The organism is Microbacterium sp. NPDC056234 (assembly GCF_042267585.1).
In the GTDB taxonomy this organism is placed as follows: domain Bacteria; phylum Actinomycetota; class Actinomycetes; order Actinomycetales; family Microbacteriaceae; genus Microbacterium.
In genome coordinates, this window is the sequence record NZ_JBHJTE010000004.1 from 250,013 (window position 1) to 360,564 (window position 110,552).

At 68.2% G+C, this 110,552-nt stretch carries 112 protein-coding genes and 1 tRNA gene (1 of these 113 cut by a window edge); 66 read left to right on the forward strand and 47 right to left on the reverse strand.

Translation table 11 applies throughout. The features are described from left to right. Window positions 1–145 precede the first annotated feature (145 nt). The 6 genes from ACFCYE_RS13105 (at window position 146) to ACFCYE_RS13130 (ending at window position 5,957) form a co-directional block, all read left to right on the forward strand. The gene (locus ACFCYE_RS13105) at window positions 146–1,069 is read left to right on the forward strand and encodes a carbohydrate ABC transporter permease (RefSeq protein ID WP_376179342.1); all 924 of its coding nucleotides are present in this window, start codon (window positions 146–148) and stop codon (window positions 1,067–1,069) included. Beyond that, window positions 1,066–1,950 carry a carbohydrate ABC transporter permease gene (locus ACFCYE_RS13110; RefSeq protein ID WP_376179344.1) on the forward strand — a complete coding sequence of 295 codons (885 nt, stop codon included), beginning with the start codon at window positions 1,066–1,068 and terminating at the stop codon, window positions 1,948–1,950. The genes ACFCYE_RS13105 and ACFCYE_RS13110 overlap by 4 nt, the downstream gene beginning before the upstream one ends. A gap of 2 nt (window positions 1,951–1,952) precedes the next feature. Continuing rightward, window positions 1,953–2,477 (forward strand): gluconokinase, encoded by a 525-nt coding sequence (locus tag ACFCYE_RS13115; protein WP_376179346.1) that lies wholly within the window; start codon window positions 1,953–1,955, stop codon window positions 2,475–2,477. Next, window positions 2,474–3,625, forward strand: coding sequence for a galactonate dehydratase (gene dgoD, locus ACFCYE_RS13120; protein ID WP_376179348.1), 1,152 nt, complete (start codon window positions 2,474–2,476; stop codon window positions 3,623–3,625). The genes ACFCYE_RS13115 and dgoD overlap by 4 nt, the downstream gene beginning before the upstream one ends. Continuing rightward, window positions 3,622–4,659, forward strand: coding sequence for a zinc-binding dehydrogenase (locus tag ACFCYE_RS13125; RefSeq protein ID WP_376179350.1), 1,038 nt, complete (start codon window positions 3,622–3,624; stop codon window positions 4,657–4,659). Before dgoD ends, ACFCYE_RS13125 begins: the two co-directional genes overlap by 4 nt. Before the next feature lie 65 nt (window positions 4,660–4,724). Beyond that, window positions 4,725–5,957 (forward strand): FAD-binding oxidoreductase, encoded by a 1,233-nt coding sequence (locus ACFCYE_RS13130; protein WP_376179352.1) that lies wholly within the window; start codon window positions 4,725–4,727, stop codon window positions 5,955–5,957. A 57-nt stretch (window positions 5,958–6,014) separates the two neighbouring features. Here the strand turns inward: ACFCYE_RS13130 and gndA are convergent, their stop codons facing one another. Then, window positions 6,015–7,466, reverse strand: a complete 1,452-nt coding sequence (gene gndA, locus ACFCYE_RS13135; protein WP_376179354.1) for an NADP-dependent phosphogluconate dehydrogenase — start codon at window positions 7,464–7,466, stop codon at window positions 6,015–6,017. A gap of 110 nt (window positions 7,467–7,576) precedes the next feature. Beyond that, window positions 7,577–7,702: a hypothetical protein gene (locus tag ACFCYE_RS13140; RefSeq protein ID WP_264155316.1), complete on the reverse strand. Its 126-nt coding sequence runs from the start codon at window positions 7,700–7,702 to the stop codon at window positions 7,577–7,579. Between the two features lie 228 nt (window positions 7,703–7,930). On the opposite strand from ACFCYE_RS13140, the gene ACFCYE_RS13145 reads away from it, so the two are divergent. Together ACFCYE_RS13145 and pth are read left to right on the forward strand one after the other, a co-directional pair. Then, window positions 7,931–8,545 (forward strand): 50S ribosomal protein L25/general stress protein Ctc, encoded by a 615-nt coding sequence (locus ACFCYE_RS13145; RefSeq protein ID WP_376179356.1) that lies wholly within the window; start codon window positions 7,931–7,933, stop codon window positions 8,543–8,545. Window positions 8,546–8,633: 88 nt separating this feature from the next. Next, window positions 8,634–9,215, forward strand: a complete 582-nt coding sequence (pth, locus tag ACFCYE_RS13150) for an aminoacyl-tRNA hydrolase (protein WP_376179358.1) — start codon at window positions 8,634–8,636, stop codon at window positions 9,213–9,215. Window positions 9,216–9,232: 17 nt separating this feature from the next. Here the strand turns inward: pth and ACFCYE_RS13155 are convergent, their stop codons facing one another. From ACFCYE_RS13155 to sdhC, 9 genes are all read right to left on the reverse strand, one after another. Further along, window positions 9,233–9,919 (reverse strand): hypothetical protein, encoded by a 687-nt coding sequence (locus tag ACFCYE_RS13155; protein WP_376179360.1) that lies wholly within the window; start codon window positions 9,917–9,919, stop codon window positions 9,233–9,235. Window positions 9,920–9,978: 59 nt separating this feature from the next. Continuing rightward, on the reverse strand, window positions 9,979–10,983 hold the full coding sequence (gene trpS, locus ACFCYE_RS13160; RefSeq protein WP_376179362.1) for a tryptophan--tRNA ligase: 1,005 nt from the start codon (window positions 10,981–10,983) through the stop codon (window positions 9,979–9,981). 42 nt (window positions 10,984–11,025) lie between these two features. Beyond that, a complete protein-coding gene (locus ACFCYE_RS13165; RefSeq protein ID WP_376179364.1) occupies window positions 11,026–11,553 on the reverse strand; it encodes a hypothetical protein in 528 nt (175 codons plus the stop codon). An 81-nt stretch (window positions 11,554–11,634) separates the two neighbouring features. Continuing rightward, window positions 11,635–12,474 carry an exodeoxyribonuclease III gene (locus ACFCYE_RS13170; protein ID WP_376179366.1) on the reverse strand — a complete coding sequence of 280 codons (840 nt, stop codon included), beginning with the start codon at window positions 12,472–12,474 and terminating at the stop codon, window positions 11,635–11,637. Between the two features lie 9 nt (window positions 12,475–12,483). Beyond that, on the reverse strand, window positions 12,484–13,830 hold the full coding sequence (locus tag ACFCYE_RS13175; protein WP_376179368.1) for a YhjD/YihY/BrkB family envelope integrity protein: 1,347 nt from the start codon (window positions 13,828–13,830) through the stop codon (window positions 12,484–12,486). A gap of 20 nt (window positions 13,831–13,850) precedes the next feature. Beyond that, window positions 13,851–14,618, reverse strand: a complete 768-nt coding sequence (locus tag ACFCYE_RS13180) for a succinate dehydrogenase iron-sulfur subunit (protein WP_376179370.1) — start codon at window positions 14,616–14,618, stop codon at window positions 13,851–13,853. Between the two features lies 1 nt (window position 14,619). Then, window positions 14,620–16,425, reverse strand: coding sequence for a succinate dehydrogenase flavoprotein subunit (gene sdhA, locus ACFCYE_RS13185; RefSeq protein ID WP_376179372.1), 1,806 nt, complete (start codon window positions 16,423–16,425; stop codon window positions 14,620–14,622). Between the two features lie 14 nt (window positions 16,426–16,439). Beyond that, window positions 16,440–16,895: a succinate dehydrogenase hydrophobic membrane anchor subunit gene (locus tag ACFCYE_RS13190; protein ID WP_376179374.1), complete on the reverse strand. Its 456-nt coding sequence runs from the start codon at window positions 16,893–16,895 to the stop codon at window positions 16,440–16,442. After that, window positions 16,895–17,329 carry a succinate dehydrogenase, cytochrome b556 subunit gene (gene sdhC, locus ACFCYE_RS13195; protein ID WP_376179376.1) on the reverse strand — a complete coding sequence of 145 codons (435 nt, stop codon included), beginning with the start codon at window positions 17,327–17,329 and terminating at the stop codon, window positions 16,895–16,897. Before sdhC ends, ACFCYE_RS13190 begins: the two co-directional genes overlap by 1 nt. Before the next feature lie 146 nt (window positions 17,330–17,475). Here sdhC and ACFCYE_RS13200 point away from each other — a divergent pair, with 146 nt between their 5' ends. The 10 genes from ACFCYE_RS13200 (at window position 17,476) to ACFCYE_RS13245 (ending at window position 28,921) form a co-directional block, all read left to right on the forward strand. Further along, window positions 17,476–18,591, forward strand: coding sequence for a mannose-1-phosphate guanylyltransferase (locus tag ACFCYE_RS13200; protein ID WP_376179378.1), 1,116 nt, complete (start codon window positions 17,476–17,478; stop codon window positions 18,589–18,591). Between the two features lie 130 nt (window positions 18,592–18,721). Continuing rightward, window positions 18,722–19,840, forward strand: coding sequence for a BMP family protein (locus ACFCYE_RS13205; RefSeq protein WP_376179380.1), 1,119 nt, complete (start codon window positions 18,722–18,724; stop codon window positions 19,838–19,840). A gap of 96 nt (window positions 19,841–19,936) precedes the next feature. Continuing rightward, a complete protein-coding gene (locus ACFCYE_RS13210) occupies window positions 19,937–21,451 on the forward strand; it encodes an ABC transporter ATP-binding protein (protein ID WP_376179382.1) in 1,515 nt (504 codons plus the stop codon). Further along, window positions 21,448–22,764 carry an ABC transporter permease gene (locus tag ACFCYE_RS13215; protein ID WP_376179384.1) on the forward strand — a complete coding sequence of 439 codons (1,317 nt, stop codon included), beginning with the start codon at window positions 21,448–21,450 and terminating at the stop codon, window positions 22,762–22,764. Before ACFCYE_RS13210 ends, ACFCYE_RS13215 begins: the two co-directional genes overlap by 4 nt. Next, complete coding sequence (locus ACFCYE_RS13220; protein WP_376179386.1) at window positions 22,761–24,047, forward strand: ABC transporter permease; 1,287 nt, start codon at window positions 22,761–22,763, stop codon at window positions 24,045–24,047. Before ACFCYE_RS13215 ends, ACFCYE_RS13220 begins: the two co-directional genes overlap by 4 nt. Before the next feature lie 8 nt (window positions 24,048–24,055). After that, entirely contained in the window at window positions 24,056–24,454 is a 399-nt protein-coding gene (locus tag ACFCYE_RS13225) for a cytidine deaminase (RefSeq protein WP_376179388.1), read from the forward strand. Further along, window positions 24,454–25,752: a thymidine phosphorylase gene (locus ACFCYE_RS13230; protein ID WP_376179390.1), complete on the forward strand. Its 1,299-nt coding sequence runs from the start codon at window positions 24,454–24,456 to the stop codon at window positions 25,750–25,752. Before ACFCYE_RS13225 ends, ACFCYE_RS13230 begins: the two co-directional genes overlap by 1 nt. A 42-nt stretch (window positions 25,753–25,794) precedes the next feature. Continuing rightward, on the forward strand, window positions 25,795–26,910 hold the full coding sequence (locus ACFCYE_RS13235) for an adenosine deaminase (protein WP_376179392.1): 1,116 nt from the start codon (window positions 25,795–25,797) through the stop codon (window positions 26,908–26,910). Between the two features lie 11 nt (window positions 26,911–26,921). Beyond that, window positions 26,922–28,058 (forward strand): polysaccharide deacetylase family protein, encoded by a 1,137-nt coding sequence (locus ACFCYE_RS13240; RefSeq protein ID WP_376179394.1) that lies wholly within the window; start codon window positions 26,922–26,924, stop codon window positions 28,056–28,058. A 2-nt stretch (window positions 28,059–28,060) separates the two neighbouring features. Continuing rightward, window positions 28,061–28,921, forward strand: coding sequence for a carbohydrate kinase family protein (locus tag ACFCYE_RS13245; protein WP_376179396.1), 861 nt, complete (start codon window positions 28,061–28,063; stop codon window positions 28,919–28,921). Between the two features lie 4 nt (window positions 28,922–28,925). Here ACFCYE_RS13245 and ACFCYE_RS13250 read toward each other — a convergent pair whose 3' ends face one another. Genes ACFCYE_RS13250 through ACFCYE_RS13280 form a run of 7 tightly spaced genes read right to left on the reverse strand, consistent with a single transcriptional unit; the run spans window position 28,926 to window position 35,219 of the window. Next, window positions 28,926–29,672: an alpha/beta hydrolase gene (locus ACFCYE_RS13250; protein ID WP_376179398.1), complete on the reverse strand. Its 747-nt coding sequence runs from the start codon at window positions 29,670–29,672 to the stop codon at window positions 28,926–28,928. A 9-nt stretch (window positions 29,673–29,681) separates the two neighbouring features. Further along, window positions 29,682–30,827, reverse strand: coding sequence for a mannitol-1-phosphate 5-dehydrogenase (locus ACFCYE_RS13255; RefSeq protein ID WP_376179400.1), 1,146 nt, complete (start codon window positions 30,825–30,827; stop codon window positions 29,682–29,684). Further along, a complete protein-coding gene (locus ACFCYE_RS13260) occupies window positions 30,824–31,258 on the reverse strand; it encodes a PTS sugar transporter subunit IIA (RefSeq protein WP_376179402.1) in 435 nt (144 codons plus the stop codon). The genes ACFCYE_RS13255 and ACFCYE_RS13260 overlap by 4 nt, the downstream gene beginning before the upstream one ends. Next, complete coding sequence (locus ACFCYE_RS13265; protein WP_376179404.1) at window positions 31,258–32,931, reverse strand: PTS mannitol transporter subunit IICB; 1,674 nt, start codon at window positions 32,929–32,931, stop codon at window positions 31,258–31,260. The genes ACFCYE_RS13260 and ACFCYE_RS13265 overlap by 1 nt, the downstream gene beginning before the upstream one ends. 43 nt (window positions 32,932–32,974) lie before the next feature. Beyond that, entirely contained in the window at window positions 32,975–34,627 is a 1,653-nt protein-coding gene (ptsP, locus tag ACFCYE_RS13270) for a phosphoenolpyruvate--protein phosphotransferase (protein ID WP_376179406.1), read from the reverse strand. Continuing rightward, complete coding sequence (locus tag ACFCYE_RS13275; RefSeq protein ID WP_376179408.1) at window positions 34,627–34,908, reverse strand: HPr family phosphocarrier protein; 282 nt, start codon at window positions 34,906–34,908, stop codon at window positions 34,627–34,629. Before ACFCYE_RS13275 ends, ptsP begins: the two co-directional genes overlap by 1 nt. Beyond that, entirely contained in the window at window positions 34,905–35,219 is a 315-nt protein-coding gene (locus tag ACFCYE_RS13280; protein WP_376179410.1) for a PTS sugar transporter subunit IIB, read from the reverse strand. The genes ACFCYE_RS13275 and ACFCYE_RS13280 overlap by 4 nt, the downstream gene beginning before the upstream one ends. Window positions 35,220–35,360: 141 nt before the next feature. Between ACFCYE_RS13280 and ACFCYE_RS13285 the strand changes: the two genes are divergently transcribed. Continuing rightward, window positions 35,361–37,295, forward strand: a complete 1,935-nt coding sequence (locus ACFCYE_RS13285) for a BglG family transcription antiterminator (protein ID WP_376179412.1) — start codon at window positions 35,361–35,363, stop codon at window positions 37,293–37,295. A gap of 12 nt (window positions 37,296–37,307) precedes the next feature. Here ACFCYE_RS13285 and ACFCYE_RS13290 read toward each other — a convergent pair whose 3' ends face one another. Genes ACFCYE_RS13290 through ACFCYE_RS13305 form a run of 4 tightly spaced genes read right to left on the reverse strand, consistent with a single transcriptional unit; the run spans window position 37,308 to window position 40,830 of the window. Continuing rightward, complete coding sequence (locus ACFCYE_RS13290; protein WP_376179414.1) at window positions 37,308–37,568, reverse strand: HPr family phosphocarrier protein; 261 nt, start codon at window positions 37,566–37,568, stop codon at window positions 37,308–37,310. A gap of 19 nt (window positions 37,569–37,587) precedes the next feature. Beyond that, the gene (locus ACFCYE_RS13295; RefSeq protein WP_376179416.1) at window positions 37,588–38,313 is read right to left on the reverse strand and encodes a TSUP family transporter; all 726 of its coding nucleotides are present in this window, start codon (window positions 38,311–38,313) and stop codon (window positions 37,588–37,590) included. Between the two features lie 13 nt (window positions 38,314–38,326). Continuing rightward, on the reverse strand, window positions 38,327–40,000 hold the full coding sequence (locus ACFCYE_RS13300; protein WP_376179419.1) for a phospho-sugar mutase: 1,674 nt from the start codon (window positions 39,998–40,000) through the stop codon (window positions 38,327–38,329). Next, window positions 39,997–40,830: a purine-nucleoside phosphorylase gene (locus tag ACFCYE_RS13305; protein WP_376179421.1), complete on the reverse strand. Its 834-nt coding sequence runs from the start codon at window positions 40,828–40,830 to the stop codon at window positions 39,997–39,999. The genes ACFCYE_RS13300 and ACFCYE_RS13305 overlap by 4 nt, the downstream gene beginning before the upstream one ends. A gap of 48 nt (window positions 40,831–40,878) precedes the next feature. Here ACFCYE_RS13305 and ACFCYE_RS13310 point away from each other — a divergent pair, with 48 nt between their 5' ends. Further along, window positions 40,879–42,327, forward strand: coding sequence for an NAD(P)H-quinone dehydrogenase (locus tag ACFCYE_RS13310; RefSeq protein ID WP_376179423.1), 1,449 nt, complete (start codon window positions 40,879–40,881; stop codon window positions 42,325–42,327). Between the two features lie 53 nt (window positions 42,328–42,380). Here the strand turns inward: ACFCYE_RS13310 and ACFCYE_RS13315 are convergent, their stop codons facing one another. Then, entirely contained in the window at window positions 42,381–44,144 is a 1,764-nt protein-coding gene (locus ACFCYE_RS13315) for an acetyl/propionyl/methylcrotonyl-CoA carboxylase subunit alpha (RefSeq protein ID WP_376179425.1), read from the reverse strand. A gap of 92 nt (window positions 44,145–44,236) precedes the next feature. Further along, window positions 44,237–44,893, reverse strand: coding sequence for a Maf family protein (locus ACFCYE_RS13320; RefSeq protein WP_376179427.1), 657 nt, complete (start codon window positions 44,891–44,893; stop codon window positions 44,237–44,239). Window positions 44,894–44,930: 37 nt separating this feature from the next. On the opposite strand from ACFCYE_RS13320, the gene ACFCYE_RS13325 reads away from it, so the two are divergent. The 6 genes from ACFCYE_RS13325 (at window position 44,931) to ACFCYE_RS13350 (ending at window position 53,810) form a co-directional block, all read left to right on the forward strand. Then, window positions 44,931–46,211, forward strand: coding sequence for a class I SAM-dependent RNA methyltransferase (locus tag ACFCYE_RS13325; protein WP_376179429.1), 1,281 nt, complete (start codon window positions 44,931–44,933; stop codon window positions 46,209–46,211). 43 nt (window positions 46,212–46,254) lie between these two features. After that, a complete protein-coding gene (locus ACFCYE_RS13330; protein ID WP_376179431.1) occupies window positions 46,255–46,917 on the forward strand; it encodes a response regulator in 663 nt (220 codons plus the stop codon). Beyond that, the gene (locus ACFCYE_RS13335) at window positions 46,907–48,142 is read left to right on the forward strand and encodes an ATP-binding protein (protein WP_376179433.1); all 1,236 of its coding nucleotides are present in this window, start codon (window positions 46,907–46,909) and stop codon (window positions 48,140–48,142) included. Before ACFCYE_RS13330 ends, ACFCYE_RS13335 begins: the two co-directional genes overlap by 11 nt. Continuing rightward, on the forward strand, window positions 48,139–49,158 hold the full coding sequence (locus tag ACFCYE_RS13340; RefSeq protein ID WP_376179435.1) for a hypothetical protein: 1,020 nt from the start codon (window positions 48,139–48,141) through the stop codon (window positions 49,156–49,158). Before ACFCYE_RS13335 ends, ACFCYE_RS13340 begins: the two co-directional genes overlap by 4 nt. Before the next feature lie 289 nt (window positions 49,159–49,447). Next, entirely contained in the window at window positions 49,448–50,692 is a 1,245-nt protein-coding gene (locus ACFCYE_RS13345; RefSeq protein WP_376179437.1) for an ROK family protein, read from the forward strand. Window positions 50,693–50,783: 91 nt separating this feature from the next. Next, the gene (locus ACFCYE_RS13350) at window positions 50,784–53,810 is read left to right on the forward strand and encodes an alpha-mannosidase (RefSeq protein WP_376179439.1); all 3,027 of its coding nucleotides are present in this window, start codon (window positions 50,784–50,786) and stop codon (window positions 53,808–53,810) included. 64 nt (window positions 53,811–53,874) lie between these two features. Here ACFCYE_RS13350 and ACFCYE_RS13355 read toward each other — a convergent pair whose 3' ends face one another. Both ACFCYE_RS13355 and ACFCYE_RS13360 read right to left on the reverse strand, forming a co-directional pair. Continuing rightward, the gene (locus ACFCYE_RS13355) at window positions 53,875–54,093 is read right to left on the reverse strand and encodes an acyl-CoA carboxylase subunit epsilon (protein ID WP_376179441.1); all 219 of its coding nucleotides are present in this window, start codon (window positions 54,091–54,093) and stop codon (window positions 53,875–53,877) included. Then, a complete protein-coding gene (locus tag ACFCYE_RS13360) occupies window positions 54,090–55,688 on the reverse strand; it encodes an acyl-CoA carboxylase subunit beta (protein ID WP_376179582.1) in 1,599 nt (532 codons plus the stop codon). Before ACFCYE_RS13360 ends, ACFCYE_RS13355 begins: the two co-directional genes overlap by 4 nt. Before the next feature lie 206 nt (window positions 55,689–55,894). On the opposite strand from ACFCYE_RS13360, the gene ACFCYE_RS13365 reads away from it, so the two are divergent. Continuing rightward, window positions 55,895–56,128, forward strand: coding sequence for a helix-turn-helix domain-containing protein (locus ACFCYE_RS13365; protein WP_376179584.1), 234 nt, complete (start codon window positions 55,895–55,897; stop codon window positions 56,126–56,128). Window positions 56,129–56,132: 4 nt separating this feature from the next. Here the strand turns inward: ACFCYE_RS13365 and ACFCYE_RS13370 are convergent, their stop codons facing one another. The 3 genes from ACFCYE_RS13370 to ACFCYE_RS13380 form a co-directional block, all read right to left on the reverse strand. Then, window positions 56,133–56,438, reverse strand: coding sequence for a hypothetical protein (locus ACFCYE_RS13370; RefSeq protein WP_376179443.1), 306 nt, complete (start codon window positions 56,436–56,438; stop codon window positions 56,133–56,135). 106 nt (window positions 56,439–56,544) lie between these two features. Beyond that, window positions 56,545–57,492, reverse strand: coding sequence for a hypothetical protein (locus tag ACFCYE_RS13375; protein WP_376179445.1), 948 nt, complete (start codon window positions 57,490–57,492; stop codon window positions 56,545–56,547). Window positions 57,493–57,577: 85 nt separating this feature from the next. Continuing rightward, on the reverse strand, window positions 57,578–58,270 hold the full coding sequence (locus ACFCYE_RS13380; protein ID WP_376179447.1) for an NTP transferase domain-containing protein: 693 nt from the start codon (window positions 58,268–58,270) through the stop codon (window positions 57,578–57,580). 231 nt (window positions 58,271–58,501) lie between these two features. On the opposite strand from ACFCYE_RS13380, the gene ACFCYE_RS13385 reads away from it, so the two are divergent. Genes ACFCYE_RS13385 through ACFCYE_RS13395 form a run of 3 tightly spaced genes read left to right on the forward strand, consistent with a single transcriptional unit; the run spans window position 58,502 to window position 61,999 of the window. Further along, window positions 58,502–60,151 (forward strand): ATP-binding cassette domain-containing protein, encoded by a 1,650-nt coding sequence (locus tag ACFCYE_RS13385; protein WP_376179449.1) that lies wholly within the window; start codon window positions 58,502–58,504, stop codon window positions 60,149–60,151. Continuing rightward, a complete protein-coding gene (locus tag ACFCYE_RS13390) occupies window positions 60,127–61,692 on the forward strand; it encodes a hypothetical protein (protein ID WP_376179451.1) in 1,566 nt (521 codons plus the stop codon). The genes ACFCYE_RS13385 and ACFCYE_RS13390 overlap by 25 nt, the downstream gene beginning before the upstream one ends. Window positions 61,693–61,732: 40 nt before the next feature. After that, window positions 61,733–61,999 carry a DUF3039 domain-containing protein gene (locus ACFCYE_RS13395; protein ID WP_376179453.1) on the forward strand — a complete coding sequence of 89 codons (267 nt, stop codon included), beginning with the start codon at window positions 61,733–61,735 and terminating at the stop codon, window positions 61,997–61,999. On the opposite strand, the gene ACFCYE_RS13400 is transcribed toward ACFCYE_RS13395, so the two are convergent. Further along, window positions 61,996–63,321: a nicotinate phosphoribosyltransferase gene (locus ACFCYE_RS13400; RefSeq protein ID WP_376179455.1), complete on the reverse strand. Its 1,326-nt coding sequence runs from the start codon at window positions 63,319–63,321 to the stop codon at window positions 61,996–61,998. The two genes, ACFCYE_RS13395 and ACFCYE_RS13400, sit on opposite strands and share 4 nt — an antisense overlap. Window positions 63,322–63,380: 59 nt before the next feature. Between ACFCYE_RS13400 and murI the strand changes: the two genes are divergently transcribed. The 4 genes from murI (at window position 63,381) to ACFCYE_RS13420 (ending at window position 66,555) form a co-directional block, all read left to right on the forward strand. Then, on the forward strand, window positions 63,381–64,232 hold the full coding sequence (murI, locus tag ACFCYE_RS13405; RefSeq protein ID WP_376179457.1) for a glutamate racemase: 852 nt from the start codon (window positions 63,381–63,383) through the stop codon (window positions 64,230–64,232). After that, window positions 64,225–64,959 (forward strand): ribonuclease PH, encoded by a 735-nt coding sequence (gene rph / locus ACFCYE_RS13410; RefSeq protein WP_376179458.1) that lies wholly within the window; start codon window positions 64,225–64,227, stop codon window positions 64,957–64,959. Before murI ends, rph begins: the two co-directional genes overlap by 8 nt. After that, a complete protein-coding gene (gene rdgB / locus ACFCYE_RS13415) occupies window positions 64,959–65,549 on the forward strand; it encodes an RdgB/HAM1 family non-canonical purine NTP pyrophosphatase (RefSeq protein ID WP_376179460.1) in 591 nt (196 codons plus the stop codon). The genes rph and rdgB overlap by 1 nt, the downstream gene beginning before the upstream one ends. An 88-nt stretch (window positions 65,550–65,637) precedes the next feature. Next, window positions 65,638–66,555, forward strand: coding sequence for a cation diffusion facilitator family transporter (locus tag ACFCYE_RS13420; protein ID WP_376179462.1), 918 nt, complete (start codon window positions 65,638–65,640; stop codon window positions 66,553–66,555). 1 nt (window position 66,556) lies between these two features. On the opposite strand, the gene ACFCYE_RS13425 is transcribed toward ACFCYE_RS13420, so the two are convergent. Continuing rightward, a complete protein-coding gene (locus tag ACFCYE_RS13425) occupies window positions 66,557–68,974 on the reverse strand; it encodes an ATP-dependent DNA ligase (protein WP_376179464.1) in 2,418 nt (805 codons plus the stop codon). A gap of 60 nt (window positions 68,975–69,034) precedes the next feature. Between ACFCYE_RS13425 and ACFCYE_RS13430 the strand changes: the two genes are divergently transcribed. After that, window positions 69,035–69,850, forward strand: a complete 816-nt coding sequence (locus ACFCYE_RS13430) for a Ku protein (RefSeq protein WP_376179466.1) — start codon at window positions 69,035–69,037, stop codon at window positions 69,848–69,850. A gap of 27 nt (window positions 69,851–69,877) precedes the next feature. Here ACFCYE_RS13430 and ACFCYE_RS13435 read toward each other — a convergent pair whose 3' ends face one another. Continuing rightward, a complete protein-coding gene (locus ACFCYE_RS13435) occupies window positions 69,878–70,651 on the reverse strand; it encodes a DedA family protein (protein WP_376179467.1) in 774 nt (257 codons plus the stop codon). Between the two features lie 48 nt (window positions 70,652–70,699). Beyond that, window positions 70,700–70,781, reverse strand: a tRNA-Leu gene (locus ACFCYE_RS13440). A 627-nt stretch (window positions 70,782–71,408) separates the two neighbouring features. Here ACFCYE_RS13440 and ACFCYE_RS13445 point away from each other — a divergent pair. Beyond that, window positions 71,409–71,693, forward strand: a complete 285-nt coding sequence (locus tag ACFCYE_RS13445) for a hypothetical protein (RefSeq protein ID WP_376179469.1) — start codon at window positions 71,409–71,411, stop codon at window positions 71,691–71,693. A 104-nt stretch (window positions 71,694–71,797) separates the two neighbouring features. Further along, the gene (locus tag ACFCYE_RS13450; RefSeq protein WP_376179471.1) at window positions 71,798–72,418 is read left to right on the forward strand and encodes a hypothetical protein; all 621 of its coding nucleotides are present in this window, start codon (window positions 71,798–71,800) and stop codon (window positions 72,416–72,418) included. 483 nt (window positions 72,419–72,901) lie between these two features. Here ACFCYE_RS13450 and ACFCYE_RS13455 read toward each other — a convergent pair whose 3' ends face one another. The 3 genes from ACFCYE_RS13455 to ACFCYE_RS13465 all read right to left on the reverse strand — a co-directional run bounded on the left by ACFCYE_RS13455 (window position 72,902) and on the right by ACFCYE_RS13465 (window position 77,144). Beyond that, on the reverse strand, window positions 72,902–73,654 hold the full coding sequence (locus ACFCYE_RS13455; RefSeq protein WP_376179472.1) for a hypothetical protein: 753 nt from the start codon (window positions 73,652–73,654) through the stop codon (window positions 72,902–72,904). Between the two features lie 406 nt (window positions 73,655–74,060). Beyond that, window positions 74,061–76,019: a hypothetical protein gene (locus tag ACFCYE_RS13460; RefSeq protein ID WP_376179473.1), complete on the reverse strand. Its 1,959-nt coding sequence runs from the start codon at window positions 76,017–76,019 to the stop codon at window positions 74,061–74,063. 852 nt (window positions 76,020–76,871) lie between these two features. Further along, window positions 76,872–77,144: a hypothetical protein gene (locus ACFCYE_RS13465; protein ID WP_376179474.1), complete on the reverse strand. Its 273-nt coding sequence runs from the start codon at window positions 77,142–77,144 to the stop codon at window positions 76,872–76,874. Window positions 77,145–77,179: 35 nt separating this feature from the next. Here ACFCYE_RS13465 and ACFCYE_RS13470 point away from each other — a divergent pair, with 35 nt between their 5' ends. The 3 genes from ACFCYE_RS13470 (at window position 77,180) to ACFCYE_RS13480 (ending at window position 79,305) form a co-directional block, all read left to right on the forward strand. After that, window positions 77,180–77,422, forward strand: a complete 243-nt coding sequence (locus ACFCYE_RS13470) for a hypothetical protein (RefSeq protein ID WP_376179476.1) — start codon at window positions 77,180–77,182, stop codon at window positions 77,420–77,422. A 280-nt stretch (window positions 77,423–77,702) separates the two neighbouring features. Further along, window positions 77,703–78,305, forward strand: coding sequence for a hypothetical protein (locus tag ACFCYE_RS13475; RefSeq protein ID WP_376179478.1), 603 nt, complete (start codon window positions 77,703–77,705; stop codon window positions 78,303–78,305). 82 nt (window positions 78,306–78,387) lie between these two features. Then, window positions 78,388–79,305, forward strand: a complete 918-nt coding sequence (locus ACFCYE_RS13480) for a DUF4393 domain-containing protein (protein ID WP_376179479.1) — start codon at window positions 78,388–78,390, stop codon at window positions 79,303–79,305. A gap of 37 nt (window positions 79,306–79,342) precedes the next feature. On the opposite strand, the gene ACFCYE_RS13485 is transcribed toward ACFCYE_RS13480, so the two are convergent. The 4 genes from ACFCYE_RS13485 to ACFCYE_RS13500 all read right to left on the reverse strand — a co-directional run bounded on the left by ACFCYE_RS13485 (window position 79,343) and on the right by ACFCYE_RS13500 (window position 82,957). Next, window positions 79,343–79,564 carry a hypothetical protein gene (locus ACFCYE_RS13485; protein ID WP_376179480.1) on the reverse strand — a complete coding sequence of 74 codons (222 nt, stop codon included), beginning with the start codon at window positions 79,562–79,564 and terminating at the stop codon, window positions 79,343–79,345. 192 nt (window positions 79,565–79,756) lie between these two features. Beyond that, window positions 79,757–80,101, reverse strand: coding sequence for a hypothetical protein (locus ACFCYE_RS13490; RefSeq protein ID WP_376179482.1), 345 nt, complete (start codon window positions 80,099–80,101; stop codon window positions 79,757–79,759). After that, window positions 80,098–80,694, reverse strand: coding sequence for a hypothetical protein (locus tag ACFCYE_RS13495; protein ID WP_376179484.1), 597 nt, complete (start codon window positions 80,692–80,694; stop codon window positions 80,098–80,100). Before ACFCYE_RS13495 ends, ACFCYE_RS13490 begins: the two co-directional genes overlap by 4 nt. A gap of 727 nt (window positions 80,695–81,421) precedes the next feature. After that, the gene (locus tag ACFCYE_RS13500) at window positions 81,422–82,957 is read right to left on the reverse strand and encodes a recombinase family protein (RefSeq protein ID WP_376179486.1); all 1,536 of its coding nucleotides are present in this window, start codon (window positions 82,955–82,957) and stop codon (window positions 81,422–81,424) included. A gap of 67 nt (window positions 82,958–83,024) precedes the next feature. Between ACFCYE_RS13500 and ACFCYE_RS13505 the strand changes: the two genes are divergently transcribed. The 7 genes from ACFCYE_RS13505 to ACFCYE_RS13535 are packed head-to-tail and all read left to right on the forward strand — an operon-like array spanning window position 83,025 to window position 87,209. Next, window positions 83,025–83,936 (forward strand): CpaF family protein, encoded by a 912-nt coding sequence (locus tag ACFCYE_RS13505; protein WP_376179488.1) that lies wholly within the window; start codon window positions 83,025–83,027, stop codon window positions 83,934–83,936. Beyond that, window positions 83,933–84,793, forward strand: a complete 861-nt coding sequence (locus ACFCYE_RS13510) for a type II secretion system F family protein (protein ID WP_376179490.1) — start codon at window positions 83,933–83,935, stop codon at window positions 84,791–84,793. Before ACFCYE_RS13505 ends, ACFCYE_RS13510 begins: the two co-directional genes overlap by 4 nt. Continuing rightward, window positions 84,790–85,728 (forward strand): type II secretion system F family protein, encoded by a 939-nt coding sequence (locus ACFCYE_RS13515; protein ID WP_376179492.1) that lies wholly within the window; start codon window positions 84,790–84,792, stop codon window positions 85,726–85,728. Before ACFCYE_RS13510 ends, ACFCYE_RS13515 begins: the two co-directional genes overlap by 4 nt. A gap of 34 nt (window positions 85,729–85,762) precedes the next feature. Further along, complete coding sequence (locus ACFCYE_RS13520) at window positions 85,763–85,960, forward strand: hypothetical protein (protein ID WP_376179493.1); 198 nt, start codon at window positions 85,763–85,765, stop codon at window positions 85,958–85,960. 4 nt (window positions 85,961–85,964) lie between these two features. Continuing rightward, entirely contained in the window at window positions 85,965–86,363 is a 399-nt protein-coding gene (locus ACFCYE_RS13525; protein ID WP_376179494.1) for a TadE/TadG family type IV pilus assembly protein, read from the forward strand. Then, window positions 86,353–86,787 (forward strand): TadE family protein, encoded by a 435-nt coding sequence (locus ACFCYE_RS13530; protein WP_376179496.1) that lies wholly within the window; start codon window positions 86,353–86,355, stop codon window positions 86,785–86,787. Before ACFCYE_RS13525 ends, ACFCYE_RS13530 begins: the two co-directional genes overlap by 11 nt. Further along, window positions 86,784–87,209, forward strand: a complete 426-nt coding sequence (locus ACFCYE_RS13535; RefSeq protein WP_376179497.1) for a hypothetical protein — start codon at window positions 86,784–86,786, stop codon at window positions 87,207–87,209. The genes ACFCYE_RS13530 and ACFCYE_RS13535 overlap by 4 nt, the downstream gene beginning before the upstream one ends. Window positions 87,210–87,258: 49 nt before the next feature. On the opposite strand, the gene ACFCYE_RS13540 is transcribed toward ACFCYE_RS13535, so the two are convergent. Beyond that, window positions 87,259–88,512, reverse strand: coding sequence for an MFS transporter (locus ACFCYE_RS13540; protein WP_376179499.1), 1,254 nt, complete (start codon window positions 88,510–88,512; stop codon window positions 87,259–87,261). Between the two features lie 70 nt (window positions 88,513–88,582). On the opposite strand from ACFCYE_RS13540, the gene prfB reads away from it, so the two are divergent. Then, window positions 88,583–89,692 carry a peptide chain release factor 2 gene (gene prfB / locus ACFCYE_RS13545; protein WP_376179501.1) on the forward strand — a complete coding sequence of 370 codons (1,110 nt, stop codon included), beginning with the start codon at window positions 88,583–88,585 and terminating at the stop codon, window positions 89,690–89,692. Between the two features lie 62 nt (window positions 89,693–89,754). Here prfB and ACFCYE_RS13550 read toward each other — a convergent pair whose 3' ends face one another. Beyond that, entirely contained in the window at window positions 89,755–90,561 is an 807-nt protein-coding gene (locus ACFCYE_RS13550) for a DUF2510 domain-containing protein (RefSeq protein WP_376179502.1), read from the reverse strand. A 175-nt stretch (window positions 90,562–90,736) separates the two neighbouring features. Between ACFCYE_RS13550 and ftsE the strand changes: the two genes are divergently transcribed. The 3 genes from ftsE to smpB are packed head-to-tail and all read left to right on the forward strand — an operon-like array spanning window position 90,737 to window position 93,204. Beyond that, window positions 90,737–91,765, forward strand: coding sequence for a cell division ATP-binding protein FtsE (ftsE, locus tag ACFCYE_RS13555; RefSeq protein WP_376179504.1), 1,029 nt, complete (start codon window positions 90,737–90,739; stop codon window positions 91,763–91,765). Next, on the forward strand, window positions 91,762–92,676 hold the full coding sequence (gene ftsX, locus ACFCYE_RS13560; RefSeq protein ID WP_376179505.1) for a permease-like cell division protein FtsX: 915 nt from the start codon (window positions 91,762–91,764) through the stop codon (window positions 92,674–92,676). The genes ftsE and ftsX overlap by 4 nt, the downstream gene beginning before the upstream one ends. Window positions 92,677–92,727: 51 nt before the next feature. Next, window positions 92,728–93,204 (forward strand): SsrA-binding protein SmpB, encoded by a 477-nt coding sequence (gene smpB, locus ACFCYE_RS13565; protein ID WP_376179506.1) that lies wholly within the window; start codon window positions 92,728–92,730, stop codon window positions 93,202–93,204. Between the two features lie 35 nt (window positions 93,205–93,239). Here smpB and ACFCYE_RS13570 read toward each other — a convergent pair whose 3' ends face one another. Then, entirely contained in the window at window positions 93,240–95,105 is a 1,866-nt protein-coding gene (locus ACFCYE_RS13570) for a prolyl oligopeptidase family serine peptidase (protein ID WP_376179508.1), read from the reverse strand. A 189-nt stretch (window positions 95,106–95,294) separates the two neighbouring features. Here ACFCYE_RS13570 and ACFCYE_RS13575 point away from each other — a divergent pair, with 189 nt between their 5' ends. Both ACFCYE_RS13575 and metE read left to right on the forward strand, forming a co-directional pair. Next, a complete protein-coding gene (locus ACFCYE_RS13575) occupies window positions 95,295–96,245 on the forward strand; it encodes a methylenetetrahydrofolate reductase (RefSeq protein WP_376179509.1) in 951 nt (316 codons plus the stop codon). Window positions 96,246–96,267: 22 nt separating this feature from the next. Further along, on the forward strand, window positions 96,268–98,583 hold the full coding sequence (gene metE / locus ACFCYE_RS13580) for a 5-methyltetrahydropteroyltriglutamate--homocysteine S-methyltransferase (protein ID WP_376179510.1): 2,316 nt from the start codon (window positions 96,268–96,270) through the stop codon (window positions 98,581–98,583). A gap of 60 nt (window positions 98,584–98,643) precedes the next feature. On the opposite strand, the gene lexA is transcribed toward metE, so the two are convergent. Then, window positions 98,644–99,330 (reverse strand): transcriptional repressor LexA, encoded by a 687-nt coding sequence (lexA, locus tag ACFCYE_RS13585; RefSeq protein ID WP_376179512.1) that lies wholly within the window; start codon window positions 99,328–99,330, stop codon window positions 98,644–98,646. A 282-nt stretch (window positions 99,331–99,612) separates the two neighbouring features. On the opposite strand from lexA, the gene ACFCYE_RS13590 reads away from it, so the two are divergent. The 4 genes from ACFCYE_RS13590 to hisH are packed head-to-tail and all read left to right on the forward strand — an operon-like array spanning window position 99,613 to window position 102,334. Continuing rightward, window positions 99,613–99,972 carry a LysM peptidoglycan-binding domain-containing protein gene (locus tag ACFCYE_RS13590; protein WP_376179514.1) on the forward strand — a complete coding sequence of 120 codons (360 nt, stop codon included), beginning with the start codon at window positions 99,613–99,615 and terminating at the stop codon, window positions 99,970–99,972. A gap of 45 nt (window positions 99,973–100,017) precedes the next feature. Beyond that, window positions 100,018–101,109 carry a histidinol-phosphate transaminase gene (locus ACFCYE_RS13595; protein ID WP_376179516.1) on the forward strand — a complete coding sequence of 364 codons (1,092 nt, stop codon included), beginning with the start codon at window positions 100,018–100,020 and terminating at the stop codon, window positions 101,107–101,109. Beyond that, complete coding sequence (gene hisB, locus ACFCYE_RS13600; protein WP_376179517.1) at window positions 101,106–101,705, forward strand: imidazoleglycerol-phosphate dehydratase HisB; 600 nt, start codon at window positions 101,106–101,108, stop codon at window positions 101,703–101,705. Before ACFCYE_RS13595 ends, hisB begins: the two co-directional genes overlap by 4 nt. Beyond that, window positions 101,702–102,334 (forward strand): imidazole glycerol phosphate synthase subunit HisH, encoded by a 633-nt coding sequence (gene hisH / locus ACFCYE_RS13605; protein ID WP_376179519.1) that lies wholly within the window; start codon window positions 101,702–101,704, stop codon window positions 102,332–102,334. The genes hisB and hisH overlap by 4 nt, the downstream gene beginning before the upstream one ends. A gap of 29 nt (window positions 102,335–102,363) precedes the next feature. Here hisH and ACFCYE_RS13610 read toward each other — a convergent pair whose 3' ends face one another. Beyond that, the gene (locus tag ACFCYE_RS13610; RefSeq protein ID WP_376179521.1) at window positions 102,364–103,500 is read right to left on the reverse strand and encodes an AAA family ATPase; all 1,137 of its coding nucleotides are present in this window, start codon (window positions 103,498–103,500) and stop codon (window positions 102,364–102,366) included. A gap of 98 nt (window positions 103,501–103,598) precedes the next feature. Between ACFCYE_RS13610 and priA the strand changes: the two genes are divergently transcribed. After that, window positions 103,599–104,345: a bifunctional 1-(5-phosphoribosyl)-5-((5-phosphoribosylamino)methylideneamino)imidazole-4-carboxamide isomerase/phosphoribosylanthranilate isomerase PriA gene (gene priA, locus ACFCYE_RS13615; RefSeq protein ID WP_376179522.1), complete on the forward strand. Its 747-nt coding sequence runs from the start codon at window positions 103,599–103,601 to the stop codon at window positions 104,343–104,345. Next, entirely contained in the window at window positions 104,329–105,141 is an 813-nt protein-coding gene (locus ACFCYE_RS13620; RefSeq protein ID WP_376179524.1) for an SseB family protein, read from the forward strand. Before priA ends, ACFCYE_RS13620 begins: the two co-directional genes overlap by 17 nt. A gap of 51 nt (window positions 105,142–105,192) precedes the next feature. On the opposite strand, the gene ACFCYE_RS13625 is transcribed toward ACFCYE_RS13620, so the two are convergent. Continuing rightward, window positions 105,193–105,579, reverse strand: coding sequence for a DUF1844 domain-containing protein (locus ACFCYE_RS13625; protein WP_376179525.1), 387 nt, complete (start codon window positions 105,577–105,579; stop codon window positions 105,193–105,195). A 205-nt stretch (window positions 105,580–105,784) separates the two neighbouring features. Between ACFCYE_RS13625 and infC the strand changes: the two genes are divergently transcribed. The 3 genes from infC to rplT all read left to right on the forward strand — a co-directional run bounded on the left by infC (window position 105,785) and on the right by rplT (window position 107,146). Then, window positions 105,785–106,456 carry a translation initiation factor IF-3 gene (gene infC, locus ACFCYE_RS13630; RefSeq protein ID WP_376179526.1) on the forward strand — a complete coding sequence of 224 codons (672 nt, stop codon included), beginning with the start codon at window positions 105,785–105,787 and terminating at the stop codon, window positions 106,454–106,456. Between the two features lie 75 nt (window positions 106,457–106,531). Beyond that, on the forward strand, window positions 106,532–106,726 hold the full coding sequence (gene rpmI, locus ACFCYE_RS13635; RefSeq protein ID WP_017828564.1) for a 50S ribosomal protein L35: 195 nt from the start codon (window positions 106,532–106,534) through the stop codon (window positions 106,724–106,726). A gap of 33 nt (window positions 106,727–106,759) precedes the next feature. Further along, window positions 106,760–107,146, forward strand: coding sequence for a 50S ribosomal protein L20 (gene rplT / locus ACFCYE_RS13640; protein ID WP_376179528.1), 387 nt, complete (start codon window positions 106,760–106,762; stop codon window positions 107,144–107,146). A gap of 53 nt (window positions 107,147–107,199) precedes the next feature. Here rplT and ACFCYE_RS13645 read toward each other — a convergent pair whose 3' ends face one another. Continuing rightward, a complete protein-coding gene (locus tag ACFCYE_RS13645; protein WP_376179529.1) occupies window positions 107,200–107,622 on the reverse strand; it encodes a DUF2809 domain-containing protein in 423 nt (140 codons plus the stop codon). Between the two features lie 94 nt (window positions 107,623–107,716). Here ACFCYE_RS13645 and ACFCYE_RS13650 point away from each other — a divergent pair, with 94 nt between their 5' ends. The 4 genes from ACFCYE_RS13650 to ACFCYE_RS13665 form a co-directional block, all read left to right on the forward strand. Further along, window positions 107,717–108,529: a TrmH family RNA methyltransferase gene (locus ACFCYE_RS13650; protein WP_376179530.1), complete on the forward strand. Its 813-nt coding sequence runs from the start codon at window positions 107,717–107,719 to the stop codon at window positions 108,527–108,529. Window positions 108,530–108,611: 82 nt separating this feature from the next. Next, window positions 108,612–109,361, forward strand: coding sequence for an amino acid ABC transporter ATP-binding protein (locus tag ACFCYE_RS13655; protein WP_376179532.1), 750 nt, complete (start codon window positions 108,612–108,614; stop codon window positions 109,359–109,361). A gap of 44 nt (window positions 109,362–109,405) precedes the next feature. Further along, on the forward strand, window positions 109,406–110,317 hold the full coding sequence (locus tag ACFCYE_RS13660; RefSeq protein WP_376179533.1) for a glutamate ABC transporter substrate-binding protein: 912 nt from the start codon (window positions 109,406–109,408) through the stop codon (window positions 110,315–110,317). 67 nt (window positions 110,318–110,384) lie between these two features. Next, a protein-coding gene (locus ACFCYE_RS13665) for an amino acid ABC transporter permease (RefSeq protein WP_376179534.1) crosses the window boundary here: on the forward strand, window positions 110,385–110,552 show its beginning. Its footprint extends 489 nt past the window's final position; only the first 168 of its 657 coding nucleotides appear in the window; the start codon lies at window positions 110,385–110,387; its stop codon lies off the right edge, out of view.

Sequence of the window (110,552 nt, forward strand, 5' to 3'; positions counted from 1 at the left end):
TCCTGCGGCGGCGCCTTGGTTGACGCGGCCGCCGGCCCCCCCACCTATTTCGACGTTTTCCTCGTGGTGGTTCCATAAAACCCCGCCGGGCCGGGGGGCCCCCCGGGGCGCGGGGCCCCCCACGGCCATATCCACGGAATCAGCCATGACCGCACATCAGACTCGCGGACTCGGGGCAGGGGAGCGCTTCAGCCGTTGGGCGGACCGACACCGCAAGTGGCTGTTCGCCGGCCCGGCCATCGTCTTCACGACGCTCCTGCTCATCATCCCCCTCGCCTGGACGCTGTTTCTCAGCTTCACCGATGCCAAGCGATCGGTACGACGCGACTTCGACTTCATCGGCGCCGGGAACTACGTCGAGGCACTCACGGACACCGAGCGTTTCTGGCCCGCAGTGTGGCGGACCTTCGCCTTCACCGCTGGGGCTCTCACATTCGAACTCATCCTCGGCATGATCATCGCGCTGCTGCTGTGGAAGCCCTTCCGCGGTCAAGGCGTGGTGCGAACGGTCGTCCTGCTGCCGTTGGTGGCCACGCCGGTGGCCGTCGGCATGATGTGGCGTCTACTGTTCGAACCGAACATCGGCTTCGTCAACGAGATGCTCTCGTGGGTCGGCATCCCGCCGCAGCCGTGGCTCGCCGACCCGGCGACGTCGCTGGCGACGCTGACCTTCGTCGACATCTGGCAATGGACTCCGATGGTCGCCCTGATCCTGCTCGCGGGCCTCACCAGCCTGTCCGATGAGCCGCAGGAAGCCGCGCGCGTCGACGGAGCGAACGGCTGGCAGCGCTTCTGGTACGTCACCGCGCCCCTGATGCGGCCCGTGATCATCGCCGCCGTCCTGCTGCGCGGTATCGACGCGCTCAAGACCTTCGACATCCTGTACGCCACGAAGGGCAAGGGCGGAGGCGCCTTCCACGACGTCGAGACTCTGAACGTGTACGCCTACGGGCTCAGCTTCGACTACAACGAGTACGGCCTCGCCTCAGCGGTGCTCATCATCTTCTTCCTGATCATCCTCGCGGTGATCTGGGTGCTGCAGATGCAGAGAAAGGCGAAGGAGTCATGACCGGCATCGCTGACACCCGCACGACCGTGACGGGATCCTCTGCTCCTCGCATCGCGAGACGCCGTCGGTTCCGGTGGTCCTCCGTCGGTCGATTCGCGGGGCTGGCGCTGATCGTGCTGGCGTTCCTCGGGCCGATCGTGTGGATGGTGATGGCGAGCTTCAAGCTCAACGTCCAGATCTACGACAACAGTCAGGCGTTCATCTTCGAACCGACGCTGGAGAACTACGGAACCGTCTTCGATCCGCGCCGTGGCAACTACCTGGTGTACATCTGGAACTCGTTCTTCGTCGCCTTCATGGCCACGGGGCTCTCGTTGATCCTGGCGGTCCCCGCCGCATACGCCATGAGTCGTTTCGTGATGAACAAGTCGTCTCTGGTGGTGCTGCTCGCGCGCATCATCCCGGGTGTGAGCCTGCTCGTGCCCTGGTACTTCATCTTCGCCCAGATGAAGCTGACCGGCGGGTACCTCCCGCTGATCCTGTCGCACATGTTCGTGTCGCTTCCGCTGATCCTGTACATCATGATGTCGTTCTTCGATCAGATGCCGGAGGAGCTGGAGGAATCCGCGCAGGTGGATGGGCTCACGGCGATCGGGGCGTTCTTCCGGATCGCCCTTCCGCTCTCGGTGCCGGGGATCGCGACGGCGACGATCCTGTCGTTCATCTTCTCGTGGAACAACTTCATGTTCGCGCTGGTGCTCTCCGGCAACGCGACCAAGACGCTTCCCGTGGCGATCTTCGACTTCATCGGGTACGCCTCGATCGATTGGGGCGCTCTGATGGCGGCATCCGTCGTCGTGACGACGCCGATCATGCTCATCGCGCTGTTCACGCAGCGCTACATCGTCTCCGGACTCACCGCAGGCGCGACGAAAGGGTGAAGATGACGCAGGACGCGACCACGGTCGTCGTGATGGGAGTGCAGGGAATCGGCAAGTCGACGATCGGCCGCCTGCTGGCGCAGCGGCTGGGGGTGCCGTTCGTCGACGGCGACGGGCTGCACCCCGAACGCAATGTCGAGTCGATGGCGGCGGGGATCCCCCTGACCGATGCCGATCGCGAGCCGTGGCTGCACATCGTCGGGGAGACGCTGGTCGCGCACAAGCCGGATGGCGGCGTCGTCGTCGCGTGCTCGGCGCTGCGCCGCGCCTATCGCGACCTGATCAGGTCGCACGACCCCGACGTGTATTTCGTCGAGCCGTGGGGACCGATCGAACTGGTCGCCGAGCGCGTCGGCGCGCGCACGCACGAGTACATGCCCGCCGCGCTTCTGCAATCGCAGTACGACACGCTCGAGCCCCTCGGCGAGGATGAGCACGGTGTGAGGATGAGCGTGATCGAGAGCCCGGAGGCCATCGTCGACGGGGTTGCCGCCGATCTCGCGGGCGTCGGAAGGAGCCGGGCGTGACCGCCACGATCTCGCGGGTCGAGTCCTTCCCCGTCGCTCCGCGGTGGCTCTTCGTGCGCATCGAGACCGGCGATGGCGCGGTGGGGTGGGGTGAAGCATCGCTGGAGGGGTACGGCGACGTCGTTCGTGCTGCGGTCGACCAGTTCGCCGAGTATCTGGTCGGCAGGGACCCCGGTCTCATCGAGGACCACTGGCAGGTGCTGACCAAGGGGCAGTTCTATCGCGGCGGGGCCGTGCTCGCGAGTGCGGTGTCGGGAGTCGATCAGGCGCTGTGGGACCTGAAGGGGAAACGGCTCGGCGTCCCCGTGCACGACCTTCTCGGCGGGGCGGTGCGCGAACGCATCCGTGCCTACGGCTGGGTCGGCGGCGACGATCCCTCCGAGGTGGCCGATCAGATTTCGGCGCAGATCGAGGTCGGGCTGACCGCCGTCAAGATGAACGCCTCAGGACGTATGGGGCGCAACGGATCGGTGTCCGAGCTCGACGGCGTGCTCGCGCGCGTCGCGAGTGCGCGCGCGGTGCTCGGTCCCGACCGCGACGTGGCGGTCGATCTGCACGGCCGCTTCTCGCTGGCGACCGCCCGGCGGCTCGCGCCGATGCTGGAGCCGTTGCATCCGTTCTTCATCGAGGAGCCGGTGGTCCCGGAGAACTCGCACGTGATCGGGCGGATGGTCGACGCGACGACGATACCGATCGCGACGGGGGAGCGACTCTACAACCGTCAGGAGTTCCTCCCGGTGCTCCAGGCCGGGATCGCGATCGCGCAGCCGGATCTGTCCCACGCGGGCGGCATCACCGAGGTGCGACGCATCGCGGCGCTCGCCGAGACCTTCGACGTGACGCTGGCGCCCCACTGCCCGCTGGGGCCGCTGGCGCTGGCGGCGTGCCTGCAGGTCGGCTTCGCGACCCCGAACTATCTCATCCAGGAGCAGTCGATCGGCATCCACTACAACAAGGGCGCCGAGGTGCTGGACTACGTCGCGGATACGAGGCCGCTGCGATTCGTCGACGGATCATTCGAGCGCCTCACCGGGCCGGGGCTCGGGATCGAGATCGACGAGCGAGCGGTGCGGGACGCCGCGTCACGGTGGACGACGTGGCAGAACCCCATCTGGCGCCATGCCGACGGATCCGTGGCGGAGTGGTGAGCGGAGCAGACGCCCGACTGCGCGATCGGCGCCGACACGACACGATGGCTGCGGTCATCAAGCACGGTGACGGCGTCGAGGGGATCGAGGTCGGGGAGATCGAAGTGCCTGTCGCCGTGCCCGGCCACGCCGTGGTCGCGACGATCGCAACCGGCATCTGCGGCACAGACGTGCACATCGCGCACGACGAGTACGCGCACGAGCGCCCTGTGGTCATGGGGCACGAGGTGCTCGGGCGGGTCGCCCGCGTGGGATCCGTCGACGACGACCACTGGATCGGCGCCCTGGTCGCCCTCGAGACGTACTTCTCCGCGTGCGAGCGCTGCGAGATGTGCCGTGCCGGACGTCGGAACCTCTGCGCGGATCGTCGCTCGATCGGTTCGTTCCGCAACGGCGGCTTCGCCTCCGAAGTGCTGGTGCCCGTGATCAACCTGCACCGGGTGCCGGACGCAGCCGGTGACATCGACGGCGTGCTGAGCGAACCGCTCGCGTGCGTGGCGCACTGTCTTCTGGATCCACCGGTCGTGCAGCCCGGCGACCGCGTGCTGGTCACGGGACCTGGCGCGATGGGGCAGCTCTCGGCTCAGGTCGCCCAGGCGTCCGGTGCGACCGTGACCCTCGCGGGATTGCCTGCGGACGCGGGGCGACTGTCCGTGGCGAGCGAGCTGGGCATCCGGACCACCATGGCGCCGGTGCCGGACGAAAGCTTCGACGTCGTCATCGAATGCTCCGGCGCTGAGCCGGCAGCTGCGGCAGCGCTGCGTGCAGTACGGCGCGGCGGCCGCTACGTCCAGGTGGGGATCTTCGGCCGGGACGTCACCGTGCCGCTCGATGCGGTGCTGTACAAGGAACTGACGGTCACGAGTGGTTTCGCATCCACCCCGGCGTCGTGGCGGGCGGCCATGCGGCTGGTCGAATCCGGCGCCGTCACGCTCGGTCCGCTCATCACCAGGCGGGTGGCGCTGACGGAATTCCACGACGCTCTGGATGCCGCAGCACGAGGCGAGGGCATCAAGACCGTGGTCTTGTCCTGAGAGCGCCGTTTCGCCGTGAGCGCACAGCGCAGTGCGATGTCCGCGGTGGGGGCTACGTTTGCGGCATGACCGAATCCGTCGTCATCCGTCCCGCAGCCATCGAAGAAGTCGCCGCAGCCGTGCGGCGCGCGAACAACGAGTCCCTCCCCGTCACCGTCGTCGCCGGCGGCCACGGGCCGTGGTCCCACGGCACAGCCCCCGGGCTGCGCATCGAACTCGCCGAGATCGCCGACATCACCGTCGAAGGAACGACCGTCCACGTCGGCGGGGGAGCCGTATGGGGCGACGTCGCCGCAGCCCTGGCCCCGCTCGGACTCACCATCAGCTCCGGCGACACCGCCACTGTCGGGGTCGGTGGGTTGTCGCTCGGCGGCGGCATCGGCTGGATGGTCCGGGCCTGGGGGCTCGCGATCGATCAGCTCATCGGCGCCCAGGTCGTCACGGCGACCGGCGACGTCGTCGAGGTCTCCGCGACCGAGAACGCCGATCTGTTCTGGGCGCTGCGCGGCGGCGGGGGCAACTTCGGCATCGTGACCCGGTTCGATTTCGCCGCGCACGCGCTCGACGGCATCGTGTTCGCGGAGAACGCTCTGGCTGCAGATCCGGTCGTGGTGCTGCGCACCGCGCGCGATGTCATGCGCGACGCGCCGCGCGAGCTCACCGTCACCTACATGGACGTCCCGGCGATGGACCCCAGCGCGCCGGCCGGAGCGAGTCTCAGCGCCGTCTGGGCGGGCACGGACGCCGATCGTCTGCGCGAGGCACTGGCACCGATCAGCGAGATCGACGGCGTCTCCACCGCGATCACGACCCCGGCCTATCGCGACATCCTGATGGTGCCGCCGACGCCGCCCGAGGGCGAGGAGCAGCTGCCCCCGGGATTCATCGGCGGCAACGGACTGTTCGCCCGGCTCGACGACGATCTCATCGATCGCCTCGTGGCGTTCCGCACCTCCTACCCGGCCTCGGTGGTGTTCCTGCGGTCGCTGGGCGGCGCATTCGGTGAGATCGAGCAGGAATCCACGGCATTCCCGGCTCGCGAGGCGACCTGGTTCGTGATGGCCGGTGCGTTCGACATCCCCGGGCTCGTCGATGACGATGCGCGGGCGAGGATCCTCGCGGACTGGAAGCAGATCGAGCAGGGGCGCATCGCGGAATACGGAAACTTCGCCCCCACCGAGCGGCCGGAGGCCGTACCCGGCATGTTCACGAGCGAGGCGCACGCACGCCTCACCGAGATCAAGCGGGCTTGGGATCCGGAGAACCTGTTCCGGCGCAATCACAACATCGCGCCGTGAACGCAGAAGGGCCGGGAGCATGCGCTCCCGGCCCTTCTCGCCTCGTGCGGCGACGTATCAGTGCGTGTCTTCCGCTTCGATCTCGGTGCGGTCTCCCGACCACAGCGTGTGGAAGGTACCGTCCTTGTCGATGCGCTTGTAGGTGTGCGCGCCGAAGAAGTCGCGCTGCCCCTGGACGAGCGCGGCCGGCAGGCGGTCGGCGCGGATGCCGTCGTAGTACGACAGCGACGACGAGAACGCCGGTGCCGGGATGCCGGCCTGCGCGGCCGCGACGACGACGCGGCGCCACGCGGCCTGGGCGCGGGTGATCGCTTCGGCGAAGTACGGCGCGGTCATCAGGACTGTCAGGTCCGGGGTCTCGGCGTAGGCGTCGGCGATGCGGTTGAGGAACTGGGCGCGGATGATGCAGCCGGCGCGCCAGATCTTCGACACGGCTCCGAGGTCGATGGTCCAGTCGTACTCGGCGGCACCGGCGCGGATCTCGTCGAAGCCCTGCGAGTACGCGACGATCTTCGAGGCGTACAGCGCGAGGCGGACGTCTTCGATGAAGGCGGCTTCGTCGGCGACGCTGAACGCCTCGTCGGGTCCGGGCAGTCCGCCGGCGACGGCGCGCTGCTCGGGGTGGCTGGACAGCGACCGGGCGAAGGTCGCTTCGGCGATGCCGGAGACCGGAACGCCGAGCGAGAGCGCGGTCTGCACGGTCCACGCTCCGGTTCCCTTGGCGCCGGCCTGGTCGAGGATGACGTCGACGAGGGGCTTGCCGGTCTCGGCATCCACCTGGCGCAGCACCTCGGCGGTGATCTCGATGAGGTAGGACTCCAGCTCGCCCGTGTTCCACTCGGCGAAGATGTCGGCGATCTCGGCCGGGGACTTGCCGGTGCCGCGGCGGATCAGGTCGTACGCCTCGGCGATGAGCTGCATGTCGGCGTACTCGATGCCGTTGTGCACCATCTTCACGAAGTGGCCCGCGCCGTCGTGGCCGATGTGCGTGACGCACGGCTCGCCCTCGGCGACCGCGGCGATGGACTTCAGAATCGGGCCGAGAGTGACCCAGGACTCGTCAGAGCCGCCGGGCATGATCGACGGGCCCAGCAGGGCACCCTCTTCGCCGCCGGAGATGCCGGCGCCGACGAAGTTGATGCCGGTCTCGCGGACGGCCTTCTCGCGGCGGATGGTGTCGGGGAAGTATGCGTTACCGCCGTCGACGATGATGTCGCCCGGCTCGAACACCTCCACCAGTGCGTTGATCACGGCATCCGTGGGGCCGCCGGCCTTGACCATGATGATCGCGGTGCGGGGCTTCTGCAGCGAGTCCGCGAACTCCTGGTAGGTCTTCGCGGGGACGAAGCCCGCCTCGGGGTGGGCATCGAGGACGGACTGCGTCTTCTCGTAGCTGCGGTTGAAGATCGCCACCGTGTTGCCCTCGCGGCTGGCGAGGTTGCGGGCGAGGTTCGAACCCATGACGGCGAGTCCGACGACTCCGATGTTTGCCTGACCGGCAGAGGACATTGATGCACCTTCCGTGAGGGGGATCGCCCGGGCGCTTCACAGCGCAGATCCGGACGCTTTCAGATTACTCGGATGCGGTCGCGCACAACGCCCGCGTTACCTTGTGAGGCTCAGTCCTTGCGGTAGCCGGAGCGCCCCATCGCGAACAGGGCCCCGAAGGTGAACACACCGGCGCAGACGGCCATGGCGCCGATGAGCCAGGCGATCGCGTGAGAGAGGAAGGCGCCATCGAGCATTGCAGGACTCCAGGTTCGTGGGATCGGGACGGAAAAGTCGAGTGTCTTCAGCCTACCGGTGCATCGGGTACGATTGAGTGGTTCCTCGGCGAGGGATGCTTCGCGTGCGCGGCATCCGTAATCGACGCGGCGAAGCTGTCCTCGTGGCTGATTTCCTCGCGTCTGTACTCGAGAAGCCGAACTCAAGACCACCACGCGGCCTTCGCCGTGTGCCCCGAAGGAGAACCAATGTCTGACGACACCAAGGTCACCGCCGAGCTGCGCGACAGCTTCGGCAAGGGCTTCGCCCGCCGCCTGCGCGCTGCAGGAAAGATCCCCGCCGTCCTGTACGGCCACGGCACGGACCCGGTGCATGTCGCACTGCCCGGGCACCAGGTCGCGCTGATCATCCGTCGCGCCAACGCGCTGCTCGAGCTCGAGATCGACGGCAAGCAGCACCTCGCACTGGTCAAGGATGTCCAGAAGGACCCCGTGCACCAGATCATCGAGCACATCGACCTCCTGGTCGTGAAGAAGGGCGAGAAGATCCAGGTCGACGTCCCGATCGTCGTCACGGGCGAGTCGTTCGCCGGCACGATCGTCAACCTCGAGAACACGACGCTCGCCGTCGAAGCCGAGGCGACTCACATCCCGGTGAACTTCGAAGTCTCGGTCGAGGGACTCGAAGAGGGTGCGCACATCACGGCCGCCGACGTCACCCTGCCGAAGGGCTCGACGCTTCTCGCGGACCCCGAGCTGCTCATCGTCGCGATCTCGGTCCCGGCTGCCACTGAGGCCGCCGAGGAGACCGAGGGCGAGGCTGAGGCCGCAGGCGAGGCTTCCGAAGAGGCCGCAGCGGAGTAATTCCCTGACGGGACCGCTTCCGACAGAGGGGACACGAGCGATCGTGTCCCCTCTGTCATATTCTGACGACGTTCGAGAGGAGGCCGGCGTGGCGCACACGTGGCTGATCGTGGGATTGGGCAATCCAGGACCCCGTTACGAGACCACACGGCACAACATCGGACAGATGGTCGTCGACGAGCTCGCCCAGCGTCGCAGCGAGAGCTTCCGTGTGCACAAGGCCGGTGCCCGCGTCGTGGAGACCTGGCTCCGCCCCGGGGGAGACAAACTGGTGCTGGCGAAGCCGAACACCTTCATGAACGTGTCGGGGACGCCAGTGGCCGCGCTAACCCGGTTCTATTCGGTGCCGGCGGAGCGCGTCGTCGTCGTGCATGACGAGTTGGACATCCCGTTCGACTCGATCAAGCTCAAGATCGGCGGCGGACACGGTGGGCACAACGGCGTTCGCGACATCGCGAGCGCGCTGACGACGGCGGACTTCCCGCGCGTCCGCGTCGGGATCGGGCGCCCGTCGGGGCGCCAGGACCCCGCCGACTGGGTGCTCTCGCCGTTCGGTGGTGACGAACGCAAGAATCTGCCGATCCTGATCGCGGATGCCGCAGATGCCGTCGAGACCCTGCTTGCCGACGGGCTGCTCGCGGCACAGCAGAAGCATCACGCGCCCCGCTGAGGGCGTGCCGACCGCGGTCAGCCGCCGTAGAGCTCGGCCGAGCCGATGGCCGCGCCGATGCTGAGCGCGATGAAGACGGCGGTGAAGAAGATCACCGGTCCGATCACCGCGACGACGATCCCGGCGATGCCGACACCGCCCCCGCGTCGCTTGACGATCGCGATGATGCCGAGGACGATCGCGGCGATGCCCAGCACAGTCCCGGTCCAGAACGAGATCTCGGCCCACAGGACCTGATCGCGTGCCGGCGCCAGGAAGTCGAGCGAGTCCAGATCAGCGGAGGAGACGGGACCGAGAGCGCTCGGGATGCGCCGACCGACTTCCCAGGCGGCGACCGCACCGAGGATCGGGGTGACGACGGCTGCCGCGAGAGCCAGGATCAGAGCCAGGACTCCGGTGGTGCGCGCCTGGGGGGCCGGCGCCGTCGGTGCCTCGTACAGCCCCGCAGCGCTCTGGTACCCACCCGTCGGAGCCTGGTACGCGCCGACCGGAGCCTGGTACGCGCCGACCGGAGCCTGGTAGGCGGGAGCTGCGTCACCCCACGTGCGGTTCGGAACAGCGAAAGCGTCGGGTGCAGGGCGTCCACCGGGCGCCGGGTATGCGCCGGGGGCCCGGGTCCCGTCTGAACCATCCGCGCGTGGTGCCGGAGGCACGGGCGGGGGTGCGGGTGGGCGGAAGCCGTCGGACTGCTGCGGGTCTGTCACGCCCCCATCCTACGGTCTCGCCTCGCCGATCACCCGCGACCAGCACGCTCGGAAACGGGTCAGATCCGGCGCAGCAGCCCGACCTTGTCGTACACGTCCGCGAGGGTCGCATCCGCGACGGCGTCCGCCTTGGCGGCGTTCACGGCCAGGATGCGGTCCAGCTCGGCCGGGTCGTCGAGCAGTTCGAGAACGCGGGTGCGCACGGGTTCGAACTCGCTGACGACGACCTCCGCGAGTCCCTTCTTGAAGTCTCCGTAGCCACGACCGGCGTACTCGTCCTCGATGGCGGCGACCTGCCGCCCCGTCAGCGCTGCGTAGATCGTGAGCAGGTTGGAGACACCGGGTTTGCTCTCGCGGTCGAAGCGCACGCTGCCGTCGGCATCCGTGACGGCGCGCATGATCTTCTTGGCTGTCTTCGCCGGGTCATCCAGCAGCCACAGCACGCCGGCGTCGCTCTCCGCGGATTTCGACATCTTCGACGTCGGGTTCTGCAGGTCGTAGATGCGCGCGGTCTCCTTCTGGATCACCGGTACCGGCACGACGAAGGCCTCGCCGAACCGCGAGTTGAAACGCTCTGCGAGGTCGCGCGTGAGCTCGACATGCTGCTTCTGGTCGTCGCCGACCGGGACCACATCGGTCTGGTACAACAGGATGTCGGCCGCCATCAGCACCGGATACGTGAACAGCCCGACCGATGTCGCATCCGCTCCGTACCGCGCTGACTTGTCCTTGAACTGCGTCATCCGACCGGCCTCGCCGAAGCCGGTGATCGTGGAGAGGATCCACGCCAGTTCGGCGTGCGCCCGCACGTGCGACTGCACGTACAGTGTCGACAGCGACGGCTCGATACCGGCGGCGATGTACTGCGCGGCCGTGCGGCGCGTCTTCTCGCGAAGTTCCTTCGGATCCTGAGCGACGGTCAGCGCATGCAGGTCGACGACGGAGAAGTACGCGTCGTAGGAGTTCTGCAGGTCTCGCCACTGCAGCAGCGCCCCGATGTAGTTGCCGATCTGGAGGGAGTCGGCTGAGGGCTGCATTCCGGAGTACAGGCGAGGTTTCGTCACAGTGTCAATCCTAGGGCGGCGGTGGAGGTGTCTCGACGGCGTTCACGCACTCGGGCCCGAGACACGCGTGTTCAGGGCACGCATCTGCCAGGCGTACACGGCGACGGCCAGCGTCGTCATCGCGTAGATGACCACAGCCTGCAGCGCGAAAGCCGGGTAGTCGATGAGCCACGGCGACTGGCTCGGATCGGTCGCGAAGGCCGGATTGTCGTGGACATGCGGCACCGCCTGTGCGAGCGCGTAGCCGATGATCTGCCCGATCGCGTAGACGCCGATCCCTGCCGAGAGCGCGAGAACCGATCGGCCCGTGCGACGCCGCCACAGCGCTCCGGTGGCCCTGAGGGCGCTGCGCGGTCTCCATCCGGGTGCGGGCGCCAGCCAAGCGGACATCAGGGGAGCGCACACGAATGCCGCAACGATCAGGATGAGCAGAACCCCGACACCGATCATCAGCGAAGAGGAGCTCCCTGCGCGGCTGCGCATGAGCTGCGGCACGAGCAGCAGAACAAGGATCGGCAGACAGGCGATGAGACAGGCGAGCCATGTGCGCCAGAGGTTTCCGATGTTCACTCGAGCAAGACTGGCGGACGCCGCGCCCGTTGCACACAGGGAGAACCCGCGCGCTGTTTCGGGAAAACCCGAGAGCGGACGTCAGTAGCGGTAGTCCACCACGACGGGAGCGTGGTCGCTCCAGCGCTGGTCGTAGGACGCCGCGCGCGCCACATGATACGAATCCACGCGCTCCGCGAGGGCGGGGGTGGCGAGGTGATAGTCGATCCGCCACCCGGAGTCGTTGTCGAAGGCCTTGCCTCGCATCGACCACCACGTGTACGGACCGTCGACCTCCCCGTGGAAGCGGCGACCGACGTCGATCCAGCCCATGCCGGTGACCGTCGTGCCGTCGGCGGCCTCGAGTCGGGCGCCGACGTCGCCGAGGAAGCGATCGAAGTACGCCCGTTCGCGAGGAAGGAACCCGGCTTTCTTGCGATTGCCGCGCCAGTTCTTGATGTCGAGCTCGCGGTGCCCGACATTGAGGTCGCCGGTGACGAGCGCGAGAGAGCCGTCGGCGCCCAGTTCGCCGAGACGCGTGCCGAACGAATCCAGGAAGCGCCACTTCTCGTCCTGCTTGGGGGTGTCGGCCTCGCCGGAGTGCACGTAGGCGCTCACGACGGTCAGAGGCTGGTCGCCGAGCAGGAAATCGCCCTCGATCCACCGTCCTCGCGAATCGAAGTCGTCGGGGCCGAGGGTGGTGCGAACCGCGATGGCGGGGGTGCGGCTCGCGATCGCGACGCCTGCGCGACCCTTGGCCGTCGCTTCATCATGGATGATCGACCAGCCGGGCAATGCTGCTTCGAGATGTTCGTCCTGCCCGCGCACCTCTTGAAGCGTCAGGATGTCGATGTCCGCGGCATCCAGCCAGGTGTTCATGCCGTTGCGGGCGGCTGCCCTGATCCCGTTGACATTGACCGAGGCGATACGCAGATGAGGCATGTCCTCAGCCTATCTGCGGCGTCGGACATCCTTCTCGGCACCGTTGGCGCCGTCGCCGCTGGAAGTGCTCACGGCGGTCGTGCGGTGATCCTCGACCGGGGCCGCCGCCGATGCTCGTACGCGCCGCTGCGGCGGCGGAGGCGTTGCGGCTTCGACCTGCTCGAGCTCGTCCTGCGCCTCGCGAACGGCGCGGTCCGCCGCCCAGATCCTGTACCACGGCGCGGTTGCGCGCGCCTCCTGCGCAGTGCGCAACCGGACCTGGGCCGCGATCAGCAGCGCCCTGTGCTCGGCGGCCAGTCGCTCGGCCTCCGACTGGGGCAACAGGGCGACGTGGTTGTCCTGCGCTGCGACGGCGATCCAGGAGGCCGCGACGAGCAGCACGATTCCGATCAGACGGAACCACAACAGCATCACGATGAACACCGCGAACGTCGCCAGCAGCGGGTTCGAGGGCGTGTAGCCGAGGAAGAGACCGAAGCCGAGCTGCAGCACGGAGGTGGCGGCGGCACCGAGCAGCGCGCCAGGCATGATGCGACGCCAGGTGAGCTGCGTGCCGGTGAGGAAGCGGAACAGACCTGCCAGCAACAGGGTGTTCACGACGTAGAGGATCCCGATCGTGACCAATCGGACGGTGAGTGACGAGATCGTGGTCGCATCGCCGAGCCCGATCAGCGTGAAGGCGAGCTCCAGTGCCCACGTGCCGATCGTGCCGAGCGCGGTGCCCAGTACGAGGCCGGCGCCGAAGACGACCGCGGCGAGGAAGTCCAGGCTCTTCAGGAGGAAGTAATTGCGTCGATCCGGTGGGATCCCGAAGACCCCGCGGACGGCGCGGCGGGCGAACGAGATCGCCCCGACCGCCGTCCAGATCAGCGTGCCGAGCGCGATCGCACCCGTGATGCTGAGGGTGGTGCCTGTGCTGTCGGCCACGATCTCGTGCACCTGATCCGGGGTGGCCAGGCCGTTCTCGCCGATGAGCCCTGGGACGTAGTTGTTGATGACGTTGATGAGTCCGTCGATGGCTTCTTCGCTGCCGCCGAGCCAGAGCCCGGCGATCGCGAACACCACGTAGACGGCGGCGAAAGCCGCGAAGAGCGCCTGATAGCTCACTCCGGCGGCGAGGAGGAACCCCTCATGCTGGAGGAAGTGACGCCACACCCGTACGGGGAACCATTCGAGGGTGCGCTGCGTGAGCGCGGTCGCGCGCGAGAGGGGCTCCTCGAAACGCTCTCGCAGGTTGTCCTGCGTCTGCTCCCAACGCGCCCGGAGATGCTCTTCCTCGCGGGCCGCGATGTCAGCCGCGCCGCGCTGTGCGCGCGCGTCGCCCTGGGACGTCGGCGTGCTCTCTGGGCGGCTCACCCTGTCAGGTTAGCGAAGCGTCACGGGCGGCCGCGCAGGACCGCCTGCTTGACCTCGGCGATCGCCTTGGTCACCTCGATGCCGCGGGGGCATGCCTCGGAGCAGTTGAAGGTCGTGCGGCAGCGCCACACGCCCTCCTTGTCGTTGAGGATGTCGAGGCGGACGCCGGCGTTGTCGTCGCGCGAATCGAAGATGAAACGGTGCGCGTTCACGATCGCCGCCGGGCCGAAGTACTGTCCGTCGGTCCAGAACACGGGGCAGGACGACGTGCACGCGGCGCACAGGATGCACTTGGTGGTGTCGTCGAAGATCGCACGATCCGCGATGGACTGCGTGCGCTCCTTGCCCTTCTCGGGCGACGAGCTGGCGACGAGGAACGGCTGCACCTCTCGGTACGACGCGAAGAACGGCTCCATGTCGACGATGAGGTCCTTCTCCAGCGGCAGACCCTTGATGGCCTCGACATAGATCGGCTTGGAGATGTCCAGGTCCTTGATCAGCGTCTTGCAGGCCAGTCGGTTGCGGCCGTTGATGCGCATGGCGTCAGAGCCGCAGATGCCGTGCGCGCAGGAACGGCGGAAGCTCAGCGAGCCGTCGACCTCCCACTTGATCTTGTGCAGTGCGTCGAGGACGCGGTCGGTGGAGTACAGCTCCACGTCGTAGTCGACCCAGTGCGGCTCGGCGTCGTTCTCAGGGTCGAACCGACGGATGATGAAGGTCACCAGGAAGGACTGGACTTCCGAGTCAGCGGAATCGGCGGCAGGCGCCTCTGCGACAGCGGTGGACATCTCAGTACTTCCTCTCCATCGGCTGGTAGCGGGTCTGGACGACCGGCTTCGAGTCGAGTCTGATGTGATCGGCGGGCGTCGACGAGTGCGGATCACCCGTGAGGTACGCCATGGTGTGCTTCATCCAGTTCTCGTCGTCGCGCTGGGGGAAGTCGTCGCGCATGTGTCCGCCGCGGCTCTCCTCGCGGTGCTGCGCGGCGTAGACGACGACTTCGGCGAGGTCGAGCAGGAAGCCGAGTTCGACGGCCTCGAGGAGGTCGGTGTTGAACCGGCGGCCCTTGTCATCGACGTGCACGTTGCGGTACCGCTCGCGCAGTTCGGCGATCACGCCGAGGACGTGCTCGAGCGACTCGTGGGTGCGGAAGACCTGCGCGCCCTTGTCCATCTCGTCCTGCAGCGTCTTTCGCAGCACGGCGATGCGCTCGGTGCCCTGGTTGTTGCGCAGGTCCTCGATCATGCCGGACACGAAGGCTGCCGGGTTCTCGGGCAGCGGGACGAAGTCGGCCGTCTTGGCGTACTCGACGGCGTTGCGGCCGGCGCGCTTGCCGAACACGTTGATGTCGAGCAGCGAGTTCGTGCCGAGTCGGTTCGAGCCGTGCACCGATACGCAGGCGCATTCACCGGCGGCGTAGAGGCCCGGCACGACGGTCGTGTTGTCGCTGAGCACCTCGGCGTCGGTGTTCGTCGGGATGCCGCCCATCGCGTAGTGCGCCGTGGGCATCACCGGAACCGGCTCGACCACGGGGTCGATGCCGAGGTAGGTGCGGGCGAACTCGGTGATGTCGGGGAGCTTGGTCTCGAGGATCTCGGCGCCCAGGTGCGTGCAGTCCAGCAGCACGTAGTCCTTGTTGGGTCCGGCGCCTCGTCCGTCGAGCACCTCTTGGACCATCGAACGGGCCACGATGTCGCGGGGAGCGAGGTCCTTGATGGTCGGTGCGTAGCGCTCCATGAAGCGCTCACCGGAGGCGTTGCGCAGGATCGCCCCCTCACCGCGCGCCCCCTCGGTGAGCAGGATGCCGAGGCCGGCGAGGCCGGTCGGGTGGAACTGGAAGAACTCCATGTCCTCGAGCGGCAGGTTCTTGCGCCAGATGATGCCCACGCCGTCACCGGTCAGGGTGTGGGCGTTGGATGTGGTCTTGAAGATCTTGCCGAAGCCGCCGGTCGCGAAGACCACGGCCTTCGACTGGAACACGTGCAGCTCGCCCGTCGCCAGGTCGTATGCCACGACGCCGGCGACCTGAGTGCCGCCCGCTTCATCCTTCACGGTGATGAGGTCGAGGACGTAGAACTCGTTGAAGAAGTTGATTCCGAGCTTCACGCAGTTCTGGAACAGCGTCTGCAGGATCATGTGTCCGGTGCGGTCCGCTGCGTAGCACGCGCGGCGGACCGGGGTCTTGCCGTGCTCGGCAGTGTGGCCGCCGAAACGTCGCTGGTCGATCTTGCCCTCGGGGGTGCGGTTGAACGGCAGGCCCATGTTCTCGAGGTCGATGACCGCGTCGATGGCTTCTTTGGCGAGGATCTCCGCGGCATCCTGGTCGACCAGGTAGTCACCGCCCTTGACGGTGTCGAAGGTGTGCCACTCCCAGTTGTCCTCCTCGACGTTGGCCAGTGCCGCAGCCATGCCGCCCTGGGCGGCACCGGTGTGCGAACGCGTCGGGTACAGCTTCGAGATGACGGCGGTCTTCGCGCCGGGGCCGGCCTCGATGGCGGCTCGCATTCCGGCGCCTCCGGCGCCGACGATGACGACGTCGAACTGGTGGTAATGCACTCCGTCGCGGACGACGGAATCGTGAGTCTGGGTGGTCACTCTCTAGCTCTCTCTCAGTTCCCGACCGAACCGTTGGCCACGCACATGTCCCAAAGGCTGCTGGACTCGGTCACGCCGAGGCACGGGTCGAACGTGAAGACGACCAGCGTGCCGAGCACGATGAGCAGGCCGGCGGCGAGACCGAGTGCCCAGGTCAGAGCCTTGCGGGCCGTCGGGTGCGTGACGTAGTCGTTGACGATGGTTCGCATGCCGTTCGCGCCGTGGATGAGCGCGAGCCACAGCATCAGCACGTCCCACCACTGCCACCACGGGTCGGCGAACTTGCCGGCGATGAAGGCGAAGTCCAGCGCGTGGATGCCTTCGCCGAGCATGAGGTTCACGAACAGGTGACCGAAGATGAGGATCACCAGGAGCACCCCGGAGACCCTCATGAACATCCAGCCCCACTTCTCGAGGTTGAAGCGTCGGGTGCGGCGGCCGGATGCCTGGTACGCGGTCTGAGCGGTCATCAGTGTCCCCCTCCGAACCCGGCGAACGCGAGTGCGAGGTGACGCGGGACGAACCCCGCCATCAGCACGGCCCACAGCCCCAGGACGATCCAGAACATCTGGCGCTGATACCGAGCGCCGTTGGACCAGAGGTCGACGAGGATGATGCGCAGGCCGTTGAGCGCGTGGAACGCGATGCCGGCGACGAGGACGACCTCGCCGAGGGCCATGATCGGGTTCTTGTACGTGCCGATCACGGCGTTGTAGGCCTCCGGCGACACCCGGATGAGCGCTGTGTCGAGCACATGCACCAGGAGGAAGAAGAAGATGGCGACGCCGGTGATGCGGTGAAGCACCCATGACCACATTCCTTCGCGGCCTCGATAGAGCGTGCCGCGCGGGGTCTTGGATGTCGTCTCCGAAATCGACGGTGTCAAGCGAGTGCTTGCGGACACGGTCGTCCTCCCTGATCGATCTGTATCGGCAGCGCGCACAGGCGCGCCCGAACGCTCCCCATCCTATTCCTGTCCTTCGCCGCGAGCGAGGAAGGCGAGCCTAAGTATCTCGATGTCGAGATTTCTCGCCGCGGTAGGGTAGGGCCATGACGGAGCCGATCGACGACTTCTACGCGGTGATTCCGGCCGGTGGCATCGGGAGCCGTCTGTGGCCCCTTTCCCGGGCGGACGCGCCGAAGTTCCTGCACGACCTGACCGGATCGGGCAATTCGCTGCTGCGGGACACCTGGGACAGGCTCGAGCCGCTCGCCGGCCCCGATCGCATCGCGGTCGTGACAGGGCGAGCCCACCGGGCGGCCGTGGAAGGGGAGTTGCCGGGCATCCCGGACATCAACGTGTTCCTCGAGTCCGAGCCGCGCGAGTCGGCCGCGGCGATCGGACTGGCCGCCGCGATCCTGCACCGGCGCGATCCCGACGTGATCATCGGCTCGTTCGCGGCCGACCACGTCATCCGCGGAACGCGCACCTTCGAGTTCGCCGTGCTGCAGGCCGTGCAGGTCGCCCGTGCGGGGTACATCTGCACCATCGGCATCCAGCCGTCTGAGCCCTCTGTCGGCTTCGGGTACATCCGCAAGGGCGACGAGCTCATCGTCGACGGCGCGCCGGAGGCGGCGACCGTCGAGCGGTTCGTCGAGAAGCCCGATCTGGAGACGGCGAGGGAGTACTACGCCGATCGATCGTTCCTGTGGAACGCGGGCATGTTCATCGCGAAGGCGAGCGTGCTGCTGGACGAACTGGCCGCGAACGAGCCCGAACTGCACGCCGGACTTCTCGAGCTCGCGGAGGCCTGGGACGACCGCGAGCTGCGCGGGCCGGCGGTGGATCGCATCTGGCCGGGCCTGAAGAAGATCGCCATCGACTACGCCGTCGCCGAACCGGCGGCGGAGAAAGGGCGCCTCGCCGTCATCCCCGGGCACTTCGACTGGGATGACGTGGGCGATTTCGCGTCGCTCACCAAGCTCATCTCCAACGGGCGCAAGAACGATCTCGCCGTGCTGGGGCCGAAGGCGCGAGTCCTGTCGGATGCCGCGACAGGCATCCTGGTCAGTCAGACCTCCCGCGTGATCAGTCTCGTCGGCGTGCAGGACATCGTCGTGGTGGATACCCCGGACGCTCTGCTGGTCACGACCATCGAGCACGCGCAGCGCGTGAAGGGCGTCGTCGAGTCGCTCAAGCTGACCGGCCGCGGTGACGTGCTCTGATTCCGCGGGCATCGGCTCTGTTTCGAGTTTGTAACCATTAACCGCGCCGGTGCTCCGGTGCGACGTAACACTGGGTAATTTAGCCTCGGGGCCTTGCGATCGGCGCGGGCCAGTAGTCGTGGAGGCTTACGTGACCATTTCCACTCGAAAGCGCGCACTCGCCGCGCTCGTGGCGACCGGCGTCGCCCTGTCGCTTGCAGGCTGTGGAGCGGCGCCGGAGGAGACCGAGGGCGAAGGCGCGGGTGCCGGGCCTGTCGACTCCGACTTCCTGCCCTGCCTGATCTCCGACGCCGGCGGCTGGAACGACAAGTCGTTCAACCAGTCCGCCAAGGAGGGTATGGATGCCGCGGCGGAAGAGCTCGGCATCGAGCCGCTCGAGTTCGAGTCGGCCAACGACAACGACTACAAGCCGAACCTCGACACCGCCGTCTCCGAGGGCTGCACGTTCATCGTGTCCGTCGGCTTCAAGCTGTCGGCGGCGACCGTCGAGTCCGCGCTCGCGAACCCCGAGGTCAGCTACGCGATCATCGACGATTGGGCCGACAACGACTTCGACGGCGAGACGGACGCTCCGAACATCAAGCCGCTCGTCTTCGACACGGCGCAGGCCGCCTACCTCGGCGGGTACGCATCGGCCGCGTGGTCGGCGCAGAGCGGCGTGAACAAGGTCGGCACCTTCGGCGGCATGCAGATCCCGTCGGTCGCCGTGTTCATGGACGGCTTCCAGTTCGGCGTCGAGAAGTACAACGAGGACAAGTCCGGTGCTGTCGAGGTCGTCGGCTGGGACGCGGCCACTCAGAAGGGCTCCTTCACGGGAGGCTTCGACGCGAACGACACGGCCAAGGTGACCGCGCAGGGCGTTCTCGACCAGGGTGTCGACGTGATCCTCCCGGTCGGTGGTCCGGTCTACCAGAGCGCGGCAGCGGCGATCCGTGACAGCGGCAAGGACACGCTGCTGATCGGTGTCGACAGCGACCTCGCCGTTGCGGACTCGAGCGTGGCGGACCTCACTCTCGTCTCGATCATGAAGGCGATCGACGTCGCCGTCCAGGACGCGACGATCGCGGCCGCGGAAGGCGAGTTCGACGCAGCGCCGTACGTCGGAACGCTCGAGAACGAGGGCGTGAAGCTCTCCGGCTTCGGCGCGTTCGAGGCCGAGCTGCCCGAGGGGCTGGCGGACGAACTGGCGGCGCTGCAGGAGCAGATCATCGCCGGCGACATCACGGTGGAGTCCGAGAACTCTCCGTGAGCTGAATGAGCACGGGCGGGGCGAGTGGTCGCAGATGACCGCTCGCCCCGCGCCGTGAACGGACACTTCGGGAAGTCTTCTGGATAAGGTGCAGATATGAAGCTCGAACTTCGCGGCATCACCAAGCGATTCGGCAGTCTCGTGGCGAACGATCACATCGATCTGGTGGTCGAGCCGGGGCAGATCCACGCGCTGCTCGGCGAGAACGGCGCTGGCAAGTCCACGCTGATGAACGTGCTGTACGGCCTGTATCAGGCCGATGAGGGCGACATCCTTCTGGATGACGTCGTGCAGCACTTCCGCGGCCCCGGCGACGCGATGGCGGCGGGTATCGGCATGGTGCATCAGCACTTCATGCTCGTGCCGGTGTTCACCGTCGCCGAGAACGTCATGCTCGGGCACGAGCAGACCAAGGGCGTCGGAGTGCTCGACATCGCGGCAGCGCGCGCGCACGTGCGTGCGGTCGCCGATCGATTCGGTTTCGACATCGACCCTGACGCGGTCGTGGGGGATCTCCCCGTCGGCGTGCAGCAGCGCGTCGAGATCATCAAGGCCCTCTCCCGGGACGCGCAGGTGCTCGTGTTCGACGAGCCGACCGCCGTGCTGACCCCGCAGGAGACCGACGAGCTGATGGGCATCATGCGCCAGCTGCGCGATGAGGGCACCGCGATCGTCTTCATCACGCACAAGCTGCGAGAGGTCCGCGAAGTGGCGGACACCATCACCATCGTGCGCCTGGGCCGGATCGTCGGCGAGGCATCCCCGACGGCGTCGAACGCCGAACTCGCCTCGCTCATGGTCGGCCGAGCCGTCGAACTCACGGTCCAGAAGGAGGCGCCGCGACTCGGCGACGGCGGGCTGGAGGTCCGCGGTCTGCGCGTGCTGACACCGACCGGCGCGATCGTGGTCGACGACGTCGAATTCACGGTCCGCCCCGGCGAGGTCCTGGCGATCGCGGGTGTGCAGGGCAACGGACAGACGGAACTCGTCGAGGCACTGGTCGGGCTGGCCGCGCGCGTCGAGGGGTCCATCTCCTTGGACGGTGCGGAACTCACCGGAAAGAGCGTGCGTGCGATTCTCGATGCCGGCGTCGGATTCGTTCCCGAGGACCGCACCGAGGACGGACTCGTCGCGAACTTCACGGTCGCGGAGAACCTCATCCTCGATCGCTCGGACGATCCGGCGTTCAGCAGCGCCGGCACGCTGAAGCGCTCGCAGATGGATGAGTTCGCGCGCGCACGCATCAGCGAGTACGACATCCGCGCCCAGGGGCCGCAGACGCTCGCGGGCACCCTGTCCGGTGGCAACCAGCAGAAGGTGGTCATCGCGCGGGAGATGAGCCGTGAACTGCGACTGCTCGTGGCGGCGCAGCCGACACGCGGCGTGGACGTCGGGTCGATCGAATTCATCCACAGACGGATCATCGAGACGCGCGACTCCGGTGTTCCGGTTCTCGTCGTCTCCACGGAGCTCGACGAGGTCGCCGCGCTCGCGGATCGGATCGCCGTGATGTACCGAGGCGCGATCATCGGAATCGTGCCCGGTGACACGCCTCGCGAGAAGTTGGGACTCATGATGGCCGGTGTGGCCGATGCGGAGGTGACCGCGTGAGCGGATCGACACCGGGTGCCGGTGATGTGACCAAGGGGCTTCCGCCCGAGCAGCTGCCGCCCAGCTCCGGGATCCCCGGCAGCGACCGCGAAGAGCTCCCCGCTCCCCGCGGCAACGTCGTCATCAAGGAGATGCTGCGCAGCAGCGCGGTGACCACGATCCTCGCGATCGTGCTCGCACTGATCGTCGGTGGCATCCTGATCGCCGCGACGAACGAGGACGTCCAGGAGACGTCCGTGTACTTCTTCGCCCGCCCAGGCGACATGCTGGCGGCAGTCTGGGCGTCGGTCTACGACGGCTACGAGGCACTGGTGCGGGGCGCGATCTTCAATGCGCGGGGCAACGACTTCGCCACCCAGATCAGGCCGCTGACGAATACGCTCGGCTTCGCCGCTCCGCTGATCGCGGCTGGTCTCGGCGTCGCCCTCGCGTTCCGCGTCGGACTGTTCAACATCGGTGCACGCGGCCAGATGCTCTTCGGCGTCGCGCTCGCCGGCCTCCTGACGTTCAACCTCGATCTGCCGTTCTGGCTGCACATCCCGGCGACGCTGATCGTCGGCATCGCCGGCGGAGCGCTGTGGGGAGGCATCGCCGGTCTCATCAAGGCGCGCACGGGAGCGCACGAGGTGATCCTGACGATCATGCTCAACTACATCGCGTACTACCTGCTGCTGTGGATGATCCGCACCCCTGGGCTGCTCCAGAAGCCGGGCACGAACCAGGCGCTCGGGTCAGCGACGCCGCAGAATGCGCAGTTCCCCGAACTGCTGGGGCGTCAGTTCCCCCTCCTCGACATCGGATTCGTGATCGTCATCGTCGCGACCCTGTTCGTCTGGTGGCTCATCGAGCGATCGGCGCTGGGCATGCGCATGCGCGCGGTGGGCGAGAACCCGCACGCGGCACGCGCCGCGGGCATCAACGTGCAGCGGATCTACATCTACGCGATGCTGCTCGCGGGCGGTCTCGCCGGCCTGGCCGGCATGAACCAGTTGCAGGGGTCCGTGACCACCGGCATCACCGAGACGATCGACGCCGGCATCGGCTTCGACGCGATCACGGTGGCGCTGCTGGGCCGCAGTCGGGCGTGGGGGACGTTCGCCGCCGGCATCCTGTTCGGCGCGCTCAAGGCCGGCTCGTTCTCGATGCAGGCTCAGGACATCCCCGTCGACATCGTGCTGGTCGTGCAGTCGCTCGTCGTGCTGTTCATCGCGGCGCCTCCGCTGCTGCGCACGGTGTTCTTCCTGCCCAAGACGGATGCCGAGAAGGCCGCCAAGGCGAGAGCCAAGGCTGCGAAGAAGGCGGTGGCGGCATGACCGCGTTCACGCAGACTCAGGCCGCCGACGGCACCGTGCAGCTCGCGACCGTGCGCGAACGGCGCTGGAAGGCGCCGATCGTGCTCGCGACGGTGACCGCGCTGCTCGCGCTGCTGTTCCTGCTGGTCCCTCGTACCGGGACGAGCACCTTCCGGCTCGGCGACCGGTCATCGGCCATCGCCATGCCGGACGTCCCGCTGCCCACGACCATCACGTGCTGGGTGCTGATCGCGTTGCTGGTGCTCCTGGTGGCGCTCTCGTTCTACCAGGCGTGGAACTACCGGTCCGCACCGCTCTGGCTCATCTCGATCTTCGGCGTGGTCGCCGTGTTCGCGTTCCTGGTGTGGGCCGCCGCCGGCGGACTCGTGCCGGTTTCGAGCCTGCTGGTCGGCGCCGTCTCCCTGTCGGTGCCGCTCGTGTTCGGTGCACTCGGCGGTGTCATCGGCGAACGCGCCGGCGTCGTCAACGTCGCGATCGAGGGTCAGCTGCTGCTCGGTGCGTTCTCCGCCGCGCTGCTGTCCAGCATCACCGGCAGCCCGTTCGTCGGACTGATCGGCGCGATGATCGGCGGCGCGCTCGTGGCCAGTGTGCTCGCCGTCTTCGCGATCAAGTACCTCGTCGAGCAGGTCATCGTCGGTGTGGTGCTGAACGTGCTCGTCACCGGCCTCACCGGATTCCTGTACGGTGCGCTGCTGGCGCCGAACGAGGCCGAGCTCAACTCGGCGGCGCGCTTCACCAGGATCAAGATCCCGGTGCTGGGCGACATCCCCATCATCGGTCCTGTGCTGTTCAACCAGACCGTGATCGTGTACCTCATGTTCGTCACCGTCGCCATCGTCGCCTGGGGCCTGTACCGCACCCGGTGGGGCCTGCGTCTGCGGGCGGTCGGCGAGCACCCGAAGGCGGCGGACACCGTCGGAATCCGGGTGAACCCGACCCGGTTCTGGAACGTGCTGCTCGCAGGAGCGATCGCTGGCATCGGCGGGGCGTACTTCACGCTGGTCTCGGTTCCCCAGTTCGGCAAGGAGATGACGGCCGGCCTCGGCTTCATCGCCCTCGCAGCCGTGATCTTCGGCCGTTGGGATCCGATCAGGGCGACCCTGGCCGCGCTGCTGTTCGGCTTCGTCACGAACCTGCAGAACCTTTTGACCATCCTGAAGACGCCGATCCCCGGCGAATTCATGCTGATGCTGCCGTACCTGGTCACGCTGCTCGCCGTGGCCGGATTCGCCGGACAGATCCGCGCACCCGCCGCCAGCGGCAAGCCGTACATCAAGAACTGAGGGACGAGATGACCGATATCGACTGGGACGAGCTGCGCTCGGTCGCCACAGAGGCGATGACCAAGGCGTACGCGCCCTACTCGAGGTACAAGGTGGGCGCCGCGGCTCTCGCGGACGACGGGCGGATCGTCGCCGGCTGCAACGTCGAGAACGCCTCGTACGGCGTCGGGCTGTGTGCGGAGTGCGCCCTGGTCGGCGACCTGCACATGTCCGGCGGTGGTCGGCTGGTCGCCTTCGTGTGCGTGAACGGCGAAGGGCAGACGATCATGCCGTGCGGCCGGTGCCGCCAGTTGCTCTTCGAGCACGCCACGACGGGGATGCTGCTGGAGACCGTCTCGGGCATCCGCACGATCGACGAGGTGCTGCCGGATGCGTTCGGCCCGCGCGATCTGGAAGAGGTGCGCTGATGGTTCAGGCAGTGGAGCCGTTCGACGCGATCGATGTCATCCGTGCGAAGCGCGACGGGGGCGTCGTCCCCGAGCCGGCGCTGCGCTGGATGGTCGATGCGTACACTCGCGGCTACGTCTCCGACGCGCAGATGGCATCGTTCGCGATGGCCGTCTTCCAGCGCGGTATGGAGCGCGACGAGATCCGCATCCTCACCGACGCCATGATCGCGTCGGGGGAGCGTATGAGCTTCGCGGCCCTGGGCAAGCGCACCGTCGACAAGCACTCCACCGGCGGTGTGGGTGACAAGATCACCCTGCCGCTGGCGCCGCTGGTCGCCGCGTTCGGCGTTGCGGTGCCGCAGCTGTCAGGTCGAGGACTCGGGCACACCGGCGGCACGCTCGACAAGCTCGAGGCGATCCCGGGCTGGCGTGCGGCGCTGAGCAACGACGAGATGTTCGCGCAGATGCAGTCGGACGTCGGTGCCGTGATCTGTGCCGCCGGTTCCGGCCTCGCGCCCGCGGACAAGAAGCTGTACGCGCTGCGGGATGTCACCGGCACGGTGGAGGCGATCCCGCTGATCGCGTCCAGCATCATGTCGAAGAAGATCGCGGAGGGCACCGACGCGCTCGTGCTGGACGTGAAGTTCGGTTCAGGAGCGTTCATGCAGGACATCGATCGCGCCAGGGAGCTGGCGGAGACGATGGTCGCCCTCGGCACCGATTCGGGTGTTGCGACGACCGCACTGCTGACCGACATGAACGTGCCTCTCGGGCGCGCGATCGGCAACGCCAATGAGGTCCGCGAATCCGTCGAGGTGCTGGCGGGCGGTGGCCCTGCCGACGTCCGCGAGCTCACCATCGCGCTGGCGAGAGAGATGCTCGCTCTCGCCGGCGTCCCGGATGCCGATGTCGAATCGGCACTCGACGACGGCCGAGCCATGGACAGCTGGAAGGCGATGATCCGCGCGCAGGACGGCGATCCGGACGCTTCTCTTCCGACTGCACGCGAGACGCACGTCGTCACGGCGCCGTCCGATGGCGTCGTGACCCGCATGGATGCTCTGCCGTTCGGAATCGCAGCGTGGCGCCTCGGCGCCGGCCGAGCGCGCGCCGAAGACCCTGTGATCCACGCCGCCGGCATCGATCTGCACGCCAAACCGGGCGATCGCGTCGCGGCCGGTCAGCCGCTGTTCACGCTGTCCGCCGACGACGGAGCCCGCTTCGCCCGTGCGATCGAAGCAGTCGACGGCGCATGGGAGATCGGCACCGACGCCCCCGAGATCGGACCGCTCGTACGCGAGCGCATCACCGCGTAGGCTGTGAGCCGCACCCCCACCCGCACCGCTGAGAGGTCAACCATGTCGATCGAGCCGACCGGCGACGCCACGCTTCAGGGCGTCTCACTGCGCAGCCTGCCCAAGGTCTCGCTGCACGACCACCTCGACGGCGCTGTGCGTCCGGAGACCATCCTCGAGTTGGCGGACGAGGCCGGCATCGATCTGCCGGAGCAGGATCCGGAGGGTCTCAGCGACTGGATCGCGAAGAAGGCCGACTCCGGCTCCCTCGCGGAGTACCTCAAGGCCTTCGAGATCACCACGGCGGTCATGCAGTCCGCGGACGGCCTGACGCGCATCGCCCGGGAGTTCGTCGAAGATCTCGCCGATGACGGTGTGATCTACGGCGAGGTTCGCTGGGCCCCGGAGCAGCACCAGGTCGGCGGGCTTTCGCTCGAGCAGGCCGTCGAAGCGGTGCAGCGGGGCATCGAGGAGGGGGAGGAGGCCGTGGATCGCGCCGGCCGCAGCATCCGGGTCGGACAGCTCCTCAGCGCGATGAGCCACACCGGCCGTGCTCGCGACATCGCCGAGCTCGCCGTCGGGTTCCGTGGGCGCGGCGTCGTCGGCTTCGACGTCGCCGGTCCGGAAGACGGTTACCCGGCCTCCCTGCATCGCGACGCGTTCGACTACCTCGCCGAGCAGTTCTTCCCCGTGACCGTGCACGCCGGAGAGGCCGCCGGTATCGCGTCGATCCGCTCGGCGTTGCTGGACGGGCGCGCGCTGCGGCTCGGCCACGGTGTGCGGATCGTCTCCGATCTGCAGGTCATCAACAGAGAGGACGACGAGGTGCAGGTGCAGTTCGGCGACCTCGCTCGCTGGGTGCGCGATCGCGAGATCCCGCTCGAGCTCTCGCCGTCGTCGAATCTTCAGACCGGCGCGATCGCCGCGTGGGGCACCGAGATCGCGGATCACCCGTTCGATCTGCTGTACCAGCTCGGCTTCGCCGTGACCGTGAACGTCGACAACCGCACGATGAGCCGGACCTCGCTCACGCGGGAGCTGTCACTGCTCGTCGATGCGTTCGGCTACGACCTCGACGACCTCGAGACGTTCCAGTTCAACGCCGCAGCCGCCGCCTTCCTCCCCGTCGAGGAGCGCGAAGAGCTCGTGGAGATGATCGCCGAAGGCTTCGAGGACTGACGCGCCGCGCGATGGATGCCGCACGATCACGCGCGTCGGCGCGCGCCCGACGTCGAAGCCGCCGACGCCTCGCCTTCGGAGTGACGATCGGCGCGGTCGCGCTCGTCGCACTCGGCGCTGTGGCGGCAGTCGTGCTCACACCCCAGGCGACGGCCGAGGCCGTGCCGCCGCGCCGCGCGGCCACGCCGACCCCTGTTCCCCTGACTCCGTCAGAGATGCTCCTCGCGGAGACCGATGATCCCCTGGCATGCGCCGTGACGTTCCTCGGCGACGGCATCGAGCTCGATCCCATGCTGCAGCGCCAGGGGGCACTCTACGCGGGCCTGCCCATCCCCACCCAGGACGGTCGGGTGTTCGCCGGCTGGTACGCCACGGCGGAGGATGCCGGGATCTTCGACATCGAGTCGCGCGTGAACGGCTCCCAGGTCGTCGAGTGCGAACAGCAGCAGCGCGAGCTGTTCGCCGCGTGGAAGACGCCGGAGGAGAACGCGTCGGCGGATGTCGGCATCCCGATTCTCATGTACCACCAGTTCACGAGCCGACCGGAGGGCGAGGACGGCTGGCTGCGGGGCAATTACGCCTACATCGGCGATTTCGACGCGCACATGCAGCACATCGCCACGACCGGGTTCTATCTGCCGACGTGGGATGAGCTGAGCGCCTTCATCGACGGCAGGCTCTTCCTCCCCGCGCGCTCCGTCATCATCACGGACGACGACGCCGATCAGACCTGGTTCGATCTCGCGGTCCCTGTCGTCGACCGCCATCAGGTTCTGACGACCTCGTTCATGGTGACCGCGTATCGGCAGGATCCTCCGCCCTCGGTCTATGTGCTGCGCCGCTCGCACACGCACGACATGCACCAGGCGGGAGAGAACGGGCGTGGCCGGATGGAGAACTGGTCGGCGGAGGAGATCGCTGCGGACCTCAACGCCTCGGGGGACATCCTGGGCGTGAGGGAGGTGATCGCCTACCCGTTCGGACACCACAACGACACCGCGAAGCAGGGCGTCGACCTCGCCGGCTTCGAACTCGCGCGGACGATCGAACCCGGTGTGGTGCGCATCGGCACCGACAAGCTCGCGCTGCCGGTGGTGCGCATCGACTACGGGATGGGACTCGACGCTCTCGTGTCCCGGATCGGGTGACCATGAGGTCCCACCGCGTGTTCATCGCCGGCCCGGCATCCTGGAATCGGATGGTCGTGCTCGACCGGCTGCCGGAGCCGGTGCCGCACATGCAGTTCGCCGAGGACTCCTGGGAGACCGTCGGCGGGACGAGCGCCGGCAAGGCGCTGAGTCTCACCGCGCTGGGCCGAGACGTCCTCCTGTACGCGCAGAGCGCCGACGACGAGGACGGCCGACGTGTGCGCTCGGCCCTGGCGGATGCGGGTGTGCCGGCGCTGTGGGAGACGAGCGTCGAGACCGAGCGGCACCTCAATCTCATGACGCGGGCGGGGGAGCGGGTCTCGCTGTATCTGTCGTCACCCTCGGAATCGCATGGCGCCGAGGACGCGCGGATCCGTCAGGCGATGTCGGATGCCGACGCCCTCGTGCTGGATCTCGCGGCCGAACCGTTGCGGCTGCTGCCGATGGCGGCCGAGACCGGCGTGCCGATCTGGGTCGATGTGCACGACTACGACGGCGAGGCGGAGTTCCACCGCCCGTTCCTCGCCGTGGCGGATGCCGTGTTCTGCAATGCCGATCGGCTCACCGACCCTGTCGCGTTCCTGCAGGCTCGCGTCGCCTCTGGGGCGTCGCTCGCCGTGTGCACGCTGGGCGCCGACGGCGCCGTGGCCGTGGACGCGGATGGCCTGGAGCACCGCGTGGCGGCCGTTCCCGTCGACGTGCAGGACACGAACGGCGCCGGAGATGCCTTCCTCGCCGGCGTCCTCGACGCGCGGCTCGCCGGGCGTGGAGTCCGCGAGTCCCTCGAGGCCGGAGCCCGTTCGGCATCGACCGTGCTCGGCACGCGGCACCTGCACCCGCTGCTGGATGCGGTGCTGAGCTGACGGATCAGCCGAGGGCTTCGGCGAACCGGCCGGCGAGATCCGTGACCGTCGCGTGCATCGTCTCGTCCGAGATCGCGGGTGTGCCGTCACCGGGCTGAGGTCCGTAGTCGCCGAACGACGCGTGGGATGCTCCCTCGATCTCGACGAGATCGGCATCGTCGGGGAGCAGATGCCGCGCGGCGGCGATCTTCTCCGGCGTCGACAGACCGTCCTCGCTGCCTGCGAGGCTCAGGACAGGCAGATCCGTGTCCGCGAGATCGTCGGAGCAGTACGAGGCGAACAGCAGCAGAGCATCGGCATCCGACGCCAACTGGCAGCCGCGCACGCCGCCCAGGGAATGCCCGCCCACGATCCACGTGTCCACGTCCGGTGCAGCCGACGTGAAGGCGTCCATGCCGCGCAGATCGAAGAAGGCGAGATTCAGCCACGGGCGGGTGATCACGACCGTGACGTCGTCCTCCGCGACGATGCCCTGCAGGATCGCGGCGTACGCCCACGGGTCCACCTTGGCGCCGGGTATGAAGACGAGGCCGACCTCGCTCTCGGCGCTCGCGGGGGACAGCACGATGCCCTGGTCCGCGTCGTCGATCACGACGTCAGGGTTCTCGCGCACCGTGGCGAGCGGCTCAGGCTCGGCCTGCATGACGCCGACCTGGCTCCAGATCACGATGCCGACGACGCCGAGAAGGACGACGCCGAGGACTCCCCACAGGATCCAGGCGACGACCCGACGTCCGCGTTTCTTCCGCACCTTTCCAGGCTACTGTCGCTGCCGCGCCTCGACCGCATCGCGCACCGGCGCGAACAGCGGGTGCGTCGGCGCCAGACCGGTGACCGACGCCGTGAAGTCCGCCGCATCCTCGGAGGCGAGTCGCCGCTGCAGCTCGACCGACTGCTCGTCGTCCTGCTCGTCGAACTCCAGAGCCGCGGCGATCGCCGCGACCAGCGCGGCGGTGGACAGCCCGCGTTCGGCGGCCTCGGAGGCCGGGCCGATGAAGCGCTCGTGCCGCGAGAGCTTTCGCAACGGCTGGCGACCGACGCGCTGCACCGTGTCGACCAGTTCCGGGTTGCGGAAGCGCTCCAGGATCGTCGCCCGGTACGCGGACAGTTCGGCAGGATCCAGCCCGTGCACGGCGGTCAGCATCGCGGAGGTCTCCTCGAGCGCCGCCCGCACGGCATCGGCGACGCGAGGATCAGCGAGCGCGTCGGAGATCCGATCATGGCCTGCGATCGCGCCGAGGTAAGCCGTCGCCGCGTGCCCGGTGTTCACCGTGAACAGCTTGCGCTCGATGTACGGGGCGAGGTCGTCGACGAAATGCGCGCCGGGGATGTTCGGCAGATCGCCGTTGAAGGGTCCCTGCTCGATCGCCCATTCGAAGTACGGCTCCACGGTGACGTCGATGCCCGCACCCTCGGGCTGTGCGGGAACGATCCGGTCGACGGCCGTGTTCGCGAACGCGGCGCGGGCGGTGAGCTCTGCCGCCTCGTCGCCCGCCAACCGTTCGATCTCGGCGCGCAGCTGGTCGGTCGCGCCGATGGCGTTCTCGCACGCCATGACGGCCAGGGGGGCGGCATCCGGTGAGCGTCGCCTCAGCCCGTCGAGGATGACCGGAGCGATGAAGCGCAGCACAGTGGGGCCGACCGCGCACGTCACCACATCGGCGGTCGCGACCTCGGTGACGACGGCATCCGGATGGGACCGGCTGTTGATCGCCCGGAAGCCCGTCACGATCCGGTTGATCCCGCCGGGGCCGGCCTCTCGGACGGTGTAGCGATCGGCGGCGGCGAGAGCGTCCACCAGGTCGTCGGCGACGTCGGAGAAGACGACCTCGTAGCCGCCTTCGTGCAGCAGCAGGCCGACGAAGCCGCGCCCGATGTTGCCGGCGCCGAAGTGGACGGCCTTCATCCCTCGTTCACCTCCGAAAGCAGCGCGTACAGCTCATCCGGGGTCTGCGCTGCCGTGAGACGTGCCACGTCGTCCTCCTCGGAGAACAGGATCGCGATCCGCGACAGGATCTCCAGATGCTCGTCGCCGACCCCGGCGATGCCGATCACGAACGTCGCTTCGTCACCGGCCCAGTCCACGCCGCCGTCGTAGCGCACGACCGAGAGCGCCGAGGCGAGGATCGTGTCCTTCGCGTCGTTCGTGCCGTGCGGGATCGCCAGGCCGTTGCCCATGAAGGTCGACACGGTCTGCTCGCGCTGCCGCATGGCGTCGACGTACGCGGGGGTGACAGCGCCGGCTGCCACGAGGATGTCCGTGGCCTCCTGCAGGGCGGCCTCCTGCGTCGCCGAGCCGGAGTGGATGCGGACCTGGCCGAGGGTGAGGACGCTCATCATGATTCCTTTCGCTGGTCGCGGACCATCTCGACGATCTCGTCGTACTTCGGCGAGTTCATGAAGTTGTCCACCGAGATGTGGATCGAGTCAGGGGACTTCGTCTGTGCGCGGTCGGTCAGCTGCTGCTGCGTGATGACGAGGTCGGCCGTGCCGTCGAGGTTCGCGATGGCCTTGTTGACGACGGTGACGCCCTCGACTCCAGCCTTCTTGAACTTGTTGCGCAGCACGCTGGCGCCCATCGCGGACGACCCCATGCCGGCGTCGCAGGCGAAGACGATGTCGGTGATCTGTCGGGTCGCGAGGACCCCGCCATCCGCCATCCCGCCGGTCTCGGCCTGCGTCTCGAGCTTGTCGACGACCTCTTCCGCTGCGGCGATCGAGGTGGCGTCGCCGCTCACGCGCAGGGCGTCCATCGCCGCCGACTTCTTGCCCTTGTTGGCCTCGGTCTGAGCGATGGCCGCACCGAACGCGTCGGCCTCGGCGAGCAGGTCGCGTTTGCGGGAGGCGCGCAGGATGATGCCGGCGATGAGGAAGGTCACCGTAGCCGCCACGATGACGGAGAGGTAGACGACGAGCAGGTTGCCGACCCCTGGGCCCACAGCGGCAGCTGTCACGGCGATGATGCTGCCCGGTGCCGCAGGGAAGGCGAGGCCTCCGCCGAGGATCATGTTCGTGGTGACTCCGGCCGCTCCACCTGCGATCAGCGCGAGGATCGTGGTCGGCTTGCTCAGAGCGTACGGGAAGTAGATCTCGTGGATGCCGCCGAAGAACTGGATGATCGCCGCCCCAGGCGCCGATGCCTTCGCCGCGCCGACGCCGAAGAACGAGAATGCGAGCAGCAGTCCGACGCCAGGGCCGGGGTTGGCCTCGATGAGGAACAGGATCGACTTGCCGAACTCCTGCGCCTCCTGGATGCCCAGCGGAGTGAAGACGCCGTGGTTGATCGCGTTGTTCAGGAACAGCACCTTCGCCGGCTCGACGATGATCGACACGAGCGGCAGCAGGTTGTACAGCACGAGCCAGTCGACCGCCGCGCCCAGGACCGTGCTGACGCCGAGCATCACGGGGCCGAACGCGAAGAATCCTGCGACCGCGAGCACCATGCCGAGGATGCCGGCGGAGAAGTTGTTCACCAGCATCTCGAATCCGGGGCGGATTCTGCCGTCCCAGAGCCGATCCATCTGCTTCGTGATCCAGGCTGCGAGCGGGCCCATGATCATGGCGCCCAGGAACATCGGGATGTCGGTGCCGACGATCACACCCATCGTGGCGATCGTCGCGACGACCCCGCCGCGCTCGCCGTAGACCATGCGTCCGGCGGTGTTCGCGATCAGCAGGGGAAGCAGGTAGGTGACCATCGGACCGACCAGGCCGACGTAGGCGAAGAAGTTGCCGGCTTCGCCCGCGGCCAACGCGGTCATCGCGCCCTGCCATCCGATCACCGCGGAATCGCCGCCGCCTCCGACGATCTCGGCGACGGGGTACCAGTGCCATCCGAACGGGCTGTCCGCACCGAAGAATCCGGCGGGGATGAAGAGCATCGTGATGAAGCCCCAGGCGATGAAGGCAGCGATGTTCGGCATGATCATGCCGGACAGGAACGTGCCGAGTCTCTGCACGCCGACGCGGATTCCACTCGGTTTCGCGGCGGCTGGTGACGTCGTCGTCATGATGTCGTCTCTTTCTGCTGTGGGTTCGGGTGTGAGAGGTGAGTCATACGAGTGCCGCGGCGACGGCGGCTCGCGCGCCGGCCGCGTCATCGGCGGTGAGGGCGATCTCGGCGAGGCGTCGCGCTTCCTCGAGAGTGCGTTCGGAGAGCGCGAGCCGGACGTCGGACAGAGCGGCCGGCGCCATCGACAGGCTTGTCGCGCCGAGGCCGACGAGCACGACGGCCAGCAGCGGATCGGCGGCGGCCTCGCCGCAGATCCCGACGGGCTTGCCCGCGCGCGCACCGGCGGCGCCGACCTCGCCGACGAGGCGCAGCACGGCCGGATGCCACGGGTCCTGGAACCCGGCCACCGAGCCGAGCATGCGGTCGGCGGCCATCGTGTACTGGGTGAGATCGTTCGTGCCGATCGAGGCGAAATCGGCATGGGCGAGCACTCGGTCGGCGAGCAGGGCGCTCGCCGGCACCTCGACCATCACGCCGGCCGTCTTCAGGCCGTACTCTCGCGCGAGGGTCGTGAAGTACGCCGTCTCCTCGACGGTGGTGACCATCGGCGCCATGACCCAGAGATCGGCACTGGTCTCGGCATCCGCCTCGGCGAGTGCGGTCAGCTGCTCGCGCAGGATGTCCTCGCTTGCGCGGAGGGCCCGCAGCCCGCGGAGTCCGAGGGCCGGGTTCTCCTCGTGCGCATCGTTGAGGAAGGCGAGCGGCTTGTCGGCTCCGGCATCCAGCAACCGGACGACGACCTTCTTGCCCTCGAACGCGGCCAGCAGCTCACGATACGACTCGCGCTGCTGCGCGACGGTCGGCGCCTGCGCGGCCGACAGGAACAGGAACTCGGTGCGGAAGAGCCCGACGCCCTCGGCCCCCCGAGACACCGCATCGGCCGCGTCGGCGGGTTTCCCCAGGTTCGCCAGCAGGGCGATGGGGGTGCCGTCGGCGAGGGCGCCGGGGGTCGCGGGGAGCGCCTCGGCGCTCTGCCTGGCCGACGCACGCTCGGTGGCGCGCGCCAGCTCGTCGGGGGACGGCATGGTGGTCACGGCGCCCGCCGCGGCGTCCACGATGACCGTTTCGCCGTCGGAGAGCCCGGTGGCCTGCACCACGCCGACCACGGCCACGATGCCCTTCTCACGCGCCAGGATCGCCGTGTGGGACGTGGGCCCGCCATCGGAGGTGATGAGCGCCAGGACCTGGTCGAGTTTGAGCAGGGCCGTGTCGGCCGGCGCCAGGTCGCGGGCCACGAGCACGAACGGATGCCCGGGGTCCGGCACCCCGGGTGCGGCGACGCCGCGCAACCGGGCGAGCACTCTCTGGGCGATGTCATCGAGGTCCGCGGCGCGTTCGCCGAGGTACCCGCCGACGGCCTCGAGCGTCGCCTTGAAGCCGGCGAACGCGTCGTGCACGGCCCACTCGGCTGTGGCTCCGTCATCGATCCGAGCATCGACCTCGTCCTGCAGCGTCGGGTCCTCGGCGATCATCGCCTGCGCCTCCAGAACCTCCTGCGCCGCCCCGCCTGCGGACTCCGCTCTGGCCGTGAGCTCCGCGGCGACGGCGGCGATCGCATCGCGGATTCTGGCGCGCTCCGCCTCGGCGCCCAGGACGCTCTTCACGTTCTCCGGCGCCGGAAGCGGCTCGGCCATACGGATCACGGGCCCCTGCGCGACGCCGGCGCCGATGCCCACTCCGCGGAGGGCACCCATCAGGCCGGTTCCTCGTCGTGGTCTGTCGTGAGCAGCTCGGTCAGCGTGTCCAGCACGGCGTCCGCGTTCTCCCCATCGGCCGTCAGCGTCACGTAGTCGCCGTGCTCGACGCCCAGGGCGATCACGCCCAGGATGCTGGCCGCGTTGACCGGCTTGCCGGAGTCCTTGGCGACGGTGACGGCGATGCCGGATTCCTTCGCCGCCTGGGCGAACAGCTTCGCGGGGCGTGCGTGCAGGCCGTGCGACGATCCGATCCGGACGGTGCGGGATGCAACGGTCATGATGATCCTTTCTCAGCGGTGAGGGCCGACCGCACCAGCGCGAGAGTGCGCGTGCCGTCGTGGTCGGAGAAGATGTCCTCCGGGAGGGACAGAACGGGGCAGCCGGCCGCGGAGCGGATCCGCTCGAGGCGGTCGGCGAGATGCGGGCCGACGAGGATCGCGTCGGCGGAGTTCGAGGCCACAGCCTGCTCCGTGCCGGCGGTCGCCTCCCACGGCAGGCGCGCATCCGTCGCGGCACGCTGAAGGCGTTGCGCGACGAAAGTGCTCGACGCCCCCGCGCCGCAGACCACGAGGATCCTCTTCGATGCCATGGAACCATTCTGGGAACGAGCTGGGAGCCGCACCACCAGGCTTCTTTCCGCCCCTGCGGAACACCGGGCGCCGCCCTTTCCGCCCGTGGTGCTGGCATCATGGGAAAGCGACGATGCAGGCGATTCGGACACGGAGGGACCATGACGCGTCAGCGCCAGGACCAGCTCCTCTCCGCGTTGCTCCGCCAGAATGGCTGGGCCACGGCCGGCAGCCTCGCCGACCAGCTCGGCGTGACGCCGCGCAGCATCCGCTCGTACGTCGCGGCGTTGAACTCGCGCGTGCCTGACGGGGATGCCGTCGACTCCGGGCCTGCGGGCTACCGTGCCGGTGCCTCCGCCCGCGATGCCCTGCGCAGGCCGGCCGATGAGTCCGCCCCGCGCGAGCGGCTGCACGGTGTCATCCGCATGCTGCTCGATCAGCCGGACGGGATCGACGTCTACGAGACCGCCGACCGTCTGCACGTGAGCGACGCCACCGTGGAGTCCGACCTCACCAGGGTGCGCGCGCTGCTGGAGGGAACCGATCTCGCCCTGGAGCGCGACCGCGAGACGATCCGCCTCCGCGGCACAGAGGTCGCGCAGCGGCGATTGCTGAGCCGTCTCGCGCACGACGAGATGGACGCGGCCGCATTCCACCCCGAGACCATCCGGCATGCGCTCGCGGGCGAGGTCGTCGGATCCGACGCGGTCGCCGGCTTCAAGACCGCGCTCGTGCGCGAACTCGGCGCCCTCGGCTACTACGTGAACGAGCTCGCGATCTCCGACGTGCTGCTGCACATCGCGATCGCGGCGGACAGGGTGGCCGCAGGGCGTCCCCTGGAATCGGATGCCGCTGACGAACGCCCCGCGGAGGCGCACGGTGAGATCGTCCGCGTCGGCGAGCAGATCAGTCGTCTCGCCCACGACCACTTCGGCGTGCGTCTCGGCGTCGGCGACAGCGCGCACCTGGCGACGCTGGTGCTGACGCGCGTGGTCGCCCCCGGCCGTGGAACGGCCGTTGACGTCGCCCGCAGCGGAGTGGACGACGCGGTCGACGAGGCCGTGCGCGCGGAGATCGCCCGCGCCGCGCGCGACTACCAGGTCGATCTCGATGACGAGGCGTTCATCCTGCGGTTGTCCCTGCACGTGCAGAACCTGCTGCGGCGCGTCAAGGAGCAGGCATGGACGCGCAATCCGTTGACCAGGTCGCTGAAATCGTCGTACCCGATGATCTTCGAGGTGGCGGTGTCGATCGCGAGCGGACTGCACGACCGGCTCGACCTGCCGGTGAACGATGACGAGATCGCCTATATCGCGATGCACGTCGGCGGGCGGCTGGAGCGCAGCCGCAAAGCCGAGACGATCCTGAGCGCCACGATCGTGTGCCCCGGATACTACGAGCTGCACGAGCTGCTGCGCTCCAGTGTCGACCGATCGCTCGGATCCGCGATCGAGGTCACGCACGTCGTGACCTCTGTCGACCCCGGTTGGGCATCCTTCGACACGGATCTCGTCCTGTCCACGATCGAGCCCGCTGCCGCTGGCGATCGATTCGTCCGGGTGCAGCCGTTCCTGGGCGAGGCCGATGTGGAACGCGTGCAGCAGGCCGCGGCGCGCGTGCGGCGCGCGAGGCGGCTCGCGCGGTTGCGCGCCGAGCTGTCGCGATATTTCGACGCGAGCGCGTTCCTGCACCCGCTGCCGGATGTCGGCGATGAGCAGATCATCCGTCTGCTCGGCGGGATGCTCGTCGCGACCGGCCTCATCGACGACGACTACGTCGACAAGACGATCCATCGCGAGCGCATGTCGTCCACCGCGTTCACCGACGCGCTCGCGGTGCCGCATTCGCTGCAGATGACGGCGCGGCGCACGGCGATCGCGATCGGTGTCGCCGACGGCTCGATCGCGTGGGGGGACGGCCGGGTCCAGGTGGTCGCACTCGCCGCGTTCAGCGAGAGCGATCGGGCGGCGTTCCAGACCGTCTTCGAGCAGCTCGTCGAGGTGTTCAGCGAGCGCGAGAGCGTTCAGCGGCTGGTACGGCGGGCCACGAGCTTCGAGGCCTTCCTCGATGAACTGGTCGCCGTGATCGACGGCTGAGCCGCGGCGGCGTCACCGCGGCGCCAGCACCTCGACCATCGCATCGAGCACGGCATCCGCATCCGCGGACGCGGATGTCTCGATGGTGACGACATCCCCCTCGGCGAGTGCGAGATCCATGACCGCGAGGATGCTGGCCAGTTCCACGACCGATCCGCCGGACGTCGCGAGCGTGACCGGTGCGCTGTGCGCGATGGCGAGCCGGGCCAGCTCGGCGACCGGACGCGCGTGCACGCCGTGGTGTGCGCTGATGGTCACGCGTCTTCGGGGCATGCAGCGATGCTATCCGGCCTCACGCCGCGAACGCGACGAAGGCGCGGACGAGGACGACGAGCACCCCGGCCCAGGCGCACCAGAGCATCAATGCTCTGGCGATTCGACCGGGCACGACCCGTGTGAGCAGCGCGCCGAGCAGGATGCCCGCAGCGGTTCCCAGGCCGAGCAGCACCATTTCACCGACGGGCGCGGATGGCAGTCCACGCAGCAGCACCGAGACGAGTCCGTAGCCGAGGAACACGACCTGGGCACTGGCGGCGAAACGGCGCTGCTCCCAGCGGTCGCCGACGGCGTAGGCGGCCAGCGCGGGTCCGGACAGACCGCTCGAAGCGTGCAGGAACCCGGCCGTGGCTCCGGCGTACACCGCGCCCCTTCTCCCTCTCAGCACGGCCGAGATCGGGCCGCCGAAGCGGGGCGTCAGCAGAGCCGCGATCGCCATCACCGAGATCATGAACAGCAGAGCGGCCTCCGGCAGCAGCCGCGTGACGAGCGCGCCGAACGGAGCCGCGACGATCCCGGCTCCGAGCAACCACCAGGTGCGAGGCCAATCGATCAGTCTCCAGCCCGAGGGGATGGCGACCGCCGCGGCCACGACAGCGAGCAGCACGGCGACCGTCACCCCCTCGACCGGACCGTAGATGAGCACGGCCGGTCCGATGAGCACGAGGACGAACGCGAGCCCGGTGAGGCGCTGGATCGCGCCGGCCACGACCGTCGCCAGGACGGCGAGGACCACGATCATCGCGAGAGCCGGTTCAGGAGCGCTCGTCCAGCAGCACCCGCACTCCGGCCTCGATCTCGGCCACCGCAGCGGCTGCGGCCTCCGCGGACTCCGCCTGCGTGTCGATGTACACCTTCAGCTTGGGCTCGGTGCCGCTGGGACGCACGATGACGCGTCCGCCGCCCGCGAGGCGGTAGCGCAGCACGTCGCCGGACGGCTGCCCCTCCGGTGCGTGCAGGAGGTCCTCGGCCGACTCGACGACGGCGTCGCCGATGGATGCCGGAGGCGTCTGGCGCAACGATGCCATGACCGTGCCGATGATCGACAGGTCCTCGACCCTGATCGAGACCTGACCGCTGCCGAAGTGGCCGTAGGTCTCGCCGAGCTCCGCGAGCAGCGTCGACAAGTTCTCGCCGCGTTCCCTGGCCTCGGACGCGAGGCCGAGCAGCGCCACCGCGGCCGAGATGCCGTCCTTGTCGCGCACGGTCTCCGGGTTGACCAGGTAGCCCAGCGCCTCCTCGTAGCCGAACACGATGCCCTCGGCGCGGGAGATCCACTTGAAGCCCGTCAGCGTCTCGGCGAAGCCGAGGCCGTGGTGCGCGGCGATGACGCCGAGTCCCGGCGAGGAGACGAGCGAGCACGCCAGCGTCGCCCCTGGGATGCCCTCGGCGGCCCTCGCGGCTCGGGCACCCAGCAGCAGGCCGATCTCGTTGCCGATGAGCCGGCGCCAGCCCCCGGGCGCGTCCGCGTCGGGGATGGCGACGGCGAGCCGGTCGGCGTCCGGATCGTTGGCGATGATGAGCTCCGCGCGCGCGGAGCGGGCGACGTCGTACGACAGGTCCAGCGCGCCCGGTTCCTCGGGATTCGGGAACGACACCGTGCGGAAGGTCGGATCCGGATGCTGCTGTGCGCGCACCACGGTCGGCTGCGGGTACCCGGCCGCCGTGACGATCCGCGCGAACGTCTCCCATCCGACACCGTGCATGGCGGTGTAGACCCACCGGAGACCATCGGCGCCCGCGCCGGCCGGCGCGACGGCTGCCGTGGCCTCGATGTACGCGGTCACGACCTCGTCTCCGGCGATCTCGTAGGCATCCGATCGAGGGAGGACGCCGACGTCTCCGGCATCGGCGACCCGCTGGATGTGCGCCGCGATCTGCGCATCGGCGGGCGCCACGATCTGCGAACCCTCGTCAGGGCCGCCGAGGTAGACCTTGTAGCCGTTGTCGTTGGGAGGGTTGTGGCTGGCGGTCACCATCACCCCGGCATCCGCACCCAGGTGGCGCACGGCGAAGGCGAGCACGGGGGTGGGCAGCAGACGAGGAAGCAGGATCGCGCGGAGCCCCGCGCCGGCGAACAGTTCGGCGGAATCCAGCGCGAAACGGCGCGAGTTGCGTCGGCCGTCGTAGCCGACGACGACCGTGGGCCTGGCTCCACGCGAGCGCTCGAGCAGGTAGCCCGCGAAACCCGCGGCGGCCTGCGACACGAGGACGCGGTTCATCCGGTTGCTGCCGGCCCCGAGCGCACCGCGAAGGCCAGCGGTGCCGAACGCCAGACGGGTGCGGAAGCGGTCATCGAGATCCTCGATGGCCGCGGCATCCCCGCCGGCGGCGAGGGTGACGATCCCGGCGAGCTCGTCGCGGGTCTCGGCATCCGGGTCCTGACGGATCCAGGCGCGAGCCGACGCGAGGATGTCCTCGACGCTCACAGAGCCTCGACCACCTTGGCCAGGAGCGCGGAGATCACCGGCTCCGCTTCGCGACCGGCCTCGATGACCTCGGCATGGCTCAGTGGCGTCTTCTGGATGCCCGCGGCGAGGTTCGTGATCAGTGAGAAGCCGAGGATCTCCATGCCAGCTTCGCGCGCGGCGATGGCCTCCAGCGCCGTCGACATGCCGACGATGTCACCGCCGATGTGCTTCGCCATCTGGACCTCGGCCGGGGTCTCGTAGTGCGGACCGCGGAACTGCGTGTAGACGCCCTCGTCCAGCGACGGGTCCACCGAGCGGGCGATGTCGCGAAGGCGCGTCGCGTACAGGTCGGTGAGGTCGATGAACGTCGCCCCCTCCAGGGGCGAGTCCGCCGTGAGGTTGATGTGATCGCTGATGAGTACGGGCTGACCGGGCGTCCACGTCTCGCGAACACCGCCGGCGCCGTTGGTGAGGACCATGATCTTCGCCCCCGTGGCCGCCGCGGTGCGGACACTGTGGACGACGCGGCGGACGCCGTGCCCTTCGTAGTAGTGCGTCCGCGCACCGATGACCAGGACGTTCTTGCCGTCGGGGGTGCGGATCGACCGCAGCGTGCCGACGTGCCCCTCCAGCGCGGGCTTGGAGAATCCGGTCACCTCCGTCGCCGGGATGGTGGCGACGGTCTCGCCGATCAGGTCCGCAGCCTTGCCCCAGCCGCTGCCGAGGGTGAGGGCGATGTCGTGCTTCTCGACGCCCGTGAGCCGCGCGATGTCCGCTGCGGCGGTGGCTGCGACCTCGAACGGGTTCGTGTTCGGGTCGTCGAGGGGGTGGTCATGAATGTCGGTCATGGATCCACTCTAGGAAGCGTGCGGCTTCGGGGCCAGGATTGCGGAAGAATGGAAGCCATGTCCTCAACTCCTTTCGAGCGCACCCAGCGTGTCGCCGTCCTCGGCGGCGGTCCCGGCGGATATGAGGCGGCCCTGGCCGCCGCCCAGCTCGGAGCCGAGGTGACCCTGGTCGAGCGCGTCGGAGTGGGCGGATCGGCCGTGCTCACGGACGTCGTGCCGTCGAAGAGCCTGATCGCCACGGCAGACGCCGCCGTCGCGATCTCCGAGGCCAGCGACCTGGGCGTGCAGTTCTTCGCGAAGGGCGAGAACGGCAAGCCGCTCAAGCCCGAGATCGCCATCAACCTCGCCGCCGTCAACAAGCGCCTGGTGGCGTTGGCCGCCCAGCAGTCCGAGGACATGCGCTCCTCGCTGCTCGACGCCGGAGTGCGCATCCTGTCGGGTCATGGCCGACTGGAGAGCACGAACGCGATCATCGTCGCCACCGGACCGGATGGCACCGATTTCGACCGCATCGAGGCCGACACGATCGTCGTCGCGGTCGGTGCGTCGCCCCGGGAGCTGGATTCGGCCAAGCCCGACGGCACGCGCATCCTCACCTGGACGCAGCTGTACGACATGAAGGCGCTGCCGGAGCACCTCATCGTGGTCGGCTCCGGTGTCACCGGTGCCGAGTTCGCGTCGGCGTACATGAACCTCGGTGCGAAGGTGACGCTCGTCTCCAGCCGCGACCAGGTGCTCCCCGGCGAGGACCAGGACGCGGCCAGGGTGCTCGAGAAGGTGTTCAAGCGCGGCGGCATGCAGGTGCTGTCCAAGGCGCGCGCCGAGAAGGTGGAGAAGACGGATTCCGGGGTGCTCGTCACCCTCTCCGATGGTCGCACGGTCGAGGGCAGCCACTGCCTGATGGCGGTCGGGTCCGTCCCGAACACGGCATCCATCGGTCTGCAGGAGGCAGGGGTCGAACTCACGGAGTCCGGCCACATCCGCGTGAACAAGGTCGCTCGGACGTCGGTCCCCAACATCTACGCGGTCGGCGACTGCACGAACTTCTTCCCGCTCGCGTCGGTGGCCTCGATGCAGGGTCGTACGGCGGTGTTCCATGCGCTGGGGGACATCGTCATCCCGCTCGAGAAGGTCAAGATCACCTCGAACATCTTCACGGCGCCGGAGATCGCCACCGTAGGGTGGGGCGAGCAGGACGTCGAGGACGGCGTCGCGGACGGCATCGTCTACAAGCTGCCGTTGGCGGCGAACCCCCGCGCCAAGATGATGGGCATCAAGGACGGGTTCGTGAAGATCATCGCCCGCAAGGGCTCCGGCACCGTGATCGGGGGAGTGATCGTCGGTCCCAAGGCGTCGGAGCTCATCTATCCGATCGCGGTCGCCGTGGAGCGCCGTCTCACGGTGGACCAGGTCTCGCGTGTCTTCGCGGCGTATCCGTCGCTGTCGTCGAGCATCACGGACGCCTCCCGGGCGATGCACCTGGTGAACATCTCGTAGCACGACGAAGAAGGGCGCCTCACCGCGGTGAGGCGCCCTTCTTCGTCTGTGCGTCAGCTGATGGTGAGCAGCTGGTGGCCCGCCGAGACCGTCGCGCCGGCATCAGCGCTGATGTTGCCGATGACGCCGTCCTTGTGCGCCTGGAGCGGCTGCTCCATCTTCATGGCCTCGAGCACGACGACCAGATCGCCCTTGACGACCTGCTGGCCGTCCTCGACGGCGATCTTGACGACCGTGGCCTGCATCGGAGACTTGACGGCGTCGCCGGAGGCACCGGCCGAGACGGTCGTCGCGTGGCTGCGGCGGGACGGCGGCACGGCGGCCGGACGGCCGGCCGCCCCTGCCGCCACGGCGACACGGTCGGGAAGACTGACTTCGAGACGCTTGCCTGCGACCTCGACGACCACGGTGTGACGCGCGGCGGCGGCGGCCGGAGCCTCCATCTCGCCGTCCCAGGCGGGGATGTCGTTGTCGAACTCGGTCTCGATCCAGCGCGTGTAGACGCCGAACTCGCCGTCTTCCGCGGTGAAGGCGGGATCGCGGACGACCTTGCGGTGGAACGGCAGGACGGTGGGGAGCCCGGCGACCTCGAACTCGTCGAGCGCGCGGCGTGCGCGCTCGAGCGCCTCGGCCCGGTTCTTCCCGGTGACGATGATCTTGGCCAGCAGCGAGTCGAAGGCGCCGGACACGGCATCGCCTGCTGTCACGCCCGAGTCGAGTCGGATGCCGGGGCCGCCGAAGGTCTTGAAGACATGGATGGGGCCCGGCTGGGGGAGGAAACCGCGGCCCGGGTCCTCGCCGTTGATGCGGAACTCGATCGAGTGCCCCTGCGGCGTCGGGTCGTCGTAGTCGATGGTGCCGCCGGCAGCGATGCGGAACTGCTCGCGCACGAGGTCGATGCCGGTGACCTCTTCGGACACCGGGTGCTCGACTTGCAGGCGTGTGTTCACCTCGAGGAAGGAGACGGTGCCGTCCGCACCGATGAGGAACTCGCAGGTGCCGGCTCCGACGTAGCCGACCTCCTTGAGGATGGCCTTGGATGCGGCGTACAGCTGGCGGTTCTGCTCCTCGGTCAGGAAAGGCGCCGGCGCCTCCTCCACGAGCTTCTGGTGCCGGCGCTGCAGAGAACAGTCGCGGGTCGAGATGACGACGACGTTGCCTTCGGCATCCGCCAGGCACTGCGTCTCGACGTGACGCGGCTTGTCGAGGTACTTCTCCACGAAGCACTCGCCGCGGCCGAAGGCGGTCACGGCCTCACGCGTCGCGGACTCGAACAGCTCGGCGACCTCATCGAGCTCGCGGGCGACCTTCAGGCCGCGTCCGCCGCCCCCGTAGGCCGCCTTGATCGCGATGGGCAGACCGTGCTCCTGCGCGAAGGCGATGACCTCGTCGGCACCGGCCACGGGCCCGGGGGTCCCGGGGGCGAGCGGGGCTCCGACCTTCTCGGCGACGTGACGCGCCGTCACCTTGTCACCGAGAGCCTCGATCGCGTCCGGCGACGGTCCGATCCAGGTGAGGCCCGCGCCGATGACGGCGCGGGCGAACTCGGCGTTCTCGGCGAGGAAGCCGTACCCGGGGTGGACGGCATCAGCGCCGGAGCGTCGAGCGACAGAAAGGATCTTCTCGATCTGCAGGTACGTCTCGGCGCTCGTCGCGCCGCTGAGGGCGTACGCCTCGTCGGCGAGTCTGGTGTGCAGAGCTTCGCGATCCTGGTCGGCGTAGACGGCGACGGAGAAGATCCCCGAATCGCGAGCGGCGCGGATGATGCGAACAGCGATCTCTCCGCGGTTGGCGATGAGTACCTTCTCGATGGGCATGACTGCCAGCCTAGCGAGAAGAGAGGCCCCTGATTTGACGACCCTCCACAAGAAAACCCGCGGATCGTGTCGGTGAGCCTACGAGAGCCGAGTCAGGATGCCGAACCGGACGTCCACAGGTCGGTCCACGTCACTCCGAGGTCGCCGGACAGTCGGCGCAGCGTCGACAGCGACATTCCGACGACCGTGGACGGATCGCCGTCGACGCGCGTGATGAACGCGCCGCCGAGGCTGTCGACCGTGAACGCGCCGGCGACGTGCAACGGCTCACCGGACGCGACGTACGCGTCGATCTCCGCATCCGACACGTCCTCCGCGAACGTGACGGACGCTTCGGCGACCGCTGTGGCCTCGCGCGGGTCAGCGCCAGGCGTCACGCGGTGGACCGAATGCCCGGAGTACAGGATGCCGGTCTCACCGCGCATCTCCTGCCAGCGACGCGTCGCCTCGCCCGGCGTGTAGGGCTTGCCGTACACGCGGCCGTTCAGCGCGAACATCGAGTCTCCGCCGATCACGAGACCGTCGAAGTCGGGTTCATCGTCCGCGAGGCGGCGCACGACGTCGGCGGCCTTCGCGCGGGCGAGCAGCAGCACGAGCTCGCCGGGCGGCAACTCGCCGCCGCGTGATTCCGCGGCGGCGGCGGCCACGGCATCCTCGTCCACGTGCGGCGCGATCGCGAGCGGTTCGATCCCGACCTGACGCAGGAGCATGAGACGTGCGGGGGAAGTGGAGGCGAGGCAGACGCGCATGCACTCACGCTAGCGGGCGACGTGGGATCCTGGGGATATGACGTCTTCCGCCGAACTGCTCGATCTCGACATCACGGGCATCGCCCACGGCGGCACGTTCGTCGCCCGCCACGAAGGTCGCGTGGTGTTCGTGGCGGACGCGATACCCGGCGAACGGGTGCGTGCCAGGCTGACCGAGGCGCCCTCGGATGCGGCCGCGGACACCCGGCGGTTCTGGCGTGCCGAGACCGTCGAAGTGCTGGAGGCGTCGCCCCATCGACGCCCGCACGTCTGGCCGGAGGCCGACGTGGCGCGCGACCCGTCCGATCGCCCCGGTGGTGCGGATCTCGGGCACATCGAACTGGGCCATCAGCGCGCGCTCAAGCGGCAGGTGCTGTCCGAGGCGCTCGACCGATTCGCCGGCGGCGGCCTGGATGCACCGGAGATCTCGGCGCTGGACGACTCGGACGGCACGGGGTGGCGCACACGCGTGACGCTGCACGTCGACGCAGACGGGGTGGCGGGACCCTTCGCGGCGCGCAGCCACCGGGTGATCCCGGTCTCCTCGCACCCGCTGGCGTGTCCGGCCGTCGCCGAGGCCGCGGCTCGGCTCGGCGTCGCACGTCCGGGCAGGATCGAGCTCGTCGAACCGGCGGACGGCGACGTGCGAGTGCTCCCGCTCCCTGAGAAGGGCCGTCGCCCCGAACCCGACACCGTCGTCGAGCGCGTGGGCGATCGATCGTTCACGGTCGACGCCTCCGGATTCTGGCAGGTGCACCACGGCGCGGCAGCGGCACTCGACTCGACGGTGCGCGATCTGCTGGCAGGGCGCGTGGATCCCGAACTGACCCACCTCGACCTGTACGGCGGCGTCGGCCTCTTCGCCGCGAGCCTGGCCGAGCTCGGCGCGACCGACATCATCACGGTGGAATCCGACCGACGCGCCACGGAGCATGCAGCGCGCAACCTCGCGCCGCTCGATGTCACCGCGGTCACGGCGCGGGTCGATCGCTTCCTCGGAGCCCCTGTCCGCGAGACACGACCGGTGCGCGGCCGTCGACGTCCGCCCCGTCCGGCGCCCCAGGCCGTGCTGGATCCGGCGATGCCGATCGGCGCAGTCGTGCTCGATCCGCCGCGTTCCGGCGCGGGGCGCGGCGTCGTCGACGCCGTGGCGGCGTTGTCGCCGGAGGCCATCGTCTACGTGGCCTGCGACCCCGTGGCGCTCGCACGGGACCTCGGCACGTTCCGCGCCCACGGGTGGGAGCCCGCCGGCCTGCGAGCGCTCGATCTGTTCCCGCACACGCATCATTTCGAAGTCGTGGCGCTGCTCACCCGGTGACACACGTCGCATCCGCGTCGCGTGCGGTGGCTAGGCTGACGGCATGAGCACGGTGGCCCTGATCGATGACCACGAGTCCGTTCGCCTCGGAATCGAGGCGGCATGCGGACGCGAGGGAACGCAGACCGTGGTGTTCTCCGGCAGCACGGTCGGCTCCTATCTGGAGTGGCGCAGGGCTACCGGCGCGCCTCCGGCCGATGTCGTCGTGCTGGATCTGACGCTCGGCGACGGCACGACGGTCACCGAGAACGTCTCGGCTCTCGTGGACGACGGCGCCAGCGTCGTCATCCACAGCGTCGCCGATCGACCTGTCGCGGTGCGAGAGGCGCTCGTCGCCGGTGCGGCCGGGATCATCAGCAAGTCCTCGGCGCTGGACGATGTGCTCGATGCGATCCGCACGGTCGCTCGTGGAGAGGCGCTGAACAACGTGGAGTGGGCCAGTGCCGTCGACGGCGATCGTGATTTCGCCGACGCTCAGCTCTCATGGCGCGAACGCGAGGTGCTGCGCCTGTACGCGACGGGGCTGCCGCTGAGAGCCGTCGCCGAGCGGCTCGGCGTCGCGTACTCGACCGCCAAGGAGAACATCACCCGCATCCGGGTCAAGTACGTCGAGGTCGGTCGTCCGGCACCGACGAAGGTCGATCTGCTGAGGCGCGCGATCGAGGACGGCATCGTCTCGGCGGACGGAACGGCGAGTGTCGTCTGACCCGCTGAGCATCCGCCAGGCGTGGACCCGGATCCCGTCACCCGGGTCAGCGGAGAACGAGTTCGAGCGCTTCACGGGCAAGCGCATGGAGCGGATCCTGCAGACGGTCGTGGCGATCGGATGCGTGCTGACCGGTGCGCAGGCCCTGCTGGCTGCCGTCTCGGGGATGGATGCCGTGGACGCTGCGCACATCGCGATGATCGTGGTGGTGTTCGCGCCGCTCACTGCGATGCTCGTGTGCTGCGTGTTCGGCCGCGGCGTGCGGACCTCGTCCGCCGCGTTCGCGTTCCTGTACGTCGGAGCACTCATCGCCTGGCCGTTCGTCGTCGACCATGCCGATGACACGTCCCACCAGCCGCCGTGGATCTTCTTCCTCGTCAATGTCGGCGTCGTCGCCGCGATGCTCGCGTTCGCGTTGCGGATGCAGTACGTGTGGGCGATCGCGGTCCCGCTCGTCTACGGTCTGGTGCGTCTGATGCAGGGGGAGTTCGAGCGGGACTTCTGGATCACGACCGCGTTCGATGTGTCGTTCACGGTCATCCTCGGTCTTGTGCTCGTCTCGCTGGGATGGATGTTCCGCGCCGTTGCCGCGGGCGTCGACGACGTGCGCGGGCGAGCGGTCGCCGACTATGCGCACGCCGCTGCCGCTGCCGCGGCAGAAGAGGAGCGCGTCGCTGTGGCGGCTCTCATGCACGACAGCGTGCTCGCAGCGCTGATCGCCGCTGAGCGCGCCGAGAGTCCCCGTGCCAGGGATCTCGCGGTCGGGATGGCGAGAGAGGCGCTCACACGCCTGGCCAACACCGAGGCGGCCGTGCTGGAGGAGGGCAGCGACGAACCGGTCGGATCGGCGCAGATCGTCGCGGAGTTGCGCCGTGCGCTGTCGGAGGCCGGGGCGGACGCGGTCGTGGAGGAGCGCGGCGGGGTCGGGCTGATCCCTGGAAGAGCAGCGAGAGCGCTCGTGCTCGCTGCCCGTCAGGCGATCGGGAACTCCGTCGTCCACGCCAGGGGGCGCGGACTGCACATCGTCGCGCTCGCGCACGGCGACGAAGGCATCACGGTCACGATCAGCGACACGGGGCCGGGCTTCGATCTGGATGCCGTCGATGAGGACCGACTGGGCATCCGTGCTTCGATCATGGCGCGAATGGCAGCGGTCGCCGGCACGGCGCGGATCGATTCCGACGGTTCAGGCACCGTCGTCGAGCTCGCATGGGAGCGCGAATGAGACTGACCGTCCGCACCGTCGCAACAGCCCTGGCTCTCGGCTTCGCCATCTATTTCGTCGCCAGGGCGCTGTGGTGGATCGAGACTCCCGCTCGACCGATTCTCATGCTCGTCGCCATCGCGCTCTACCTCGCGATCGTCGCGATCGCGGTGCTGGCGGATGCAGCGCGCCGCGTCAGGATGCCGCTGTGGGCCGGCATCCTGGCGATGATCGCGGCGTACGCGATCCCGGGAATGGTCAGCCTGGCTCTTGACCAGCAGCATCGCGCCGCCCCCTTCGCGACCACGTACATCGGTGCCCTCGGTCTGCTCGCCGTCGTGTGCATCGTGCGACGCCGTTTCGTGATCGGCTGGATCGTGCTCGGCGAGCTCGCGATCGCTGCATCGTCGTTCCTCGGAGTACTGGTCGCGCTCGAGCTCGGACTGGTCGGTTCGATCATGTGGGTCGTGGTGGCCCAGCTGCTGGTGCTCTTCTGGGATCGCGCGATCGCCGATACCGAGCGACTGGCGGGCATACAGCGCGCCGTGTCGGCCTGGCACGCGACGCAGCAGGTGCGTCAGCGCGAACGACGGCTGAGGACGAAGTACGCGCTCGCGGTCGCCGGTCCGGTGCTGTCGCGCACAGTCGCCGCCCACGGCATGCTCACCGATGACGAGCGGCTGAGCGCGCGGCTGGCCGAAGGGCGTCTGCGCGATGAGCTGCGGGGCGCGAGTCTGCTCAACGACGCCGTCCGTGCGGCGATCGAAGAAGCGCGCAGGCGCGGCGTCGCGGTCACCGTGTTCGATGAGGGCGGCCTGGACGGCATCGACGAGCAGCGTCGTGGCGAGATCCGCGACGAGCTCGCCGAGGTGCTGACCGGGGTCGACGACGGCCGGGTGATCATCCGATCGGCGCACGATCCGAGCGTGGCCGTCACCGTCGTCGGCCGCGCGGCCGGCGGGAGCTCCGCGGACGAGGACTCGGTGTCGCTCTGGCATGAGATACCGCGCGTCGCCGTCGCGTCTGGGCGCAGATGACTCATCCCCGGCCGGGGGAGGAGGAGCCGGGGGTGAGGGGCCTGGGTGAGAGAAGGGCGAGGGGCGGCGAATACGCCCGCCCCTCGCCAGTTGCGGCACAGTTACCCGAAAACTGTCCGCGGTAGGCCGGTCCGCGTCTGCCTACCCTGGGGCAGAGAGACCAACCGAACGCGTAGCGTCGAGTAACAGTCTGGCGCGTCGATCCGCATCTGTCTGTAGGTCGTTTGGGGGACAAGATTTCCGGCGATGTCCCGTTCGGATTCGATGCCGGATGCGTGATGATGGAGCGATGAGCGTGCTGCGGCGAGGAACGAACCTGCCGAGAATGGGCGATTTCAATCAATCCGTCATCCTCGAGGCGATCCGCCGCTCCGGTGACGGGTTCAGTCGGATCGAACTCGTCGACGCGACGGGCCTGTCCGCGCAGACCGTCACCAACATCACGCGTCGGCTGCTGAGCGAAGGGCTCATCGAGGAGGCGGGGCGCACGATCAACGGACCCGGCAAGCCGCGAACGACCCTGCGGCTGGTCCCGCGCAGTCGGGTGTCGCTCGGCGTGCATCTGGATCCGGCGCTGACAACTGTCGTGCTTCTGGACCTCAGCGGGGCGGTGATCGCCCGCGGTGTCCGAAGAACGCCGGCGAACGATCCGATGCACGTGATCCGCGTGATGGCCGAGGCGATCGAGGAACTCGTCGCCCGCTCCGGAGTCGATCGGGACGCGATCGCCGGCGTCGGCGTCGCCGCTCCCGGGCCCCTGGACGCCGACCGCGGCACGGTGATCGATCCGCCGAAGCTGCATCAGTGGCATCGTGTGCCGCTGCGCAGTGCGCTCGCCGACGCCGTCGGGCTGCCGGTGGCGCTCGAGAAGGACACCACCGCGGCCGCGTTCGCTGAGATCTGGACCGGCGAGGACCCGCCGGACGCGTCGCTGCTGTTCGTGTATCTCGGCACAGGCATCGGCGCCGCGCTGGTGCTGGATGGCGATGTCGTCCGCGGGCGCTCTCGCAATGTGGGCGAGGTCGGGCACATCATCGTCGACCCCGACGGACCCGAATGCGGCTGCGGCAAACGCGGCTGCGTCGAGGTGGTCTGCACGCCGCAGGCGGTCGTGGAGCAGGCGGAGCGCGCAGGGGTGCTCGCGGATGATCGCGTCGGCAGCGACGCCGAGTCGGTCGACGAGCGGTTGGCGCAGCTGTGCACGCGAGCCCAGCAGGGGGACGCCGGTGCGCTGGCTGTCCTCGTGCGAGCAGCCGAGCATCTCTCGGTGCTGATCTCGACGCTGACGAACATGCTCGATGTGGATCGGGTCGTGCTGGGTGGGCCGTTCTGGGCTCGACTGTCGCGCGTCTATCTGCGCGAGCTGCCGAAGATGCTCGAACGGCAGAGCGCGACCAGGGCGGTGCGGACCCTGCCCGTCGCCGGCTCGGTCGTGGGGGATGACGTCGGTGCGGTCGGGGCGGCCTGCGTGATCCTCGCGGACGTGCTGTCGCCCCGCGCCTCCTCGCTGCTGCTGGAGGGCGGGGGATCCTGACTCGATGCCCCGAGGACTCTTGACACAGTTATTCCAGTCGATTTAATATTTGGCGCATCCCCGATCCGCTCTCCATCGGAGTATGCCCTTCATGCACGACACCGCCGCCCTCGTCGAAGCTCGCATTCGCCGCTTCCTTCACGAGCGCCTTCGTCCGGCCGTCTACCGTCGTCTGGTGCCGCTGACGCTGGAGAGCTGGGATGCTCCTGGTGAGCCGGTGACGTTCGCCGAGGCCGTCGAGCAGTCGTACCGTCCGTTCGGGGTCGGTACTGCTTGGGGGCGCCCGTGGGGCACGATGTGGCTGCACGTGACGGGCGTGGTTCCAGAGGTGAAGGAGGGCGAGCGCGCCGAGCTCGTGTTCGATCTGGGCTTCGACACGGCACAACCCGGTTTTCAGGCCGAAGGCACGGTGTATCGGACGGATGGTTCGATCATCAAGGCCGTCGAGCCGCGCAACGCGCACGTCCCGGTCGATGCCGCGCCGGGCGAATCGATCGAGCTGTTCCTCGAAGCCGCGGCGAACCCCGATGTCGGGGGCGGTTTCGTGCACTTCCGGCCGACTCCGCTCGGTGAGTGGGAGACCGCGGGCGACCAGCCGCACTACGTGATGCGCCAGGCCGACGTGGCGTTGCTGGATGAGACCGTCTGGGAGCTGCTGCAGGATGCCGAGGTCCTGCTGTCGCTGTGGGAGCAGCTCCCCGATTCGTCGCGGCGCGCTGGGGTGCTGCGCGCTCTCGAGCGGATGGTGGATGCCGTCGATCCGGAGGACGTCGCCGGCACGGCTTCCGACGGGAGAAGCCTGCTCGCAGAAGCGCTGCGGCTGCCGGCATCCGCATCCGCGCATCGGGTGCACGCGGTGGGGCACGCGCACATCGACTCGGCCTGGCTCTGGCCGGTGCGGGAGACGCAGCGCAAGGTGGCGCGCACGTTCTCGAACGTGCTGTCCCTGCAGGAGCACCACGACGGGTTCGTCTTCACGGCATCCTCGGCGCAGCAGTACGCCTGGATGAAGCAGTTCCAACCGGAGCTGTACGAGCGGATGCGTCTGGCGATCGCCGAGGGGCGGTTCGTTCCGGCCGGAGGGATGTGGGTGGAGTCGGACACGAATCTGCCCGGTGGCGAGGCTTTGGCGCGACAGTTCGTCAGGGGCAAGCGGTTCTTCCTGGAGGAGTTCGGCGTCGAGCCGCTGGATGTCTGGCTGCCGGACTCCTTCGGCTATTCGGCGGCGCTGCCGCAGATCGCGAAGGCTGCCGGTTCGCGCTGGATGCTCACGCAGAAGCTGTCCTGGAACGAGACGAACACGATGCCGCACCACACCTTCTGGTGGGAGGGGTTGGACGGCACTCGCATCTTCACGCACTTCCCGCCCGTCGACACCTACAATTCGGTGCTCTCCGGTGCGGAGCTGGCCCGCGCGGAGAGGCAGTTCGCCGACAAGGGAGTGGCGAACACGTCGCTGGTGCCGTTCGGCTACGGCGACGGCGGCGGCGGTCCGAACAGGGAGATGCTCGCCGCTGCGGAACGGCTGCGTTCGCTGGAGGGTTCACCGGCCGTGACGCTGTCGAGTCCGGCGCGGTTCTTCGAGGCGGCTGAGGCCGAGTACGAGAATCCGCCGGTGTGGACGGGGGAGATGTACCTCGAATTCCACCGCGGAACGTACACGTCTCAGGCGCGGACGAAGCGGGGGAATCGTCGCAGCGAACATGCTCTGCGCGAGGCCGAACTGTGGGCGACCGCGGCCGCGCTGCGCGGCGCCGACTATCCGTATGACGAACTGGGGGCGGCATGGGAGACCGTGCTGCTGCAGCAGTTCCACGACATCCTTCCCGGCAGCTCGATCGGCTGGGTGCATCGGGAGGCAGAACGTCGCTACGCCGAGGTGCTCGCCTCGACGGAGCGCATCATCGCGCAGGCACTGGGGGTGGTCGTCGGAGAGGGGGCGACCGCGCTTGTCGCGAACGCGGGGCCGTATGTGCGAGAGGGAGCGGCGGCGTCGGGGGTCGCCGTCGCTGTGGAGGCAGATTCGGCACCCGCCTCGATCGCGCGTGCGACGGGTGGATTCGCGTTGTCGAACGAGCACCTGCGGGTGTTCGTCGACGACGCGGGTCTGTTGACGTCGCTCGTCGTGCGCGCGACCGGTCGGGAAGCGATCGCACCGGGGGAGCGGGGGAACCTCCTCCGGGTGCATCGCGACACGCCCACCCAGTGGGATGCGTGGGACATCGACGAGCACTATCGGCGTCACGGCGCCGAGGTGACGGCGGCGGTGTCCGTTGAGGTCGTCGCACATCCCACTGCCGCGATCGTCTGCGTGGTCCGCGAATGGGGGGCATCGCGGATCACGCAGACACTCACGCTCGGCGCGGGCGCACAGGCGCTCGATATCGAGACGGTGGTGGACTGGCACGAGCGGCAGAAGCTGCTCAAGCTGTCGTTCCCTCTGGATGTGCATGCCGATCGCGCGACGAGCGAGATCCAGTTCGGTCACGTGCATCGTCCGACGCACGTGAACACGTCGTGGGATGCCGCGCGGTTCGAGACGGTGGCGCACCGCTGGGTGCATATCGGTGAGGCCGGGTTCGGCGTCGCGATCGCGAACGATGCGACGTACGGGCATGACATCTCCCGGGCGCCTCGTGAGGGTGGTGGCGTGACGACCACGGTGGGGCTGTCATTGCTGCGCGCACCGCTGTTCCCTGATCCGGAGGCGGATCAGGGCGAGCACGCATTCCGCGTCAGCATCCGCCCTGGTGCCGACATCGCGGATGCGGTGCGGGAGGGGTATCGACTCAACCTGCCGTTGCGGGAACTGACAGGTGCAGGGCCGGTCGATCCGCTCGTGACCGTGTCGTCGGACGCCGTCGTGGTCGAGGCTGTCAAGCTCGCGGAGGATCGCAGCGGCGACGTCGTGGTGCGGTTGTACGAGGCGCACGGCGGGCGTGCGGCCGCCACGGTGGCGACCGCGTTCGGGTTCTCATCCGTCAGCGAGACCGACCTGCTCGAACGAGAGGTGGCGAACTCCGCCGTGCGCGGCTCGATGTCGGATGCCGTCGACGTGGAACTGCGGCCGTTCCAGCTCGTGACGCTGCGCTTCCGCGCCCCGCACCTCGTGCGGTGAACACCCGGCGAGTCGAAGCGCAGCGGTTTCGGCACGGCCCATCGTGCTTCGACCGGCGTGACGCTCAGCCCGCGAACCGCCCCCACCGGATGTCGCGGCGCAACGGCTTGCGCAGCGGTCGCTGCGTGCGCTGCCACGCCGACACGTGCGGCTCCTCGGCGACGGCATCCGCGGCTTCCTGAATGTAGGCGTCGCTGATGACCGCGATGAGCGCTGCGAGCTCTTCTTCGGTGGGATGGCCGCGGACGATGTCGAGCGCGGGGGTCTGGTCGGGCTCGCTCACAGCGGGATGTTCCCGTGCTTCTTCGGCGGGAGCTCGGCGCGCTTGCCACGGAGTGCCCGCAGCGACTTGGCGATCGAGACGCGGGTGTTGGCCGGCTCGATGATCCCGTCGATCTCGCCGCGCTCGGCGGCCAGGAAAGGGCTGGTCACGCTGTACGTGTACTCGTTGGCGAGCCGGGTGCGGACCGCGGCGACGTCTTCGCCGTTCTCCTCGGCCTTCTTGATCTCGCCGCGGTAGAGGATGTTGACGGCGCCCTGGCCGCCCATCACGGCGATCTCGGCGGTCGGCCATGCGAGGTTCACATCGGCGCCGAGCTGCTTGGAGCCCATCACGATGTACGCGCCGCCGTAGGCCTTGCGGAGGATGACGGTGACGAGCGGAACCGTGGCTTCGGCGTAGGCGTAGATGAGTTTGGCGCCGCGGCGGATCACGCCGGTCCACTCCTGGTCGGTGCCGGGGAGATAGCCGGGCACGTCGACGAGCGTGACGATCGGGATCGAGAACGCATCGCAGAAGCGCACGAAGCGGCTGGCCTTCTCGCCGGCCTCGATGTTGAGGGTTCCGGCCATCTGAGAGGGCTGGTTGGCGATGATGCCGACCGAGCGCCCCTCGACTCGGCCGAAGCCGATGACGATGTTCGGGGCGAACAGCGGCTGGACCTCGATGAAGTCTCCGGCATCCACGATGTGCTCGATCACCGTGTGGATGTCGTACGGCTGGTTGGGGGAGTCGGGGATGATCGTGTTCAGGCTGCGATCCGCATCTGTGGTCTCCCACTCGAAGCCGCTCTCGTAGCCGGGGATCTCCGCCATGTTGTTGTCGGGGAGGAAGCCGAGCAGCGTGCGCGCGTAGTCGATCGCGTCGTCCTCGTCCTCGGCGAGGTAGTGCGCGACACCGGAGCGGGTGTTGTGGGTGAGGGCTCCGCCGAGCTCTTCCATACCGACGTCCTCGCCGGTGACCGTCTTGATCACGTCGGGGCCGGTCACGAACATCTGGCTGGTCTTGTCGACCATGATGACGAAGTCGGTGAGGGCCGGGCCGTAGACGGCCCCGCCGGCAGCCGGGCCCATGATGATCGAGATCTGCGGGATGACGCCGGAGGAGCGCGTGTTCATCTTGAAGATCTCGCCGTACTTGCTCAGAGCCAGCACGCCTTCCTGGATGCGCGCGCCGCCGGAGTCGAGGATGCCGATGATGGGCATGCCGCCGGCGAGAGCGAACTCCATGATCTTGATGATCTTGTCGCCGGACACCTCGCCGAGGGAGCCGCCGAACGTGGTGAAGTCCTGCGAGTACACGGCGACGGTGCGGCCGTGGATCGTGCCGATGCCGGTGACGACGGAGTCGCCGTACGGGCGGTTGCGGTCCATGCCGAACGCGGTGCTGCGGTGGCGGACGTACTCGTCGAACTCGACGAAGCTGCCGGGGTCGACCAGCAGCTCGATGCGCTCGCGGGCGGTCATCTTGCCCTTGGCGTGCTGCTTCTCCTTCGCCTTCGTCTCGGCGTCGACCACGGCTTCGGTGTATCGAGCTCGGAGGTCGGCGATCTTGCCGGCGGTCGTGGAGAGGTCAGGGGTGTCCGTCACGGATTCCACCCTAGTAGCGCCGGGCGGCGCGACGTTGGATGCCTCGCACAACGGGTCGGCCGATCCTTTGGTCATCATGACTCCAGTCGGATCGGGCGCAGCCATGGCACCGCTCTTCGACATTCATGGCATATAAACCGCGACATAGAAGCCCTGGCATGCATGACGCTGATCGATTTGTTGTGGCCCTGGATGCTTGAGGAAACAGGTCGTCCATCAGCCGCGCGAAGCTCGCGCAGCGAGCGGATATGGACGTCCGCCACCTTGCACGCATCGAGGCCGGAGACGGCAACCCCACACTGTTCGTGCTGATCCAGCTCACCACCGCGCTCGATGTCAAGACCGAGACGTTCGTGAAGGGGCTCACGTCGGCCGATCTGCCGGAGAATCTCACGCCGTACTCCGAGGCGGACTTCCGCCGCGAGCTGCGCCGCCGCGGCGGCGCCTGAGCGCTCACACGACGAACCGCCACACGTATTCGAGCCCGTCCTGCTGTCGGAACCACGCCACTGTCACCACGACCTCATCGAGGTCCGCGGTGCACAGGCACAGTTCGATCTGCTCGCCTGGCAGTACCTGACCCCACAGCTGCGTGCGCTCCTCGCCATCGGCATCGGCGTGGAAGACCCGCACGAAGTCCGCTGGGTCGCGACCCTCGTTCGTCACCCCTGGATGGGCGGTATCCGTCCTGTCTATGCCCCAGGGCACGCGATAGGCGACGGGCGGCGGCAATTCGGCTGGTTCGATCGGTCGCAACATGCTGACGACGCTAAGAACGGCATCCGACGCCGAAGCGGAGCGGCGCGACATCATTCCCCGAGCCGTGCAGAACACCGGGGAATGCCCCGCTTGTGCAGGGCAGGAGCTAACGCCCCGGATCCTCCTCGATCGCCGGCGTCTCGGCATCCGACTTGTGCCGCGCGCGTCCGATCTCGGTCATCCGGCGACCAGCCCACCCTACGCCGCGCGCCGTCGTACCAGCGGCCGCCGCGATCGCGGATCCGGCGTACCGGGCACCCCGCGCGACCCGCCTCTCGATCCGTTCGGCACCCGTGACCGGTTCCAGCTCCGGTGGCAGGACAGCGGGCGCCGGTCCGAACGCGCGCCGTGACGTCACCAGCACGCGACGCCCGAGGATGTTGTTGCCCGCCCCGCCGATCACCGCACCGATTCCGAAAGGCAACGCCTTGCCGAGGAAAGATGCTCCGCCGGCCGCGGCGAAGTGCTTCAGGAACATCGTCTTCAGCCGATCCACGATCGGTCCGACTGCGGCACGGGGGAGCGACTTCGTCACGACCTCGCCCCAGTAGGCCGACCGGGCAGCGCCACGTCCGGCTGCCTGCCCGGCGAGCTGTGACAGCAGATCGACTCCTTCTTTGCCCAGCATCAGCGTCATGACCAGCGCCCGGGCCCGATCCGGATTCTCGACCGGGATGCCGTGCACCTCGGCGACGGACTGGGCGAACAGCGTCGTCGACTCGACGAAGCCGAGCGTCTCGACTCCGGACAGCGCCAGGGTCACGCCCGTGCCGATGCCGGGAACCACGGCAGTCGCGCCGACCGTCGCACCGCCGGCGGTGACCGCCGCGAGATACCTCTGCTCCAGCATCCGCACGATCTCGGCCGGCGTCGCGTCAGGGTGGCGCAGTCGGATGCTGCGGATGTGCGCGAGCACGAGCGGCCGCTGGATCGCGAGCACTCTGTCGAGTCCACGGATCGTGAGGGGATGTTCGGTCGAACCCACCGGTGGCACGCCCTTGTCCCACGGGGCGTCTTCCGGAAGGGAGTGGATCTTGTGCACCTTGTCGGCCATGCCCCGATCCTATGGATGGATGCCGCGAGAAAGCCGAAAGCCCGGCACCTGAGGGTGCCGGGCTTTCGGGCTGTGCCCGGGGGTGTCAGACGTAGAGGTTCGCGCGCTCGAGGTCTTCGGCGAAATCGACCTCGACCGCGTACAGGTCGGAGACGTCCATCGGCTCGAGCAGCAGGCCGTCTTCGGCGACCGCCAGTTCGAGACCGCGTTCGAAGTAGTCCTGGTCCTCGACGCGCTGCAGCTGACGCATGAACGCCTTCTTGTGCGCGGAGGAGATGTAGTTGATTCCGACGGCCTCGCCCAGACCGCCCTTGACGGTCTTCGAGAGCTCCTTGATGAAGCCCTCGGCGGTGACGGTGTACTTCACTTCCTCGTCGCTCACCTTCGAGGTGTTGACGGTGACGAATGACTGGTCGCGCTCGATGTACTCGAGCGCGCGGCCGAGGATCATCGGGTCGAAGACGACGTCGCCGTTCATCCAGAGCACGCCGCCCTTGCCGGTCGCACCGAGTGCGCGCAGCAGGCTCTTCGACGTGTTGGTCTCGTCGTAGCGCTCGTTGTGGACGTAGTTGACGTGCGGGAACGCCTCGATGATCGTCTCAGCGCGGTAGCCGACGACCGCGGTGATGCGGGCGTCCTTGCCGAACGCGGCACGAATGTTCTCGTGCTGCTGCTGCATGATCGTGCGGCCGTCGCTCAGCTCGGTGAGGGGCTTGGGCAGTGCACGCCCGAGGCGCGAGCCCATGCCGGCTGCGAGGATAACGGTCTGAAGAGTCACGAAAGCTCCTAAAAGAATCTGTGTTCACGGCCGGTTCACCGACCAGACACCTCTTCGTGCCGCCTTCATGCTAGCCATGGCACCTGGAAAGCCCCTGGTCCGGGTGGACGCCGTTGCCAATTCGTGACCGTCTGCACACCCAGCTCTCAGGTTGTGCACGGTCGTTCACGGATCCTGCGGAATGTTGCGCTGGAACCGGGCAAAGTCGGTCCCCGTTGATACCGTAATACAGTGACTCCTTCCCCCGACGACCAGCTGGACGAGGCGACTGCCACCCCTCAGGCCGAGAAGGCGCGCCCGGCCCGCACGAGCGCTCCGGATTCCGCGGCCAAGACCGCTGCAGTCAAGGCGAGGACCGCGAAGTCGGCGGCGGCGAAGTCCGCGTCCGCCAAGACCGCGACGGATGTCGCCAAGGCGGCTGCGGCGAAGTCCGCGGCTGCGAAGGCGACCGCCACCAAGGCTGCGGCGAGGACCACGGCGGCGCGCGACACGGCTGCGAAGACGGCGGCAGCCAAAGCTGCGGCGGCGAAGGCTGCGGCTGCGAAGGTCGCGGCGAAGGAAGCCGCCGCGAAGGATTCCGTCGAGTCGGATGCTGCAGACGGAACGGGTCTCGAGCAGACTGCCGACTCCGCCTCGTCGGCGCAGAAGCCGATCAAGAAGGCCGCGCCCAAGCGGATGCCGAAGCCGCGTGAGCAGCGGAGCGCCGCCGGGCGCGCGGTGGCCGCGCACTCGGCCGCCACAGCGGTCGAGACTGTCGCGCCTCCTGCGGACGTCGAGGCGCCGGCCGACCAGGCGACTGTCAGCGCGCCCGTCGCGGAGACCTCAGCTCAGACCGTTGCGGAACCGGAGGCACCGTCTGTGTCAGAACCCACGGCAGAGGCGGATTCGCCCGTGTCCGAGCGCGTCGACGTCACCGAGGAGACCGCGGAGTTCACCGAGCCCGTTGCCGAGACGATCGTCGAGCCGGTCGCCGAGCCGGCTGAGGCAGCGATCGGTGAAGAGATCGAACCAGCAGCAGAAGGCGCTGAGGTTGACGAGTCAGTGAGCGAAGATGCATCCGCATCGGCGCCGGTGGCAGAGACCGTCGATGACGCATTCGCCGATGTCGAGGCATCGTCCGCCGGCGATGCGTTGCGTGTACGAGGACTCATCAAGGACTTCGGCGATCAGCGTGCCGTCAACGGCATCGACTTGACGGTCCCGGCCGGATCGTTCTACGGCATCGTCGGCCCCAACGGTGCCGGCAAGACGACCACGCTCTCGATCATCACAGGTCTGCTGCGCGGCGATGGCGGCACCGTCCATGTGTCCGGCATCGATCAGAAGACGGATCCGCTCGTAGCGAAGCGCATCATGGGAGTTCTGCCCGATCGACTTCGGACCTTCGATCGCCTCACCGGACGCCAGCTGCTCCACTACTACGGCCTGCTGCGCGGACTCGACTCGCGTGTCATCGAGAAGCGGTCCGCCGACCTCGCCAGGGCGTTCGATCTCACCGGCGCGCTCAACCGCGTCGTCTCCGATTACTCAGCGGGCATGACGAAGAAGATCATGCTCGCCGGTGCCATGATCCACTCGCCGCGCGTGCTGGTGCTCGACGAGCCGTTCGAATCCGTCGATCCCGTCTCGTCGGGTGTCATCCTCGACATTCTGCGGGCTTACGTGTCGCACGGCGGCACGGTGGTGCTGTCCAGCCACGGCATGGATCTCGTCGAGCGGGTCTGCTCGCGCGTCGCGATCATCGTCGGCGGAGAGGTCCTCGCCGAGGGGACCGTCGACGAGGTCCGCGCCGGCCAGACCCTCGAGTCGCGATTCGTCGAGCTCGCCGGGTCCAGCAGCGAGGTGGAGGGGCTGGAGTGGTTGCACACGTTCTCCGACTGAGAATCGCCCTGCTGTTCGGGGCGCTCCGCGGCAACCATGTCACGCGCACGATCGTCGGTCTGCTCGGCATCGTCGCTGCCACCGTCATCGTCTGCATCGCCGTGCTCAGCCTCGCCGATGCGACGACAGCCGTGGCGCGCACCGTGATCGTGCTCGGCGGCGCCGCCGTCTTCCTCGCCTTCCTCGTCGGCCCCATGTTGACCGGCGCGGTCGATCAGCTCGACCCGCGCCGCTTCGCCGTGTTCGGCGTCGACGAGCGACGGATGCCGTGGATCCTCGCGCTCGCCTCGATCATCAGCGTTCCCAGCCTCGCTCTCCTGGCCGTCACGACCTGCGTGACGATCGTCGGCATCCGCCTCGGGGTGCCGGTGTACGCCGCCGTGCTCGCCGGAGTCATCGGACTGCTGACCTTCGTGCTCGCCGCCCGGGTGGGCATGGCCATCAGCGCGATCTGGCTCCCGGAGCGGCGTTCCCGCGAACTGACGGCGCTCTTCACGCTCGCCATCGTCGTGGTCGCCTTCCCTGTCGCGGTGTTCCTCGCCTCGCTCGAATGGCAGGGCAGCGTCCCGCCCGCGGTCGCCGCCGCGACGACCATCGTCGGCGCGACCCCGGTCGCCGCGCCCGTCGGCCTTCTGTTCGCGCTCGCGGCCGGCGATGAGGCCGGTGCCTGGGTCAGCGGCCTCGTCGCCGTCGCCACTCTCGCCGGCATCATCGCCGCGTGGGCCTGGCTGGTGCGGCGCATGCTGACGACCACCGAGCGTCCGGCGACCGCACGTGAGCGGACCGGCCTCGGCTGGTTCGGTCTGCTGCCGTCGAATGCGTTCGGTGCGATCGCGGCACGCAGCCTTGTGTACTGGCTGCGTGACCGGCGCTACATCGTGAACATCGTCGTCGTCCCGATCGCCGGAGTGCTCACCGTCTTCCCGCTTCTCGTGGCCGGCGTGCCGTTCGAGGTGGCCGTCCTCATCCCGGTCCCGGTGATGGCACTGTTCTTCGGGTGGCTGCCGCACAACGACATCGCCTACGACTCGACCGCCTTCTGGGTGCATGTCGCCAGCGGTGTGCGCGGCCTGCCGGATCGTTTCGGGCGCATCATCCCCGTGTTCCTCGTCGCCGTGCCCGCGCTGGCGATCGCGGTCCCCGTCACGCTGGCGCTGACCGGCGACTGGCGGTTGCTGCTGCCGCTCAGCGGTCTCGCCGTGTGCCTGTTCTTCGCAGGTCTCGGGTTCTCCAGCATCGTGTCCGTGATCGCACCGTACGCCGTCTCTCGGCCGGGGGACAGCCCGTTCCAGCAACCGCAGCGTGCGGCGTCTCGCGGAGCGTTCGGTCAGGCCGGGGTCTTCGTCGGCGCGATCGCCGTCGCGGTCCCCACGATCTGGCTGTTCGCCCTCGCGGTTCTCGAGGGCGGCGACCACCTGTGGACCGCATTCTGGGTGGGCCTCGGCACCGGGATCGGGGTCCTGCTGCTCGGTACGGCGATCGGTGGACGAATCTTCGAGCACAGCGGTGAACGGCTCATGGAGTTCGTCGAGACGGCATGATCGCGACCCGCGGACGTCCCCTCCCGACTAGAATCAGCGCATGAGTACTCCGTTGGACAGCCCCGATCAGGGCGGCGTGGCAACGCTTGATCGCGAACTCGAAGAGCTCCTCAACCAGGAGTCGATCGAGCCGGGCGACCACGAGCGCTTCAGCCACTACGTGAAGAAGGACAAGATCCTCGAGTCCGCGATCACCGGCAAGCCGGTGCGCGCGTTGTGCGGGAAGAAGTGGACGCCGGGTCGAGACCCGGAGAAGTTCCCCGTCTGCCCCACCTGCAAGGAGATCTACGAGTCGATGGTCGGCTAGACCGCGTCGACGAGCACCGTCGGGATCGCGGGATCCGACTTGCTGAGCGCCAGTGCCTGGACAGGCAGCTCCTCGCGTACGCGCAGATGATGCGCACGGGCTGAGGTCGTCCCCTCGACCCCTTCGAACGCGTCGTCGATGTCGCCGTTGGCGACGAACTGGACCTGAAGCGCTCGGGAATCGGGGTGTTCGGACGGAGTGTCCAGCTCCTCGAAGCCGTCCGAGACCACGACCGTCTCAGCGGTGGCCACGCCGTCGGTGAGCGTGCGGAAAGCCGCCTTGCGGCCGCCCTGGGATGCCTTGTCGGCGGATGCTTTCGCGACACCGATCCAGGCACCCGAGGCATCCTGTCGTGCGACGAGCTTGTAGACCATGCTCGCCGTCGGATGGCCCGAGCCGGTGACGACCGACGTCCCGACGCCATAGGCATCGACGGGGGATGCTGCGAGCGAGGCGATCGCGTACTCGTCCAGGTCGCTGGTCACGGTGATGCGCGTGCCGGTGGCCCCGAGGCCGTCCAGCTGGGCGCGGACCTCTGCTGCGACGATCGGCAGGTCGCCCGAGTCGATCCGCACCCCGCCGAGGCCGGTGCCGGCGACTCGGATCGCCGTGTCGACGCCGGTACGGATGTCGTAGGTGTCCACGAGCAGGGTCGTATCCCTGCCGAGGCTGGAGATCTGCGCGCGGAAGGCGTCCTCCTCCGTCTCGTGCAGCAGCGTCCAGGAGTGCGCCGCCGTGCCCATGGTCGGAATACCCCACCGCCGACCGGCTTCGAGATTGCTCGTCGACCGGAATCCGGCGATGTACGCGGCGCGAGCTGCGGCAACGGCTGAATGCTCCGCGGCGCGGCGCGAGCCCATCTCGGCCAGCGGACGATCGCCGGCGGCGATGCTCATGCGCGACGCGGCGGTCGCCACCGCCGAGTCGTGGTTCAGCACGCTCAGCGCGAGCGTCTCGAGCACGACGGCGTCGGCGAAGCTCCCCTCCACCGTCAGAATCGGGGATCCGGGGAAGTACAGCTCGCCCTCGCGGTAGCCGCTGATCGAGCCGGTGAAGCGGTAATTCTCGAGATACGTCAGCGACTCGGCATCCACCACCTGCTCGTCGCGCAGGAACCGCAGCTCGTCCTCGCCGAAGCGGAAGTCGCGCAGCAGCGACAGCAGTCGACCCGTGCCGGCCACGACGCCGAAGCGCCGTCCTCCGGAGAGTCGACGCGAGAAGAGCTCGAAGACGCACGGGCGCGAAGCCGTGCCGTCGCGAAGTGCGGCGCCGAGCATGGTGAGTTCGTAGCGGTCGGTCAGAAGCGCCGTCGACGAGGTCATGCGCTCAGCTTAGTGAGCGCGGGCGGGTGCCGAGCTCGTCCGAGGTAGGCTGGGGAGTCATGAACGACGCGCCCATCGGAATCTTCGACTCGGGTGTCGGCGGACTCACGGTGGCCAGGGCGATCCGTGCGCAGCTGCCCCGTGAATCGTTCGTGTACATCGGTGACACGGCGCATTCGCCGTACGGCCCCAAGCCGATCGCAGATGTGCGCCGCTACGGGCTCGAGGTGCTCGACACGCTCGTCGATCAGGGCGTCAAGATGCTGGTGATCGCGTGCAACACGGCATCCTCTGCGATGCTGCGCGATGCCAGGGAGCGCTACGACGTGCCGGTCGTCGAGGTGATCGGCCCTGCGGTGCGCCGGGCCGTCTCGACGACGCGCAACGGACGCATCGGCGTCATCGGCACGGTCGGCACGATCGGCTCCCGCGCGTACCAGGACATGCTCGAGGTCAACGAGCGTCTGAGCGTCTTCACGGCCGCATGTCCTCGATTCGTCGAGTTCGTCGAAGCGGGCATCACCGGCTCGCCGGAAGTCCTCGCCACCGCCGAGGAGTACCTCGCCCCGCTGCGCGACGCCGACGTCGACACTCTCGTGCTCGGCTGCACGCACTATCCGTTCCTGCGCGGCGCGATCGGCTACGTCATGGGGGAGGGCGTCTCGCTCGTCTCCAGCGACGACGAGACGGCGGCAGACGTGTACCGTCAGCTCGTCCGCGGTGATCTGCTCGCCCCATCGGATGCCGTGGCCACGTACGTGTACGAGGCCACCGGCGATTCCGCCGACGACTTCACAGCGCTCGCCAATCGGCTGATGGGCCGCGAGGTGCGCGACGTCCAGCTGGTCCAGACCGGCGTCATCACCCTCCCGGAAGCACAATCCCTCGAACCGAAGGAAACCCATGTCTGACATCGTCCGCTCCGATGGCCGCGCCACGAACGAGCTCCGCACGATCACGATCGAGCGCGGCTGGAGCGCCAACGCCGAGGGGTCGGCGCTCATCAGCTTCGGCGGGACGAAGGTGCTGTGCACGGCCTCCTTCACCAACGGCGTCCCGCGGTGGCTCACCGGCAAGGGCAAGGGCTGGGTCACCGCCGAGTACGCCATGCTCCCGCGGGCGACGAACAGCCGCAACGACCGCGAGAGCGTGAAGGGCCGCATCGGCGGCCGCACTCACGAGATCTCCCGCCTGATCGGCCGTGCGCTGCGCGCGGTCGTCGACACCAAGGCGCTCGGCGAGAACACGATCGTCATCGACTGCGACGTGCTGCAGGCCGACGGCGGCACCCGCACGGCGGCGATCACCGGCGCCTACGTCGCACTCGCCGACGCGATCGAGTGGGGCCGCGAGAAGAAGTTCATCGGCAAGAACTCCAAGCCGCTGCTCGACTCGGTCTCGGCGGTGTCGGTGGGCATCATCGACGGTGAGCCGATGCTCGACCTCGCCTACGTCGAGGACGTGCGGGCCGAGACCGACATGAACGTCGTCGTGACCGGACGCGGTCTCTTCGTCGAGGTGCAGGGCACCGCCGAAGGAGCTCCGTTCGACAAGCGCGAGCTGGACGCGCTGCTCGAGCTCGGCGTGGCCGGCTGCGAGGACCTGAAGGCGCGGCAGCTCGAAGCCCTGGCCGGCTGATGAGGGTCGTCCTCGCCACCCACAACCCGCACAAGGTGTCCGAGTTCGGGCAGATCGTCGCCCGGACACGACCCGATCTCGAGGTGGTCGGCTACGACGGCCCCGAGCCGATCGAGGACGGCGTGACCTTCGCCGAGAACGCGCTCATCAAGGCCAGGGCGGCTGCAGCGCACACCGGCCTCGTCGCGCTCGCCGACGACTCCGGTATCTGCGTCGACGTGCTCGGCGGTTCACCCGGCATCTTCTCGGCCTACTGGGCCGGGCAGCGCAAGGATGCCCAGGCGAACCTCGAGCTGCTCCTGGACCAGCTCGCGGATATCGCCGACCATCACCGCGCCGCGCAGTTCGTCTCGACGATCGCGCTCGTGACGCCCGAGGGCGAGGAGCACGTCGTCGAGGGCGTGTGGCGGGGACGCCTTGCGCGCGCGGCATCCGGCGGCGGCGGATTCGGCTACGACCCGATCTTCGTGCCGGACGGCCAGGAGGGCGCCCCGCGCAGCGTGGGCGAATTCAGCGCCGAGGAGAAGCAGGCGCAGTCGCATCGGGCGCGGGCCTTCGCGTCGCTGATCCCGCTGCTCGAGAAGCTCTGATCGGGCGCGAGTCGTTACTGAGAATCGTCACCATTCCCGACTAGACGAAATCGCCTCTGACGGCCGTTTTCGATCGTACGCTTGAGGCATGCACGACCACGCTCATCCGCCAGGCATCCGAGGCGCGAGCAGTCGCCGACTGCTGACGATCTCGCTGTGTCTGACGGCGACGATCATGCTCGTGCAGGTCGTCGGCGGGGTGCTCACCGGGTCGCTCGCGCTGCTCGCCGATGCCGCGCACATGTTCACGGATGCCTCAGCGCTCGTCATCGCACTGATCGCCAGCGCGGTCGCCGCGCGACCGGCCGACGACCGGCGCACGTTCGGGTACCAGCGCGCCGAGGTCTTCGGGGCGCTGATCAACGCGATCATCCTCATCGTGCTGGCCGCCGTGGTCGCGATCGAGGGTGTCTCGCGCCTGCTCGACCCCGCGGATGCCGAGGTCGCCGGCGGACTGATGCTCGTCGTCGCGGTGATCGGCCTCGTCGCGAACGGCATATCGATGTGGCTGCTCAGCGCGGCGCAGCGCACGAACATCAACGTCCGCGGCGCATACCTCGAGGTCCTCGGAGACCTCATCGGCTCGGCGGCGGTCATCGTCGCCGCTTTCGTGATCATCGTCACCGGATGGATGCCGGCGGACGCGATCGCTTCTCTGTTCATCGCGGCCATGATCGTCCCGCGTGCTGTCACTCTGCTGCGGGAGGTGTTCTCGGTGCTCGCGGAATCGGCGCCGAAGGGCATGACGGTGGCGGACATCCGCGCGCACCTGCTCGCGATGGACGGTGTGACCGGCGTCCACGATGTGCACGTCTGGCAGCTGACCCGCGGCGCTCCTGTCTTCACCGCGCACGTCGGCGTGGCCCCGGAACTGATGGAGCAGGGGCGTTCGGCGGTCCTCCTGGCGAGACTCCAGGAGTGCCTCGCGGATCACTTCGACGTCGCGCACTCCACGTTCCAGCTCGAGCCGGACGACGCCGCTCGGTGCGAGCAGACGCACGCCTGAATCAGGACTCGACGACGATCTCGTCGATGCGCTTGTCCGGCCGCAGGCCCCGCCAGCGCGCGTGTCGCAGGATGCCGTCCGGCGTCCAGTTCGCGAACTCGACCTCGCCGACCAGCTCCGGCCGCACCCATTCGGCGTCCGAGGCATCCGCGGTCGGTACCCCGTCGATCTGACGCTTCGGGATGCGCAGCGGGTCCAGTCTGGCGGTGAGATCCCGCAGGATGCGCTCGGTGAAGCCGCTGCCGACGCGCCCGACGTAGCGCAGCCCTTCGCCCTCGGGAATGGCGAGCAGGAGCGAGCCGATGCCGCCGGATCGATTGCCCTTGCCGGGGCGGATGCCGGCGATGACGACCTCCTGCGTGCGGGTGTGCTTGATCTTCAGCCACGATCCGGACCGGGCGCCCGGGCGATAGACCGAACCGGAGTCCTTGACGACGACGCCCTCCAGTCCGAGCTCCGCGCTGGTCTGCAGCGCCGCGTCGATGTCATCGAACACGGGTGGGACGACGACGGGGCCGTCGGCGCTCTCGGACAGCGTCTCCAGCAGGCGCCGCCGGTCACGCAGCGGTGTGCGCAGGAGATCGTGCCCGTCCAGTCGGAGCAGGTCGAAGAGCTGATAGACGATCGGCGTGCGCACCACCTCGCGCTCGATCTCGCGCGGTCGGGTCAGATGCATCCGGTTCTGCAGGCGGCTGAAGCTGGGCCGCCCGGTCGCATCCAGAGCGATGATCTCGCCGTCGATCACGGCATCCGAGACCGCGAGGTGGGGCGCTCCGTCCGCCGTCAGCTCGGGATAGCGGTCGGTGATGTCGGTGCCGCTTCGAGCGAACAGCCGCATCCGACCGTCCTGCCAGACGCCCATGGCGCGGATGCCGTCCCACTTGATCTCGGCCCACGCGTCGCCGAGGGCGCGTGCGAGCCCTGGCGTCCCGGTCTCGGCGAGCATCGGCTCCGGCGCGCCGTGCGGCGCGACGGGTGTGGTCGGCGCCGGGGAGGCAGGGGGCGCGGGTCGCGTCACGACCGGATGCCGAGCCGCACCTGCCTCGGCGTCCTTCATCCGGTGCAGCAGCCACGAGGACTTCTCTCCGTTGCCCTCGGTGCGGATCAGCGCCAGCCGCGCACGCCCGAGCGGCCCCTCTCCGCGGAAGGTGGCGATGACCTCGTCGTCGCGCCACTTCTCGATGTCGACGGTTCCGGTGTCCCAGATCGTCATGGTCCCTGCGCCGTACTCGCCCTTCGGTATCTCACCGTGGAACTCGAGGTACTCCAGCGGGTGGGGCTCAGTCATGACCGCGAGATGATTGCGGTCCGGGCGGTCGGGGACGCCCTTGGGGACCGCCCAGCTGACGAGCACGCCGTCGCGCTCGATGCGCAGGTCGAAGTGCAGGCGGCGCGCGTGGTGCTCCTGGATGACGAAGCGCGGCGGGGCACCGGGGGGCGACGGCTCGATCGCGTGCAGCTCAGGCATCGGCTCCGGCGTGCGTCCGGTGGTGCGCTTGGACAGGTAGGGAGCCAGGTGCGCCGCGGATGCCGCGCGCGCGAACCCCGCGAGCGGATCCGCGCCCGCATCGATGCGCTCGAGGACCTCGTCGAACTCCAAGTGGCGCAGCTCCGGGTCGTCCAGTTCGTCCCAGGTGCGCGGCGCTGCGACGGTCGGGTGGGAGCGTCCGCGCAGTGAGTAGGGAGAGATCGTGGTCTTGGACGCGCTGTTCTGGCTCCAGTCGAGGAAGACCTTGCCGCCGCGCGCGGCCTTGGCCATGACGCTCGTGGCGATGTCGGGGTGGTCGGCTTCGATGGCCCGCGCGAGCTCCTTGGCCAGAGCGGATGCCTGGTCGCTGTTCTGCGACCCGTCCAGGCGCGAGTAGAGATGGATCCCCTTGCTCCCGCTGGTCACCGGCACCGGGTCCAGGCCGATGTCTCGGAGGATGTCGCGGGCCAGCCGGGCGACATGTGCGCACGCGGCGAGGTCGGCGCCCGGCCCGGGATCGAGATCGATCACGAGGCGATCCGGGTTGCCGCGATCACCTTCAGGCGTGAACCGCCACTGCGGCACATGGAGTTCGATCGCCGCGATCTGTGCGAACCACACCAGCGATGGCAGGTCTTCGATGAGCGGATAGTCCTTCGGGCCGTCCGAGTGCTCGATCGGCCGGCGGACCACCCACCCGGGCGCGCCCTGCTCGAGCTGCTTGGTGAAGAAGGCTTCGGCCGGGGCATCCGCTGTGCCGACGCCCTCCACCCACCTTTTGCGCGTCACGGGCCGGCCGGACAGCAGCGGCAGCATCCGCGAGGCGACGGCCGTGTAGTACGCGATGACCTCGCCCTTGGTGGTGCCGGTCGCGGGGTACATGACCTTGTCCAGGTTTGTCAGACGCACGCGCCGACCGTCGACCTCGACGATCTGCGCGTTGCTGGGCATGTCGAAATCGTAGCCGCAAGCCCCTGGCCTCCGACCGCGTCCGCGGTGTTCACTGGTCTCATGAGGTCGATCTGGAAAGGTGCCCTGACGTTCGGGCTCGTGAACGTCCCGGTGAAGGTCTACTCCGCCACCGAGGATCACGATGTGCCGCTGCATCAGGTGCACGATGAGGACGGCGGGCGCATCCGGTACAAGCGCACCTGCGAGGTGTGCGGCGAGGTCGTGGCGTACCAGAACATCGACCGGGCGTACGAGGACGACGGCCAGCGGGTGGTGCTGACCAAGGAAGACCTCGATGCGCTGCCGGCGGAGCGCAGCCGCGAGATCGACGTGGTGGAGTTCGTGCCGACCGAGCAGGTCGATCTGCTCACGCTCGACAAGGCGTACTACCTCGAACCCGATTCGAAGTCGCCGAAGGCGTACGTGCTGCTGCGCAAGACGCTGGAGCAGACCGATCGCACGGCGATCGTGCGCTTCACGCTGCGGCAGAAGACCCGCCTGGCCGCCCTCCGCGTGCGCGGCGACGTGCTGGTGCTGCAGACGCTGCTGTGGGCCGACGAGGTGCGGGAGGCCTCGTTCGATTCGCTGGACGAGGACGTGAAGATCTCCAAAAAGGAGCTGGAACTGTCGGCCAGCCTCGTCGACAGCTACTCGAGCGACTTCGATCCCGAGGCGTTCGTCGACGAGTACCAGAAGGAGCTGCGCACGCTCATCGACGCGAAGATCGAGGCGGGGGACACGTTCGACGTGGCCGAGACCTTCGGCGAAGAGGGCGAGGAGACCCAGAAGGGCGGCGAGGTCATCGACCTCATGGAGGCGCTGCGCGCCAGCGTCGAGAAGTCGCGGTCGAAGTCGAAGAAGCGCGACGCGGGCTGATCTGCGCCGTTCAGACGGCGCAACGGATCAGTGCTTGCCGTCGCCGTCCAGGTCGGGTGCGCGGTCGAAGACCTCGGGGTCCAGGGCGAGTTCGGTGGCTTCGACGGCATCCGTGTCGGGGTCTCCGCCTCCGGCGAGCTCCTTGCGGACCTTGTACCGCTCGGAGAAGTAGTGCCACAGCGTGATGAGCGCTGTGCCGCCGACGGCCACGAGGAGGATCAGGTCGATGTAGTTCTCGACGAATCTGGCGACTGGCGGGATGAAGCCGATGAGGTACCCGAACATCGTCAGGCCGAAGCCCCACAGCACCGCACCGATGAGGTTGTAGAGCGTGTACTTGCCCTTGTGCATGTGACCCACGCCGGCGGCCACCGGCGCGAACGTGCGCACGATGGGCACGAAGCGCGCGAGGATGATCGTGAGCCCGCCGTAGCGCTCGAAGAACGCGTTCGTGCGCTCGACGTTCTTGCGGCTGAACAGCCCGGACTCCTTGCGTTCGAACACCGCCGGTCCGCCCTTGTGCCCGATCACGTAGCCGACCTCACCGCCGATGAACGCGGCCAGACCGATGAGCAGGGCGACCCACCACACGCTGATGCCGAACACGCCGTTCGGCGCATAGTCCTGCGGGTGCGAGAGCAGGCCCGAGATCACGAGCAAGGTGTCACCGGGAAGCAGGAATCCGACGAGCAGCCCCGTCTCGGCGAAGACGATGAAGCAGACCACGAGCAGGGCCCAGGGGCCTGCGGCGCCGATGATCGTCGCCGGGTCGAGCCAGGGGATGAGCGCGATGTGGTGCATGGTGTCCCGTCTTGCGAGGCGGTCGAGCGCGCGTGCGCGCGCCCTGCGTGCGGAAGGTGGGACTTGAACCCACACGCCCGAAGGCACAGGAACCTAAATCCTGCGTGTCTGCCAGTTTCACCACTCCCGCGCTGCGCGATGCCAGTCTAACCGGGGCGCTGACAGTCGGACGGCGGGAGAACCGCCGGTTTCGTTCCGGGTATCCCGACGACGTTCCGGGTGGCGGGTGCGAGGCGCTGGTGCAGCCTGTGGATAACTTCTGAGGCGCATGTCGGATTCTTGCGAGGATGCACGGGTGAGTCATCCAGCATCCGTCGTCGCCGACCGAGTGCGGCGGCGTCTGCGCGCGGACCGCACCGACCCGTCGATCGATCCCGTCGAGGCCAGGCGCGTCGCGCAGGCCGAGGTGCGCCGGCACAACGACCACGCGCTGTCGCGCGGCGAGGCCATGGTGGACGACGAGGTCGCGCTGGTGCGGGAAGTTCTGGCATCCGTCCATGGGTACGGGCCCCTCCAACCTTTGCTGGAAGACCCCGAGATCGAGGGTAGTGAGTCTAAACCCCTACCTCGATTTGGGTGCTGGCCAATGGGAGTGTCTGCGAGTTTTGCGCCGAGGTTGCGCGCGGGCGCGACAGGAGATGTGCGCAAGTCAACGCGCGCATAAACCCCAGTTGAGAATACATAAATTGACAATCGACCAGGATCGCCCCATGATGAACCGGAGGGCGCACCGGGCGCCTAGTGATGGAGGTAAGGGATGTACTTTGACGAGGTCGTGGAGAACGTCGGCGATGTTGCGCTCACGCGAGCCGGGAGGCTATGGGTGCACGAACTCCGGTTGCGCGCGGAACGGCTCGCACCACAGGAGCAGTTCGACATCGGCGCGCGGATCGAGGCGGCGTACCTCGCGGCGTTGGCCGACCTAGTCGAGTTTCGTCTCAACGTGGAGGGGTGCCTGGGGCTGGAGACCCTCGCGACTCAGGGCATCGACGTTGAGCCCGCGTACGAGATTGCCGCGGAGAAGTCGTTCAGGGGCCAGTAAGTGAGCGGATGGAACATGGCCTAGATGCTCCATCCGCTCAGAGCCAGGGTAGTCGGCGGTCGAGTGCGGTCGCCGACTACCTGCACCGACAGAGGAGAGTCACAATGTCAGCCAATACGATCGTCGGTCGCTTCCGCGCCGGTCACCAGATCGACGACCGCCCCGCCTCCATCGAGGAATGGCGCATCACGACCGGCGACCCCGACGTCGCCGCGAAGGTCTACGAGCTCTACGGCGGCCAGGCCCCCCAGGAATGGGCAGCCAAGGGCGAGGACAACATCGAAGTCTTCACCGCCTCCGCCGAGGTCGCCGTCATCATCGAGTGCGCTAAGGCCCTCCGTCAGCGCATGGTGCTCTGGGGGCGCTCCGGCAAGCCGATCTACGTGAGCAACGGCGATGCCGAGGAGGTGGCGGCGCTGGATGGCTTCGGAGAACTTCCCGAGTATCGCAGCGGTGTTGGCGCTGAGCCGGACATCGAGCTCTACTTCCGCCTCGCGGAGGACCCGGAGCTCGGCGTCTTCAAGTTCAAGACGGGCTCGTGGGGCTTCGCCTCCGACCTGGCCTACAACGGCGTCGCCGAGGCGCTGGAGGCAGCGGAGGGCCCGACGAAGGCTATCCTCAAGCTGGAGCCGGTGAGCTTCGTGGCCAAGAACGGCCCGCGCAAGGGCCAGACCGTCAGTTATAGGGCCGCACGCCTGTCATTGAGTGGGCGTTCGACCCCGTAGGAATGCCGGTGCCCGGCACGAAGGTCGCGTGGCAAAATCTCGAAGCTGGACGTCAGCTGTGAGTTTCACCCGTGCGTGTAGGCGCGGTGTCGGCACGCGCGCGACCAATACTGACCGATAGCGGCCAATAGTGACCGATAGAGCTCGTCGGGTGACGGGAAAGCGTCCCGTGTGCCCACGAGATTCGATCTAGTGCCGGGCATGGACGTCGCGTGGCGCCGGTAAACTCCTGAGCAAGAGAAAAGCCCCCGAGCGTAACGAACTCATGAGGGGGGCTTTTCTACTCCGCACGATGAAGTGCGGTGGCTCCCTGAGGAGGGGTCGCTCAGAGCAGCAACTCTGGGCGGCCCCTGGGGAACCTTTACAGCAGTTTATGTCATACGGAATGCCGGTGGCGTCGAATCTGACGTTTAAGGCGTCAGATCCGACGGGTTAGACGCCGAATATGACCTGAGGCGCCGTCGCAACGCCGAGGACAGCGAGTTAGATATCGCGGGGTGCCTCGACGTGATCTGGCGAGTCCTCTCGGAGGTATTCGAGGAACCGGCGACCGCGCGGCGTGATCATGGGCGCGAAGGGATCGTCAACGACTCCGTCGAGTTGAACCAAGCTCATCGTGCTGTCGGTGATGAGGTCGTCGAGTGCGTCCCCGACAGAGTAGGGAATGTCCTCGGTCGACCGGCTGCCCTCCATACCGACCCCAAGAGCTTCGGCGACATGGGCTCCTACCTCACTGAGTCCCTCGCGGTAGACATAACCGAGGCCGTGCGCGTCGAGCCACGCGGCGGGGTCGGCGAAGTAGGCGAGGAGCCAGACGTGAAGGTCCTCGTACTTAGCCACAAGGCGGAGGAACGCGGCCCGATCGGATGCGCGGACGTCCGACCAAGGACCCGACTGGACCGTTGCGCGTGCGAGGCGTGCTCGCTTGGTCTCGCTCGCGGTCTCGGCGGCCTCTCGTTGCGTCCGTGAGAGCGCGGAGATGAACTCGTCGGAGCGGATGACGTCGGCGATCGTAAGAGAGCGGTCGAGGCGTTCGGCGATGTGGTTGAGTTCGGCCACGACGGCGACGTTGTACGCGTGTTGGCGCTCGGCAGCTCTCGCGGCAATAGCACCGTCGATGACGCGGGCGACTGCGCCTCCACCCACAGGGAAGGCGCTGACGCCGGCACTGAGGACGGTCGTCAGGATGTCTTGCGCCGGCTCGCTCGGCGGGATGAGCTTGTCGAGGTCAGTCATGTCGCCAGGGTAGCGGCGTGTAAACGGCGATAGCTGCCGTCGGTTGCTATGACGCGGACAAGCTAGATCATCGTGCCGCAACGAGGGCAGGGGTAACCAATTTCGCCAACGTGAGTGTCGTCATTCGGGCAGACGACGAAGGACGAGATGGACTCGGAGACGAGTTCGGACATGGCACTCCACGGGTTCGTAGGCCCGCCTGGGTGGCGGGCCTGGGTAGAACCTGCGGAGCGCTTATGGAGAAGTCCTCTCGTCGTCGTGGACTCAAGAATACTGGTGTACGTATACATGGCGGCGGAGTCTAGAGGCGCTCGGCGGCGAGGCGACTACCTCCGACGGGGTCCGTGTAGACGCAGAAACGGCCCCGGCTCGGTGACGAGCGCGGGGCCGTGGGCTAGCCGTGTGGCTAGAGGTTGCTGAAGCGGAGGTCGCGCCAGGCACGCGCGATTTCCTGCTCAGCGGTGAGCCCTTGAGTGGCGTTCCGCGTGATGGTGGTATGTCGGCGTCGGGCCGGGACACTGTCAGCGAGGGCGGTGGCGACCGAACGGGCGTAGCCGTCGCTTTCAATGGGCGAGGTGGGATACCACGGGGGCAGCGGTGTCGCGTCGAGGTCGTCGGCGAGGCTTTCGCCGACGTCAAGGCCGATGCCTTGGAGCAAGCGGGAGGGCGAGTTGATGCCGAGGAAGCCGAGGAAGCCGTCGACGGCTCCACCGATTAGCGAGATGAGGGCGTCGGCGACGGATGAAGCCATGCTCCAGAGCCCATCGATGAGGCCGCGGAGGACGTCCTTGCCAGCCTCGAGAAGGCTCGACACGCTGTCGATAGCTGCGGAGACGAGCGCCGGGACGATGTCGGTGAGGATCGCCCGAGCGATCGCCGGCACGCGGGAGACGAGACCCTGGACGAGCGCGCCGAATAGCTGGATGGCCCCGTTGATGAGGCGCGGGACCATGTTGATTAGCGTCGTGATGAGCGTCGGCAGGACGTCCCTGAGGAGCGTCGAGATGATGTCCGGCAGCACCGTGAGAATCGCCTCGACGAGAGTGAAGAAGAGGTCGATGGCCGTGGTGAGGAGTTCCGGCAGCATCCCGCGGATGGTGTCCAGGACGTTCGGCAGGACATCCGTGAGGAGGGTCTTGAGGATGTCGGGCAGCACGTCGAGGATCGCCGTGACGAGCGAGAAGAAGAGCTCGATGCCAGCGGCCAGGAGCTCGGGCAGCATCCCGAGGACCGTCTTGAGGACGTTGGGGAGCACGTCTCCGAGGAGCGTGTCGAGGATGTCCGGGAGGACGTCGAGGATCGCGTTGACGAGTTCCATGAAGAGCTCGATGCCCGCGGTGAGGAGCTCCGGTAGCATCCCGAGGACCGTCTTGAGGACGTTGGGCAGGACATCGCCGAGAAGGGTGTCGAGGATCACCGGGAGGACGTCCAGGATGGCCTGGACGAGCGTGGTGAAGAGTTCGATGCCCGACGCGAGAAGCTGGGGCAGCGTCTCGATGACGATGGCGAGCACCTGGGCGAAGACGTCCGTGAACGTCGTCAGGAGCGTCGGCAGAACGGTCGCGATGCCCGTGACGAGCGACATGAAGAGTTCGACGCCCGCCGCCAGGAGGACGGGGAGGGCAGTGACGAGGACCGAGGCGAACTGCGGCACGCTCAACGGCAAGAAGCCGATGAGCGCGGTCGCAGTGATCAAGAAAGAGTCGAGGATGCCGGTGTAGAGGCCTCCCCAGACGAGTTCGACGAGGGTGGGGTAGACGTCGAGATAGGCCGTCGCAAGGCCGGGGAGCGCGTCCAGCGCCCGGGCGCCGAGGGTCTTGGCGACCTCGACGAGCTTGGCGACGAGCGCGCCGAAGTCGATGGTAGAGGCCCATGCGCCGATGCCGTCGAGTGCGTCGGCGAACATCGCGCCGACGCCGGCCAGTCCGCCGCTCGCGTCCTGGAAGGCCGTGGACATCCGCTCGCCGAAGACGGCGAAGTTGTCGGCTACGCCCTGGATGGTGGGCATCATGGCGAGGAGGATGGAGCCCGCCGCGGTGGCGAACGGGAGGAACGCCTGGCCGATGGTCGTGGAGACGTTGGCCCACGACGCGCCGAGGCGCTGCATAACGCCCTCGTAGGTCGTGGACTCCTTGGCGAAGTTGCCGTGCGCGTCTGCCGTCTGCTCCATGATGAGCGCGAGGGTTGCGGCGGCGTTGGCCTCGGCGGAGAGAGCGCCGCCGACCTTCGTGAAGCCAAGCTCAGCGGCCTTGGCGTCGATCGATGCTTGCTTGAGGCTGACGCCGTAGCGCTCGATCGGGTCTCGCTCGCCCTTGAGGGCGGAGGAGAGGGCCTCGACGGCCTCGCGGCTCGTGCCGCCGAACATCGAGGAGAGGTCCGCGCCGAGCGTGATGAGGTCGTTGGTCTTGGGGCGAGCTCCTCCATGGCCGTCCCGGCGTTCTTTAGCTGGGAGCCGATGAGGGTGGCGAGCTCGTTGTATTCGTTGCGCGCGAGGCCGGTGGAGATGGCTGCGGCGGAGCTCCAGAGGTGCATCTGGCCCGCGGAGCCCTTGAAGATCGTGTCGATGGCTCCGATGGACTGCTCCAGGGCTCCGGCCTGGGCTATAGAGGCGCCGAGCACCTTCGCGGATAGGGCGAGGCCCGCTGCCACCGCGGCGGCGATAGCGACCGGGGCGACGACACGAGCGAGGCTGCGCTTGAGGTCGGGCATAGCGGCGGAGGGCGAAAGCTTCGGGTCGAGATGCCCGCGGAGCATGCGTCCGAGGCCCGCGGAATGCGGCGACAGGGCGATGTCGGCGAAGCCGATGGAGGGAGAGGTCATGGTGTCCTGGCGGTGGGTACGACAAAGGCCCCCGCCGGCGCCTCGGCGTGGACGAGGAGCGGGCGGGGGCCTTCGCGGGTTCAATTACGCGGCGGTCGCGTAGCTGGGGTTCATGTCGCGGTCGAGGAGGTGCTCCAGCGCGTCCGCTGCCTTGGTGAAGTCGGCGGTGGCGAGTTCCATGCGTCGATGGCGTCCTCGACGCCCGCGCGGAGGGCGAGGCGAGTGCCGGATGCGGCAGTCTCTCCAGTCGGGTCGCGGACGACGTCCGGCGTCACGACGCGAGCGCCGGGCGGAAGTTCGTACTGGATGCTTCGGGTCGACTTCAGGAGGTCGACGACTCGAAGCGTGGCGTCAGCGTGGGCGGTGGCAAGGTCGCGGAGCGTGTGGTCGGCGGGGGTCATTGGGCGGGCAGTTCGTCGGCGTCGAGGAACGGCAGCGGCCGGGAACCGTTGACGGGGATGTAGACGGTGGCGTCGGCGAGGCTCGGAGCATCGCCGGGCACGATGAGCGCCGGGGCGCAGACGACGCCGGGCTTGGCGAAATAGCCGACCTCGAAGCCACGGGCGTCGTGTGCGACGGTGATGGTCGTGGACGGGATCGTCAGTGGCTCGCCGGGCGGTACCTCGATGGGTGCTGGGCGGCGGTAGTTGCCGTTGGGTGTGAAGATCATGGCGGTTCCTCGAGTGGGTGGGTTACGGTGGGCCGATGATGGATGTGGTCTGGGTCGCGCCGATGGCAGATAAATCCGGCTATTGGCTGTCCCTCGATAGCTCTGAGCGCTATCCGAACGGCAAGCGGGTGAAACTGCATGGGTGGCGGTCGATGGACGACGCGGAATCGCTGGAAGCGCTCGATGCTGTGCTCGGGACGTGGGGCATCCAGCGTCAGGGGCCGGTCCATGCGGACGCCAGCGGTCGCGTGTACGTGACGATTGCTCAACGTCCCTGACGCGCGAGACGGGCCGTTAGGCTGAGGTTTTCCTTCGTTTCCGGGCCGAATCGTTGCTGATAGGGCGGCCTAGCAGGGCCTACGCGCCGCGAAGTTCAGCGGTCGTTACGGGTAGCGCCGCCGAAAACCGGGCCAGCGTTGCCCTAAAAGTCGAGAGCCATACGTATCGATTGGCAGACGCTATGCCTCCCCGGGCCTGGGGAGACCCCCGCCGGCTTGAAACGGGACGCGGATTGCCGGGTCTCGGGCCTGCGCGGATGGCAGAGACTACGATCTGAGCGTGATCAATGTGAGCGTGTGGTACACGCCGGGTGGAGCTGACTGGGGAGTTATCTCCCCTCAAATGCTTGAGGTCGTCGGGGGCGATGACGAGTTGCTCCGTGACGCGGTCTCGCGGGAGGTGGGAAAGTCGATCGCGCCGTTGCTCGTGGTCGACGTTGACGAGGACGGTCGCGACGAGCTCGTCCTCGGACATCTGGACGAGCTCACGATGGTGCAGGCCGCACGCTTTGCAGACGGCTCGACGTTGCATCTCAGCGTCGTCGGGGTCGGTGGCGGGCCTATCACGGCCATCGTCGAGCTCGTGCTCGCCGGGCTCACCGTCGCCGATGTCCTCGACCGCTTGCGCCAAGGCGGCCAGCTACTAGCTGGCTACAAACACGGCGAACGGCGGGCGGCGGCAGAACGCTGGGTTATTGAGGGCGGGAGGGGTGAGCCGTCGTTGGCCCTTCGCCAGATGGTGTGCGAGCGACCGACCTGGCGCTTGACAGCCTTCAAGACCGCCTTCGCCCTTGAGACTGGTCAGGCGGCTGATCTGCTCAGGGTGATGGGCTACGCCGAGGTGTCGGAGTCGCCTTCGGTCTGGGCGGAGCGCACCGAGTAGCTGGCGATCACCCCCGCCGACTTGAAACGGGCGAGGGTGATGGGGCGACTGGCGACGGCGCGCATCCGGCTATGCTCACGACATGAGTGAACAGCCGCCGGAGAAGGCGCTCGCGACGACGGTAGGCGCATTGGGAGAAGTCATCAAACTGGGCAAGGAATCGCCCGATGCGCGCGAGGCCGGTGTTTATGCGGCAAAGTCACTGAAGATCATCACTCAGACGGTACACACAGTGCTGTTACCCCTAGCGGCGGCAAATTACGGGGCCACGCGCTTCGCTGACTACATGAAACGACGCTTTGAGGGGGAACTCGCCGAGCGCCTCGATGTGGTCCCGGACGAAGACATCATCTCGCCGCGTGCTGTCGTCGCAGGGCCCGTGCTGGACGCTTTGGTCTACGCACACGACGAGACTGAATTGCGACGTCTGTATCTGTCACTGCTCGCTAGCGCCATGGATTCGCGAAGCTCACTCGGGGCACACCCTGCCTTCGTCGATGTGCTGCGCCAGCTTGATGCAACCGAGGTGGTGTTTCTGCGCGGCGTATTTGCGGATAAGGAATACATCGCGCCGATTGCCCGCGTCAAGATCAAAGCAGAGAGTGGCGAAGGCGCGAGCGAGGAAGCTACGCACATACTGGACTGGCGTGACGACGATGGTAAGGCGCTGGTCCCCGACAGGATCGCCACTTACGTCGATAACTGGATTCGACTCGGGCTCGTTGAGGTGATGTACGACGCATATCTAACCGCCGCGGGTGTGTACGGGTGGGTCAACACGCGACCTGAATATCAGGAAGTGCAGGCGCGAGCCGAACGTCCCGAGGCGATTGAATTCGACAAGGGCGTCATTCGCGCCACGAATTTCGGTCGGCAGTTTGCCCAAGCGGTGCGGATTGACGATGCGCCAGCGGAGTCGGTCAGGGCGGGCATGGGCGACTGGCGCGCGGCGGCTCAAGCGGCGGCCAGCGCGGGCGACACAGACGCATCCGAAGGGTAGTCGCGAACGATCCGCGAATCGGGGCGGAGATGCGCGTTCACGCCTTGCCGTACGCCCCGCGGAGTGCGGTGGCGAGGGCCTGAGCGTGCGCCGCATAGTCCTCGTCGGAGTCGCCGCGGACGAATTCGATGACGGGCTCGAGGTCGGGGAGGGCGCGGAGTGCGCGCTCCTGGCGGAGCTCGTGCTTGACGCGGGAGAGCTCGGCGGCGAGGGCGATGCGTGCGGCCTCCAAGGCTCGGTAGTCAGATGGCGTCGTCATGGTGTTCCTTTCGTGGAGATGGCCAGCCCTCGACTCAAAGGCCGAGGAGACAGCGGCGGAGGAGGGCTGGCCAGTGGTGGCCGTGCGCGGAATAAGAGCCCGCGCCGCTACCGCTCCGTACTGACGAAGGGAGACGCCAGCCCGGAGGCCCGCGGGCCATCCCACGGGGGTCGTGTGTCACACGACGGTGCGCTACTTTTTGTAGCGGTTGTCGACTACGGAAAGGACCTTCGTGGGGTACTCCTCGTCGGTCTTGCTGAGGTTGCCGAAGAGTCCCTTGTCGGCGTCTTCAGCGATCTTGCGCTGCCGTTCTCGCTCGGCAGCGGCGTCCTTGACGCGAGCGGTGTAGCGCTCCTCCGCGGTCATGTTGCGCCGGGATCGGGACAAGCTCCAGAAGGCGTCGGGCGTCAGACGCCGGCGGGCGGCTTCGGCCTCGACGCGAGCGCGGTCTTGCGGGTTCAAGCCGGTGTATGAAGCGGGGAGCGGACGGGCGGCGACGGTGTCGGCGACGAGAGAATCGATGTCGCGGGTGTTCATCGACCGGCCTCCTTCGCTGTGTAGGCCGATACCGCCTTGCGGAGGGCCGCGGTGTCCTGGCGGTACTGCTCTGAGAATCGCTTCGTGTAGAAGCCTTCGCGCACGTTGTACTTGGTGTGGACGAGGGACTCTGCCTCGGCGAAGGCAGCGACGCTGTCATCGAGAGCAGTGAAGGCGTCCGCGATCGCGGCGAAGTGCTCGTTGGCGACTCGGTTGGCCTCAGCCTGGGCGTGCGGTGTGGCGTGGAGGTGCTCGTAGAGCGCTTCCCAGGCGGTCGCGGCTTTCGTCTCAGCGTGGCGGATGGCTGCCTCAGCCTCTATCTTCCTTGCCTTGAGCTGACGCCAACGGTCGTACTCGACGTCGACGCGAGGCTCCCAAACGCCAGAGTTGAGCTTGCTGGCCTCCCGGAGCGCATCCAGAGCGGCACGATGGGCAACGTTCGCCTCGGCTACGCCGTTGCGGGCGCTCTCGAACGCCCGAGCAAGCGCCTTCGCGCCGGGGACCTTGTCAGTCAGCCATTTCGGGGCCGGGGGACGGGAGCCGCGGGGGTCGCCGGTCATAGTCAGCGGGGATAGAGCGGAGGTAGTCGTCATGGGGTTCCTTTTCGTAGAGGTGGACCAGGTGGCCCTGGCCGACGCGAGAATCACGCTCGTGTGGCTGCGGAGGAGAGGGCCTGGAGTGGTTTGGCTGATCGGCGTCACCTAGGGTGCGAGTAGCTCGACAGCGCGGCCAGCTACTCGCTCAAGTTCGGCGACGTCGCCGGAGCGGAGCGCCGCCGCCGCCTGGGTTGCTAGGCGGAGCCGTCTGGCGGTGAGGTCGGCGTAGTAGCGGCGGTTACGACACGCCGACGAGCAGAAGCGGGCGGTCGGTTTGGCGAGTTCGGCAGGTCGGCCGCACTGCGCGCAGTTGAGGAGGTAGGCCATGCGCGGCTCCTTTCGCGGAGTCGGTGCCGTTGCCAACGGCAAGAAGGGTAAAGAAAAAGCCCCGTCGATGACGACGAGGCTTGGGTAGAACGAGATTTCTCCCTCTATCTAGGAGAGCGCCTGGGTGCCCAACCGAAGGCGCGGAAACGGGGGAGGACGCTGCCGGGGGACTCTTTTCAGAGACGACTCTCAGAAACGCCGAGGAGGGCGACCACGCGGGCGGCGGGCGAGTGTCGAAGTGTCGAAGTAAATCGACACTCCTTATTCCCGCCTTGAGAGAGAGAGCTACTCAAGAGAGGAATAGAGAGTGTCGAAGTGAATCGACACTTCGACACTTACTCGGCCCTCCGGCCACGCGCCTTCCCTGGCGACCGGGTCCGGCGCGCTGCTATGAGCGTCACCGCGTGGAGGCCCACGCGATGCGGATGCGCTCGTGAGGCACAAAACGTTGTCCCGGGCGGTCAGCGGGCGTGACGATGACCTTGTCGATTGCCAGGCGGAGCAGGGCGCGGGCCTCCATGACCGGCGCGGCCATGATCGCCGGAAGTGAGAGCTCCGGGTCCAGGAGTGAGCCGAGGTCGGCCTCCGGCTCGGGAAGGAGCGCGATGTCGGCGCGGACGGTCGTCATCTGCCCCTCCAACGCCGCGGCGATACGGGCGTATCTCTCAGCGTCGAGCTTGCTGCGGACATAGTGGTCGTGATCCGCGGCGGCCAGCTTCGCCTCCAGCGTCGCCAAGCGCTCAGAATACTCGCGGTGTGACTGGACCACCACCGGGTCATTCTTGGCCAGCCAGCGGGCGGCTACGGCCTCCAAAAGGGCATCACCAGGCTCGAGGGCGGCGAGGCGGGAAGCCCATGCTCGCTTGACTGCCTCGTCGAGAAGCGTCGTCGTGACGGAGACGGGGCGAGGACACTGCGGGCCGACGTGTTCCCGACGCCGACAGCGGTACGCGCCGCCGAAGTCGTTGCACTTGCCCTGGCACGTCGCGCACACGACTAGCCCGCCCCCGAGGAGGCTCCGGGGCTGACGGACGGCTCGCATGCCGCGCCCGTAGCGACGGAGGCGCGAGTCGAGTTCGGCGAGTAGTGCGACGCGCTCGCCTTCGGTCACGATCGGCGCCTCCCCATCGGCCATGAGCGAGACATGTTCGCCCGTATCCGGGTGCCGCCAGGGGTGGAGGTCGGCTCCCTGGTAGCCCGCCGCCCGCTCTTCGCGGTGATCGGGAACTAGGCCCGCGAACGTCGGAGAGCGGAGGATGACGGACAGATTGGACGAGCGCCAGTGTGCGCCGTTGCGCTGGGTGCGGATGCCCCGCTCATTCCAGTCGCGGCACACCTGGAGCATCGTCTCGCCGCCGAGGAGGCGCTCATATACCTCGCGTGCGAGAGGCGCGGTCTTGGGGTTGCGGCGGAGCTTTCGGTCGCCGCCGACGACGTAGCCGAACGGGGCCGAGCCGCCGAGGTATTGGCCCGCGCGGCGCTGGACCTCCTTCTTCGCGCGGACGCGGAGGGAGGTATTGGCGCTCTCGGCGCGAGCTTGCTCGGAGACCATGACGATGACCATGCGGTGCCCGGGGACGGAAGAGTCGAGCGAATCCTTGAGGAAGAAGACCCGACCGCCGACGGCGTCTACGTCGTCCAGTACGGTACCGACCTGGCCCGCACCCTGGCGGCTGAGCCGGTCGAGCTTCCAGACAGCGAGGGTGGCGACCTCGCCCGCCTTGACCGCGGCGATGGCGGAGTCGAAGTCGGGGCGCTTGACGCTGCGCTTGTAGCCGGACTTGCCGGCGTCGCGCCAGACGGTGCGGACGGTCTTGCCTTCTCGGGAAGCCCACTCGCGGAGGTCGGCCTCCTGCCTTTCGAGGGAGTCCTTGCCCTCCTTGTCGATGGAGAGACGGAGGTAGAGGTCGACGAGAAGTTCCGGGGTAGACAAGGTTGTCCTTTCAGAGGAGGCGTGGTTGCTGAGGAGAGCGCCTCCTCGCCCCGGGCTGCCCGTTGAAATGAACTGGATACCCGAGGAGATCTGGATCAATGGCACCGAGCACGTCCATGTCGCTCGGGGCGGAGCGACAGAGCGGATCCCGCTGAGGTTGACGGATGCCGTGGTGCGCGATCTCGTCGAGCGGATGCTGCAGTCCACCGGACGCCGGGTGGATATCAGCCAGCCGTTCGTGGATGCCTCGCTTCCCGACGGTTCTCGACTGCATGTCGCGATCGCCGATGTGGTGCGCGGCGGATGGGCGGTCAACATCCGCAAGTTCCTGCCTCGATACCGGACGCTCGACGCGCTCGTCCAGCAGGGCGCCTTGTCCGGCGACGTCGCCGAGATGCTCCGCCGTGCCATGCAGGAAGGGCAGAGCGTGCTCGTCTCAGGCGCAACGCATGCCGGCAAGACGACACTTCTCGGTGCACTGTTGGAGTCCTGCGCGGGCACGCAGCGCATCATCACGGCGGAGGAGACGTTCGAACTCGCCGTCGAGGGCCCGGATCTCGTCGCTCTGCAAGGCCGACAGGCGAGCCTGGAGGGCACCGGTGAGATCACGCTTCGGCGCCTGGTGAAGGAGGCGCTGCGCATGCGCCCCGATCGGCTCGTCATCGGCGAGGTGCGTGACGCGGAGGCGCTGGACCTCGTCCTCGCACTCAACACCGGCGTGCCGGGGGCTGCGACCATCCACGCCAATTCCGCCGCCGAGGCGCTCGAGAAGCTCTCGATCCTGCCGTTGCTGGCCGGACGCAACATTGACCGCTCCTTCATCGCACCGGCGATCGCCTCGTCGGTCTCGCTGGTGGTGCACTGCGCGCGGGACGCCGCAGGACAGCGTCGCGTCGTCGAGGTGCTGGCGCCGACAGGTGAGGTCGTCGAAGGTCGCATCATCACGCGGGCGGTCCACCGCTCGGAGGCCACCGCATGACGCTGCTGGTCGGCGCAGCACTCGCCGCCGGCCTGCTGCTCTGCGCGTCGCCGTGGCTGTGGCCGGTTCGCGATCGCGCCGTCGAGCGCACACCGCGCGCCGGGGCGCTCACGAGTCTGCTCGAAGAGGCCGGTCTGGGCAGCATCCGCTCGCGCACCCTGATCATGGTGATGCTCGCGCTGGCCGCGGCCACGGCAGCGGTCGTCTGGTTGCTCACCGGGCTCGCTGCACTCGCCGTCATCGCCGCGCTCGCCGCCGCGGCGGCGCCGGTGACGTACCTCCGAGGGAGGCGGCTGAGACTGCGCAAAGCACGTCGTCAGCTCTGGCCGGACGTCTGCGACCTGCTCATCGCCGCCATCAGAGTCGGCCTTTCGCTGCCGGATGCCGTGGCAGGTCTCGCCGAATCCGCGCCGCAGGCCGTCCGTCCGGCGTTCGCCGTCTTCGCGAGGGACCTGCGGGCGACCGGACGGTTCGAGTCCAGTCTGGATCGGTTGAAGACTGCGCTCGCCGATCCGATCGCGGACCGCATCATCGAGACGCTGCGGATGGCACGGCAGGTGGGCGGCACCGATCTCACCGGTGTGCTGCGCGCCCTGTCGTCGTCGGTGCGCGAAGATGCCGCGTTGCGCGGTGAGGTCGAGGCGCGGCAGTCCTGGATCCACGGCGCAGCGGTGCTGGGGGTGGTCGCGCCATGGGTGATCCTCGGGCTTCTCGTGATGCGTCCGGAGGGTGTCGACGCGTACGGCACGGCTGAAGGGGTACTGGTGATCATCGCCGGCGCGGCGGTCTCGGTTCTGGCGTTCCGCATCATGGTCCGCGTCGGTCGCCTTGCCGAACCCAAGCGGTGGTTCGGATGACGGCCGTGACCGACCTCGCGATCGCGGTGCTGCTCGGCGGGCTGCTCGCCGGCGGCGTCCTCTGCGTGCTGGCTGCTCTGCCGCGTTGGCGCGCGGCGTCGCTGAGCGTGCGGATCGCACCTTACGTGCGCGACGTCGTTCCTGACGCGCTGCTGCCGCGGGGGATCCTGCCCACTGCCGGAATGCTGTCGGCGTCGGGACGTCCAGCCTGGGCTCGTCTGCGCGATGTCTTCGAACGGCTTGTAGGCGGGGGAGAAGCACTGCGGATGCGTCTCGCGCAGGCAGGCAGCCCGCTCGACGCGAGTGCGTTCCGAGGCCGCCAGCTGGCGTGGGGACTCGGCGGGCTGGCCGTCGGCGCCGTCATCGTGATCGCGTTGGCGCTCGCCGGAAGGATGTCAGCGCCGACGGTGGTGCTGCCGATCCTGATGGGCGTCGCCGCGGCAACGGGCTACGACATGCTCCTCACGGCTCGGGCCAGAGCCAGGATGGCCCGGCTCGGCGAGGAACTCCCCACCACGCTCGAGTTCCTGGCGCTGTGCCTGTCGGCCGGCGAAGGGCTGCTGGATGCGATCCGCCGGGTCGCCGCGGTCGGCTCTGGAGAGCTCACCGAGGAGTTGCGACAGGTGGTGCTGGCGGTCAACACCGGATCTCCGCTCGCCGACGCTCTGGGCGAGACGGCATCGCGCCTCCAGCTTCCCGGCCTCTCCCGCGCCGTGGATCAGCTCGTCGCAGCGCTCGAGCACGGTGCGCCGCTCGCCGGGGTGCTGCACGCGCAGGCGGCGGACGCGCGCGAAGACGCGAAGCGCGGGCTGATCGAACAGGCCGGGCGGAAGGAGATCCTCATGCTCCTTCCACTGGTCTTCCTGATCCTCCCGCTGTCCGTCCTGTTCGCGGTCTTCCCCGGCCTGTTCATCCTCCGCCTCGGTCTCGGCTGAGTGCGATTCCCCGACCCCTACGAAAGGAACAGACATGAACCGACTCCGACAGTGGCGAGCCCGACTCGCGGGGCAGACCCGTGCGCTCATCGAGGACGAGACCGGGGATGTGCCCGGCTGGGTGCTCGTGACGCTGATGACTGCTGGTCTGGTCGTGCTGATCTGGGCCGTGGCGGGGCCCGCCCTGACATCGCTGTTCGAGCAGGCGATCGCGCGAGTCTCCGGGATCTGAGCCCGTGCTCCGCCGGATCGTGCGCGACGAGGACGGGTCCAGTCCCGTCGAGTTCGTGCTCGTCGGCTCGATCCTCACGGTGCTCACGCTCGCGGTGCTGCAGCTCGGACTGGCGATGTACGTCCGCAACGTCGTGCACGACGCCGCGGTCGAGGGCGCGCACTACGCCGCGCTCGCCGACACGGCACTCGAAGACGGCGCCGCTCGCACCGCCGACGTCATCACGACCGCGGTCGGCAGCGACTTCGCCGAGGACATCACTGTGAGCACACGCGCCGAGCCCGGTCATGAAGTCGTCACCGTTCGCGTGCGCACGGCGTTGCCGGTGCTCGGACTGATCGGGATCCCGTTCGGGCTGGAGGTGGAGGCGGATGCACCGATGGAGTCGTTGGGTGCGCGATGACGACGGATCCGCCGCCCTCGAGTTCATCGTCGTCGGCGTGATTCTGCTCGTCCCGCTCGTGTACCTCGTCCTCACACTCGGCGCCGTGCAGGAGCAGACCCTCGGCGCCGAGGCGGCTGCCCGCCACACGGCGCGCGCCATGGGTCAGGCGCCGGATGCCGTGGCGGCCGCCGCTCGCGGCGATGCGATCCTCACCGGCGTGATCGAGGAGTACGGCATGGATCCGGCATCCGTGCAGGTCTCCATCGCCTGCACTCCGGCATCCGCCTCGTGTCCTGCGCCTGGTGCGACCGTCGTCGTGACCGTGTCGACCCGGGTGTCGCTTCCGTTCGTCCCGCAGGTGTTCGGGCTCGACAGAGTCGCCGCGATCCCCGTCGAGGCCGTGGCCGCGCAGAAGATGTCCAGAGTCTGGGGGTCCGGATGACGACCCTGCGCGAGCGGATGGCGGACGATGACGGCAGCATCCTTCCGCTCATGCTCGGCTATGCCGTGCTCGCCATCGCGGTCGTCTTCGCGTGCGTGTGCGCGACCGACCTGTACATCGCCCAGAAACGTCTCGATTCCCTGGCGGATGCCGCGGCTCTCGCCGGATCCGACGGATTCAGCCTCGTCATCGACGGTGAATCCGTGCGGGCGGTGCTGAGCGACGCCGGGGTGTACGAACAGGCTGCGGCGGTCGTCTCTGCCGTACCGGGGGACGCGGCACTCGTGTCGGCCGTGGCGCCGGACGGCGTGACCGCGCAGGTCACCGTCGCGGCGGTATGGCATCCGCCGCTGTTCTCGCCGTTCGTGCCGGACGGAGTGGCGCTGGAGGCGTCGGCGACGAGCCGCACCGCGCTGCAGTGACGTCGACGCGCCGATGCCGACGCGCCGATGCCGACGAGCCCATGTGGGTTCAGTCGCGCGAGCGAGGGCTGAACCGGGGGATCCAGCGCAGGAACCCCAGCGCACCGATGAAGCCGACCACGCCCATGAGTCCGGCCGCGACCGGCAGTGACGCGAGAGCCGTCACGCCCGAGACGAGGAGCGGAGCGACGGCGCCACCGGCATCCGTCAGTGTGCGCCAGGATCCCAGGAAGGCGGCCGGCTCGCCCTTGGGCGCGACATCGGCACCCAGCGTGAGCAGAATCCCACTGGACAGGCCGTTTCCGACTCCCAGTACGGCCGCGCACATCCCGAACCAGAGCACCGCGGCATCCCCGTCGTGGGTGAACGAGAGCACGATGAATCCGCTGCCCATCAGCACCATCGCCGGCATGGCGGCCCAGAGCCTGCCGAACCGATCCATGACCTGGCCGCTGGCGTAGAACAACGCGAAGTCGATGGCCCCCGAGACACCGACGACGAGTGCGATCGTCTGGGCATCCAGCCCCAGCGAGACGCCCCACAACGGCAGGACGACCTGGCGGGCGGAACGGACGGCCGACAGGGATGCCGCAGCGAGCCCGAGCCGGCCGTGCACGCCGCGGTGGTGCCACATGGTGCGGAAGATCCCGGGCCGCTGGATCGTCGGGATCGATCCGGACACGGCCTCACCGGTGTCCTCCGTGAACGTCCCGTTCATGGCCGGGGGAGTGGTCCTCTCGGGATCCGGACCGAACAGGACGAGGACGACCATGACGGCGAGGCACGCCAGGAAGAACCAGATCGCAGCCGTCTCGTCACCGAACAGCTGCAGGAGCGCCGCCGTGACGAACGGGCCGATGAAGATCCCGAGACGGAAGCTGCCACCGAGCAGCGACAGCGCGCGGGCGCGGAACGCGATGGGCACGCGCGTCGTCATGAATGCGTGTCTGGCGAGCCCGAACGCAGCAGCGCAGAACCCGAGGAGGAACACCGCGGCCGCGAAGACGCCGATCACAGGGGCGAAGATCATCCCCACGACGGCCAGCATCGAGATCAGACCAGCGAACACCATCGTGAACCGCTCGCCGATGCGGGCGACGGCCCAACCGGCAGGAAGGTTCCCGCACAGCTGACCCACCACGAGGGCCGACGCGACCAGCGCGGCCGAGGCGACATCGGCGCCCATGTTCGCGGCGATCACGGGGATCAGCGGCAGAACGGCGCCCTCGCCGAGCGAGAACAGGATGGTCGGCAGGTACACCATCGGCCCGAAGCTCCTCAGGACCGTCGATGCGTTGCTCATCTCGCCGCCACTCTACTCGTGAGCGCATCGACCTCTCGCCGCTCCGCGAAGCAGGATAGGCTGGGGTGTCATGCTCGAACTCGATCTTTCCGCCGAAATCCAGGCGCTCAGGCAAACCTTCGGCGACATCAGCGAGGTCGTCGATGTCTCCCGTCTCCGCGACGAAATCGCGCGACTCAGCGAAGAGGCCGGTGCGCCCGACCTCTGGGACGACACCGAGCGCGCTCAGAAGGTGACCAGCGCACTCAGCCACCGCCAGTCCGAGCTCGCGCGCATCACCGGCATCGCGCAGCGGCTCGACGATCTCGAGGTGCTCATCGACCTCGCGAACGAGATGGGCGACGAGGAGTCCGCGCTCGAAGCGCGCAGCGAGCTCACCGCGCTCACCGAGCTCATCAACCAGCTCGAGGTGCAGACGCTGCTGGACGGCGAATACGACGAGCGCAGCGCGATCATCACGATCCGTTCCGGCGCCGGTGGCGATGACGCCACCGATTTCGCCGAGATGCTCATGCGCATGTATCTGCGCTGGGCGGAGCGGCACAAGTACCCGGTCAAGGTCATGGATACGTCCTACGCCGAGGGGGCGGGTATCAAGTCCGCAACGTTCGAGATCGATGCGCCCTATGCCTTCGGCACCGTCTCGGTCGAGGCCGGCACGCATCGCCTCGCGCGCATCAGTCCGTTCGGTTCCGCCGACAAGCGTCAGACGTCGTTCGCCGCTGTCGAGGTCATCCCTCTGATGGAGGAGGCCACGGAGGTCGACATCCCCGAGAACGACATCCGCGTCGACGTGTTCCGTTCCTCCGGCCCCGGCGGCCAGTCCGTCAACACGACCGACTCCGCCGTGCGCATCACCCACCTGCCCACCGGCATCGTCGTGTCGATGCAGAACGAGAAGTCCCAGATCCAGAACCGCGCGGCCGCGATGCGCGTCCTGCAGACCCGCCTGCTGCTGCTGCAGAAGGAACAGGAAGCGGCGAAGAAGAAAGAGCTCGCGGGTAACATCACCGCGAGCTGGGGCGACCAGATGCGCTCGTACTTCCTCTACGGCCAGCAGCTCGTCAAGGACCTGCGCACCGGCTATGAGTCGGGCAACCCGGCATCCGTGTTCGATGGCGACCTGGACGGGTTCATCTCCGCAGGCATCCGCTGGCGCAAGCGCCGCGACGACGACTGATCCGACGCGCACGAAGACGGCCCCGGTGCTTCACCGGGGCCGTCTTCCTGTCTGTCAGAGGATCACTCGGCGAGGGCGCACGTCGCGGTGTGCTCCCCGAGCAGAGTCGTGAAAGTCTCTGCCGCGCCCAAGTCCGTGAAGTCTCCGTCGGCCTCGACCATGGCGCGCAGAGTCGCGTCATCGGTGTCGGACGCCACGAACGCCTCGGCGAAACAGGTGATCTGCGCGTCGCTGAAGGAGCCCTCTGCGCCGCTGGCGTCGATGTACGCCTCGATCGCGTCCTCGACCTCGTCGACGGTGGGCCGCGGGCCAGAAGCGGCCGCGTCGTCTGACCCGTCCTGCGGTGCCGATGTGGAGGTCGCATCGGCGATCTCGTCGAACGCCTGCACGCCCACAGCGACGATCGTGACGATCAGCACGATCGTGCCGATGATCCCGCCGACGACGGCCAGGATGAGACCGGTGATGGCCGGCCACTTCGCGCCCTTCATGAACAGCGCCACGATCGAGAGGATCAGCCCGATCGGGAGCAGGATCAGCCCGACGATCACGGTCGCCGGGATGCAGGCCAGGATGAATCCGAGCGCCGCGACGCCGAGCGCGATCCACGCGAGAACGTGCGGTTTCGGCTTCAGGGGCGATCCCGCAGGTCCGGCAGGTGCAGCGGCGGAATACGGCGTCGACCCCGCAGGCGAGCCGGGAGCACTGGCCGAGGCGTACGGCGGGACGCTCGCATCGTCGGCCACGGTCGACGCGGAAGTCGCACCCGTGGCGGTGACCTCCGGCGCGAAGTGCTCCGTCCACTTCGTGCCGTCCCACCAACGCTGTCGACCCGAACCGTCGTCGTACCAACCGGCAGGTGTGCTCATGATGTCCTCGAGTTCTCGCACCGTTGCTGTGCGCGGCACGGGCGCAGGACGCACCCCTCCGGCGTCCCCTCTCATCTATACCAGCCCCGTGAGACATCCGTGAGGGGCACCTCTGCCCCGCAGGTGGGGTGTCGCTCGCGAGCAGCGCCGCAGGCGCGCTTAGGCTCGTACCGCCATGATTCGGTTCGAGAACGTCACCAAACGCTACCGGGGCACCAAGCGCCCTGCTCTGTCCGGGGTCGACTTCGAAGTGCAACGCGGGGAGTTCGTCTTCCTCGTCGGCGCTTCGGGCTCCGGCAAGTCGACCTGCCTGCGGCTCATTCTGCGGGAAGAGGTCCCGTCCACCGGCCGCGTCGCCGTGCTGGGCCGCGACCTCCGTTCGCTGGCGAACCGCAAGGTGCCGTACTTCCGCCGTCACATCGGCTCGGTGTTCCAGGACTTCCGCCTGCTGCCGTCGAAGACGGTGTATCAGAACGTCGCGTTCACGCTGCAGGTCACCGGGTCATCCCGTGGATTCATCCAGCAGGCCGTGCCCGAGGCGCTTGCGCTGGTCGGCCTCGACGGCAAGCAGAAGCGGATGCCCCATGAGCTGTCCGGCGGCGAGCAGCAGCGCGTCGCCATCGCCCGCGCGATCGTCAACCGCCCGCAGATCCTGCTGGCGGATGAGCCGACCGGAAACCTCGACCCGGCCACCTCGGTCGGGATCATGCAGCTGCTCGCCCGTATCAATGCCGGCGGCACGACTGTGCTCATGGCGACGCACGAGGCGGGGTTCGTCGACCAGATGCAGCGCCGCGTGATCGAACTGCGCGACGGCGAGATGGTCCGCGACGAGGTCCATGGCGGTTACGGCGACACCTCGGCGATCCCGATGCTCACTCCGAAGCAGGAGCTCGGTGCTGCGGCAGCCGCTGCGCTCACAGCCGTGCAGGAGGTCCAGCGCGAGACGGCATCGATTCCGCCGCTGGATGCCGTGACCCTGGCGCGCATGCGCGAGGCGAAGAACCGATCGAGCACCGGACCCGTCCTGACCGCACCGGTCGAGTCACCGGTTCCGACCGACGCGGCGTCTGAAGCATCCGATCCGGCTCCGCGGCGGACGCATCCGATCGTCCCGCCGGAGGTCGACATCGCCGAGGTGGGGGTGGCCGATCGTCTCGGGCTCGTGGACAGGGACGACGACGAAGTGGGGCCGACGACATGAGGGTCGGACTCATCCTGACCGAGGCCCTGGTGGGTCTGCGGCGCAACGCCTCGATGGTGATCTCCGTCGTGCTGGTGACCTTCGTCTCGCTGACGTTCGTCGGTGCCGCGATCCTCATGCAGGAGCAGATCTCCACGATGCGGGCCTACTGGTCCGAGCGCGCGCAGGTCGCCGTGTACATGTGCTCACCGGTGTCCGAGACCGACACCTGCGTGGACGGTGAGGCCACGCAGGAGCAACTGGACGTGGTGGCGGGTGAACTCGACGGAGATGCGCTGTCCCCGCTGATCGGCAGCGTGCGCTTCGAGGACAAGGCCGAGGCCTACGCCAACCTGATCGAGCTGGTCGGTGAGGAGCAGGCCAGCGTGCTCACCGAGGACCAGATGCAGCAGAGCTTCTGGGTGACGTTGAAGGACCCGGCGCAGTCCCGCGTGATCGCGGAGTCGTTCACGGGCGTGCAGGGTGTCGAAGAGGTCGTCGATCAGCTGAAGTACCTCGACCCGCTGTTCTCCGCGCTGACGGTGGCGACGTACATCGCCGTCGGCATCGCCGCGCTCATGCTCATCGCCGCCGTGCTGCTCATCGCGACCACGATCCGATTGTCGGCCTACGCCAGACGCAAGGAGATCGGCATCATGCGATTGGTGGGTGCATCGAACCGTGTCATCCAGACTCCGTTCGTGCTCGAGGGCGTGTTCGCGGCGTTCCTCGGATCGGTGCTCGCGAGCGCCGCGGTGCTCGCCGGGATGCACTTCGGCGTCGACGGCTATCTCCGAGGTCGGGTGCCATCGATCACCACCTGGGTCACCATGCAGGATGCCGCGTTCGTCGTGCCGATTCTCATCGTGATCGGCGTCGTGCTGGCGGCGCTGTCGGCAGGCTTCGCGATTCGTCGTTGGTTGCGCACCTGATAGGCTGACAGGCTGTCGTGCGCCCGCACGACACGGAATCAGGAGAGCACCATGCCCAGGGAACGCGGGGAGAAGGTCGTCGCGACCAATCGTCGCGCACGTCACGACTACAACATCGAGAAGTCGTACGAGGCGGGACTCGTGCTCACCGGCACCGAGGTGAAGTCGCTGCGCCAGGGGCGTGCGAACCTCTCCGACGGCTACGCGTTCATCAAGGGGAACGAAGCCTTCCTCGATGCCGTGCACATTCCGGAGTACTCCCAGGGGCATTGGACCAACCATTCCGCCAAGCGGATCCGCAAGCTGCTGCTGCACCGCGAAGAGATCGCGAAGCTGCAGCACGCGGTATCGGCCGGTGGCTACACGCTGATCCCGCTGAAGCTGTACTTCTCCGACGGCCGGGCGAAGATCGAGATCGCCCTTGCCAAGGGAAAGCGCGAGTTCGACAAACGACAGACCCTGCGCGAGCGCCAGGACACTCGCGAGGCCGAGCGCGCGATGCGTCTGCGCAACCGCGTGGGCGAATAACGACCCGACGCAGGCTCGCCTGCGTCGAACGAACGCTACGGCCTCGGCTCGAATCCGAACGCACGCCCGAGGAACGCCAGTTCGCGTTCCAGCGCGTCGACGATCGTCGACGCGCTGCGGAAGCCGTGTCCCTCGCCGGGGTAGACGACGTACTCGTGGTCGATCCCGCGCTGTGCGAGCGCATCGCGGATCGCCTCGGACTGCGACGGAGGGACGACCGGGTCGTCTTCGCCCTGCAGGAGCAGCACAGGAACGTCGATCCGATCCGCGTTCGTCAGTGGCGACCGCTCGATGTAGACGGACTCGGACTCCGGCAGTGGGCCGACGAGACCGTTCAGATACTCCTTCTCGAAGTCATGGGTATCCGCGGCGAGAGCACGCAGGTCGGTGACGCCGTACCGGCTGATCCCGGCGCTGAACGCACCGCCGCGTACGAGAGCGCTGAGCACGGTCCAGCCCCCCGCCGAGCTTCCGCGGATCGCGATCCGCTCGGCGTCGGCGAGCCCTGCCTCGGCGAGCCCACGGGCTGCCGCGAGCACGTCGTCGACATCGACGAGGCCCCATTTCCCGTCCAAGCGCTCCCGGTACGCGCGTCCGTACCCGGTCGAACCGCCGTAGTTGACATCCAGGACGCCGATGCCCCGGCTGGTGTAGAACGCGATCCCGGCCGAGGCGGCTCCCGTGACGTGGGCGGTCGGACCGCCGTGCACGAACACGACATACGGAGGCAGTCCGCCGACGGGGCCGGTCATCTCCGGGTTCGCGGGTGCGTAGGCGAACGCGTGCACCGGCCCATGCGCGCCGTCGACGACGATCCGCTGCGCCGGCGGCATCCAGTCGGAGTTCACGGGGCCGCCGCCGGAGATCGCCGTGATGGCGCCCGAGTCGAGGTCGACCGACCACAGGCCGGGTGCGACCGTCGAGCCGGTTCCGGTGATGAGCATCCGAGCGCCCGCGATGTCGTCGATGCTGACGTGCCCGTCGCAGGGCACCTCGATCGCGCGGGCGTCGCCGTCCCCGCCGATCACGACCACCTCATCGCGGCCGTTCGTGCGGACGGCGACGATGCGCCCGTCGGCCAGCGGTTGATACCAGCGGTTGCCGAGGACCCAGAGGCCGTAGCCGGTGTCGGCATCGACAGGCGCGATGGGCACCCGAGGACCGCGTGGAGTCACGCCGTCGATACCGATGCGGTGCAGCGTCCAGCGGTCGTCCGGGATGTCCGAGTACAGCAGCTCGTCGTCGTCGACCCATTCCGGCTGCAGCGCGGCTCGTGTCGGCAGCACGTTCGCCTCGCCGCCGCCGACCCGTGCGATGCCGATCTGGGCGCTCTCCCACGGCATCCGATCTCCGTTCCACTGCACCCAGGCGATCCGTGAGCCGTCGGGGGACAGGGCGGGGTGTGCGAAGAAACCGGGACCCTGCGCATGCACGATGACGGCCGTCGGATCGTCGGCGGCTGAGCCGTCGGTCGGGATCTCCACGATCGCGCGCTGATGCGGATCGGCCGTGAGGTCCTCGCGGACGGCGAGCAGCCGACCGTCCTGCAGGCGCAGCCCTCCGTGCGCAGGGCCCGGTGCCGTCAGCGGCTCGGGCTCACCGCCGGGAGCGAGCCGGTGGACCCGCTGGCCGCGGGCTTCGACGAAGTAGAGGATGCCGTCGGCCCCCGCCGTCCAGGCGCCCCCGCCGTACTCGTGCACGCGCGAGCGGGCGCTCCACGGCGCGGGCAGCACCTCGGCGCCGGTCGAGCTGCGCACCGTGATGCGGCCGCCCTCGGCCGGCACCGACTCGCCCCACCAGATCTCGTCGCCGACGAAGCGCGCGCCGTCGAGGCGAGGTGCGGATGACGCGATATCGGCGGCATGGAAGGGAGAGGGCCAGGAACCGAACGGCTGGGGCATGCTCCGAGCCTACGAGAGCGAACTGACACATGGCGTCACAGAGATGCGCCGGCGTCGCGGCGTGCCTTACGTTCGTGGAAACGCCCCGTTCACCTGGAGCGTGGAGCGACAGCCGAGCCCGGCATCCGCTTGCGAAGCGCAGCGCTCTTCGCAGCCGCCCCGTGTCCGCCCTGTCAGCAGGAGAGAAACATGTCCTCCGAGGACTCCACCACCGCCGGTGCCTCGCGCGTGCCGTTCTCCTTCGAGCTCTACCCGCCGCGCTCGCCGTCCAGCGAGGACGCGCTGCACGAGACGGTTCGCCGTCTGGCCGCAGCCGGGCCCGCGTTCCTCTCGGTGACTTACGGGGCCGGCGGCTCGACGGGCGGACGATCTCTCGAGGTGCTGCGGTACATCCGCGCGACCACCGAGGTCGAACCGCTCGCGCACCTCACGTGCGTCGGCAACACCTACGCCGGGGCCACGCAGCTCATCCGCGAGTTCCTGGATGCCGGCATCCGCAGCTTCCTCGCCCTGCGAGGCGATCCGCCGACGGGCCAGACCGAGCCGTTCCTCGGCGACCTGGAGAGCGCGGCGCAGCTCGTGCAGCTCATCGACCGGGTCCAGGCCGAGCGCGCGCCGTACGAGGAGACGCCGGTTCCGGGGCTTCCTGGGGCCGCTCGGGTCGCCCCGCGCCGCAAGGTGAGCATCGCCGTCGCCGCTTTCCCGAAGGGGCACCCGCGATCGACGCATCGCACGCAGGACGTCGAGGCGCTGCTGGCCAAGCAGGCGGCAGGCGCGACATTCGCGATCACGCAGTTGTTCTTCCACGCGGACGACTATCTCGCGTTCGTGGAGCGCGCGCGCCGCGCGGGCGTCACGATCCCGATCCTGCCGGGAATCATGCCGATCACGTCACCCGCGCGGCTGTCCCGCGTGCTGGAGCTCACCGGCGAGGAGATCCCCGGCGAACTGCAGGTGGCGCTCGAGGTCGAACCGACGGCAGAAGGGCGCAGGCGGATCGGCGTCGACTGGGCGGCCGGGCTCGCGCGCGAGGTCGTCGCCGGCGGCGCACCCGGTGTGCACCTGTACGCGTTCAACCAGCACGAGACGGTCCTCGACGTCCTCGAGTCGGCCGACATCCTCCCCGCTCTTCATCACTAGACCCCTCCTGAAAGGACCCACCATGACTGCATTTCCCGAGGGAACCATCCTCGGCTACCCGCGCATCGGGCGCCGCCGCGAGCTGAAGAAGGCCGTCGAGGCGTTCTGGGCCGGCCGGATCGACGAGCAGGCGCTCGAGGCGACCAGCGCCGACCTGCGCGCCGCGACCCGCGAGCGTCTCGCGTCGCTGGGACTGGGCCGCACGGACTCCGCGATCCCCGAGTCCTTCTCGTACTACGACCAGGTTCTGGATGCCGCCATCACCGTCGGCGCGATCCCCGCGCGTTTCGAGGGTCTGCGTTCCGCCGACGGGACGATCGGCCTGCCCGCGTACTTCACGGTCGCCCGCGGCGAGGGCGACCGCGCTCCGCTGGAGATGACGAAGTGGTTCGATTCCAACTACCACTACCTCGTGCCTGAGATCGGACCGGAGACGGTGTTCTCGCTTTCCAGCGACCGCATCGTCCGCGAGTTCGCCGAGGCCGCAGCGGCCGGGTTCGTCACCCGCCCGGTGATCGTGGGTCCTGTGACGCTGCTCGCACTCGCGAAAGCATCCGACGACGCGCCGGAGGGCTTCGACCCGCTGTCCCGCCTCGAGGACGTTCTTCCCGTGTACGTCGCACTCCTCGCCCGTCTGCGCGCGGCCGGTGCCGAGTGGGTGCAGATCGACGAGCCGGCGCTGGTCAGCGAATCGCTTCCCGCCTCGACCGAGCAGCTCTCCGCCGCGGCGGAGCGGTCGCTCGCCGTGCTCGGCGGCGCGACCGAGCGCCCGGCCATCCTCATCGCCGCCCCGTACGCCGCGCTCGACGCCGTCTTCCCGGTTCTCGCAGCGGCGCCCGTCGAGGCGATCGCGGTGGACCTGGTCCGCGGCTCCGTCCCCGCGGGGGCGGAGGGCCTCGCGGACAAGGTCCTCGTCGGCGGTGTGATCGACGGACACAACATCTGGCGCGGCGACCTCGCTGCGGCCTTCGACAAGCTCGAGGCGCTGCGCGGGCTCGGGGCGGCACAGGTCGCGGCTTCCAGCTCGACCTCGTTGCTGCACCTGCCGCACGACGTGGCGGACGAGTCCAAGCTCGACGAGCGCCTGGTCTCGTGGCTCGCCTTCGCCGACCAGAAGGTCGCGCAGGTCGTGACGCTGGCGCGCGGCCTGAACGAGGGTCGCGACGCCATCCGGTCCGAGCTCGACGAGGCGTCCGCTGCGCTCGCCGACCGTCTGTCGGCCCCCGGCGTGCGCGACGGCGCCGTCCGCGCACGGACGCTGTCGGATGCCGACTTCTCGCGCGCCTCGTACGCGGAGCGCGAGGCCGCGCAGGAAGAGGCGCTCGGCCTTCCGGCACTTCCTCTGACGACGATCGGCTCGTTCCCGCAGACCGGCGACATCCGCCGTGCCCGCGCGCGCTTCACGCGCGGCGAGATCACCGAGGCGGAGTACGAGGAGTTCCTACGGGCCGAGATCGACAGCGTCGTGGCTCTGCAGGAGGAGCTCGGCCTCGACGTCCTCGTGCACGGCGAGCCCGAGCGCAATGACATGGTCCAGTACTTCGCCGAGAACCTGGACGGCTTCGCCGTGACGGAGAACGGCTGGGTGCAGTCGTACGGATCGCGCGCGACCCGCCCGTCGATCCTCTGGGGCGACGTGTCACGACCCGCCCCCATCACGGTGGATTGGTCGACGTACGCGCAGGGCCGCACGTCCAAGCACATGAAGGGCATGCTGACCGGACCTGTCACGATTCTGGCCTGGTCGTTCGTCCGCGACGACCAGCCGCTGGGGGAGACGGCCAACCAGGTCGCGCTCGCGCTGCGTGAGGAGATCACCGACCTCGAGTCCGCCGGCATCGAGATCATCCAGGTCGACGAGCCGGCGCTGCGCGAGCTGCTGCCGCTCAAGCAGGCCGATCAGCCGGCGTACCTGAAGTGGTCGGTGGACTCGTTCCGCCTGGCCACCGGCGGTGCCGTCGCGGCGACCCAGATCCACACGCACCTCTGCTACTCGGAGTTCGGCGTCGTGATCGACGCGATCCGCGCTCTCGACGCCGATGTGACCTCGATCGAGGCGGCGCGCAGCCGGATGGACGTCGTCGACGACATCTCCGCGGTCGGCTTCGACCACGGCATCGGCCCCGGAGTGTACGACATCCACTCGCCGCGCGTTCCGTCCACGGACGAGATCGAGGCGCTCCTGCGCCGTGCGGCGGCGGAGATTCCGAACCGCCAGCTGTGGGTCAACCCGGACTGCGGTCTGAAGACCCGCGGATACGACGAGACCACCGCGTCACTGCGCAACATCGTCGAGGCCACCCGTCGCGTCCGCGAGGACGTGTCTGTCGCCGTCTGATCCGGTCGACACAGCAGAACGGCCGCTCCCGATCGGGAGCGGCCGTTCTCGTCCGCGGGATCACACCGCGCGCAGCACCGCCACGACCTTGCCGAGCACTGTGGCGTCATCGCCGGGGATCGGCTCGAACGCCGAGTTGCGGGGGAGCAGCCAGGTGTGGCCGTCGCGCCGACGGAACGTCTTCACCGTGGCCTCGTCGTCGAGCATGGCGGCGACGATCTCGCCGTTCTCGGCCGTGTTCTGGGTGCGCACCACGACCCAGTCGCCGTCGCAGATGGCGGCGTCGATCATCGATTCGCCGGTGACCTTGAGCATGAACAGGTCGCCCTTGCCGACGAGCTGCCGCGGCAGCGGGAAGATCTCCTCGACCTGCTGCTCGGCCGTGATCGGGACACCGGCGGCGATCTGACCGACGAGCGGGACGAGAGCGGCGTCTCCGACCGGAGGGGCAGTGTCAGCGGGGTTCTCGGTGCCGGAGCCCGGCAGATCGATGAGCACCTCCATGGCGCGCGTCTTGCCCGGATCGCGCCGCAGATAGCCGCTGAGCTCCAACTGGCCGAGCTGGTGCGTGACGCTGGACAGCGACTTCAAGCCGACGGCGTCGCCGATCTCGCGCATGCTCGGCGGGTACCCGTGCCGCGCGATGGAGGTCTGGATCACCTCGAGGATCGCCATCTGCTTGGCGCTGAGGCTCTTGCGTCGACGAGTGCGCGGTGCCTCGCTGCCGGTGGCTGTTGCGTCGCTCATGGCTGCTCCTTCGTTCGCCGTCCGGTGCCCCAGCGTCGATGTCGGAGGCCCGTGGTGAGGTGTCGTTAGCGAAACCGTATCCGAGATCCTGCAGTCGGGGAAGATCTGTTCGAGCGTGTCGGAGTATTCGATGATCCGGTTTCGAAAAAGGCTTGACAGGTATTCGAAATCGAATATACATTCGGTACGTAGCTTCGCATTCTCCACTCCCGGCCGAGTGGTGAATGCGAACGCTACGCCAAAGTCTCCCGATCGGGAGAGGAAGCACGAGGAGCAGCGATCATGAGCAGCATCACCGTCACCGCACCGTCCGTTCGCCCGTCCGCGGCAGCCACTCGGCTGCGTCTGACGACGAGGGGCCGTCGCGTGCTGCTGGCGCTCGCTGCGCTTCCGCTCGCGATCGGCCTGGCCTTCGCGGCTCTCAGCGGCGGGTCGGCGTACGCCGGCGGCGAGGAGGTCTCGACGTCGTTCGAGACGGTGACGGTGGTCCCGGGTGACACGCTGTGGTCGATCGCCGAGGACATCGCTCCCGACGCGGATCCCCGTGAGGTCATCCAGGCGCTGCAGCAGCTGAACCTGCTCGACGGCGGCATGCTGATGATCGGCGAAGAGCTCGCGATCCCGGCGGCGTACGCCGGTTGATACGGTCGGTCATTCGGCGTCGCCCCCGCGGAGGCCCTCGGTAGCATGGGACGGGTGACCTCCCTCGAAGATCTCCCTCTCCGCAACGACCTGCGCGGCTTGACGCCGTATGGCGCTCCACAGGCGCCGCTCCCGGTCGCTCTGAACGTCAACGAGAACACTCATCCGGTTCCGGATGCTGTGGCCAGTGACATCCTCGACGACATCGCGGTCGCTCTGCGCGATGTGAATCGCTATCCCGACCGCGAGTTCACCGCATTGCGCGAGGGATTCGCCCACTACCTGGGGCACGAACTGTCTGCGGACCAGATCTGGGCGGGCAACGGATCGAATGAGGTGCTCCAGCACATCGCACAGGCATTCGGCGGGCCGGGGCGCACCGCATTCGGATTCGCACCGACCTATTCGATGTATCCGCTCATCACTCAGGGCACCGGATCCACCTGGGTCGCCGGGACCCGTCAGCCGGACTACACGCTCACCGCGGAAGAGGCGGTCGAGCAGGTGCTCGCCGTCGACCCCGACATCATCCTGCTGTGCTCGCCGAACAACCCCACCGGCACACCGCTCGGTCTGGACGTCGTCGAAGCCGTCTACGAAGCGTCGCGAGGCATCGTCGTGGTCGATGAGGCGTACCAGGAGTTCGCGCCGCGCGACGCGCCGTCCGCACTGACTCTGCTCGACGGCCGCCCGCGTCTCGCCATCTCGCGCACGATGAGCAAGGCGTTCGCCTTCGCGGGTGCCCGGGTGGGCTACCTCGCTGCGGATCCCGCATTCATCGACGCTCTGCGTCTGGTGCGGCTGCCGTACCACCTGAGCGCTCTCACGCAGGCGGCAGCTGTCGCGGCCCTGCGCAACGCCGACACCATGCTGGCGATGGTCGACGAGATCGTCGAGCAGCGCGACCGGATCACGGCGACCCTCGAAGCCCTGGGATACGCACCGCACGCCTCGTGGTCGAACTTCGTGCTGTTCGGAGGCGTGGCGGACCCGAAGGCCACCTGGGAGTCGCTCTACAACAAGGGGATCCTTGTGCGCGATGTGGGCATTCCAGGACACCTGCGGGTCACGGCCGGTACCGAGGCGGAGACCACGGCGTTCCTGGATGCTCTGGCGTCGATAGAATCGGCCTCATGAGCCGCACCGCCAGCCGCACCCGAAGCACGTCCGAGTCATCCGTCGAGCTCGAGGTGAACCTGGACGGCTCCGGTAACAGCCACATCGACACATCGGTGCCGTTCTTCGACCACATGCTGACGGCGTTCGCGAAGCACTCGCTCACCGACCTCACCGTTCGGGCCTCCGGGGACACGAACATCGACGCGCACCACACGGTGGAGGACGTCTCGATCGTGCTCGGTCAGACGATCCGCGAAGCGCTCGGCGACAAGTCGGGCATCTCGCGCTACGGCGACGCACTGGTTCCGCTGGACGAAGCCCTCGCCCAGGCAGTGGTCGACATCAGCGGCCGCCCCTATCTCGTGCACACCGGTGAACCGGCCGGCTTCGAGCACCATCTCATCGGCGGCCACTTCACGGGATCGCTCGTGCGCCACGCTTTCGAAGCGATCACGTTCAATGCCGGCCTCACGGTCCACGTGCGAGTGCTGGGCGGCCGCGACCCGCACCACATCGCCGAGGCCGAGTTCAAGGCGTTCGCCCGTGCGTTCCGGCAGGCGAAGGCCCTCGACCCTCTCGTGACCGGCATCCCGTCCACCAAGGGCGCGCTGTGAGCCGCCGTCGCGTCGCGGTCTTCGACTACGAGTCCGGCAACGTCCATTCCGCCGTCAAGGCACTCATCGCAGCCGGCGCAGATGCGGTGCTCACCGGCGACCGGTCGGAAGCGCTGGACGCGGACGGTCTCGTCGTGCCGGGTGTCGGAGCCTTCTCCGCGGTGCGCCAGGCCCTGGCGGCGCATGGCGGCGACGAGATCATCGAGCGCCGCCTTGCCGGCGGACGTGCCGTGCTCGGTATCTGCGTCGGCATGCAGGTGCTGTTCGAGCACGGTGTGGAGCGCGGCAACGACACGGAAGGGCTGGGGGAGTGGCCGGGCGCGGTCACAGAACTCGACGCCCCCGTCCTGCCGCACATGGGCTGGAACACCGTGACGCCGGACGAGGGCAGCGTCCTCTTCCGGGGCATCGAAGACGAGCGCTTCTACTTCGTGCACTCGTTCGCCGCCCAGCACTGGGAGCTCGACGTCATGCCGCCGTTCCCGGAGCCCGCGTTGACCTGGACGACGTACGGTTCGCCGTTCCTCGCTGCCGTCGAGAACGGGCCGCTGTCAGCGACGCAGTTCCACCCCGAGAAGTCGGGTGAGGCAGGTATCCAGCTGCTGCGCAACTGGGTCGGCACGCTCTGACCCGACTCCGACGGTCGGCTTCGTCTGCGTCAGAACCCGCGGGCGACGGATGCGGCGGCCGTGAGCCACGCCCTCTGCGTGCGCTTCGCGAGCCCTCCGTACCGCAGGTGACCGTCCACGATCTCGTGATCGAATGGAATCGAGACGACGTCGCGGGCGAGTGAGCGGTACCCCTCGACGACGTGATCGACATCGGCGGGGGTCGCTTTGGGATCCGCCTGCGACACGACGACGACCGACCGTCGTGCGAGTCGTGCGGAGCGCTCATCGCGGTCTTCGAGCGCCTCCAGGAGGAGCGCGCCGGCCTCGGCGTGGTCATCGCGAGTCGTGGTGGCCACGACGATCTGATCGGCATGGTCGATCATGCGCAACCACATCGGGTCGGACTCGTCGTTTCCTGAGTCGATGATGATCAGCCGGTAGAACTTGGCCGCGACGGCATGGATCGCGTCGACGTCCTCCGGGTTCAGTCGATTCTCGTGAGCGAGACGGATCGGCTTCGACCGCAGCACGTCGTACTTCTCACGCGGCTGATGGTGCACGAAATGCGCGAGGTCCGCGGACTGAGCGCCGGTTCCGAGCAGGCGCTCGGCTTCGGGAAGCATCTCCAGCAGCGTGCGGTCGTGGGGACCGGCTTCCGTGCGCCACCCGAGGGTGCCCCGCGTCTGGTTGTTGTCCCACGCGAGAACGCCGGCGCCGCCGAAGCGGGCGAACACCGCGGCCAGCAGGATCGTCGTCGGCGTCTTTCCCGCGCCGCCCTTGCCGTTCACGACAGCGATCGTCCGCGGGCCTGGCCAATGCTGACTCACGGCCACTTCGTCGTCGCGGACGGACTGCTCGGCTGCGCTCGGCGGCACCTTGAAGCCGAGCCGGTTCAGCGCACCACGGGCACCCTCGCGTGCTGGCTCCTCGGGGCGTTCGCTCTGCAGGAACGACTGCCGTTCACGCATCTCGCGCCGAGTGCGCGGGTCCTGTGCCGTGGGCTCAGAGGCGTTCGCCTGCGGGGCGCTCGAACTGCGGTGATACTGCGGCACGACGTCGGGCTCGACCGGCAGCAGTGGCGGCGCCGGGTTCGTCGGAACCGACTGAATCAACGGCATCGACTGATCGATGCCGTTCGCAGGCGCGGCGCTTGCGGGCTGGGGGTCGTTCGGAGCTCCGGTCATCGTCGTTGAGCCTACCGGCATTTGGGCTTCAACCGAACGCCGAGTACCCTCGGTTCTCGTGCCCGCGAACGGTGCGCATCCATCCACCCGAGGACGACATGAACGACTTCGCGTCAACCCCCAGCCTGACCCTTCTCCCGGCCGTCGACGTCGCCGGCGGCAAGGCGGTGCGTCTCACCCAGGGCGAGGCGGGCAGCGAGACCAGCTACGGCGACCCGCTGGATGCCGCGGGCGAGTGGGTGGATCAGGGTGCCCAGTGGATCCACCTCGTCGATCTCGACGCCGCTTTCGGGCGTGGCTCGAACGCCGGGATCCTCCGCAAGGTCATCAAGCAGTTCCGCAGTGTGAACGTCGAGCTCTCCGGCGGCATCCGCGATGACGCGAGTCTCGAAGCAGCGCTCGAGACAGGTGCTTCGCGCATCAACCTCGGCACCGCCGCACTGGAGAACCCGGAGTGGGCGGCCGACGTCATCAGCCGTTACGGCGAGGCCGTCGCCGTCGGCCTGGACGTGCGGGGCACGACGCTCGCCGCACGCGGATGGACCAAGGAGGGCGGCGACCTCTGGGAGGTCCTCGACCGACTCGAGGAAGCCGGTTGCAGCCGTTACGTCGTCACCGATGTGACGAAGGACGGCACGCTGCGCGGACCGAACCTCGAACTGCTGCGCGAGGTCACCTCGCGCACACCGAAGCCCGTCGTCGCCTCCGGTGGCATCGCCAATCTCGACGATATCGCCGCTCTGCGCGAGCTCGTGCCGCTCGGCGTCGAGGGCGCGATCGTCGGCAAGGCGCTCTACGCCGGCGCGTTCACGCTGGCAGAGGCACTGGATGTCGCAGGGGACTGATTCCTGCGATCACGGGACGCCCGCTGATCCGCCGACTCCGCTGGGAGACGGCGATTCCGCCGGGGTCCCGTGGGAGGGGCGCAGCTTCCAGGCGAACCCCCACGCGGCGGACGACGGATCTGCCGACCCCGCACTGCTGGACGCACTGCTGCGCTTTCGCGCCGGTGAGGCCGGCCAGGTCGCCGTCGTCGATGCGTTCCGTTCCGCCCGCGTGCTGATCCCCCTGATCGCCGAGAAGGGGGAGGAGGGGATCGCTCCTTCGGGACTCGCGGTCGACAAGACGCAGGAGTTGTCCATCGTGACGGTCGCTGCGCCGGACGGTCGCCGCGTGCAGCCGGTCTTCTCGTCGGTGCAGGCGATGCAGCGCTGGGATGCCTCAGCCCGTCCGATCCCGGTCGAGGCTGTGCGGGCCGCGCTGGCCGCATCGGCGGAGGACACGGACCTGATCGTGCTGGACCCGACCAGCGACACCGAGTTCGTCCTCCGTCGTCCTGCCGTGTGGGCGGTCGCGCAGGGGCACGCCTGGGAGCCGAGCTTCCTCTCGCCCGAGGTCTTCTCCGCCCTGCAGGAGAGCGTCGCCCACGAGCTGGCTGTCATCGATGTCGCCGTCGCCGCCGGTGACCCCGACGCGCGCCTTCGCGGTCCGGAGCTCGTGGTGATCCTCGAGCTTGTGGACGGTCTGGAGCGCGAAGTGCTGGATGCCGTCCTCGCTCGCCTCGCGCAGCGCTGGGCCGGCGACGACCGCATCGCGGTCCTCGCCGACTCCCTGACGGTGAAGCTCCGCCGCTCGGCCTGATCCCGAGCAACCGGAGCGGGCGGAGCGGCGGCGCCGCACGCGGCGCTCAGATCAGTTGACCGGCCCCGTCCACTTCTCGCCAGGCCCCTTGCCGATCGGGTCGGGGATCGATGATGCTTCGCGGAACGCGAGCTGCAGGGACCGCAGTCCGTCGCGCAGCGAGCGGGCGTGCATGTCGCTGATCTCCGGGGCCCCGGCGGTGATGAGGCCGGCGAGGGCGTTGATGAGTTTGCGCGCCTCGTCGAGGTCGAGCTGGGTGTCCGGATCGTCCGCGAGGCCGAGCTTCACAGCCGCTGCGCTCATGAGGTGAACAGCAGTCGTGGTGATCACCTCGACAGCCGGGACATCGGCGATATCGCGGGATGCGGAGGACGCGGCGTCGTCCTGCCTCGCCCACTCGTCGTGTCGGTGGTCGTCGCCTGCTGCCTGAGTCGTCACTTCGCCTTGCCTTCTGTTAGACTGTGCCGGGCTCCGGAACGTTTTGTTCCGGTACGAAAGAGGATTCACTTCCCACCCGCGCTTGCCGTTCCAGGCTACCGGGTCTTGCACTCCGCCGGCTCCGTTCGCAAGAGCGGCCGGTAGACAGGGTGCCAGCCGGCATCTGAACGCCGGTGGGTGGGAGACGTCTCTGATTTCGCCCGGGATGCTGACGGCATCCTGGTGGCTGAAACCATCGTCTAAGGAGTTCCGCATCAGCGATCCCCGCACCAATGAGCGCATCCGCGTCCCCGAGGTCCGCCTCGTCGGTCCCGCGGGTGAGCAGATCGGCGTCGTCCGCATCGAGGCGGCGCTGCGCCTCGCGCAGGAAGCCGACCTCGACCTCGTCGAGGTTGCCCCCAACTCGAAGCCGCCCGTGGTCAAGATCATGGATTACGGCAAGTTCAAGTACGAGGCTGCCCAGAAGGCGAAGGAAGCTCGCCGCAACCAGGCGAACACGATCCTCAAGGAAGTCCGCTTCCGACTGAAGATCGAGGCTCACGACTACACGACGAAGCTCAAGCGTGCCGAGGGCTTCCTGAAGGCCGGGGACAAGGTCAAGGCGATGATCCTGTTCCGCGGTCGCGAGCAGTCGCGCCCTGAGCAGGGTGTGCGCCTGCTCCGCAAGTTCGCAGAGGATGTCGCCGAGTTCGGAACCGTCGAGTCGAACCCGACGATCGACGGACGAAACATGGTCATGGTCGTCGCTCCGCTGAAGAACAAGTCCGAGGCGAAGGCCGAGCAGAACGCCGTTCGCGACGCGCAGCGCGCCGCGAACAAGCAGGCCGCCCGCGAAGCCAAGACCGCGGATGACGCGGACGAGGTCATCGCGGAGTAGCGCCCGCCCCACAGACTCCCGCATTGCGCGGGTGAACACCGTCGCCTGAGAAGGCGCCATACGAAGGAAGAGAAGATGCCGAAGCAGAAGACCCACTCGGGTGCTAAGAAGCGCTTCAAGATCACCGGAAGCGGAAAGCTGAAGAAGCAGCAGGCCGGTATGCGCCACAACCTCGAGCACAAGTCGAGCCGTCGCACCCGCCGCCTCAACCAGGACCAGGTGCTGTCGAAGGCGGACACCAAGGTCGCGAAGAAGCTTCTCGGTCGCTGACGCGCCCGAACGCACGAACAGGAATACAGGAAAATGGCAAGAGTCAAGAGGGCGGTCAACGCCCACAAGAAGCGTCGCGTCATCCTCGAGCGCGCGTCCGGTTACCGCGGTCAGCGTTCGCGCCTCTACCGCAAGGCCAAGGAGCAGGTCACTCACTCCCTGGTCTACGCGTACCGCGACCGTCGCAAGCGCAAGGGTGATTTCCGCCGTCTGTGGATCCAGCGCATCAACGCTGCGGCCCGCCAGAACGGCATCACGTACAACCGCTTCATCCAGGGCCTCGGCCTCGCGGGTGTGCAGGTCGACCGCCGCATGCTCGCCGAGCTCGCGGTGAACGAGCCCGCCACGTTCGCCTCGCTCGTCGAGACGGCCAAGAAGGCTCTGCCTTCGGACGTGAACGCGCCGAAGACGGCTGCGTAAGCACCTCGTCGTGAACGGGCGTCCTCCTTCGGGAGGGCGTCCGTTTCGTCGTCTCAGTGCGATGGCGACAGCGTGCGGGGTCGGGCGGCACGGGAGATCGCGACGTCGATCACCATCGTGATGAGGACCGCGGCGGCGTAGACCAGGAGGTCCCGCTGGTCGAATCCGGCGCCGAGTACGAGGGCGGCGGGCGGGAACACCGTCGCCGCCTCGCGCGGGATGCCGGTGAGCTGCAGGAACTCCACCACAGCGCAGACGATGAGTGCCATTGCGCCGATGAGGCGGCGTGGACTGCGGGGGGCGAGCAGCGCGAGCACCAGGTACACCAGCGTCGCGTACAGAGCGTCGCCGACGATGTCTCCGGAATCGCCCGATCCGTACCGGTGCACGAGCAGGCCTGCCGCGATGGTGAGCGCCGCCGCCGAACCGACGACGACGCGTCGGCGGGAGGGGGAGCGCTGGTCGGCAGGGGGCACCTGGGCACACTAACTCGCGGATCTGCGTGGACGCCGAGTGAACAGCGTCGCTTCATGCGCGCGGGAGCGGCGGCGGTGTCCCTAGACTGAGAGCGTGCTGGAGAATCCCCGGTCCCCCCGCGTTCGCGCGGTCGCCAAGCTGACCAAGCGCAGTGCCCGTACCGAGACGGGCCTGTTCCTTCTCGAAGGCCCGCAGTCGGTGCGCGAAGCGCTGTCGTATCGCCCTGAGGCGATCGTCGAGTTGTTCGCGACTCCGACCGGGTGGGAGAAGCATCCGGACATCCGAGCCAAGGCGGCCGAGCACGGCGTCGAGGTGGAGTACGTCACAGAGTACGTCCTCAACGCGATGGCCGACACGGTCACCCCGCAGGGCCTTGTCGCGGTCGTGCATCAGACTCCGACAGCCGTCAAGGAGATCTTCGCTTCTTCGCCCCGGCTCATCGCGATCTGCGAAGAGGTGAGAGACCCGGGAAACCTCGGGACGATCATCCGGGCTGCGGATGCCGCCGGCGCGGATGCCGTGGTGCTCACCGGTCGCACGGTCGACCCGTACAACCCGAAGGTCGTGCGGGCGACGACGGGATCGCTGTTCCACCTTCCCGTTTCGGTCGGTGGCGACCTGGCCGATGTCGTGGCTCGCGCTCGCGCTGCCGGCATCACGGTGTTGGCGGCGGACGTGAAAGGCGACGATCTGCTGGCGGCTCGGGCCGAGGGGGTGCTGGACGGTCCCACTGCGTGGCTGTTCGGCAACGAGGCCCATGGGCTCGAGGATGCGTCGCTCGCGCTGGCCGATCGCGCGCTGAAACTGCCGATCTTCGGACGCGCCGAATCGTTGAATCTCGCCACTGCGGCGAGCGTGTGCCTGTACGAGAGCGCGTTCACTCAGCGGGCTGCCGCAGCCCGCTGAACGCGTCGGTCCGGGTTACAACTATGTAACTCGGGCGAGTCCGCTCTGGTCCGAGGGGCCGCCGACTCCTAGTGTGGGGAGCATGACCGAGACTGGTGCGCCCCTTGTCGTCGTGGACAACGTCCAGAAGCACTACGGCGAGTTCCAGGCGCTGACGGATATCAACCTCACCGTCAACAAGGGTGAGGTCGTCGTGGTGATCGGACCGTCGGGTTCGGGCAAGTCGACGCTGTGCCGAACGATCAACCGTCTCGAGACCATCACGAGCGGCGAGATCTCGATCGACGGCAAGGCTCTCCCGGCCGAAGGCAAGGGGCTCGCGCATCTGCGCGCTGACGTGGGCATGGTCTTCCAGTCCTTCAACCTCTTCGCCCACCTGACGATCCTCGAGAACATCACACTCGGACCGATCAAGGTGCGTGGCCTGAAGAAGGCGGATGCCGAGAAGGAGGCGATGCTGCTGCTCGATCGCGTCGGCGTCGCTCAGCAGGCATCCAAGCTCCCGGCCCAGCTCTCCGGCGGTCAGCAGCAGCGCGTCGCGATCGCCCGCGCGCTGGCCATGAACCCGAAGGTGATGCTCTTCGACGAGCCGACCAGCGCGCTGGACCCGGAGATGATCAACGAGGTCCTCGACGTCATGGTCGAGCTCGCGCGCGACGGCATGACCATGATCGTCGTGACGCACGAGATGGGCTTCGCCCGCAAGGCCGCGAACCGCGTCGTCTTCATGGCGGACGGGAAGATCGTCGAAGAGGCCACGCCGGAGGAGTTCTTCACGCATCCGAAGAGCGATCGTGCCAAGGACTTCCTCTCGAAGCTCCTCACCCACTGACTTCCTCGACCACTCCGCACACACAGCACACGAAGGAGACGCATATGCGACGCACACGGACACTGGCAGGGATCGGGGTCGCGGCAGCCGCGCTGCTCGCGCTGACCGCCTGCAACAGCGGCACACCGTCCGACCCGGGTGGCGACACCGACGGCGGCGACACCGGCGAGGAGACGACCTGGTTCGAGGTCGCCGAGGATGTCACGCTCGAGGGCAGCCCGACGTTCGACGACATGACCGCCCGCGACGGCGTGATCATCGGTGTCAAGGAGGACCAGCCCGGTCTCGGCTACCTGGACGTCACGACAGGAGAGCGCACCGGCTTCGATGTCGACATCGCGCGCTGGATCGCCGCGTCTCTCGGATTCGAGGAGGAGCAGATCGAGTTCCAGCCGATCGCTTCGGCGAACCGCGAGCAGGCGCTCGTGAACGGCGACATCGACTACTACGTCGGCACCTACTCGATCACGGACAAGCGCAAGGAGCAGATCGAGTTCGCCGGTCCGTACTTCATCACGGGGCAGGGCTTCCTCGTCGGCGCCGACAGCGAGATCACCGATGTCGAGGACGTCTCCGACTTCAACGGCATGACCGTGTGCTCGGCGACGGGCTCGACCCCGATCCAGAACATCAAGGAGAACTTCCCCGAGATCGAGACGCAGGAGTACGACCTGTACTCCGCGTGCGTCGAGGACCTCATCTCCGGCAAGGTGGATGCCGTCACCACCGACCAGGCGATCCTGATCGGCTACGCGGCGCAGTACCCGGATGACGTCAAGGTCGTCGGCGGACTGTTCACCGAAGAGCGCTACGGCGTCGGCGTTCCGAAGGGCGACACCGCTCTGCAGGAGCACATCAACACGCTCTTCACCGATGGCGGCGACATCTGGCAGGCCATCTTCGACGAGAACCTCGGTTCGAGCGGCATCGAAGTCGAACAGCCCGCTGTCGACTGATTGATCGCGGAGGGGACGGCCGATTCGGGGCCGTCCCCTCCTCACTACTTGAGAAGGGCAGGGCGGATTGGACGTCATCTTCGGCAACCTCGACCTGTGGAGTCAGGCGCTCCTGAGCACGTTGATCGTGTTCTTCGCCGGTGGTGTGATCGCGCTCATCCTCGGCATCATCGTCGGTGCGATGCGCGTCTCGCCCATTCCGATCGCCCGCGGCGTCGGGACGGTGTACGTGAAC

What these genes read in the sequence shown, in the direction of transcription:
- rdgB (WP_376179460.1), top strand. Translation starts at nt 64,959, where the DNA reads ATGAGGGTCGTCCTCGCCACCCACAACCCGCACAAGGTGTCCGAGTTC.
- ACFCYE_RS13210 (WP_376179382.1), top strand. Translation starts at nt 19,937, where the DNA reads ATGAAGCTCGAACTTCGCGGCATCACCAAGCGATTCGGCAGTCTCGTG.
- ACFCYE_RS13455 (WP_376179472.1), bottom strand. Translation starts at nt 73,654, where the DNA reads ATGACTGACCTCGACAAGCTCATCCCGCCGAGCGAGCCGGCGCAAGAC.
- ACFCYE_RS13170 (WP_376179366.1), bottom strand. Translation starts at nt 12,474, where the DNA reads ATGCCTCATCTGCGTATCGCCTCGGTCAATGTCAACGGGATCAGGGCA.
- ACFCYE_RS13115 (WP_376179346.1), top strand. Translation starts at nt 1,953, where the DNA reads ATGACGCAGGACGCGACCACGGTCGTCGTGATGGGAGTGCAGGGAATC.
- smpB (WP_376179506.1), top strand. Translation starts at nt 92,728, where the DNA reads ATGCCCAGGGAACGCGGGGAGAAGGTCGTCGCGACCAATCGTCGCGCA.
- ACFCYE_RS13145 (WP_376179356.1), top strand. Translation starts at nt 7,931, where the DNA reads ATGTCTGACGACACCAAGGTCACCGCCGAGCTGCGCGACAGCTTCGGC.
- rpmI (WP_017828564.1), top strand. Translation starts at nt 106,532, where the DNA reads ATGCCGAAGCAGAAGACCCACTCGGGTGCTAAGAAGCGCTTCAAGATC.
- ACFCYE_RS13570 (WP_376179508.1), bottom strand. Translation starts at nt 95,105, where the DNA reads ATGCCCCAGCCGTTCGGTTCCTGGCCCTCTCCCTTCCATGCCGCCGAT.
- ACFCYE_RS13590 (WP_376179514.1), top strand. Translation starts at nt 99,613, where the DNA reads ATGAGCAGCATCACCGTCACCGCACCGTCCGTTCGCCCGTCCGCGGCA.
- ACFCYE_RS13430 (WP_376179466.1), top strand. Translation starts at nt 69,035, where the DNA reads ATGAGGTCGATCTGGAAAGGTGCCCTGACGTTCGGGCTCGTGAACGTC.
- ACFCYE_RS13275 (WP_376179408.1), bottom strand. Translation starts at nt 34,908, where the DNA reads ATGACCGTTGCATCCCGCACCGTCCGGATCGGATCGTCGCACGGCCTG.
- ACFCYE_RS13110 (WP_376179344.1), top strand. Translation starts at nt 1,066, where the DNA reads ATGACCGGCATCGCTGACACCCGCACGACCGTGACGGGATCCTCTGCT.
- ACFCYE_RS13290 (WP_376179414.1), bottom strand. Translation starts at nt 37,568, where the DNA reads ATGCCCCGAAGACGCGTGACCATCAGCGCACACCACGGCGTGCACGCG.
- ACFCYE_RS13130 (WP_376179352.1), top strand. Translation starts at nt 4,725, where the DNA reads ATGACCGAATCCGTCGTCATCCGTCCCGCAGCCATCGAAGAAGTCGCC.
- ACFCYE_RS13520 (WP_376179493.1), top strand. Translation starts at nt 85,763, where the DNA reads ATGAACCGACTCCGACAGTGGCGAGCCCGACTCGCGGGGCAGACCCGT.
- ACFCYE_RS13480 (WP_376179479.1), top strand. Translation starts at nt 78,388, where the DNA reads ATGAGTGAACAGCCGCCGGAGAAGGCGCTCGCGACGACGGTAGGCGCA.
- ACFCYE_RS13470 (WP_376179476.1), top strand. Translation starts at nt 77,180, where the DNA reads ATGATGGATGTGGTCTGGGTCGCGCCGATGGCAGATAAATCCGGCTAT.
- ACFCYE_RS13235 (WP_376179392.1), top strand. Translation starts at nt 25,795, where the DNA reads ATGTCGATCGAGCCGACCGGCGACGCCACGCTTCAGGGCGTCTCACTG.
- ACFCYE_RS13280 (WP_376179410.1), bottom strand. Translation starts at nt 35,219, where the DNA reads ATGGCATCGAAGAGGATCCTCGTGGTCTGCGGCGCGGGGGCGTCGAGC.
- ACFCYE_RS13265 (WP_376179404.1), bottom strand. Translation starts at nt 32,931, where the DNA reads ATGACGACGACGTCACCAGCCGCCGCGAAACCGAGTGGAATCCGCGTC.
- ACFCYE_RS13305 (WP_376179421.1), bottom strand. Translation starts at nt 40,830, where the DNA reads ATGACCGACATTCATGACCACCCCCTCGACGACCCGAACACGAACCCG.
- ACFCYE_RS13450 (WP_376179471.1), top strand. Translation starts at nt 71,798, where the DNA reads ATGTCAGCCAATACGATCGTCGGTCGCTTCCGCGCCGGTCACCAGATC.
- ACFCYE_RS13245 (WP_376179396.1), top strand. Translation starts at nt 28,061, where the DNA reads ATGAGGTCCCACCGCGTGTTCATCGCCGGCCCGGCATCCTGGAATCGG.
- ACFCYE_RS13400 (WP_376179455.1), bottom strand. Translation starts at nt 63,321, where the DNA reads ATGACCTCGTCGACGGCGCTTCTGACCGACCGCTACGAACTCACCATG.
- ACFCYE_RS13285 (WP_376179412.1), top strand. Translation starts at nt 35,361, where the DNA reads ATGACGCGTCAGCGCCAGGACCAGCTCCTCTCCGCGTTGCTCCGCCAG.
- ACFCYE_RS13595 (WP_376179516.1), top strand. Translation starts at nt 100,018, where the DNA reads ATGGGACGGGTGACCTCCCTCGAAGATCTCCCTCTCCGCAACGACCTG.
- ACFCYE_RS13255 (WP_376179400.1), bottom strand. Translation starts at nt 30,827, where the DNA reads ATGAAGGCCGTCCACTTCGGCGCCGGCAACATCGGGCGCGGCTTCGTC.
- ACFCYE_RS13370 (WP_376179443.1), bottom strand. Translation starts at nt 56,438, where the DNA reads ATGTTGCGACCGATCGAACCAGCCGAATTGCCGCCGCCCGTCGCCTAT.
- metE (WP_376179510.1), top strand. Translation starts at nt 96,268, where the DNA reads ATGACTGCATTTCCCGAGGGAACCATCCTCGGCTACCCGCGCATCGGG.
- ftsE (WP_376179504.1), top strand. Translation starts at nt 90,737, where the DNA reads ATGATTCGGTTCGAGAACGTCACCAAACGCTACCGGGGCACCAAGCGC.
- gndA (WP_376179354.1), bottom strand. Translation starts at nt 7,466, where the DNA reads ATGTCCTCTGCCGGTCAGGCAAACATCGGAGTCGTCGGACTCGCCGTC.
- ACFCYE_RS13465 (WP_376179474.1), bottom strand. Translation starts at nt 77,144, where the DNA reads ATGATCTTCACACCCAACGGCAACTACCGCCGCCCAGCACCCATCGAG.
- ACFCYE_RS13260 (WP_376179402.1), bottom strand. Translation starts at nt 31,258, where the DNA reads ATGAGCGTCCTCACCCTCGGCCAGGTCCGCATCCACTCCGGCTCGGCG.
- hisB (WP_376179517.1), top strand. Translation starts at nt 101,106, where the DNA reads ATGAGCCGCACCGCCAGCCGCACCCGAAGCACGTCCGAGTCATCCGTC.
- ACFCYE_RS13485 (WP_376179480.1), bottom strand. Translation starts at nt 79,564, where the DNA reads ATGACGACGCCATCTGACTACCGAGCCTTGGAGGCCGCACGCATCGCC.
- ACFCYE_RS13140 (WP_264155316.1), bottom strand. Translation starts at nt 7,702, where the DNA reads ATGCTCGATGGCGCCTTCCTCTCTCACGCGATCGCCTGGCTCATCGGC.
- ACFCYE_RS13180 (WP_376179370.1), bottom strand. Translation starts at nt 14,618, where the DNA reads ATGTCCACCGCTGTCGCAGAGGCGCCTGCCGCCGATTCCGCTGACTCG.
- ACFCYE_RS13325 (WP_376179429.1), top strand. Translation starts at nt 44,931, where the DNA reads ATGACGTCTTCCGCCGAACTGCTCGATCTCGACATCACGGGCATCGCC.
- ftsX (WP_376179505.1), top strand. Translation starts at nt 91,762, where the DNA reads ATGAGGGTCGGACTCATCCTGACCGAGGCCCTGGTGGGTCTGCGGCGC.
- ACFCYE_RS13320 (WP_376179427.1), bottom strand. Translation starts at nt 44,893, where the DNA reads ATGCGCGTCTGCCTCGCCTCCACTTCCCCCGCACGTCTCATGCTCCTG.
- ACFCYE_RS13345 (WP_376179437.1), top strand. Translation starts at nt 49,448, where the DNA reads ATGAGCGTGCTGCGGCGAGGAACGAACCTGCCGAGAATGGGCGATTTC.
- ACFCYE_RS13660 (WP_376179533.1), top strand. Translation starts at nt 109,406, where the DNA reads ATGCGACGCACACGGACACTGGCAGGGATCGGGGTCGCGGCAGCCGCG.
- ACFCYE_RS13540 (WP_376179499.1), bottom strand. Translation starts at nt 88,512, where the DNA reads ATGAGCAACGCATCGACGGTCCTGAGGAGCTTCGGGCCGATGGTGTAC.
- ACFCYE_RS13425 (WP_376179464.1), bottom strand. Translation starts at nt 68,974, where the DNA reads ATGCCCAGCAACGCGCAGATCGTCGAGGTCGACGGTCGGCGCGTGCGT.
- ACFCYE_RS13220 (WP_376179386.1), top strand. Translation starts at nt 22,761, where the DNA reads ATGACCGCGTTCACGCAGACTCAGGCCGCCGACGGCACCGTGCAGCTC.
- ACFCYE_RS13535 (WP_376179497.1), top strand. Translation starts at nt 86,784, where the DNA reads ATGACGACCCTGCGCGAGCGGATGGCGGACGATGACGGCAGCATCCTT.
- rplT (WP_376179528.1), top strand. Translation starts at nt 106,760, where the DNA reads ATGGCAAGAGTCAAGAGGGCGGTCAACGCCCACAAGAAGCGTCGCGTC.
- ACFCYE_RS13445 (WP_376179469.1), top strand. Translation starts at nt 71,409, where the DNA reads ATGTACTTTGACGAGGTCGTGGAGAACGTCGGCGATGTTGCGCTCACG.
- ACFCYE_RS13610 (WP_376179521.1), bottom strand. Translation starts at nt 103,500, where the DNA reads ATGACCGGAGCTCCGAACGACCCCCAGCCCGCAAGCGCCGCGCCTGCG.
- murI (WP_376179457.1), top strand. Translation starts at nt 63,381, where the DNA reads ATGAACGACGCGCCCATCGGAATCTTCGACTCGGGTGTCGGCGGACTC.
- prfB (WP_376179501.1), top strand. Translation starts at nt 88,583, where the DNA reads ATGCTCGAACTCGATCTTTCCGCCGAAATCCAGGCGCTCAGGCAAACC.
- ACFCYE_RS13435 (WP_376179467.1), bottom strand. Translation starts at nt 70,651, where the DNA reads ATGCACCACATCGCGCTCATCCCCTGGCTCGACCCGGCGACGATCATC.
- priA (WP_376179522.1), top strand. Translation starts at nt 103,599, where the DNA reads ATGAACGACTTCGCGTCAACCCCCAGCCTGACCCTTCTCCCGGCCGTC.
- rph (WP_376179458.1), top strand. Translation starts at nt 64,225, where the DNA reads ATGTCTGACATCGTCCGCTCCGATGGCCGCGCCACGAACGAGCTCCGC.
- infC (WP_376179526.1), top strand. Translation starts at nt 105,785, where the DNA reads ATGCTGACGGCATCCTGGTGGCTGAAACCATCGTCTAAGGAGTTCCGC.
- ACFCYE_RS13350 (WP_376179439.1), top strand. Translation starts at nt 50,784, where the DNA reads ATGCACGACACCGCCGCCCTCGTCGAAGCTCGCATTCGCCGCTTCCTT.
- ACFCYE_RS13330 (WP_376179431.1), top strand. Translation starts at nt 46,255, where the DNA reads ATGAGCACGGTGGCCCTGATCGATGACCACGAGTCCGTTCGCCTCGGA.
- ACFCYE_RS13460 (WP_376179473.1), bottom strand. Translation starts at nt 76,019, where the DNA reads ATGTTCGGCGGCACGAGCCGCGAGGCCGTCGAGGCCCTCTCCTCCGCC.
- ACFCYE_RS13515 (WP_376179492.1), top strand. Translation starts at nt 84,790, where the DNA reads ATGACGGCCGTGACCGACCTCGCGATCGCGGTGCTGCTCGGCGGGCTG.
- ACFCYE_RS13550 (WP_376179502.1), bottom strand. Translation starts at nt 90,561, where the DNA reads ATGAGCACACCTGCCGGTTGGTACGACGACGGTTCGGGTCGACAGCGT.
- ACFCYE_RS13310 (WP_376179423.1), top strand. Translation starts at nt 40,879, where the DNA reads ATGGAAGCCATGTCCTCAACTCCTTTCGAGCGCACCCAGCGTGTCGCC.
- ACFCYE_RS13490 (WP_376179482.1), bottom strand. Translation starts at nt 80,101, where the DNA reads ATGAACACCCGCGACATCGATTCTCTCGTCGCCGACACCGTCGCCGCC.
- ACFCYE_RS13420 (WP_376179462.1), top strand. Translation starts at nt 65,638, where the DNA reads ATGCACGACCACGCTCATCCGCCAGGCATCCGAGGCGCGAGCAGTCGC.
- ACFCYE_RS13510 (WP_376179490.1), top strand. Translation starts at nt 83,933, where the DNA reads ATGACGCTGCTGGTCGGCGCAGCACTCGCCGCCGGCCTGCTGCTCTGC.
- ACFCYE_RS13315 (WP_376179425.1), bottom strand. Translation starts at nt 44,144, where the DNA reads ATGCCCATCGAGAAGGTACTCATCGCCAACCGCGGAGAGATCGCTGTT.
- ACFCYE_RS13655 (WP_376179532.1), top strand. Translation starts at nt 108,612, where the DNA reads ATGACCGAGACTGGTGCGCCCCTTGTCGTCGTGGACAACGTCCAGAAG.
- ACFCYE_RS13575 (WP_376179509.1), top strand. Translation starts at nt 95,295, where the DNA reads ATGTCCTCCGAGGACTCCACCACCGCCGGTGCCTCGCGCGTGCCGTTC.
- ACFCYE_RS13395 (WP_376179453.1), top strand. Translation starts at nt 61,733, where the DNA reads ATGAGTACTCCGTTGGACAGCCCCGATCAGGGCGGCGTGGCAACGCTT.
- ACFCYE_RS13505 (WP_376179488.1), top strand. Translation starts at nt 83,025, where the DNA reads ATGAACTGGATACCCGAGGAGATCTGGATCAATGGCACCGAGCACGTC.
- ACFCYE_RS13200 (WP_376179378.1), top strand. Translation starts at nt 17,476, where the DNA reads ATGACGGAGCCGATCGACGACTTCTACGCGGTGATTCCGGCCGGTGGC.
- ACFCYE_RS13190 (WP_376179374.1), bottom strand. Translation starts at nt 16,895, where the DNA reads ATGACCGCTCAGACCGCGTACCAGGCATCCGGCCGCCGCACCCGACGC.
- ACFCYE_RS13295 (WP_376179416.1), bottom strand. Translation starts at nt 38,313, where the DNA reads ATGATCGTGGTCCTCGCCGTCCTGGCGACGGTCGTGGCCGGCGCGATC.
- lexA (WP_376179512.1), bottom strand. Translation starts at nt 99,330, where the DNA reads ATGAGCGACGCAACAGCCACCGGCAGCGAGGCACCGCGCACTCGTCGA.
- ACFCYE_RS13105 (WP_376179342.1), top strand. Translation starts at nt 146, where the DNA reads ATGACCGCACATCAGACTCGCGGACTCGGGGCAGGGGAGCGCTTCAGC.
- ACFCYE_RS13495 (WP_376179484.1), bottom strand. Translation starts at nt 80,694, where the DNA reads ATGACGACTACCTCCGCTCTATCCCCGCTGACTATGACCGGCGACCCC.
- ACFCYE_RS13240 (WP_376179394.1), top strand. Translation starts at nt 26,922, where the DNA reads ATGGATGCCGCACGATCACGCGCGTCGGCGCGCGCCCGACGTCGAAGC.
- ptsP (WP_376179406.1), bottom strand. Translation starts at nt 34,627, where the DNA reads ATGGGTGCCCTCCGCGGAGTGGGCATCGGCGCCGGCGTCGCGCAGGGG.
- ACFCYE_RS13620 (WP_376179524.1), top strand. Translation starts at nt 104,329, where the DNA reads ATGTCGCAGGGGACTGATTCCTGCGATCACGGGACGCCCGCTGATCCG.
- ACFCYE_RS13225 (WP_376179388.1), top strand. Translation starts at nt 24,056, where the DNA reads ATGACCGATATCGACTGGGACGAGCTGCGCTCGGTCGCCACAGAGGCG.
- ACFCYE_RS13340 (WP_376179435.1), top strand. Translation starts at nt 48,139, where the DNA reads ATGAGACTGACCGTCCGCACCGTCGCAACAGCCCTGGCTCTCGGCTTC.
- ACFCYE_RS13230 (WP_376179390.1), top strand. Translation starts at nt 24,454, where the DNA reads ATGGTTCAGGCAGTGGAGCCGTTCGACGCGATCGATGTCATCCGTGCG.
- ACFCYE_RS13375 (WP_376179445.1), bottom strand. Translation starts at nt 57,492, where the DNA reads ATGGCCGACAAGGTGCACAAGATCCACTCCCTTCCGGAAGACGCCCCG.